Source organism: Streptomyces sp. BPTC-684, from assembly GCF_030028635.1.
In the GTDB taxonomy this organism is placed as follows: Bacteria; Actinomycetota; Actinomycetes; order Streptomycetales; family Streptomycetaceae; genus Streptomyces; species Streptomyces noboritoensis.
This window is the reverse complement of record NZ_CP124863.1, coordinates 1,755,767-1,871,109: the sequence shown is the minus strand read 5'-3', so window position 1 is coordinate 1,871,109 and position 115,343 is coordinate 1,755,767. Positions and strand designations below refer to the sequence as shown.

94 protein-coding genes and 3 rRNA genes (1 of these 97 cut by a window edge) are annotated in these 115,343 nt (G+C 69.7%); 59 read left to right on the top strand and 38 right to left on the bottom strand.

What is annotated here, in order from left to right:
- Positions 1 to 170: 170 nt before the first annotated feature.
- From QIY60_RS08245 to QIY60_RS08170, 16 genes are all read left to right on the top strand, one after another.
- Positions 171 to 1,022, top strand: a complete 852-nt coding sequence (locus QIY60_RS08245; protein ID WP_283141814.1) for a hypothetical protein — start codon at positions 171 to 173, stop codon at positions 1,020 to 1,022.
- A 69-nt stretch (positions 1,023 to 1,091) separates the two neighbouring features.
- The gene (cpaB, locus tag QIY60_RS08240; protein ID WP_283141813.1) at positions 1,092 to 1,796 is read left to right on the top strand and encodes a Flp pilus assembly protein CpaB; all 705 of its coding nucleotides are present in this window, start codon (positions 1,092 to 1,094) and stop codon (positions 1,794 to 1,796) included.
- Between the two features lie 7 nt (positions 1,797 to 1,803).
- Entirely contained in the window at positions 1,804 to 3,039 is a 1,236-nt protein-coding gene (locus QIY60_RS08235) for an AAA family ATPase (protein ID WP_283141812.1), read from the top strand.
- Complete coding sequence (locus QIY60_RS08230; RefSeq protein WP_283141811.1) at positions 3,036 to 3,422, top strand: TadE/TadG family type IV pilus assembly protein; 387 nt, start codon at positions 3,036 to 3,038, stop codon at positions 3,420 to 3,422. Before QIY60_RS08235 ends, QIY60_RS08230 begins: the two co-directional genes overlap by 4 nt.
- Entirely contained in the window at positions 3,419 to 3,835 is a 417-nt protein-coding gene (locus tag QIY60_RS08225; RefSeq protein WP_283141810.1) for a TadE/TadG family type IV pilus assembly protein, read from the top strand. The genes QIY60_RS08230 and QIY60_RS08225 overlap by 4 nt, the downstream gene beginning before the upstream one ends.
- Positions 3,836 to 3,852: 17 nt before the next feature.
- Positions 3,853 to 5,190, top strand: a complete 1,338-nt coding sequence (locus QIY60_RS08220) for a CpaF family protein (RefSeq protein WP_283141809.1) — start codon at positions 3,853 to 3,855, stop codon at positions 5,188 to 5,190.
- Positions 5,191 to 5,198: 8 nt separating this feature from the next.
- Positions 5,199 to 6,137, top strand: coding sequence for a type II secretion system F family protein (locus QIY60_RS08215; protein ID WP_283141808.1), 939 nt, complete (start codon positions 5,199 to 5,201; stop codon positions 6,135 to 6,137).
- 10 nt (positions 6,138 to 6,147) lie between these two features.
- Positions 6,148 to 7,035 (top strand): DUF5936 domain-containing protein, encoded by an 888-nt coding sequence (locus QIY60_RS08210; protein ID WP_283141807.1) that lies wholly within the window; start codon positions 6,148 to 6,150, stop codon positions 7,033 to 7,035.
- Between the two features lie 10 nt (positions 7,036 to 7,045).
- Positions 7,046 to 8,317: a histidine kinase gene (locus QIY60_RS08205; RefSeq protein WP_283141806.1), complete on the top strand. Its 1,272-nt coding sequence runs from the start codon at positions 7,046 to 7,048 to the stop codon at positions 8,315 to 8,317.
- Positions 8,314 to 9,030: a response regulator transcription factor gene (locus QIY60_RS08200; protein WP_283141805.1), complete on the top strand. Its 717-nt coding sequence runs from the start codon at positions 8,314 to 8,316 to the stop codon at positions 9,028 to 9,030. The genes QIY60_RS08205 and QIY60_RS08200 overlap by 4 nt, the downstream gene beginning before the upstream one ends.
- Before the next feature lie 129 nt (positions 9,031 to 9,159).
- Positions 9,160 to 9,390 carry a hypothetical protein gene (locus tag QIY60_RS08195; protein ID WP_257583829.1) on the top strand — a complete coding sequence of 77 codons (231 nt, stop codon included), beginning with the start codon at positions 9,160 to 9,162 and terminating at the stop codon, positions 9,388 to 9,390.
- Positions 9,387 to 10,049 carry a pilus assembly protein TadG-related protein gene (locus tag QIY60_RS08190; RefSeq protein WP_283145855.1) on the top strand — a complete coding sequence of 221 codons (663 nt, stop codon included), beginning with the start codon at positions 9,387 to 9,389 and terminating at the stop codon, positions 10,047 to 10,049. The genes QIY60_RS08195 and QIY60_RS08190 overlap by 4 nt, the downstream gene beginning before the upstream one ends.
- Before the next feature lie 72 nt (positions 10,050 to 10,121).
- Entirely contained in the window at positions 10,122 to 10,664 is a 543-nt protein-coding gene (locus QIY60_RS08185; protein ID WP_283141804.1) for a hypothetical protein, read from the top strand.
- 14 nt (positions 10,665 to 10,678) lie between these two features.
- The gene (locus QIY60_RS08180; RefSeq protein WP_283141803.1) at positions 10,679 to 11,335 is read left to right on the top strand and encodes an OmpA family protein; all 657 of its coding nucleotides are present in this window, start codon (positions 10,679 to 10,681) and stop codon (positions 11,333 to 11,335) included.
- 269 nt (positions 11,336 to 11,604) lie between these two features.
- Positions 11,605 to 11,832 carry a hypothetical protein gene (locus tag QIY60_RS08175; RefSeq protein WP_283141802.1) on the top strand — a complete coding sequence of 76 codons (228 nt, stop codon included), beginning with the start codon at positions 11,605 to 11,607 and terminating at the stop codon, positions 11,830 to 11,832.
- A complete protein-coding gene (locus tag QIY60_RS08170) occupies positions 11,832 to 12,260 on the top strand; it encodes a MarR family transcriptional regulator (protein ID WP_283141801.1) in 429 nt (142 codons plus the stop codon). The genes QIY60_RS08175 and QIY60_RS08170 overlap by 1 nt, the downstream gene beginning before the upstream one ends.
- Positions 12,261 to 12,269: 9 nt before the next feature.
- Here the strand turns inward: QIY60_RS08170 and QIY60_RS08165 are convergent, their stop codons facing one another.
- Positions 12,270 to 12,662: a VOC family protein gene (locus tag QIY60_RS08165; protein WP_283141800.1), complete on the bottom strand. Its 393-nt coding sequence runs from the start codon at positions 12,660 to 12,662 to the stop codon at positions 12,270 to 12,272.
- Between the two features lie 124 nt (positions 12,663 to 12,786).
- Positions 12,787 to 13,149, bottom strand: coding sequence for a DUF192 domain-containing protein (locus QIY60_RS08160; protein ID WP_283141799.1), 363 nt, complete (start codon positions 13,147 to 13,149; stop codon positions 12,787 to 12,789).
- A 606-nt stretch (positions 13,150 to 13,755) separates the two neighbouring features.
- Here QIY60_RS08160 and QIY60_RS08155 point away from each other — a divergent pair.
- Genes QIY60_RS08155 through QIY60_RS08140 form a run of 4 tightly spaced genes read left to right on the top strand, consistent with a single transcriptional unit; the run spans position 13,756 to position 17,233 of the window.
- A complete protein-coding gene (locus QIY60_RS08155) occupies positions 13,756 to 14,454 on the top strand; it encodes a prepilin peptidase (protein WP_283141798.1) in 699 nt (232 codons plus the stop codon).
- Between the two features lie 43 nt (positions 14,455 to 14,497).
- Entirely contained in the window at positions 14,498 to 15,292 is a 795-nt protein-coding gene (locus tag QIY60_RS08150) for a class I SAM-dependent methyltransferase (RefSeq protein ID WP_283141797.1), read from the top strand.
- 29 nt (positions 15,293 to 15,321) lie between these two features.
- Positions 15,322 to 16,833 (top strand): DUF2079 domain-containing protein, encoded by a 1,512-nt coding sequence (locus tag QIY60_RS08145; RefSeq protein WP_283141796.1) that lies wholly within the window; start codon positions 15,322 to 15,324, stop codon positions 16,831 to 16,833.
- Between the two features lie 34 nt (positions 16,834 to 16,867).
- Positions 16,868 to 17,233 (top strand): helix-turn-helix domain-containing protein, encoded by a 366-nt coding sequence (locus tag QIY60_RS08140; protein ID WP_283141795.1) that lies wholly within the window; start codon positions 16,868 to 16,870, stop codon positions 17,231 to 17,233.
- A gap of 276 nt (positions 17,234 to 17,509) precedes the next feature.
- Here QIY60_RS08140 and mgrA read toward each other — a convergent pair whose 3' ends face one another.
- A complete protein-coding gene (gene mgrA, locus QIY60_RS08135; protein ID WP_283141794.1) occupies positions 17,510 to 18,553 on the bottom strand; it encodes an L-glyceraldehyde 3-phosphate reductase in 1,044 nt (347 codons plus the stop codon).
- Between the two features lie 136 nt (positions 18,554 to 18,689).
- Here mgrA and QIY60_RS08130 point away from each other — a divergent pair, with 136 nt between their 5' ends.
- The 4 genes from QIY60_RS08130 (at position 18,690) to QIY60_RS08115 (ending at position 23,685) form a co-directional block, all read left to right on the top strand.
- Positions 18,690 to 19,451: an isoprenyl transferase gene (locus tag QIY60_RS08130; protein WP_283141793.1), complete on the top strand. Its 762-nt coding sequence runs from the start codon at positions 18,690 to 18,692 to the stop codon at positions 19,449 to 19,451.
- 306 nt (positions 19,452 to 19,757) lie between these two features.
- Complete coding sequence (locus QIY60_RS08125; protein ID WP_283141792.1) at positions 19,758 to 21,080, top strand: PhoH family protein; 1,323 nt, start codon at positions 19,758 to 19,760, stop codon at positions 21,078 to 21,080.
- A gap of 367 nt (positions 21,081 to 21,447) precedes the next feature.
- Complete coding sequence (locus tag QIY60_RS08120; protein ID WP_283141791.1) at positions 21,448 to 22,146, top strand: transglycosylase SLT domain-containing protein; 699 nt, start codon at positions 21,448 to 21,450, stop codon at positions 22,144 to 22,146.
- A gap of 150 nt (positions 22,147 to 22,296) precedes the next feature.
- Positions 22,297 to 23,685, top strand: a complete 1,389-nt coding sequence (locus QIY60_RS08115; RefSeq protein ID WP_283141790.1) for an AI-2E family transporter — start codon at positions 22,297 to 22,299, stop codon at positions 23,683 to 23,685.
- A gap of 206 nt (positions 23,686 to 23,891) precedes the next feature.
- Here the strand turns inward: QIY60_RS08115 and QIY60_RS08110 are convergent, their stop codons facing one another.
- Both QIY60_RS08110 and QIY60_RS08105 read right to left on the bottom strand, forming a co-directional pair.
- On the bottom strand, positions 23,892 to 24,425 hold the full coding sequence (locus QIY60_RS08110; RefSeq protein ID WP_283141789.1) for an alkyl hydroperoxide reductase: 534 nt from the start codon (positions 24,423 to 24,425) through the stop codon (positions 23,892 to 23,894).
- Between the two features lie 15 nt (positions 24,426 to 24,440).
- Positions 24,441 to 24,995 (bottom strand): peroxiredoxin, encoded by a 555-nt coding sequence (locus QIY60_RS08105; protein WP_031083404.1) that lies wholly within the window; start codon positions 24,993 to 24,995, stop codon positions 24,441 to 24,443.
- Positions 24,996 to 25,177: 182 nt separating this feature from the next.
- On the opposite strand from QIY60_RS08105, the gene QIY60_RS08100 reads away from it, so the two are divergent.
- Positions 25,178 to 26,134: a hydrogen peroxide-inducible genes activator gene (locus QIY60_RS08100; RefSeq protein ID WP_283145854.1), complete on the top strand. Its 957-nt coding sequence runs from the start codon at positions 25,178 to 25,180 to the stop codon at positions 26,132 to 26,134.
- Positions 26,135 to 26,390: 256 nt separating this feature from the next.
- On the opposite strand, the gene QIY60_RS08095 is transcribed toward QIY60_RS08100, so the two are convergent.
- Genes QIY60_RS08095 through QIY60_RS08075 form a run of 5 tightly spaced genes read right to left on the bottom strand, consistent with a single transcriptional unit; the run spans position 26,391 to position 33,038 of the window.
- Entirely contained in the window at positions 26,391 to 28,721 is a 2,331-nt protein-coding gene (locus tag QIY60_RS08095; RefSeq protein WP_283141788.1) for an FtsX-like permease family protein, read from the bottom strand.
- A 13-nt stretch (positions 28,722 to 28,734) separates the two neighbouring features.
- Entirely contained in the window at positions 28,735 to 29,427 is a 693-nt protein-coding gene (locus tag QIY60_RS08090; protein WP_283141787.1) for an ABC transporter ATP-binding protein, read from the bottom strand.
- On the bottom strand, positions 29,424 to 29,948 hold the full coding sequence (locus QIY60_RS08085; protein WP_190089936.1) for a PadR family transcriptional regulator: 525 nt from the start codon (positions 29,946 to 29,948) through the stop codon (positions 29,424 to 29,426). Before QIY60_RS08085 ends, QIY60_RS08090 begins: the two co-directional genes overlap by 4 nt.
- A 43-nt stretch (positions 29,949 to 29,991) precedes the next feature.
- Positions 29,992 to 32,334: an FtsX-like permease family protein gene (locus tag QIY60_RS08080; protein ID WP_283141786.1), complete on the bottom strand. Its 2,343-nt coding sequence runs from the start codon at positions 32,332 to 32,334 to the stop codon at positions 29,992 to 29,994.
- Positions 32,331 to 33,038 (bottom strand): ABC transporter ATP-binding protein, encoded by a 708-nt coding sequence (locus tag QIY60_RS08075; protein ID WP_283141785.1) that lies wholly within the window; start codon positions 33,036 to 33,038, stop codon positions 32,331 to 32,333. Before QIY60_RS08075 ends, QIY60_RS08080 begins: the two co-directional genes overlap by 4 nt.
- Positions 33,039 to 33,297: 259 nt before the next feature.
- On the opposite strand from QIY60_RS08075, the gene QIY60_RS08070 reads away from it, so the two are divergent.
- The gene (locus tag QIY60_RS08070) at positions 33,298 to 35,691 is read left to right on the top strand and encodes a transglycosylase domain-containing protein (protein ID WP_283141784.1); all 2,394 of its coding nucleotides are present in this window, start codon (positions 33,298 to 33,300) and stop codon (positions 35,689 to 35,691) included.
- A gap of 82 nt (positions 35,692 to 35,773) precedes the next feature.
- On the opposite strand, the gene QIY60_RS08065 is transcribed toward QIY60_RS08070, so the two are convergent.
- The 3 genes from QIY60_RS08065 to QIY60_RS08055 form a co-directional block, all read right to left on the bottom strand.
- Entirely contained in the window at positions 35,774 to 37,849 is a 2,076-nt protein-coding gene (locus tag QIY60_RS08065; protein WP_283141783.1) for a SpoIIE family protein phosphatase, read from the bottom strand.
- A 237-nt stretch (positions 37,850 to 38,086) separates the two neighbouring features.
- A complete protein-coding gene (locus QIY60_RS08060) occupies positions 38,087 to 38,761 on the bottom strand; it encodes a DUF402 domain-containing protein (protein WP_283141782.1) in 675 nt (224 codons plus the stop codon).
- A gap of 105 nt (positions 38,762 to 38,866) precedes the next feature.
- Complete coding sequence (locus QIY60_RS08055; protein ID WP_283141781.1) at positions 38,867 to 40,258, bottom strand: class II fumarate hydratase; 1,392 nt, start codon at positions 40,256 to 40,258, stop codon at positions 38,867 to 38,869.
- Positions 40,259 to 40,401: 143 nt separating this feature from the next.
- On the opposite strand from QIY60_RS08055, the gene QIY60_RS08050 reads away from it, so the two are divergent.
- Positions 40,402 to 41,916, top strand: a complete 1,515-nt coding sequence (locus QIY60_RS08050; RefSeq protein ID WP_283141780.1) for a ricin-type beta-trefoil lectin domain protein — start codon at positions 40,402 to 40,404, stop codon at positions 41,914 to 41,916.
- 85 nt (positions 41,917 to 42,001) lie between these two features.
- Positions 42,002 to 44,608, top strand: coding sequence for a GNAT family N-acetyltransferase (locus tag QIY60_RS08045; RefSeq protein ID WP_283141779.1), 2,607 nt, complete (start codon positions 42,002 to 42,004; stop codon positions 44,606 to 44,608).
- 380 nt (positions 44,609 to 44,988) lie between these two features.
- On the opposite strand, the gene QIY60_RS08040 is transcribed toward QIY60_RS08045, so the two are convergent.
- Positions 44,989 to 46,656: a fumarate hydratase gene (locus QIY60_RS08040; RefSeq protein ID WP_283141778.1), complete on the bottom strand. Its 1,668-nt coding sequence runs from the start codon at positions 46,654 to 46,656 to the stop codon at positions 44,989 to 44,991.
- Positions 46,657 to 46,840: 184 nt separating this feature from the next.
- Between QIY60_RS08040 and QIY60_RS08035 the strand changes: the two genes are divergently transcribed.
- The gene (locus QIY60_RS08035; RefSeq protein ID WP_283141777.1) at positions 46,841 to 47,542 is read left to right on the top strand and encodes a DUF1707 domain-containing protein; all 702 of its coding nucleotides are present in this window, start codon (positions 46,841 to 46,843) and stop codon (positions 47,540 to 47,542) included.
- A gap of 149 nt (positions 47,543 to 47,691) precedes the next feature.
- Positions 47,692 to 48,048 (top strand): WhiB family transcriptional regulator, encoded by a 357-nt coding sequence (locus QIY60_RS08030; protein ID WP_067163559.1) that lies wholly within the window; start codon positions 47,692 to 47,694, stop codon positions 48,046 to 48,048.
- 109 nt (positions 48,049 to 48,157) lie between these two features.
- Here QIY60_RS08030 and glpX read toward each other — a convergent pair whose 3' ends face one another.
- Positions 48,158 to 49,189, bottom strand: coding sequence for a class II fructose-bisphosphatase (glpX, locus tag QIY60_RS08025; protein ID WP_283141776.1), 1,032 nt, complete (start codon positions 49,187 to 49,189; stop codon positions 48,158 to 48,160).
- A gap of 129 nt (positions 49,190 to 49,318) precedes the next feature.
- Between glpX and QIY60_RS08020 the strand changes: the two genes are divergently transcribed.
- Positions 49,319 to 49,852 carry a DUF4245 domain-containing protein gene (locus QIY60_RS08020; protein ID WP_101389870.1) on the top strand — a complete coding sequence of 178 codons (534 nt, stop codon included), beginning with the start codon at positions 49,319 to 49,321 and terminating at the stop codon, positions 49,850 to 49,852.
- Positions 49,853 to 49,948: 96 nt separating this feature from the next.
- Here the strand turns inward: QIY60_RS08020 and QIY60_RS08015 are convergent, their stop codons facing one another.
- The 4 genes from QIY60_RS08015 to QIY60_RS08000 form a co-directional block, all read right to left on the bottom strand.
- The gene (locus tag QIY60_RS08015) at positions 49,949 to 50,539 is read right to left on the bottom strand and encodes a malonic semialdehyde reductase (RefSeq protein WP_283141775.1); all 591 of its coding nucleotides are present in this window, start codon (positions 50,537 to 50,539) and stop codon (positions 49,949 to 49,951) included.
- A gap of 440 nt (positions 50,540 to 50,979) precedes the next feature.
- Positions 50,980 to 51,276, bottom strand: a complete 297-nt coding sequence (locus tag QIY60_RS08010) for an exodeoxyribonuclease VII small subunit (protein WP_283141774.1) — start codon at positions 51,274 to 51,276, stop codon at positions 50,980 to 50,982.
- A gap of 10 nt (positions 51,277 to 51,286) precedes the next feature.
- Positions 51,287 to 52,501 carry an exodeoxyribonuclease VII large subunit gene (gene xseA, locus QIY60_RS08005; RefSeq protein ID WP_283141773.1) on the bottom strand — a complete coding sequence of 405 codons (1,215 nt, stop codon included), beginning with the start codon at positions 52,499 to 52,501 and terminating at the stop codon, positions 51,287 to 51,289.
- Between the two features lie 109 nt (positions 52,502 to 52,610).
- Positions 52,611 to 53,996 (bottom strand): APC family permease, encoded by a 1,386-nt coding sequence (locus QIY60_RS08000; RefSeq protein ID WP_283141772.1) that lies wholly within the window; start codon positions 53,994 to 53,996, stop codon positions 52,611 to 52,613.
- Between the two features lie 81 nt (positions 53,997 to 54,077).
- On the opposite strand from QIY60_RS08000, the gene QIY60_RS07995 reads away from it, so the two are divergent.
- Both QIY60_RS07995 and ppgK read left to right on the top strand, forming a co-directional pair.
- Positions 54,078 to 55,058 carry a 4-hydroxy-3-methylbut-2-enyl diphosphate reductase gene (locus QIY60_RS07995; RefSeq protein ID WP_283141771.1) on the top strand — a complete coding sequence of 327 codons (981 nt, stop codon included), beginning with the start codon at positions 54,078 to 54,080 and terminating at the stop codon, positions 55,056 to 55,058.
- A 95-nt stretch (positions 55,059 to 55,153) separates the two neighbouring features.
- Complete coding sequence (ppgK, locus tag QIY60_RS07990) at positions 55,154 to 55,894, top strand: polyphosphate--glucose phosphotransferase (protein WP_283141770.1); 741 nt, start codon at positions 55,154 to 55,156, stop codon at positions 55,892 to 55,894.
- A gap of 157 nt (positions 55,895 to 56,051) precedes the next feature.
- On the opposite strand, the gene QIY60_RS07985 is transcribed toward ppgK, so the two are convergent.
- Positions 56,052 to 56,645: a DUF6542 domain-containing protein gene (locus QIY60_RS07985; protein WP_283141769.1), complete on the bottom strand. Its 594-nt coding sequence runs from the start codon at positions 56,643 to 56,645 to the stop codon at positions 56,052 to 56,054.
- A 249-nt stretch (positions 56,646 to 56,894) separates the two neighbouring features.
- Here QIY60_RS07985 and ychF point away from each other — a divergent pair, with 249 nt between their 5' ends.
- Positions 56,895 to 57,983 (top strand): redox-regulated ATPase YchF, encoded by a 1,089-nt coding sequence (ychF, locus tag QIY60_RS07980; RefSeq protein WP_283141768.1) that lies wholly within the window; start codon positions 56,895 to 56,897, stop codon positions 57,981 to 57,983.
- 134 nt (positions 57,984 to 58,117) lie between these two features.
- Here ychF and QIY60_RS07975 read toward each other — a convergent pair whose 3' ends face one another.
- Both QIY60_RS07975 and QIY60_RS07970 read right to left on the bottom strand, forming a co-directional pair.
- A complete protein-coding gene (locus QIY60_RS07975; protein ID WP_054221840.1) occupies positions 58,118 to 58,381 on the bottom strand; it encodes a type II toxin-antitoxin system RelE/ParE family toxin in 264 nt (87 codons plus the stop codon).
- Entirely contained in the window at positions 58,374 to 58,643 is a 270-nt protein-coding gene (locus QIY60_RS07970; protein ID WP_019434848.1) for a type II toxin-antitoxin system Phd/YefM family antitoxin, read from the bottom strand. Before QIY60_RS07970 ends, QIY60_RS07975 begins: the two co-directional genes overlap by 8 nt.
- Positions 58,644 to 59,601: 958 nt before the next feature.
- Here QIY60_RS07970 and QIY60_RS07965 point away from each other — a divergent pair.
- The 4 genes from QIY60_RS07965 to QIY60_RS07950 all read left to right on the top strand — a co-directional run bounded on the left by QIY60_RS07965 (position 59,602) and on the right by QIY60_RS07950 (position 66,107).
- Positions 59,602 to 61,129, top strand: a 16S ribosomal RNA gene (locus QIY60_RS07965).
- 281 nt (positions 61,130 to 61,410) lie between these two features.
- A 23S ribosomal RNA gene (locus tag QIY60_RS07960) occupies positions 61,411 to 64,534 on the top strand.
- Between the two features lie 78 nt (positions 64,535 to 64,612).
- Positions 64,613 to 64,729, top strand: a 5S ribosomal RNA gene (gene rrf, locus QIY60_RS07955).
- Together the 16S, 23S and 5S rRNA genes form the textbook arrangement of a ribosomal RNA operon.
- 508 nt (positions 64,730 to 65,237) lie before the next feature.
- On the top strand, positions 65,238 to 66,107 hold the full coding sequence (locus QIY60_RS07950) for a carbon-nitrogen hydrolase family protein (protein WP_283141767.1): 870 nt from the start codon (positions 65,238 to 65,240) through the stop codon (positions 66,105 to 66,107).
- Here the strand turns inward: QIY60_RS07950 and QIY60_RS07945 are convergent.
- Positions 66,104 to 67,210, bottom strand: coding sequence for a pyridoxal-phosphate dependent enzyme (locus tag QIY60_RS07945; RefSeq protein WP_283145853.1), 1,107 nt, complete (start codon positions 67,208 to 67,210; stop codon positions 66,104 to 66,106). The two genes, QIY60_RS07950 and QIY60_RS07945, sit on opposite strands and share 4 nt — an antisense overlap.
- Before the next feature lie 299 nt (positions 67,211 to 67,509).
- Between QIY60_RS07945 and QIY60_RS07940 the strand changes: the two genes are divergently transcribed.
- From QIY60_RS07940 to QIY60_RS07910, 7 genes are all read left to right on the top strand, one after another.
- Positions 67,510 to 69,081 carry a S8 family peptidase gene (locus tag QIY60_RS07940; protein ID WP_283141766.1) on the top strand — a complete coding sequence of 524 codons (1,572 nt, stop codon included), beginning with the start codon at positions 67,510 to 67,512 and terminating at the stop codon, positions 69,079 to 69,081.
- A 119-nt stretch (positions 69,082 to 69,200) separates the two neighbouring features.
- The gene (locus QIY60_RS07935) at positions 69,201 to 70,460 is read left to right on the top strand and encodes a DUF4190 domain-containing protein (protein WP_283141765.1); all 1,260 of its coding nucleotides are present in this window, start codon (positions 69,201 to 69,203) and stop codon (positions 70,458 to 70,460) included.
- Between the two features lie 146 nt (positions 70,461 to 70,606).
- Entirely contained in the window at positions 70,607 to 71,359 is a 753-nt protein-coding gene (locus tag QIY60_RS07930) for a GntR family transcriptional regulator (RefSeq protein ID WP_283141764.1), read from the top strand.
- 245 nt (positions 71,360 to 71,604) lie between these two features.
- Positions 71,605 to 71,784 (top strand): SPOR domain-containing protein, encoded by a 180-nt coding sequence (locus tag QIY60_RS07925; RefSeq protein WP_101389883.1) that lies wholly within the window; start codon positions 71,605 to 71,607, stop codon positions 71,782 to 71,784.
- Between the two features lie 90 nt (positions 71,785 to 71,874).
- Entirely contained in the window at positions 71,875 to 72,288 is a 414-nt protein-coding gene (locus QIY60_RS07920) for a (deoxy)nucleoside triphosphate pyrophosphohydrolase (protein WP_283141763.1), read from the top strand.
- 262 nt (positions 72,289 to 72,550) lie between these two features.
- Positions 72,551 to 72,955, top strand: a complete 405-nt coding sequence (locus QIY60_RS07915) for an ATP-binding protein (RefSeq protein ID WP_283141762.1) — start codon at positions 72,551 to 72,553, stop codon at positions 72,953 to 72,955.
- Between the two features lie 201 nt (positions 72,956 to 73,156).
- The gene (locus tag QIY60_RS07910) at positions 73,157 to 75,688 is read left to right on the top strand and encodes a SpoIIE family protein phosphatase (protein ID WP_283145852.1); all 2,532 of its coding nucleotides are present in this window, start codon (positions 73,157 to 73,159) and stop codon (positions 75,686 to 75,688) included.
- 64 nt (positions 75,689 to 75,752) lie between these two features.
- Here QIY60_RS07910 and QIY60_RS07905 read toward each other — a convergent pair whose 3' ends face one another.
- The gene (locus QIY60_RS07905) at positions 75,753 to 76,463 is read right to left on the bottom strand and encodes a PspA/IM30 family protein (RefSeq protein WP_283141761.1); all 711 of its coding nucleotides are present in this window, start codon (positions 76,461 to 76,463) and stop codon (positions 75,753 to 75,755) included.
- On the bottom strand, positions 76,460 to 78,586 hold the full coding sequence (locus QIY60_RS07900; RefSeq protein WP_283141760.1) for a TPM domain-containing protein: 2,127 nt from the start codon (positions 78,584 to 78,586) through the stop codon (positions 76,460 to 76,462). The genes QIY60_RS07905 and QIY60_RS07900 overlap by 4 nt, the downstream gene beginning before the upstream one ends.
- 243 nt (positions 78,587 to 78,829) lie before the next feature.
- Here QIY60_RS07900 and QIY60_RS07895 point away from each other — a divergent pair, with 243 nt between their 5' ends.
- A complete protein-coding gene (locus tag QIY60_RS07895) occupies positions 78,830 to 79,783 on the top strand; it encodes a glycosyl hydrolase family 18 protein (protein ID WP_283145851.1) in 954 nt (317 codons plus the stop codon).
- Positions 79,784 to 79,846: 63 nt separating this feature from the next.
- On the opposite strand, the gene QIY60_RS07890 is transcribed toward QIY60_RS07895, so the two are convergent.
- The 4 genes from QIY60_RS07890 to QIY60_RS07875 are packed head-to-tail and all read right to left on the bottom strand — an operon-like array spanning position 79,847 to position 83,672.
- The gene (locus tag QIY60_RS07890) at positions 79,847 to 80,620 is read right to left on the bottom strand and encodes a succinate dehydrogenase/fumarate reductase iron-sulfur subunit (protein WP_283141759.1); all 774 of its coding nucleotides are present in this window, start codon (positions 80,618 to 80,620) and stop codon (positions 79,847 to 79,849) included.
- Positions 80,617 to 82,545 carry a fumarate reductase/succinate dehydrogenase flavoprotein subunit gene (locus QIY60_RS07885; RefSeq protein ID WP_283141758.1) on the bottom strand — a complete coding sequence of 643 codons (1,929 nt, stop codon included), beginning with the start codon at positions 82,543 to 82,545 and terminating at the stop codon, positions 80,617 to 80,619. The genes QIY60_RS07890 and QIY60_RS07885 overlap by 4 nt, the downstream gene beginning before the upstream one ends.
- Positions 82,545 to 83,363, bottom strand: coding sequence for a hypothetical protein (locus QIY60_RS07880; RefSeq protein WP_283141757.1), 819 nt, complete (start codon positions 83,361 to 83,363; stop codon positions 82,545 to 82,547). The genes QIY60_RS07885 and QIY60_RS07880 overlap by 1 nt, the downstream gene beginning before the upstream one ends.
- Before the next feature lie 21 nt (positions 83,364 to 83,384).
- The gene (locus tag QIY60_RS07875) at positions 83,385 to 83,672 is read right to left on the bottom strand and encodes a hypothetical protein (protein WP_283141756.1); all 288 of its coding nucleotides are present in this window, start codon (positions 83,670 to 83,672) and stop codon (positions 83,385 to 83,387) included.
- A gap of 311 nt (positions 83,673 to 83,983) precedes the next feature.
- On the opposite strand from QIY60_RS07875, the gene QIY60_RS07870 reads away from it, so the two are divergent.
- From QIY60_RS07870 to QIY60_RS07840, 7 genes are all read left to right on the top strand, one after another.
- On the top strand, positions 83,984 to 86,482 hold the full coding sequence (locus tag QIY60_RS07870; protein ID WP_283141755.1) for an ABC transporter family substrate-binding protein: 2,499 nt from the start codon (positions 83,984 to 83,986) through the stop codon (positions 86,480 to 86,482).
- A gap of 318 nt (positions 86,483 to 86,800) precedes the next feature.
- Entirely contained in the window at positions 86,801 to 88,702 is a 1,902-nt protein-coding gene (gene typA / locus QIY60_RS07865; RefSeq protein WP_283141754.1) for a translational GTPase TypA, read from the top strand.
- A gap of 455 nt (positions 88,703 to 89,157) precedes the next feature.
- Positions 89,158 to 90,792 (top strand): ABC transporter substrate-binding protein, encoded by a 1,635-nt coding sequence (locus QIY60_RS07860; protein WP_283141753.1) that lies wholly within the window; start codon positions 89,158 to 89,160, stop codon positions 90,790 to 90,792.
- 140 nt (positions 90,793 to 90,932) lie between these two features.
- Positions 90,933 to 91,862, top strand: coding sequence for an ABC transporter permease (locus QIY60_RS07855; RefSeq protein ID WP_283141752.1), 930 nt, complete (start codon positions 90,933 to 90,935; stop codon positions 91,860 to 91,862).
- Positions 91,855 to 92,793, top strand: coding sequence for an ABC transporter permease (locus QIY60_RS07850; protein ID WP_283141751.1), 939 nt, complete (start codon positions 91,855 to 91,857; stop codon positions 92,791 to 92,793). Before QIY60_RS07855 ends, QIY60_RS07850 begins: the two co-directional genes overlap by 8 nt.
- Positions 92,794 to 92,807: 14 nt before the next feature.
- A complete protein-coding gene (locus tag QIY60_RS07845) occupies positions 92,808 to 93,866 on the top strand; it encodes an ABC transporter ATP-binding protein (RefSeq protein WP_283141750.1) in 1,059 nt (352 codons plus the stop codon).
- Complete coding sequence (locus tag QIY60_RS07840; RefSeq protein ID WP_283141749.1) at positions 93,859 to 95,013, top strand: dipeptide ABC transporter ATP-binding protein; 1,155 nt, start codon at positions 93,859 to 93,861, stop codon at positions 95,011 to 95,013. The genes QIY60_RS07845 and QIY60_RS07840 overlap by 8 nt, the downstream gene beginning before the upstream one ends.
- Before the next feature lie 80 nt (positions 95,014 to 95,093).
- Here the strand turns inward: QIY60_RS07840 and QIY60_RS07835 are convergent, their stop codons facing one another.
- From QIY60_RS07835 to QIY60_RS07815, 5 genes are all read right to left on the bottom strand, one after another.
- Positions 95,094 to 95,843 carry an N-acetyltransferase gene (locus QIY60_RS07835; protein ID WP_283141748.1) on the bottom strand — a complete coding sequence of 250 codons (750 nt, stop codon included), beginning with the start codon at positions 95,841 to 95,843 and terminating at the stop codon, positions 95,094 to 95,096.
- A 126-nt stretch (positions 95,844 to 95,969) separates the two neighbouring features.
- Complete coding sequence (locus QIY60_RS07830) at positions 95,970 to 97,781, bottom strand: ABC transporter ATP-binding protein (protein ID WP_283141747.1); 1,812 nt, start codon at positions 97,779 to 97,781, stop codon at positions 95,970 to 95,972.
- A 17-nt stretch (positions 97,782 to 97,798) separates the two neighbouring features.
- Positions 97,799 to 98,398 carry a GNAT family protein gene (locus QIY60_RS07825; RefSeq protein ID WP_283141746.1) on the bottom strand — a complete coding sequence of 200 codons (600 nt, stop codon included), beginning with the start codon at positions 98,396 to 98,398 and terminating at the stop codon, positions 97,799 to 97,801.
- Positions 98,399 to 98,436: 38 nt separating this feature from the next.
- Positions 98,437 to 99,753, bottom strand: coding sequence for a lanthionine synthetase C family protein (locus QIY60_RS07820; protein WP_283141745.1), 1,317 nt, complete (start codon positions 99,751 to 99,753; stop codon positions 98,437 to 98,439).
- Entirely contained in the window at positions 99,743 to 102,871 is a 3,129-nt protein-coding gene (locus QIY60_RS07815) for a lantibiotic dehydratase (protein ID WP_283141744.1), read from the bottom strand. Before QIY60_RS07815 ends, QIY60_RS07820 begins: the two co-directional genes overlap by 11 nt.
- 1,051 nt (positions 102,872 to 103,922) lie before the next feature.
- Between QIY60_RS07815 and QIY60_RS07810 the strand changes: the two genes are divergently transcribed.
- The 6 genes from QIY60_RS07810 (at position 103,923) to QIY60_RS07785 (ending at position 110,588) form a co-directional block, all read left to right on the top strand.
- A complete protein-coding gene (locus QIY60_RS07810) occupies positions 103,923 to 104,834 on the top strand; it encodes a GNAT family N-acetyltransferase (RefSeq protein ID WP_283141743.1) in 912 nt (303 codons plus the stop codon).
- A 110-nt stretch (positions 104,835 to 104,944) separates the two neighbouring features.
- Entirely contained in the window at positions 104,945 to 106,573 is a 1,629-nt protein-coding gene (locus QIY60_RS07805; RefSeq protein WP_283141742.1) for an ABC transporter substrate-binding protein, read from the top strand.
- A 70-nt stretch (positions 106,574 to 106,643) separates the two neighbouring features.
- The gene (locus tag QIY60_RS07800) at positions 106,644 to 107,567 is read left to right on the top strand and encodes an ABC transporter permease (RefSeq protein WP_283141741.1); all 924 of its coding nucleotides are present in this window, start codon (positions 106,644 to 106,646) and stop codon (positions 107,565 to 107,567) included.
- On the top strand, positions 107,560 to 108,579 hold the full coding sequence (locus tag QIY60_RS07795; protein ID WP_283141740.1) for an ABC transporter permease: 1,020 nt from the start codon (positions 107,560 to 107,562) through the stop codon (positions 108,577 to 108,579). Before QIY60_RS07800 ends, QIY60_RS07795 begins: the two co-directional genes overlap by 8 nt.
- A 13-nt stretch (positions 108,580 to 108,592) precedes the next feature.
- The gene (locus QIY60_RS07790; protein WP_283141739.1) at positions 108,593 to 109,567 is read left to right on the top strand and encodes an ABC transporter ATP-binding protein; all 975 of its coding nucleotides are present in this window, start codon (positions 108,593 to 108,595) and stop codon (positions 109,565 to 109,567) included.
- Positions 109,560 to 110,588: a dipeptide ABC transporter ATP-binding protein gene (locus QIY60_RS07785; RefSeq protein ID WP_283141738.1), complete on the top strand. Its 1,029-nt coding sequence runs from the start codon at positions 109,560 to 109,562 to the stop codon at positions 110,586 to 110,588. The genes QIY60_RS07790 and QIY60_RS07785 overlap by 8 nt, the downstream gene beginning before the upstream one ends.
- Positions 110,589 to 110,880: 292 nt before the next feature.
- Here the strand turns inward: QIY60_RS07785 and QIY60_RS07780 are convergent, their stop codons facing one another.
- The 4 genes from QIY60_RS07780 to QIY60_RS07765 all read right to left on the bottom strand — a co-directional run.
- On the bottom strand, positions 110,881 to 112,014 hold the full coding sequence (locus QIY60_RS07780) for a dipeptide ABC transporter ATP-binding protein (protein WP_283141737.1): 1,134 nt from the start codon (positions 112,012 to 112,014) through the stop codon (positions 110,881 to 110,883).
- Between the two features lie 26 nt (positions 112,015 to 112,040).
- Positions 112,041 to 113,108 carry an ABC transporter ATP-binding protein gene (locus QIY60_RS07775; protein ID WP_283141736.1) on the bottom strand — a complete coding sequence of 356 codons (1,068 nt, stop codon included), beginning with the start codon at positions 113,106 to 113,108 and terminating at the stop codon, positions 112,041 to 112,043.
- A gap of 62 nt (positions 113,109 to 113,170) precedes the next feature.
- A complete protein-coding gene (locus QIY60_RS07770) occupies positions 113,171 to 114,148 on the bottom strand; it encodes an ABC transporter permease (protein ID WP_283141735.1) in 978 nt (325 codons plus the stop codon).
- Between the two features lie 64 nt (positions 114,149 to 114,212).
- Positions 114,213 to 115,343 carry the 3' portion of an ABC transporter substrate-binding protein gene (locus QIY60_RS07765; RefSeq protein WP_349253985.1) on the bottom strand. Its footprint extends 609 nt past the window's final position, so only the last 1,131 of its 1,740 coding nucleotides appear in the window; its start codon lies off the right edge, out of view — the gene reads right to left on this strand; the stop codon is at positions 114,213 to 114,215.

Here is a 115,343-nt window from a genome sequence, read left to right as displayed (position 1 = left end):
CCAGACCAATCGGCTTGTCAAGACCTCTGGCGCCCCTCGTGGCATCACAGAAACGAGAAGACTGTTCACCCGCAGCTATCTCCTGGATACAGTGCTGCTTCAGGAGGGAAGTGCGGTGATCACTTACGGCTGAGGGGGCCCGCCACGGGCCGAGGGAACGGGGACTTGATGTGCCAACCGCGATAGCCGTCACCAGCCCGGACCTGGTGTTACCTGCGGCCGATCCACACACGCCCCCGGCGGCGGTCTTCTCGTCCCCGGACGTCCAGCCGCTCGACGACGCGCTCGCCCACGCGCACCGCCTGCTCGACCTGCACGGCCATCTCGTCGTCCTGTACCCGGAGTCGCTCCCGGCCGCCCACGAGCAGCGCCTCCACACCGTCCGCTCGATCCTGGAGAGCGACCGGATCGCGCTGCTGAGATCGCCGCTGCCGCCGCTCGGCCTGGCCGTGCTCGCGCGCCAGTTGTGCCAGCTGTCGGTGTGCGACTTCAGCCCCGGCGTGCTCGCCTCGGCCGCCCGCCTGCTCGCGCACTACGTCCACGCGGGCGCCGTGCTGAACTCGGTCACCCGGCTCGACCGCGTCCCGGTCGGACTCAAGACGCACGCCAAGTCCTGGCTGCCCGGCAGCCAGTTCGCGGTGCTCGCCCACCCGGTCCCGCAGCTGGTCAGGATCGGCACGGGCGACCTGGAGGGGCCCGACTACGCCTGCCACCTGCTGGTGGCGAGCGCGGCGGCGCCCTCCGAGTGGGTCACCGCCACGCTCGCCGCCGGCTGGCAGGTCGGGGCCGTACTGGAAGCCCCGCTGCCGGGGTACTCGCCCGGGTGGTGGGGGACGGCCAAGCTCACCGAGTTCGCCGCCCATCTGTCCGACCTGTCCGTGCTCTACCAGCTCGTGGCGTCCGTGCGCCGGGAGTCGTGCCGGTGGTGCGGCATGGAACTCATCGGCGACCGCTGCGGGTTCTGCACCTCCCCCGTCGCCGCCCCCGAGCTCCAGCTGCCCGCGGGAGGCACGTACAGCTAGCCGCCGCGCAGCCCGCCCGGTGGCCCTTGTCCGCTCAGTCCCACGTCATCGAACGAGGTCGTACGGTCAATGAACTCCCGTCAGCGCCGTGGCGTCATCCTTCTCCTGGTCTCGGTCCTGTGCGCCGCCGGCGCCTTCGCCGGGGTCCTCTCGGTGATCCATGACGCCAACTCGAAGGTCGGCCCCGAGGTGACGGCGTACCGGGTGAAGAAGGACATCGCGCCCAACACGGAACTGAATGCGAGTCAGTTCAGCAGGACGAGCATGCCGAAACGGTGGCTCTCCGACAACGCCGTCACCGACCTCGCCACGATCCGCGGGAAGGTCGCCGTCACCACGCTCAGAGAGGGCTCGCTGCTCCAGTCCGACATGGCCGCGCAGCGCCCCGAACTGCGGCCCGGGCAGCAGGAGATCGCCATCATGATCGACGCGTCCACCGGGGTCGCGGGCAAGATCCAGCGCGGCGCCTCGGTCAACATCTTCGCCACCTTCGCCGCCGCCAAGCAGGGCGACACCCCCCAGTCGAAGATCATCGTGGCGGGCGCCAAGGTCCTCGACGTCGGCAAGCTCACCCCCCTCGACCCGGGCCGCGACGACCGCAACAAGAGCACCGAGGCGGTCCCGATCACCTTCGCCCTGGGCACCCTCGACGCCCAGCGCGTCGCGTACGCGGAGTCCTTCGCCCAGCACGTGCGGCTCGCGCTCGTCGCCCCCGGCAGCGACCCCTCGGTCCCGCCCGGCGACCGTACGTACCGCCTCGAAAAGGACCAGTGAGGTTCGGATGACCACCAGGATCCTCCCGGCCGTCGCCGACGCCGACGCCGCCCGGTCCGTCACCACCCTGCTCAGCCAGCTCCCCGACGCCGAACCCGCCGCGCCCGTCGCGGACTCGACCCAGCTCCTGGACACCCTGGCCCGGCTCGCCGGGGACTCCCTGGACGAGCTGCCCGAGGTCGTCCTCGTGCACGAGCGCATCGGTCCCGTCCCCGCCCTCGACCTCGTCCGCGAGGTCGCCCTGCGCTTCCCCGCCGTCGGCGTCGTCCTGATCACCTCCGACGCGGGCCCCGGCCTCTTCGCCGCCGCCATGGACTCCGGCGCGCGCGGCCTGGTCACCCTGCCGCTGCACTACGAGGAGCTGGTCAGCCGGGTGCAGGTGGCCGCCCAGTGGTCGGTCGGGGTCCGCCGCCACCTGGGCGGCGGGGGCGAGGCCTCCAGTGGCCCCGGCGGCACGGTCGTCACCGTCACCGGCGCCAAGGGCGGGGTCGGCGCCACCGTCACCGCCGTCCACCTCGCCCTCGCGGCCCGGGCGTCGGGCCGCACCACGGCCCTGGTCGACATGGACCTCCAGTCCGGGGACGTGGCCTCCTACCTCGACGTCCAGTTCCGCCGCTCCATCGCCGACCTCGCCGCGATCACCGACATCTCGCCCCGGGTCCTCCAGGACGCCCTGTTCACCCACTCCACCGGCGTCGGCCTGCTGCTCGCCCCCGGCGACGGCGAGCGGGCCGAGGAGGTCACCGACCGCACGGCCCGCCAGATCCTCTCCGCCCTGCGCCACCGCTACGAGGTGGTGATCGCGGACTGCGGCACCCAGATGAACGGCGCCAACGCCGCCGCCGTCGAGCTCGCCGACACCGCCCTCCTGGTCACCACCCCGGACGTGGTGTCGGTACGGGCCGCCAAGCGGATCGTACGGATGTGGGACCGCCTCCAGATCCGCAAGGCCGAGGAGACCACGACCGTGGTCAACCGGCACACCCGGGCCACCGAGATCCAGCCCGCGCTCGTGCAGAAGGTCACCGGCACCCGGATCACCCGCACCTCCGTCCCCGCCAACTTCAAGGAGCTGCAAGCCGTCGTCGACGCGGGCCGCCTGCACGACCTGGACGCCAAGTCCACGGTCAAGCAGGCGCTGTGGACGCTCGCGGGCGAGCTCGGCCTGGTCAAGGGGGTGGGCCCGGCGCCGGAGAAGAGCGGCCGTGGCGCCCTCGTGCTGCGGCGCCGGGGGCACGGATGAGGGGCATACGGACGCGGGCCGACCGGGACCGGGGGCAGATCGTCGTCGAGTTCACCGGGATGGTGCCGATCATCCTGGTGACCCTCGCCGCGATCTGGCAACTGGTCCTGACCGGCTACACGTACACCGTCGCGGGGCACGTGGCGGACGAGGGGGCGCGGGCGGGGGCGGCGAAGGGCGGGGGGCCCGGCGCCTGCGAGGCGGCGATGCGCGCGGCCGCCCCGGACGGGTGGGACGTCGGGCCGGGCTGCGGCGGAGGCGGCGACCCCGACGTCTTCACGGCCACCGTCGCGATCAAGGTCCCGGTGCTCTTCCCGGGGGCGCTGTCGTTCCCGTTCACGGTGCACGGGCGTGCGGGGGCGGCGCGGGAGGAGACGCCGTGAGGCGCCCGGGAGCGGGTGTTACGGGAGCGGGCCGCGCGCGGAGCCGCGTACACAAGAGTGACCGCGGCTCCGCCGCCGTCGAATACCTCGGCTTCCTGCCGCTGCTGCTCCTCGTCGCGCTCGCCGGCGTCCAGCTGGGCCTCGCCGCGTACGCCGCCCAGCAGGCGGGCACGGCCGCCCGGGCCGCCGCCCGTACCGGCGCGCAGACGGAACGGGCGGGCGGAGCCGCCCAGGCCGGGAAGGCCGCGGTGAGCGACTGGGTCGGCAAGCGCGCCGACATCGGTGTGGCGGGCTGCCCCGGAGCCACCGTGACCGCCACGGTCACCGTCTCCATCCCGTCCGTCTTCCCCGGCATCGACCACTTCGGCCCGGTCCACAAGAGCGCCACCATGCCCTGCGACGAGAGCAACTGACCGAGGAGGCACGCCACATGAGCCTGCGGGCCCGTATCACCGCCCCCGAGGAGACCCGGGGCGGCGAGGGCGACGCGCATCTCGTCGCCGCCTACCGGGGCAAGCTCCTGGAGGAGATCGACCTCGCCGAGATGTCCTCGCTCGCCGCCGCCGAGCGCCGGGCGCGGCTCGAACGCGTCCTCGGCCACATCCTCAGCCGCGAGGGCCCGGTGCTGTCCACCGGCGAGCGGGCCCAGCTGATCCGCCGGGTCGTCGACGAGGCGCTGGGCCTCGGCGTACTGGAACCGCTCCTGGAGGACGCCTCCGTCACCGAGATCATGGTCAACGGCCCCGACCAGATCTACGTGGAGCGCGGCGGGCGGGTCGAGCGGCTGCCGATGCGGTTCGCCTCGCACGAGCAGCTGATGCAGACCATCGAGCGGATCGTGTCGACCGTCAACCGCCGGGTCGACGAGTCCAACCCGATGGTCGACGCGCGGCTGCCGTCCGGCGAGCGCGTCAACGTGATCATCCCGCCGCTCTCGCTGACCGGCGCGACCCTCACCATCCGCCGCTTCCCGCGCTCCTTCACGCTCCCCGAGCTGATCGCCTTCGGCTCGCTCGACCAGTCCATGCTGATGCTGCTGGCCGGGCTGATCCAGGCGAAGTTCAACGTGATCGTCTCCGGCGCCACCGGCACCGGCAAGACGACCCTGCTCAACGCGCTCTCCGGCCTCATCCCCGAGCACGAGCGCATCATCACCATCGAGGACTCCGCCGAACTCCAGCTCCAGCAGACCCATGTGATCCGCCTGGAGGCCCGCCCGGCCAACGTCGAGGGCAAGGGCCACGTCTCCATCCGCGACCTGGTCCGCAACTCGCTGCGCATGCGCCCCGACCGGATCGTGGTCGGCGAGGTGCGCGGCGGCGAGTCCCTCGACATGCTCCAGGCGATGTCCACCGGCCACGACGGCTCGCTCGCCACGGTCCACGCCAACAGCGCCGAGGACGCCCTGATGCGGCTCCAGACGCTGGCCTCCATGTCCGAGATCAAGATCCCGTTCGAGGCGCTGCACGACCAGATCAACTCGGCCGTCGACGTCCTGGTCCAGCTCACCCGGCACGCCGACGGCTCCCGCCGGGTCACCGAGATCGCCCTGCTCGACTCGCACGGCCGCGACCCCTACCGGCTCGCCACCGTCGCCCGGTTCGACCCCCGCCCGATGGCCGCCGACGGGCGCGTCCACGGCGAGTTCCGCCACTTCCCGCTCCCGCGCCGCGTCGCCGAACGGCTCTACCTCGCGGGCCAGCCCGTCCCGCAGGCGTTCGGCATCGCCTCCTTCGACGAACAGCTCGCCACCCGAGAGGCCAGGTAGCACCGCCCATGTCCGCACTCACCCAGCTGACGATCGGGGTCACGCTGCTCGCCTGCACGGCGGCGGTCGTCGGTGTGCACGCGTACGCCACGGGCCGCGCCCAGCGCCGGGCCCTGGTCGAACGGCTCTCCACCGCCGGGGAGCTGCCGCCCGCCGGACGCCGGCGGCCCTTCGCCGGGGTGGACCGCAGGCTGCGCCGCACCGCCGTCGGCAAGCGCATCGAGCGCAAGCTCGCGGTGACCGGCCTCGACCTCACCCCCGGCGAGTTCTTCGTCTACGTACTCGCCGGAGTCGTCGGGCTGTGGGTGGTGGCCGCCTCCGTGCTCGCCTCCTTCTTCGGCCCGCTCGCCGCGCTGGCCGGTCTCTGGGCCGCCAACACCTTCCTGAACTGGCAGCGCACCCGGCGTACGGAAGCGTTCATCAACCAGCTCCCCGAGATCTCCCGGGTGATCGCCAACGCCACCCAGGCCGGGCTCGCCCTGCGCACCGCGATCGCCATGGCGGCGGACGAGCTGGAGGCCCCGGCGGGCGACGAGCTCAAGACGGTCGCCGACCAGCTCGCCGTCGGCCGCACCCTCGACGACGCCCTCGGCGAGCTCGCCCACCGGTTGCCCTCGCGCGAACTGGTCGTCCTCGTGTCGACGCTGATCCTCTCCAACCGGGCGGGCGGCGCGGTCGTCAACTCGCTGCGCAACCTCACCACCACCCTGGAGGAGCGCAAGGAGACCCGCCGCGAGGTGCGCACCCAGCTGTCCCAGGTGAACACCACGGCGTACGCGGTCCCGGCGATCGGGGTCGGTGCCATGCTGCTCGTCAACCAGATCGCACCGGGCTCGCTCGCCAAGATGACCGGCACGTTCCTGGGCCAGGCCGCGGTCGTCGTCGCGCTCGGGCTGTACGCGCTGGGCTTCGTCGCGATCCGCCGCATCTCGAAGATCGACGTCTGAGGGGGCGGGCATGGAACTGATCCTGGGACTCATCGGCGGGCTCAGCGTCCTGGGCGCCTTCGAGGGCGTACGGATGTACCGCGCCGAGGCCAAGCTCCCCGGCGACCTGGCCCTCGCCCTGGAGGTCGGCGCCACCCGCACCACCCGGACCGGCGGCGCCATCGACCGCCTCGGCATCCGCTACGCCCCGCTCGTCCTGCGGCTGATGGGCCCCAAGCGCGTCGGCGAGAAGCGCCGCAAGATCGACATGGCGGGCAACCCCGGCGGCCTGACCATCGACCGGTACGCGGCGCGGCGCGCGGTGTACGGGGCGCTCGGCGCGGTCGGCGCGGTGGTGATGGTCTCCGGCGGCAACTACCTGCTGGCCCTGCTGATGGTCGCGTTCGCGTACTACTGGGTCGAGGTCGGCATCTGGGCGGCCGTCCGCCGCCGCCGCGACGACATCGAGCGGACCCTGCCGGACTTCCTCGACGTGCTGGCCGTGGTGGTCTCCGCCGGGCTCGGCTTCCGCCAGGCCCTGGAGCGGGTCGCGGAGAAGTACGAGGGGCCCTGGGCCGACGAGGTGCGGATCGCGCTGCGGCAGATGGACATGGGCGTCAGCCGCCGCCAGGCCTTCGACGACCTGCGCCGCCGCAACGACTCCGAGCAGGTCGCCATGTTCGTCACGGCGCTCCAGCAGGGCGAGGAGCTGGGCGCGCCCATCGTGGACACGCTGATAGCGATCGCCACCGACATGCGCCGCACCGACGCCCAGAACGCCCGCCGCAAGGCCGCCAAGGCGGTGCCCAAGGCGACGCTGATGGTCACCACGTTCATGGTGCCCGCCACCATGATCCTGATGGCGTCCGCGATGCTGCTCGGGTCCGAGGCCGACATCGGCTCGCTCACGGGGAAGTGAGGGGTCCACGATGCCGAGGCCACCGCAGCCGTCCGACCCGTCCCCCGAGCCCGAGGTCTCCCTCCAGCTCAACGCCCTCCAGGCGCTCTGCCGCCAGGTCTTCCTGTTCCGGCTCGCGATGATAGGGCTCGGCACCCCCTTCGCCCTGGCCAACTCGGCCCGGGGCATCGCCACTTGGCTGGTCTCCGGAGCCGTACTGATCACCTTCATGGGCTCGTACGCGCTCTACCGCGACTGGGAGCGCTTCGGCCCGCTGCTGCTGCGCCACCCGTGGCTGCTCGGCGTGGACACCGCGTTCGGCGCACTGCTGCTGTTCACCGCGACCCCCGACTCCCCGCTCGGCTACGTCGTCGTCTGCACCCCGCTGCTCGCCGGTCTGGTGTACGGGTGGCGGGGCGCGGGCGTCTTCGCCGGGCTCCAGTGCGTGATCCTGGCGCTCGCGTACATGGCCCAGCGTCAGCACCACCCCCAGCCGCTCGCCCCGGCCCTGCTGCTGCCCGGCTTCTGCGTCCTCGCGGGCGCGGCCGGGGTCGCGCTGCGGGGCCTGCTGCTGCGGTTCGGGGTGGCCTCGCGGGCGCTCACCGAGGCGCGGGCGAGGCTGGCGGTGGAGGAGGAACGGGCAAGGCTGGCGAGGGAGTTGCACGACTCGGTCGCCAAGACCCTGTACGGCGTGGCGCTCGCCGCCGAGGGCCTGGCGGCCTCGGCCGACCGCACGGACCCGGTGACGGTACGCCGGGGCGCGACCCTGGTGGCCCGCTCGGCCCGCCGCGCCGCCGCCGAGTCCCGCGAACTCCTCGCCGACCTGCGCCGCGAGCCGGGCCCGGACGGGGGAGTGGACGTACTGGCGGAACTGGCGGCGCGGGTGAGGGACTTCGCGCAGCGAAGCGAGAAGTCGGGCGTGACCTACCGCCCCCTATCCCTGGAAGCGATGAGGGTCCCGCATCCGGTCGCCCGCCAGCTCCTCACCATCGCCTCGGAGGCCCTGGAGAACGCCCACCGCCACGCGGGCCCGGCCCGGGTGGACGTGTCGGCGGGCGTGGTCGGGGACGTACTGCGCATCAGCGTGTACGACGACGGGCGCGGCCTGCCCCCCGGCACCACGCTCGACGGGCTGCGCCGGGCGGGCCACTTCGGCCTGGTCGGCATGGTCGAGCGGGCGGCGGACCTGGGCGCGCGCATCCGCATCGGCCGGGGCGGGGCGGCGAGGGGCACGGAGGTCCGCCTCGACCTGCCGCTGGCGGCGCTGGGGCCGTCGCGGACCGTGGAGAGGAGCGGGGTGTGACCCGGGTGCTGGTGGCGGACGACAACCCGGTCGTACGGGCCGGGCTCACCGCGCTGCTCGACGGCCGCGGCGGTACGGAGGTGGTGGCCGAGGCGGCGGACGGCCGCGAGGCGTGCGAGGCGGCGCTACTGCACCGGCCGGACGTGGTCCTGCTCGATGTGCGGATGCCCGGCGTGGACGGCCTCGCGGCGCTGCCCCGCCTGGTGCGGGTGGCGCCGGTGATGATGCTGACGTACAGCGGCGAGGCCGAGACCGTACGCGAGGCGCTGCGGCTCGGCGCGCGCGGCTATCTCGTCCACGGCGAGTTCACGGTGGAGCAACTGGTCGGCGCGGTACGGGACGTGGGGGCGGGCGGGGTGGGCCCCGTCGGCTGCGCCGCCCTCCCTCCGGGTGTCATGCCCCGGTCGATTTCATTAAATCCGAACGAAGAGGCTTCGCGGATGCAACCGGATGTGGGACAGTCGTCACCGGGGCGCCGGAGGGAAACTCCGGTCCTCCGCAAGGGACTTGGGGTACACCGGCTCAGTAGGAGGGAGGTGGAGGTGATGGAGCTGATCGCGGCGGGCATGAGCAATCAGCAGATCGCCGCCGCCTGCTTCATCAGCGAGAAGACGGTGAAGAACCACATCAACCGAATCTTCGCGAAGCTACACAGCAACAGCCGCACCCAGGCGGTCGTGACGTGGCTGGGTGCGCGGGGGGCGGCGGGATGAGGATCCTCCGACGTCAACTCGCCTTCCGGGCCCGGAATTGGGCCCAGGGGCCCTGTGCCGGAACCGGAGGGCCCGGGTACGGTGCGGCTGTCGAGCGCGGCACCGCCGTAGACCCCGGAGGGGACCACCATGAACGACAAGCTCCTCAAGCCCGCGACCGCCGCCAGGATCCGGGTCCACGGCTGGCTGAACACGACGGCGACGGCGCTGCGGCGGCGGGGGGACCGGGGGCAGGGCGCGGTCGAGTACATGGGGATCATCATCGTGGTGGTGGCGATCATTCTGGTACTTACGCAGACGAATTTCGGCACGGCCATCGCCCAGAAGATCACCGCCGCGATCAACAAGATCAACCCCTGACGTCCCGTCGCCTCCGAGGCGACCGGGGGCAGGCCTTCCCCGTCTACATCACGGTGGTGGCGGGCCTGCTCTTCCTCGCGTTCGCGTACTTCGCGGTGGGCCAGGCGGCGGTCAAGCGCAACGAGGCCGGGACGGCGGCGGACGCGGCGGCGCTCGCGGCCGCGCAGGACTACCGCGACCGGCTCCGCGACAAGCTCCTCGACGGCTTCGACCCCGTCGTGTGGAAGGACGTGCTGCACGGCCTGCGGGGCGGCGCCGCCGCCGCGTCGTGCGCGGCCGCCGACACCCTGGCCGCCAGCAACGACGCCTCGGTGGAGAGCTGCGTGCCGGGCGACTGGCCCGGCTACACCGTGTCCGTACGGACCAACGCGACGGCGGGCAAGTCCGTCATCGCCGCCACGGAGAACAGCAAGGGCACGGCGAAGGCCACCGCTGTGATCGAACCCCGGTGCCGCATCGAGGGGAGCGACGCCCCGCAGACCTCCGCGCCCCCTAGCACCGGCAGCCCGAGCCCCGACCCCAGCTCCACCCCTGGCGGCGAGGACAAGAAGGCCTACCGGCTCGTCTGCGACAAGCGGGACTTCGACGTCGACCCGGGCAGGCTCGACCTGCTCCCCGACGCGGCCGACCTGTTCGCCGTGCACCTGGCCAAGAAGTAAGCGCAGGAAGAAGCGAGGGACTGAGTGATGGACAGGGCCGAGAACAGAGCCTGGGCGAGAGGAGCGGCCGCCGTGACGGCAGCCGTCGCCCTGGCTCTCACCTTGACCGCCTGCGGCGGGGACGGCGGCAAGAAGTCGGACGACAAGCCCTCCACCCCCGCCGCGGCATCCGGCGGACAGTCCCGGCCGCAGACCAACGCGCCCACGGCGCAGAGCACCGAAGTGCTGGCGACCGTCCGGGGCGGCGACGGCATCGAGATCGTGGTCAACAGCGCCAAGCGCGACACCGGGGGGTTCGTCACCGTCGAGGGAGTGGTCGCGAACAACTCCTCGCAGGGCTTCACGGCACCGGGCTGGCAGGGGAGCGAGCAGGAGCTGCGGGACAACGGGGCCTCCATGGCGGGTGCCTCGCTGGTCGACAAGACGGGCAAGAAGCGCTATCTGATCCTGCGTGACACCGACGGCCGGTGCCTGTGCACCCGCTTCCCGACGGGCCTGACCGCCGGTCAGAAGATCCCCTTCTACGCCCAGTTCCCCGCACCCCCCGCCCCCGTCACAGAAGTCGACTTCCAGCTCCCCACCATGCCCACCGCCACCATCAAGATCTCCGGCTGAGGCGGAGGCACCCCATGCAGGCCACCCAGGCAACACCCGCGACCCCGGCCCCCGGCAGCCGACGCCGTCACGCCCGCCCCGCGGTCCTCGCCGCCGCGGTGCTGCTGTTCGTCGCGGCGGGGCCCGGCGCGGCCGTCGCCGACGATCCGAACCCCACCGCCGTGCCCGCCGCCGCCCCGCCCGTGAAGGTCGACGCCAACGCGCCCGGGCTCAAGCTCTCCGACGGGGCGACGCTCGCCGCGCCGAGGGTCATCGACATCAAGTCGGTCGTCGAGGACATGGGCGGCGAGGAGCGCCGCTCCGACACCAACGCCGACATCTCCTTCGCCCTGCAGGCCGAAGTCCTCTTCGGCAAGGACAGCGCCGCGCTCTCCGCCGAGGCGACCGGCCGCATCCAGGCGATCGCCGACGAGATCAAGAAGCAGAAGGCCACGAACGTCCGCGTGTTCGGCTTCACCGACAACCTCGGTACGCACGAGCACGGCGTCGTCCTGTCGAAGCAGCGCGCGGACGCCGTCCAGGGCGCGCTCTCGCAGGCGGTGGGCGGCGCGGTCACGTTCGACATCCGGGGGTACGCGGAGGACTACCCGATCGCGGACAACTCCTCGGAGGACGGCCGCCGCAAGAACCGCCGGGTGGAGGTTTCGTTCCCGCGCGGGGCGACCGGCTGAAGCCGGGCCGGGCGCGAGGGCGGGCCCGGCCGGCCGGGTGGAGGTGCGGTCGGCCGGGCCCCGTATGCGCGCGGGCCCCCGTCAACGTCCGTTGGAAGTGACGCTCCCGCGCACCACAGAGACTGCCAGCGGGGGCGTACCCGGGACTTGGATAAAAGCGCACGTCGACGCGAGACGGCTGGGAATCGCCCATACGGCCAAGGGCTAAGGGTGGACAGATAGTCTGCGCCGCGGACGGGCAGGACCCGATCGCGCTGCGGATCACCGAAGTGGCTGAGAACGAGCTGTTCGTGGACGAGGCCCGCTTCGACGGCCTGGTCCTGCGCACCGCGCACCGGCTCGACCGGCCGGTCCCGGACCGTACCCGGGTGGTGTACCGGATGGAGATCACGGGAGCCGCGGCCGACGAGCTGGGCCCGGAGATCGGCCCGGCCGTCACCGCCGACTGGCCGGAGACCATGGCCGCGCTCGTCCGGCTCGCGGAGGCGGGTCGCTGATGGCGCTCACCCCCGGCGAGAGCCCCGGGTTCCTGCTCTGGCACGCCACGCTGCGCTGGCAGCGCGGGGTGACCGCGGCCCTGACGCCGCTGGGCCTCACGCATGTGCAGTTCGTGCTGCTCGCGTGCACCTGGTGGCTCAACGGGCAGGGGGAGCACCCCAACCAGCTGGCGGTCGCCCGCCAGGCCGGTACCGACGTCAAGATGACGTCCCAGGTCGTCCGTACGCTGGAGGGCAAGGGCCTACTCGTCCGCGAGACCGACCCGGCGGACACCCGGGCCAAGCGGCTGCGGGTGACGGAGGCCGGGGCGGAGCTCGCGCCGCGGGCGATCGCGGCGGTCGAAGCGGTGGACGCGGAGTTCTTCCGGCCGGTGCCGGTGGGCGAGGCGGTGGCACTGCTCGCGGCGCTGGCCCGGCCGGAAGAGTAGGTCCAGGCCCTAGAAGCTGCTGCCGCTGCCGTACGGCCTGGTGATCATCTCCATGGCGTGGCCGGACGGGTCGAGGAAGTAGACGCCCCGGCCGCCGTCGTTGTGGTTGATCTCGTCGGGGCGCTTCATGTGCGGATCGGCGAAGTGCCGTACGCCCCACTGCTTGATCTTCTCGTAGCCCGCGTCGAACTCCTCCTCGGAGACGAGGAAGGCGTAGTGCTGCGGCACGATCTTGTCCGGGTCGCCGGTGGCGAAGTCCAGGGTGACACCGTTTCCGGTCTCCACGGGGATGAACGGTCCCCACTCGTCGCCGACCCGCAGCCCCAGGATGTCCGCCAGGAACTCGGCGGCAGCCCGCTTGTCGCGGGAGTGGATGATGGTGTGATTCAACTCGACTGACACGGTGGAATGCCTCCAAAAGGCATCTCACGGGCACCTCCACGCTCACCCGGCCGGTGACCAACGCGCGATGCCGTCGTCGTGATCGTAGGCAGGGGCGCGCGGGGCGGGCAAGGCGACTTCCGGCTTACGTGTGGCCGCCATGTAGTTCTACGCGCACCCGTACGCCGGGGCGGATGCCCCACTCCGCCATTGCGCCCGCCTCCGCCTCCAGGATGTGGCGGGCGCGGAGGCGGGGGGCGGTGAGGCGATTCGGGGGGACGGTGTGGAGGGTGATGACGCGGAGGTGGCGGTCGAGGTAGGCGACGTCCAGGGGGAAGCGCATACGGAAGGTGTGCACGGAGGTGGCCGGGCTGAGCAGGACGGCCCCCTCGACCCCGTCCCGCCCGAGGAGCCCCCGGGTGCGGGCCCTGTAGGACGCGGCGACTTCAAGGGGGACTAGGCGCCCACCCTCGACCACCAACTGCCCTAGCCCGTCCCGCCATCGCATGCCCCCACGCTACAGAGCCCCCTCCCCGCCCCTTCCCTAAACCCTCCGGGGGTGGGTGGGGGGTGGAGGTGGTTCTCCCGGGGGCTGCGCCCCCGGACCCCGTTGCGGGGCCTGCGGCCCCTGCACCCCGCCTCGGGGCTCCGCCCCGGACCCCGGCGTGGGGTCGGGGTGGGAGGGTAGGCCCGTTCGTCTGCGGACCGTGCTGGGTTGCTCGCGCAGTTCCCCGCGCCCCTAGGGGGTACGAGCGAAGCCAAGCGCTTTAAGCGGCGCGGGGCTGTGACATGTGCGGCTCCGCCGCGCGGGCGCGACCGGCAGGGGACGCCCCGGAGGGGCGTCTTCAGGGGCGCGGGGAACTGCGCGAGCAACCACCGCCGACCCGCAGACAAACACCGGGCCAAAGAGGGGCGCGGGGAACTGCGCGACAAGCCCCCACCGGCCCGCAGACAAACCGGGGGCCGCAGCGGGGTCTGGGGGCGCAGCCCCCAGCAGCCCACCCCGGCCCACCACCCGGCCGCCCGCCCAGGCCACGCGGCGGAGCCGCACAATGTCACAGCCGGGAAGGGGCGGGGTGGGGAAAAACCCGCGCCGCACCCTAGGGTGCACCCCGTGTACCTCCCCCTGCTCGCCGCCGCCTGGGGCGCCACCCTCGGGTGGCTGGTGCCGCGCGTGGCGTACCGGCTCGCCGTCGAGGCGGGCGAGCCGTGGCGGGGCGCCTGCCCAGAGGGGCACGCCCTCACCCGCTGGCTCGGCCCCCCCGTCTGCCGACAGCGCGGCGCGCGCCGCTGGGCCGCCGCCACCGCCACCGCGGCCGCCACCCTCGCCACCACCACCGGCCCCCGCCCCGAACTCGCCGTCTGGCTGCTCCTCCTGCCGCCCGCCGGGCTCCTCGCCGCCGTCGACGCCCGGGTGCACCGGCTGCCGGACGTCCTCACGATCCCCCTCGCCGCCACCGCCGCCGCCCTCCTCGGCGCCGCCGCCCTCGCCCCGCACCACCAGGGGTCCTGGCGGCACGCCCTGCTCGGCGGACTCGCCCTGGGCGGCGCGTACTTCGTGCTCTTCCTGATCAACCCCGCCGGCCTCGGCTTCGGCGACGTCAAACTCGCCGTCGGCCTCGGCGTGGTGCTCGGCTGGTACGGCTGGGGCACCCTCTTCACCGGCGCCTTCGCGGGGTTCGCGGCAGGCGGCACGTACGGCCTCGGGTTGATCCTCGCGCGTCGCGCCGACCGCCGCGCGGCCATCCCGTTCGGCCCCTTCATGCTCGGCGGCGCGTACCTCGGCCTGCTCCTCGGCGGCCTCGCCGCGTGAATGTGCGGGCCCTCCGCCGTACAAGACGCGTAGGGTCCGCAACATGGCGCAAACCATCCGCAACCACAACACCCGCACCTTCGAGGACCTGATCGCCGAGGCGGCGGCCGCCCCCGTGGACGGCTGGGACTTCTCCTGGCTGGACGGACGGGCCACCGAGGAGCGGCCGTCCTGGGGGTACGCCCGTGCCATGGCCGCGCGCTGGGCCCGGGCCACGGCCGCCCTCGACGTGCAGACCGGCGGCGGCGAGGTCCTGGCGGCCGTCCCGCAGCTGCCGCCGCTCGCGGTCGCCACGGAGGGGTGGCCGCCGAACGTCGCCCGGGCCACCGCCCTGCTGCACCCGCGCGGCGTCGCGGTCGTGGCCGACGCCGACGAGCCGCCGCTGCCGTTCGGGGGCGGCGCCTTCGACCTGGTGACCAGCCGCCACCCCGTCCAGACCTGGTGGCCGGAGATCGCCCGGGTCCTCACCCCGGGCGGCACCTACTTCTCCCAACAGGTCGGACCCGCCAGTGTGTTCGAGCTCGTGGAGTACTTCCTGGGCCCGCAGTCCGCCGACGTCCGGGGCCGCCGCGACCCGGGCAAGGCCCGCGCCGAGGCCGAGGCCGCCGGGCTCCAGGTGGCCGACCTGCGCCAGGAGAAGCTGCGCACCGAGTTCCACGACATCGGCGCCGTCGTCTACTTCCTGCGCAAGGTGATCTGGATGGTGCCGGGCTTCACGGTCGAGGAGTACGAGGAGAAGCTGGCGGCGTTGGACGAGCAGATCCGCACCGACGGCCCCTTCGTCGCGCACACGACACGTTTCCTCATCGAGGCGCGGAAGCCCCTGCGCTCCACGTGAGACGCCTAGCATCCGCGCATATGGAACGGATGTGGACAATCACTGCCGAACTGTCCTCGCTGCGACTGCGAGGCGTCGCCGCGATTCCCAGTCGCCGGGGCACCCGTACGGCGCCGCCCGCCCTCCTCTGGTGGGGGTGGGCCGCCGTGCTCTTCCTGCTCTACGCCGCCGTCGGCGCCCGCCGCCAGGCGCTGGTCCGCACCACCGGCTACGACCTCGGCATCTTCGAGCAGGCCGTGAAGGCGTACGCCCAACTGCGGCCCCCCGTGGCCCCGTTGCGCGGCGAAGGGTTCAACCTCCTCGGCGACCACTTCCACCCCGTGCTCGTCGTCCTCGCGCCGCTGTACCGGATCGCGCCGTCGCCGTACACCCTGCTCTTCGCCCAGGCCGCACTGCTCGCCCTCGCCGTCGTGCCGCTCGCCCGTCGCGCCCGGCAGGCGCTGGGCCGCCGCGCCGCCCATGTCGTCGCCTTCGCGTACGGGCTGAGCTGGGGCATCGCCTCGGCCGTGGCGTTCGACTTCCACGAGGTGTGCTTCGCCGTCCCGCTCGTCTCGTACGCCCTGGAGGCGCTGGCCCTGCGGCGCTGGCGGGCCGCCGTGGCCTGGGCCGCGCCCCTTCTGCTGGTCAAGGAGGACCTGGGGCTCACGCTCGCCGCGATCGGCGGGTACATCGCCTGGAAGGGGCGGCGCCGCCTCGGCCTGGCGACCGCCGCCGCCGGGCTGCTCGGCAGCGCCCTGGAGTTCAAGGTGCTGATGCCGTTCTTCAGCCCGGCCGGCACCTATGCCCACGCCGCCAACCTCGAACCCGCCCACGGCTCCCTGCTCGCCACCCTCGCCTTCGCCCCGCTCGACGCCGTACGCCCCGAGGTGAAGGCCACCACGCTGGTCCTGGTCTTCGCCCCCGCCGCGCTGATCGCCCTGCGCTCGCCGCTCGCCTGGCTCGCCGTGCCGACGCTCGGCTGGCGGATGCTCTCCCAGAACGTCTTCCACTGGGGCACCTCGTTCCACTACACGGCCGTGCTGATGCCCGTCGTCCTGGCCGCCATGACCGACGCCCTCGCCCCCTACCGGCGCTCCGGCGACGCCCTCGCCCGCCGCCACGTACGCGCCTCGCTCGCCACCACCGCGGCCGTCACCCTGGTCCTGATCCCGTCCTTCCCGCTCGCCCAGCTCGTCCACCGCTCCACCTGGCGCTCCACCGCGCACGTCGCCGCCGCCCGCGACCTGCTGCGCCGCATCCCCGACGGCGCCACCGTCGCCGCCTCCAACCGCCTGGTGCCCCAGCTCACTTCGCGTACGGACGTGGTGCTGTTCCCGACCTACCCGGTCCACTGGCGGCTGTACGACACCGGCGCGCCGGTGCCCCCGCCGACCGCCCAGTGGATCGTCTACGACCGGGTGCCCGCCGAGTCCTGGCCCTACCCGCCGGGCTACTGGCCCTACCCGAAGGACCGTCAGGAAGCCGAGCTGGTCAAGGCGGAACAGGCCTACGGATACCGGATCGTCGCCCAGCGGGACGGAATCACCCTGCTCAGACGTTGAGGACGGCGACGGACGTACGAGACGAGGGAGAGCCATGGGCAGGCACACCAAGGGCGACATCAGCTACAGCTGCGGGCTTGACGCGGCGGTCGACGTGGTCGGCGGGAAGTGGAAGCCGCTGATCCTGTGGGCGCTGCACGACGGCACGTACCGCTTCGGCGAGCTCAGGCGCCTGGTCGACGGCGTCACCGAGAAGGTCCTCGTCCAGCAGCTGCGCGAGCTGGAGGCGGACGGGATCGTCCACCGCGAGGTCTACGGGGAGGTGCCGCCCCGGGTGGAGTACTCGCTGACCCCGCGCGGCCAGGCGCTCAACACGGCACTCACCCCCTTGGGTGAGTGGGGTGCGGCACACATGGAGTGGATCCTGGATGTGAAGTCGGGGTCACGGAAGGTGGCCTGAGCCGGTTCGCACCGCTCTGACCTGCACGGTCAAAGAAGCGTTCCACCGCCGGGTCCCCCTTGGGGGTGCCCGGCGGCAGTGCCTCCGCCGTGCCCGGGCGGTTTCGGAGCGTAGTTTCGGCACGCCGTGGCACCCAGGACCACTTACGAAGGGTTATGGTGGAAACCCCCCCTCGGGCCGGTCCGTATCCCCCCCACGGACCGGCCCGTTTTTTCTCGCCACCACTCCGGCGCCGGTTCCTGTGGATCCGCTGTCAGTTGGCGACCACCGGGGTGATCAGCCGCGCCCGGCCCAGATGTTGGTGCCCGCGGTGTCCACGGCGAAGGCGTCGATCTCCTTCAACTCCTCGGCCGTCAGCGGCGGTCCGGCGAGCGCCGCCACGTTCTCCTCCAGCTGGTTCACACTGGACGCGCCGATCAGCGCCGACGTCATGCGCGGGTCGCGCAGCACCCAGGCGATCGCCAGCTGGGCCAGCGACTGGCCGCGCCGGGCGGCGATGTCGTTCAGCCCGTTGAGCCGCCGCGTCACCTCGTCGCTGAGCAGCCCCGGGTCGAGCGACTTGCCCTGGGTGGCCCGCGAGCCCTCCGGGATGCCCTTGAGGTACTTGTCGGTGAGCAGCCCCTGCGCCAGCGGCACGAAGGAGATGCAGCCCATCCCCGCCTCTTCGAGCGTGTCGAGCAGGCCGTCGTCCTCGGTCCAGCGGTTGATCATCGAGTACGACGGCTGGTGGATGAGCGCCGGGACGCCCATCTCCTTGAGGATCCGCGCCGCCTCGGCGGTCTGCTCGCTGCTGTACGAGGACACGCCCACGTACAGCGCCTTGCCCTGCTGGACGGCGGACGCCAGCGCGCCCATCGTCTCCTCCAGCGGGGTCTCCGGGTCGAAGCGGTGCGAGTAGAAGATGTCGACGTAGTCGAGGCCCATCCGGGCGAGCGAGGCGTCCAGCGAGGACAGCAGGTACTTGCGGGAGCCCCACTCGCCGTAGGGCCCCGGGTGCATCAGATACCCGGCCTTGGTGGAAATGATCAGCTCGTCCCGGTACGCCCGGAAGTCCTGGCCGAAGATCTTCCCGAAGTTGAGCTCGGCCGAGCCGGGCGGCGGCCCGTAGTTGTTGGCCAGGTCGAAGTGGGTGACGCCCAGGTCGAAGGCGCGGCGCAGGATCGCGCGCTGCGACTCCAGGGAGCGGTCGTCGCCGAAGTTGTGCCACAGGCCCAGGGAGAGCGCGGGCAGCTTGAGGCCGCTGTGGCCGGTCCGCCGGTACTCCATGGAGTCGTAGCGGTCGTCGGCGGCGAGGTAGTGGAGGGGGAGTGATTCAGTCACGTTTCCCTGCTTATCACGGACTTGTGACAGGCCGAGTTGGGCCGCTGTGACCCGTCCGCAGTACTGTGCCTTCCCTGGGGCCGGGCCGTATGCGGCGCTGCGGCGGCCCCCGGAAGCAATCGAGAGGGTGGAATCGGTGAACTTGCGCGACCTGGTGTACGGGCTCTACGCACGCCGGGTGGAAGGCCGCCTCGACCACGACCAGGTGCCCAAGCACATCGGCGTCATCCTGGACGGGAACCGGCGCTGGGCGAAGGCCTCCGGCGGCAGCCCCGAACAGGGGCACCAGGCCGGCGCGAGCAAGATCCACGAGCTGCTCGGCTGGTGTGCCGAGACGGACGTCGAGGTCGTGACGCTCTGGATGCTGTCCACGGACAACCTGGACCGGCCCGACAACGAGCTGGTCCCGCTCCTGGGCATCATCGAGGGCGTGGTGCGCGACCTGGCGGCGGACGGGCGCTGGCGCGTCCACCACGTCGGCAACATGGACCTGCTGCCCGGGCGGACCCAGTCCGTACTCAAGGAGGCCGAGCAGGCCACCCACGACGTCGGCGGCATACTCGTCAACGTCGCCGTGGGTTACGGCGGCCGCCAGGAGATCGCGGACGCGGTCCGCTCGCTGATCCTCGACGCCGCGTCCAAGGGGACGAGCTTCGAGGAACTGGCCGAAATAGTCGATGTCGACCACATCTCGGAGCACCTCTACACGCGCGGCCAGCCCGACCCGGACCTGGTGATCCGCACCAGCGGCGAGCAGCGGCTGTCCGGATTCATGCTGTGGCAGTCCGCCCACTCCGAGTACTACTTCTGCGAAGTGTTCTGGCCCGCCTTCCGCAAGGTGGACTTCCTGCGCGCGCTGCGCGACTACGCGGCGCGCCACCGGCGCTACGGGACCTGATCCGTCCCGTCATGTCCCACCACGTCACGATCCGTTCCGACGGGTCCTGACCGGGAGTCAATCCCTTTGGTCCCCACCAAGCGCATATGCCTGTGCATGGCTGCGCTTGTTCGAGGGAATACCCCCTCCAGTTGAACGGCCAGAAGTGGCCGCTCACCCGGGAGGCCCTTTGCACCAGGACGCACGTGCACAGTGCACGGACGGAGCGGAGGGCCGGCGCTCGGCCCGCGCATCGTGGCCACAGCCCGGCCCCCACCCCCGCGACGCCGTCGCACCCCGACCTCTTCCGAGGGGGTACGTCCTTCCGTGGTGACCAGCTCGAAGCGCCGCATGCCCGACCGGCGCACCTACGTCCTCGACACCAGCGTCCTGCTGGCCGACCCCAACGCCATGGCCCGGTTCGACGAGCACGAAGTGGTGCTCCCGATCGTCGTGGTCACGGAACTGGAGGCGAAGAGGCACCATCCGGAACTCGGTTATTTCGCCCGTCAGGCCCTGCGCCTGCTCGACGACTTCCGGGTCCGGTACGGACGCCTCGACGCACCCATCCCGCTGGGCGACCTCGGCGGCACGCTCCGCGTCGAGCTCAACCATTCCGATCCCGGCGTGCTGCCCGCCGGCTACAGGTTGGGGGACAACGACTCACGGATCCTCGCCGTCGCCCGCAATCTCCAGGCCGAGGGGTACGACGTCACCGTCGTCTCCAAGGACCTGCCGCTGCGGATCAAGGCGTCGTCGGTAGGCCTGCTCGCCGAGGAGTACCGGGCGGAACTGGCCATCACCGACTCGGGCTTCACCGGAATGTCCGAACTGTCGCTCTCGGGCGAGCAGGTGGACCTTCTCTACGAGGAGGAGACGCTGTACGTGCCGGAGGCCGCGAGCCTGCCGGTGCACAACGGCCTGGTGCTCCAGTCCGAGCGGGGCAAGGCCCTGGGCCGCGTCACGGCCGACGGCAACGTCAAGCTCGTACGGGGCGACCGGGAGGCGTTCGGCCTGCGCGGCCGCAGCGCCGAGCAGCGCATCGCGCTCGACCTGCTGCTCGACCCGGACGTCGGCATCGTGTCGATGGGCGGCCGGGCCGGCACCGGCAAGTCCGCGCTGGCCCTCTGCGCGGGCCTGGAGGCGGTCCTGGAGCGCCGCCAGCACAAGAAGGTGATGGTCTTCCGCCCGCTGTACGCGGTGGGCGGGCAGGAGCTCGGCTATCTGCCCGGCTCCGAGGCCGAGAAGATGGGCCCCTGGGCGCAGGCGGTCTTCGACACGCTGTCGGCGGTCACCACGCGCGAGGTGATCGAGGAGGTGACGTCGCGCGGCATGCTGGAGGTCCTGCCGCTCACCCACATCCGCGGCCGCTCCCTGCACGACGCGTTCGTGATCGTGGACGAGGCCCAGTCGCTCGAACGGAACGTCCTGCTGACCGTGTTGTCCCGGATCGGGGCGAATTCACGGGTGGTGCTCACCCATGACGTGGCCCAGCGGGACAACCTGAGGGTCGGCCGGTACGACGGAGTGGTCGCCGTCGTCGAGAAGCTGAAGGGCCATCCGCTCTTCGCGCACGTCACCCTCACCCGCTCCGAGCGGTCGCAGATCGCCGCACTGGTGACCGAAATGCTGGAGGACGGCCAGATCTGATCCCGTACGTCCCAATCGGCGCCGCCCGCGAAGCCGTTGAGCTTAGCCGGGCGGCGCCTCTTTGTGTGCCCGATCCGGCAAAACCCCTGGGGCGGAGGGGATGTGAGGTTTCACACGCAACGGGGAATTGCCTTGCGGCGTCGCTCTCCGGCAGAGTCTTGCATCCGTCAGGCCCCGCATACGGCACACCTGTACCTCGTAACTCAATAGCGTCGCCGTATGCCGCCCGAGCACCACGCGGCGCTCCCGCAAGGGAGTTGCCCACCGGGTCAGTTCCTCCCGTGACCTGAGCAGTTGGGAGGAGAGAGCCAGGGGCACGATTGCGTCCGTCAGGTCACCAGCGCGGGCGCTGCTGGAAGGAAACCGTGTGAGCCGGATCTCGGTCCGGGGATTCGCGGTGGCGTCAGCCACTGCGGTCACCACCGTCGGTGCCGTCGTCGGCGTTGCCTCGGGCGCGCCGCAGACCACCTCGAACGACAACGTCGAGGCGACCGCTGCCGACACGACGCTTCTCGCGGACATACCCGCGGGCCAGCAGGCCCAGGTGCAGACCGCGTCCCTGACGCAGCAGGCGGACGCCCAGTCGGCCCAGGCAAGCGCCGCGGCGAAGAAGTCCGCCGAGGAGGCCGCCCGCCTCCAGGCCGCCAAGGACGCCAAGTCCAAGAAGGAGTCGGCGGACGAGAAGGCGAAGGAGGCGAAGGAGCGCGAGCAGGAGCAGATCGCCAGCCGCTCCGAGACCCGCGACCCCTCCTCGTTCCCGCAGCAGAGCTCCTACACGGTGGAGCAGGTCAAGGCCATCGCCCGGCAGATCGTGCCGGCGGACCAGTTCCAGTGCTTCAGCAACATCGTGAACCACGAGTCGACCTGGAACTACCTCGCGGTCAACTCCAGTTCCGGCGCGTACGGCCTGGTCCAGGCGCTGCCCGGCTCCAAGATGTCCTCGGTGGGCGCGGACTGGCGGACCAACCCGGCCACCCAGATCAAGTGGGGCCTGAACTACATGAACTCCAGCTACCACAGCCCCTGTGGCGCCTGGTCGTTCTGGCAGGCCAACAGCTGGTACTAGGGGCAGAATCTTTGCCCTGGGCAACTCAACCTTTCTGAGCCCCTCGCCGTCCTTCGGTGAGGGGCTTTGCCCGTGTACGGTCGGAGGCGACGACTCCGGGTGGGGGGAGTGGTGGGGACGCGCAGCGGGGGAAAGGGAAACGGCAGCATCATGTCGAAAGTGCCGGGGCTGCTCGGGGCGCTGGGTGCCGGTCTGACCCGTATGGGAGAGCGGCTGGACGAACGCCGCGTCGAGACCGAGGCACGCGCGGACGCGGACGCGGGTCTGGACGGGCCCGGCAACCCGGCGAGCAGTGACGATTCGGCAGCGGCGGCAGCGGTTCCTTCGCAGGCGCCCGCCGCGCCCGCCGCTCCTGACGCCTCCGATGCCGAGGGCACCGCCCCCGCCCGCCAGGTCGCCCCCGACCACGTGCCCGCACCCCCCGCCTACGCTCCTGCCGTCGCCGCGCGGCCCGACCCCGTGGCCGCCGTGCCGTGGGGGATGCGGGTCGCCGCCGAGATCGGGTGGCGCCTGCTCGTGCTCGCGGGCACGCTCTGGGTGCTGATGCGGGTCATCAGCGCCGTACGGCTCGTGGTCCTCGCGTTCGTCGCCGCGCTGTTCATCACCGCGCTGCTCCAGCCGACCGTCTCCCGGCTCACGCGGAAGGGCCTGCCCCGGGGCCTGGCGACCGCCGTGACCGCGATCCTGGGCTTCATCGTGATGGGCCTGATCGGCTGGTTCGTGGTCTGGCAGGTCATGGACAACCTGGACACGCTCTCCGACAAGGTCAGGGCGGGTATCGAGGAGCTCAAACGCTGGCTCCTCAACAGCCCGTTCCACGTCACCGAGGACCAGATCAACCAGGTCGCCAAGAACCTCAGCGACACCATCGGCCACAACACCAACGAGATCACCTCGGCGGGCCTCCAGGGCGTGACCGTCCTCGTCGAGGTGCTCACCGGCATCCTGCTGGCGATGTTCTCGACGCTGTTCCTCCTGTACGACGGGAAGAACATCTGGCGGTGGGTGCTGCGGCTGGTCCCGGAGCAGGCCCGGCCGGCGATCGAGGGAGCCGGGCCGCGCGCCTGGCGCACACTCACCGCGTATGTGCGCGGCACGGTGATAGTGGCCCTGATCGACGCGATCTGCATCGGCGTCGGCATCTACTTCCTGGGCGTGCCCATGGCGGTGCCGCTCGCCGTCTTCATCTTCCTGTTCGCCTTCATCCCGCTGGTGGGCGCGGTGATCTCGGGCGCGCTCGCGGTGGTGGTCGCGCTGGTCACCGAGGGTGTGTTCACGGCGGTGATGGTGCTGGCCGTGGTGCTCCTGGTGCAGCAGATCGAGGGGCACGTGCTCCAGCCGTTCATCCTGGGCCGCGCGGTCCGCGTCCACCCGCTCGCCGTGGTCCTCTCGGTCGCCGCGGGCGGCCTGATCGGCGGCATCGGCGGCTCGGTGGTGGCCGTACCGCTGGTGGCGGTGACGAACACGGTGGTGGGGTATTTGCGGGCGACGGCGAAGGAGAACGCGCTTCGCAGCGCGGCGGAGCCGGAGGAGAAGTAGCGCCGTGGTTCGTCTGCGGACCGTGCTGGGTTGCTCGCGCAGTTCCCCGCGCCCCTAAAGGCATTACGGCCGCGCCCGTACGTAGAAGGGCCCCCGACGGCATCGTCGGGGGCCCTTCTACGTACGTACAGCGCTACGTGGTGCCGCTTTTAGGGGCGCGGGGAACTGCGCGACCAGCCACAGCGGACCCGCAGCGACCCACGGACCTATTCGGCCAGCACCGCTTCCGCGTCCAGGGTGACGCCTACCGCCTGGATCACCGAGGCGATCTTGAAGGCCTCCTGGATCGTCTCGCGGTCGACACCGGCCTTGCGCAGGACCTGCTCGTGCGAGTCCAGGCACTGGCCGCAGCCGTTGACCGCGGAGACGGCCAGCGACCACAGCTCGAAGTCGACCTTCTCCACGCCCGGGTTGCCGATGACGTTCATCCGCAGACCGGCCCGCAGCGTGCCGTACTCCGGGTCGGAGAGCAGGTGGCGGGTGCGGTAGAAGACGTTGTTCATCGCCATGATCGCGGCAGCGGACTTGGCGGCGGTGTACGCCTCGGGGGAGAGGTTGGCCTTGGCCTCGGGCTCCAGCTCGCGCAGGACCTTCGGCGAGCGCGCGGCGATGGCGCAGGCGAGGACCGTGCCCCACAGCTGCTGGGCCGGGAGCTCGCTGTTGCCGATGACCGAGCCGAGGTTCAGCTTCAGGTCCTTGGCGTAGTCCGGCAGGGCGGACTTCAGTTCGTCGAGAGCCATGTCAGGTCAGTCCGTTCACTCGCCGGAGAGAAGCGCGACCGGGTCCAGGGTGTTCTCGCCCTTGGTCCAGTTGCAGGGGCACAGCTCGTCGGTCTGCAGGGCGTCGAGGACCCGCAGGACCTCCTTGGGGTTACGGCCCACGGAACCGGCGGTCACCATCGTGAACTGGATCTCGTTGTTCTGGTCGACGATGAAGACGGCGCGCTGCGCGAAGCCGTCCTCGCCCTCGATGCCGAGGTCGCGCATGAGCTCGTGCTTCGAGTCGGCCATCATCGGGAACGGCAGGTCGGTCAGGTCCGGGTGGTCCTTGCGCCAGGCGTGGTGCACGAACTCGGAGTCGCCGGAGAAGCCGAGGATCTGGGCGTCACGGTCGGCGAACTCGTCGTTCAGCTTGCCGAACGCGGCGATCTCGGTCGGGCACACGAAGGTGAAGTCCTTGGGCCATGCGAAGACGATCTTCCACTTGCCCTCGTAGGTCTTGTGGTTGATCTGCTCGAACTCCTTGCCGCTCTCCAGCGACACGCAGGCGGTCAGGTCGAACTCGGGGAACTTGTCACCGACAGTGAGCACGCGCTCTCCTTGCGATCGGGAAGGGTCCTTTTTGGGGGCTTCCCTGGGGGTTGGACGGATTACGGATGGTGTCACAGGAGGCATTGATCAGTGAAATAGCTAGACTCGGTCATCGTGATCGGAGGTGCTTATCAGTGGCTATAGGTAATGGTGCGGGTGGCGCGGGCGGGCAGCGGGGCCGGATGGCGGTGAAGCCCGTCAAACAGCCGAGCCTGGCGCAGCTGCGGGCGTTCGCGGCGGTGGCCGAGCACCTGCACTTCCGGGACGCGGCGGCGGCGATCGGGATGAGCCAGCCCGCGCTTTCCGGGGCGGTCTCCGCGCTGGAGGAGGCGCTGGGGGTGCAGCTCCTGGAGCGCACCACGCGCCGGGTGCTCCTGTCGCCCGCCGGGTCGCGCCTCGCGGTGCGGGCGAAGGCGGTCCTGGACGCGGTGGGGTCGCTCCTGGAGGAGGCCGAGGCGGTACGGGCGCCGTTCACCGGGGTGCTGCGGCTCGGGGTGATCCCGACGGTGGCGCCGTATCTGCTGCCGACGGTGCTGCGGCTGGTCCACGACCGGTATCCCGAGCTGGACCTCCAGGTCCACGAGGAGCAGACGTCGTCGCTGCTCGACGGGCTGGCGGCGGGGCGGCTGGACGTCCTGCTGCTCGCGGTCCCGCTGGGCGTGCCCGGGGTGACCGAACTCCCGCTCTTCGACGAGGACTTCGTGCTGGTGATGCCGCAGGACCACTGGCTGGGCGGGCGTACGGACGTGCCGCGCGAGGCCCTGCGCGAGCTGGACCTGCTGCTGCTCGACGAGGGCCACTGCCTGCGGGACCAGGCGCTCGACGTCTGCCGGGAGGCGGGGCGGGAGGAGGGGGCTGCCGTGACGACGACGGCGGCGGGGCTGTCCACGCTGGTGCAGTTGGTGGCGGGTGGGCTGGGGGTGACGTTGCTGCCGCGTACGGCTCTGCGGGTGGAGACGTCTCGCAACGACCGCTTGGCCACCGGGTACTTCGCGGACCCGGCCCCCTCGCGGCGGGTGGCCCTGGCGATTCGGTCGGGTGCGGCGCGGCAGGGGGAGTTCGAGGAGTTCGCGGGGGTGTTGCGGGGTGCGCTCGGCGTCTTGCCGGTGCGGTTGTGCCCCTCCCCGCCCCTTCCCTGAACCCTCCGGGGGTGGGTGGGGGTGGAGGCGGCTCTCCCGGGGGCTACGCCCCCGGACCCCTGGGCGGGGCCTGCGGCCCCTGCACCCCGCCGTTGGGGCTCCGCCCCAGGTCCCGTTCGTCTGCGGGCCGTGCTGGGTTGCTCGCGCAGTTCCCCGCGCCCCTTAAATGCCGCTGCGCGGCATCCTTCTAGGGGCGCGGGGAACTGCGCGCTCAGCCCTCACCGGCCCGCAGACGAAACCGCGCCCCACACCGCCGTCACTCCGTTCGCAGTCCGTCCGGCCGCATCAGCCTCCACAGCGGTGGTAGGGACAGGGCCGTCACCAGCAGGACCACGCCCCCGCCGATCCCCACCATCCCCGCCACCGACGGCCAGTCGATGTGGATCGGGTGGCCGACCATGCGGAGCAGGACCGCTCCCAGGCCGAGGCCCACGGCCGCCGCCAGGGTGAGGCCCAGGGCCACCGGGACCGCCGTCTGCCACAGGACCGACCAGCTCAGAGTGGCGCGGCGGGTGCCGAAGGCGACCAGGGACGAGAGCAGGCGCTTGCGTTCGCGCAGTTGCTCCAGCATGGACACCAGCAGGCTCGTCCCGATCAGCATCAGGACCGCCGCGGCCCCGATGTACAGCCCGCGCCGCACCCCGGAGAACTTCGTGGCCGTCTTGACGTCGTTGAGCGCCCGCGCCCGCGTGAACGGGTCCGCCCGCCACGCCGCGTTCAGCACCCGGTCGGCCACCAGCGCGTCGCCCGGACGGGTCGTCACGTACGTCGTGTAGTAGACCGAGACGTTGGTGAACTTGCGCATCGCGGCCGGCGTGGCCAGCAGGCCGCCCCGCTTCGTGCCCAGCGGGTCCACCCTCGCCGGGACCGTGCGCGCCTCGCGCGGCACCGTGTACGGGATCTCCGGACCCTTGCGGTCCCCGACCCACGTCGACTCGAAGAACAGCTTCGCGCCCGGCACCGCGCCCTCCCCGCCGAACTCGCCGCCCGTCGTCACGAACACGTCGCCGTCCTTGCACGAGGGCAGCTCGCCCACCTCGCGCAGGGCGCGGCAGTCGCCGACCGCCATCTCGACGTACTTCTGGTCGTCCGGGTTCGGCGTGTGCAGGCCGACGTTCCCGAGCGTCGTCGTGCCCGTCACCCCCGGCACCGCCTTCACGTTCTCCTCGCGGCGCTGCTGTTCGGCCTTGGACAGGTTCGAGGACATCGGGACGACCATCTGGGCCCGGGCCGTGTCCTCGCCGCTGGAGGTCACGTAGTCGCCCTCGATGCCGCTGAAGAGCATCTGCAGCGCGATCGCCCCGGCCACCGCCACCGCGATGCCGTTCACCAGACGGGCCGCGGAGCCCGAGTTCAACTGGAGGCGGCGGACCGCGAGTTGCCAGCCGACCCCGCCCCCGCCGAGCCGCCGCACCACCGTCTCGATCAGCCACGGCAGCAGCGCCGTGACCCCGATGAGCAGCAGGACCGTACCGCCGATGACCTGCGTCTGGTTGTAGAAGCCGGTGTCGCGGCCCTTGTCGAACATCGGCACGAGGAGGCCGAGTCCGACCACCGGCAGCAGCAGCCGCCACCACAGCCGCCGCGGGCGCGGCACCGACGTCCGTACGACGCCCAGCGGTTCGATCACCACTCCGCGCAGCGCGAACAGCGTCACCCCGACCGCCGCCGCCGGCACCGCCACGCCCACCAGGAGCGCCAGCGCCGCGCTGGGGTTGAGGTCGGAGGGGAAGACGTTGAGCCGGGCGATCGTGACCTCACCCACGTACTGGCGGGCGATCAGGAAGAACACCGTGCCGAGGCCGAGCCCCAGGAGCGAGCCCGCCAGCGCCTCGCCCGCCGCGATCCAGCGGGTCATCCTGCTGTCCGCGCCCACCAGCCGCAGCGCCGCGAGGCGCTTGTCGCGCCGGTCGCCGCCGAAGCGGACGGCCGCCGCGATGAAGACCGCGACCGGCAGCAGCAGCACCACGAAGATGATCACGATGAGCAGCGCCAGGATCGGGTCGATCGGCTCGCCCGCCTTCTTGTCCGGGAAGGTCTTGATCCGCTCGACGTCGATCCGGTCCGAGGTCAGCGCCTTGTGGCCCTTGAGGCCGTCGCTGCCCGCGTAGTAGGCGAGTTCGTGCGGGCCGAGCAGACCCGCGTCGCCGATCGTGCCGGTGATCTCGTACGGGACGCGCTCGCGCAGCAGCTTGCCGCCGGGCGACTCCAGCAGGTCGCGCAGGTCGGGCGAGACCACCATCGTGCCGGGCGCGGGCAGCGCGGAAAGCCCCGGCGGCACCGGCGCCCGGTCGCCCTCGGGCTGCACCAGGCGGCCGCGGATGTCGTCGCCGCCGAAGACCGTGTCGGTACGGGCGATCAGCATGGTGTCGGCGGCCGCGGGCGTCTCCTGCCCGGCGCCGTAGTCGTTGCGCGCGTTGTCGCGCGCGTCCCGCGCCGAGAGCGCGCCCGGCAGGGCGGTGGTGGCGAGCAGCAGCGCCACGCCGAGCCCGACGCCGATCGCCGTCATCAGCGTGCGCGTCCACCCCTCGCGGCCGCCGGTGAGCGCGAACTTGGCGCCCAGGGTGAGGTCACGGAGCCTGTTCATATCGCGCGGCCGTTCATACGGAGTGCTCCAGCATCATGTCGCGGGACTTGCCGTCGCGTACGACGATCTCCCGGTCGGAGTAGGCGGCGACCCGGGCCTCGTGGGTGACCAGGACGACCGCCGCGTTGGCGGACCGGGCCGCCTCGGTGAGCAGCTGCATCACGCGCTCGCCGTTGAGCGAGTCGAGGGCGCCGGTCGGCTCGTCCGCGAAGATCACCCGCGGTGAGGTGACCAGCGAGCGGGCCACCGCGACGCGCTGGCCCTGGCCGCCGGAGACCTCGCCGGGCCGCTTGTTCCCGAGGTCCTCGACCTCCAGGCGCTCCATCCACGACAGCGCCGTGCGCTCGGCCTCCTTGCGGCGCACGCCGGTCAGGCGCAGCGGCAGGGCCACGTTCTCCGTGCAGGTCAGCTCGGGGACGAGCTGGCCGAACTGGAAGACGAAGCCGAACTCGCTGCGGCGCAGCGCGCTGCGCTCGGCGTCCTTCATCGACGACAGCTCGCGGCCGTTGTAGAGGATCGACCCCGAGTCGGGCGTGACGATCCCGGCGAGGCAGTGCAGCAGCGTCGACTTGCCCGAGCCGGACGGGCCCATGACGGCGACGACCTCGCCGGGGTGGATGGAGAACTCCGCGCCGTCGAGCGCGGGCGTGGACCCGTACGACTTGCGCAGGTCCTTGGCGAGGAGCAGGGAGCCGGCGGGCGTCATGCGCGTACCTCCGTGGCGAGCTGGTCGAGGCGGGCGGCGGTCAGTTCGAGCCAGCGCAGGTCCGCCTCCAGGTGGAACAGGGCGTGGTCGCAGATCAGCTGGTCGGAGAGGTCGCCGCGGCGCTTGCGGTCGGTGAGGATGCGCATCAGCCGCAGGTGCTCGGCGCGCTGGGTGTCCAGCAGGTCGCCCGCGCTGCGGCCGGTGAGCAGGGCGAGGACGACCTTGGTGTAGAGGGTCGACTGGAGGTACGGCTCGGGCTTCTCCGGCTGCTTGAGCCAGGCCTCGACATCGGTGATGCCGGCCTCGGTGATCGCGTACCGCTTGCGCTCGGGGCCGCCGCCGGCCTCCACGCCGTCGACCTCCACGAGGCCGTTCTTCAGCAGGCGCGACATGGTCGAGTAGACCTGCCCGTAGTGCAGCGGGCGGTCGTGCCCGAACTTCTCGTCGAAGGCGCGCTTGAGGTCGTACCCATGGCGCGGGCCCGACTCAAGGAGTCCGAGGAGGGTGTGGCCGATGGACATGCTCAGATGCCTTTCTGCTGGACGTCTGCGGACGGTGGTCGGGTCACTCGGTACGGAGGCCGTCGGGGCGCATCAGGCGCCACAGCGGGGGCAGGCTGAGCAGCGTCACCACCAGGACGGCGACGGTACCGGTGCCCGCCAGCGGCAGGAAAAGCCACCAGTCGGTGACCTCCTTGCCGACCATGTCGAGCAGGGCCACGCCCAGCGCGGTGCCGCCCGCGATGGCGAGCACCACCCCGAGGACGACCGGCACGGCGGTCTGCCACAGCACCGACAGGGCCAGCGAGGAGCGCCGGGTGCCGAACGCCACCAGGACCGAGAGGAGCCTGCGGCGCTCGCGCAGCTGCTCGATCTGCGAGACGAGCAGGCTCAGCGCGATCAGCAGCATGGTGGCGACGGCCCCGGTGCGCAGCCCGCTCTGGACACTGGCGTACTGCTTGTCGCGCTCGACGTCGTCGATGGTGCGCACGTTCATGGCCGGGTCGATGGCGGCGGCCGTGTTGCGTACGTACTCGGCGGCGTCCGGCACCTTGCGGTCGACCCTGATCATGGCCTTGGTCTCGGCCGAGGGGAGCTTGGTGACGTCCACGGCGCCGGGGGTGGCGAAGATGCCGTGCCGGTTCTCGCCCATCGGGTCGGGCCGGGAGAGGACCTGGCGGGCCGACTTCGGCAGCGTCCACAGGACGGGCTTGACCGAGGAGTCGTAGTCGGCGGTGGTGTCGAGGTTGACCGCTTCGCCGGGCCGCGCCGTCTTGTCCACCCAGGAGCTGAGCCGCTTGTCGTCCGCCGGGTGGACCACGAAGGTGTCGCCGTCCCGGCAGGAGGGGATGCGGGCGAGCTCCTTGAGGGTGGCGCAGTCGCCCACCGTCAGGCTGGTGGTGGGCCGGACCTGGTCCCCGGTGTAGGCGCCCGGCCGGGTCGCATAGGTCTCGACGGTGCCGATGACCGCCTCGACGCCCTTGGTGGCGCGGAAGTCGTGGATCATCCGCTGGGCGCGCTCGCCGCTCGGGAAGTCCGCCGTGACGTCGATCTGGGCGCGGCTGGGGTCCTGGTCGGTGGTGCGCACGAAGTCGGCGTGGATGCCGGTGGTCATCATCTGGAGCGAGATCGCGCCCGCCACCGCCACGGTGATGCCCGCGACGGCCCGGCTCGCGGTGCCGCCGCCGAGCTGGAGCCTGCGTACGGCCAGCTGCCAGGCGACCGGCCCGCCGCGCAGCCGCGCGACCACCGCCTCCACCAGCCACGGCAGCAGGGTCGCGATGCCGGTCAGGGTGAGGATCGCGCCGAGGGCGACGAGGTTCGGGTCGGTCACGCCCTCGTCCACGCCCGCCTTGGGGGACAGGGCGAGGACGGCGACCCCGGCCGCGGGCAGCAGCAGCCGCCACCACAGCCGGCGCCCGCGGGGTCTGGCGGCCCGTACGACGCCCAGCGGCTCGACGGCCACCGAGCGCATCGTGAAGAGCGTGACCGCGACGGCCGCGAGCGGCACGGCGAGCAGCACGAGCGCGGCGAGCGCCGGGGCCGGGGTGAAGTCGGCGGGGAAGGCCGCGAAGCTCCAGAACCGGACGCCGCCGATGAGTTCGCGGCCGAGCAGGAAGAGGACCGTTCCGAGGAGCAGGCCGAGCGCCGAGCCCGCGAGCGCCTCCCCGGCCGCGATCCACCGGGTCATCCCGGTGTCCGCGCCGACCAGGCGCAGGGCCGCGAGGCGCTTGTCGCGGCGCTCGCCGCCGAACCGTACGGCGGTCGCGATGAAGATCATCACCGGCAGCAGCAGCACCACGCAGGCCACCACGGTGAGCGCCACCAGGACCGGGTTGAGGGGCAGCTTCACGACCTCGCCGCCGAACGCGTTCGTGCGCGTGGCCCCGCTCGCCCGGCTCAGGGTGGAGCTGCCCGCGTAGAAGAAGAGCTCGGTGGGGTCGAGCAGCCCGGCGTCGCCGATGCTCGCGGTGACCTTGTACGGGAGCCGCTCGCGCAGCAGTTCGCCGTCGGGCGAGTCGAGCAGATCGCGCAGGGCGGGCGAGGCGGCCATCTCGCCGGGGCCGGGCACCGCGCTCAGACCGGGCGGCACGGCGGGGTGCTCGCCCTCGGGGCGCAGCAGGAGTCCGCCGATGGACTCGCCGCGGTAATCCGTGCCCACCATGTTGAAGAGCACCGAGCTGTCGGTGCGTTCGAACGGCTTCTTGCTGCCGGAGGCGGCGGGCACCCGGGCGTCCCCGCGCGCGCTGCTCGCCTGGTTGACGTGCGGGATCGACGCCGCCGCGAAGAGCAGCGCGACCCCGAGCCCGACGCCGAGCGCGGTCAGCAGCGTACGGATCCAGCCCTCGCGGCCGCCGGTGAAGGCGAACTTGGCGCCGAGCACCAGCTCGTGGACGCGGCGGCTCACCGGGCACCGGCCGGGGCGAGGGTGAAGTCGCGGGAGCGGCCGTCGCGGACGGTGATCTCGCGGTCCGAGTAGGCGGCGACCCGGGTCTCGTGGGTGACCAGGACCACGGCCGCGCCGGTGTCCCGGGCGGCCTCGGTGAACAGCCGCATCACCAGCTCGCCGCTGAGCGAGTCCAGGGCGCCGGTCGGCTCGTCGGCGAAGACCACGCGGGGCGCGGTGACCAGGGCGCGGGCGACGGCGACGCGCTGGCCCTGGCCGCCGGATATCTGGTCGGGCCGCCGCCGGGCCACCGAGTCGACCTCCAGGCGCTCCAGCCAGTGCATGGCCGCGCGGTCGGCGTCCTTGCGGCGCACCCCGTCGAGCCGCAGCGGCAGCGCCACGTTCTCGGCGCAGGTGAGCTCGGGCACCAGCTGGCCGAACTGGAAGACGAACCCGAAGTCACGGCGGCGCAGGGCCGAGCGCCGGGCGTCGTTCATCGCGGTCACCTCGCGCCCGTCGTACGTGATGGTCCCCGCGTCGGGCCGGACGATCCCGGCGAGACAGTGCAGCAGCGTGGACTTCCCGGACCCCGACGGGCCCATGACGGCGACGACCTCGCCGGGGGAGAGGGCGAAGTCCGCGCCGTCCAGGGCGGGCGTGGAGCCGAAGGCCTTGCGCAGCCCGCTCGCGCTGAGCAGGGGTCCGGATGACGAGCCGAGTGACATGAGGAGGACTATACGCACCAGGTATACGCGGTGTGTATACGTCTGGTGCATAGAGATCCGGGGAACATGACATTCCTATGCAAAAACGGGCAGGATCCTGGGTTCCGGCAACCCTCAGGGCCTTTTGTCAGTCGGTTCCCATGGGCCGGGTGCTGATTCTCACGTACGGAAAAGACGTGATCGGCTCCTCTTTGTCCACACGTGCGGTGTTAGTTTTCTGAGCTGATCTGGCGAGTCAAGAAGGCGAGCGACTGAGGTTATGGGCCGAGCGGAAGAGCGGCGGGCCCGGCAGCGCGGTGCGCGCCGGACCACGCAGAAGAAGGGCGGGCGGATACGCAGGCTCTTCACCTGGAAGAAGATGCTCGGCACGTTCTTCGGGCTCGTCCTGCTCACGATGGGCGGCTTCTACATCATCTACGCGATGACGCCGATCCCTGAGGCGAACGCCGCGGCGCAGCTGCAGAGCAACGTCTACAAGCTCTCCAACGGCAAGATCATCGCCCGCACGGGACAGCTCAACCGCGAGGTCGTCGGGCTCGACAAGATCCCCGAGAAGGTCCAGCTGGACTTCGTCGCCGCCGAGAACATGTCCTTCTACAAGGACTCCGGCGTCGACTTCAAGGGCACCACCCGAGGCCTGCTGAACACCCTCTCCGGCAAGGGCAAGCAGGGTGGCTCGACCATCACCCAGCAGTACGTCAAGAACTTCTACCTGAGCCAGGACCAGACGGTCACCCGCAAGCTCAAGGAGCTGGTGATCTCCCTCAAGGTCGACCGGAAGTACTCCAAGAAGGAGATCCTGGCCGGGTACATCAACACCAGCTTCTACGGCCGCAACGCTTACGGCATCCAGGCCGCGGCGCAGGCGTACTACGGGGTGGACTCCTCCAAGCTCACCGTCGAGCAGGGCGCCTATCTGGCGGCGCTGCTCCAGGCGCCCAGCCAGTACGACTGGGCGGTGGCCTCGGAGACCGGCAAGAAGCTGGTGACCAACCGCTGGAACTACGTCCTCGACAACATGGTCAAGATGAAGGAGCTGGACGCGGCCCAGCGGGCGGCGATGAAGTTCCCGGTGCCGATCGAGCCCAAGCCGGACCCCGGCATGGAGGGCCAGACCGGCTACATGGTCCGGGCCGCCAAGGAGGAGCTGGTGCACAACGGCATCAGCGAGGCGGACCTGGCCAAGGGCGGCTGGACCATCACGCTCAACATCGACCCGAAGAAGCAGGACCTTCTTGAGAAGGCGGTCAAGCAGGAGCTGACCAGCAAGCTGGACAAGAAGAAGAAGGTCGATCAGGACGTCCAGGCGGGCGCCGTCTCGGTGGACCCGAAGACCGGTTCGGTCGTCGCGCTGTACGGCGGCCAGGACTACATGAAGCACCAGATCAGCAACGCGAAGACGTGGACCTACCAGCCCGCCTCGACCTTCAAGCCGCTGATCCTCGCCGCCGCGCTCAACGAGAAGTCCGAGACGCAGGACGGCAAGGAGATCCGCGCCAACACCGTCTACAACGGCGACAACAAGCGCCCGGTGAAGGGCGAGGGCGGCAAGGGCTACGCGCCGCCCAACGAGGACGACGTGAGCTACGGGCCCATCACCGTCCAGACGGCGATGAACAAGTCCGTCAACAGCGTCTTCGCGCAGATGGGCGTCGACGTGGGGCTTCCCAAGCTGCGGGACACGGCCGTCGCGCTCGGCCTCAACCACATGAAGGGCGTCGGCGCCGAGCCCGCCATGACCCTGGGCTCCTACGGCGCCAGCCCGATGGAGATGGCCGCCGCGTACGCCACGCTCGACAACCACGGCAAGAAGGTCACGCCGTCCATCGTCAAGTCGGCCCAGCACAAGGTGGCCAAGTACAACAGGCCGGACCCGATCGGCGACCAGGTGATCAGCCGTGACGCGGCCGACGCCGTCACCTCGGTGCTCACCGGCGTGGTCGACGACGGTACGGCCAAGCGGTCGGTGCGGGACGCGTCCAACCGCGACGGGCAGCCGGTCGCGGGCAAGACCGGTACCTCCGACGACAACAAGTCGGCCTGGTTCACCGGCTACACGCCGTCGCTTGTGACCTCCGTCGGCCTGTGGGGCGAGGCCGCAGGACCCCGTACGGTGAAGATCGACGGCAAGGAGACCACGGTCGGCAAGGGCAGCCAGGTCTCCCTCACCAACGTCGCCGACATCGACGGCCGGGTCGCCGGTGGCTCCATCCCGGCGAGGATCTGGGCCGCGTACACCTTCGACGCGGTCGGCAGCGACGACTCCAAGTTCGACCTGGACACCGACCAGGGCGCGGCCAAGCAGCCGGACGAGACCCCGGTGAACACGCCGTCGGGGACCCCGTCCAACACGCCCTCGCGCACCCCGTCGCACACCCCGAGCCGGACGCCCTCGCACACGCCGAGCCACACCCCGTCGCGTCCGCCGACGACCGGCGGCACCACCGGCGGCAAGCCCCCCACCACCGGGGGGCAGACCAACGGCGGCCAGACCAACGGCGGCACGACCACCGGTCAGACCAACGGCGGTACCACCACGGGTCAGACCGACGGCGGCACCACCACCGGCACGACCGACGGCGGCACGACCACCGGCACGGCCGACGGAGGAACCACCCAGGGCACCGTCCAGGGCGGCGGCACCACGCCGTAGCCCCCGCCCGTGACACACGCGTCGGCCCCCCACCCGTCAGGGTGGGGGGCCGACGCGTTGACAGGGGCCCGGCGGCCCGCCCTCAGGGGCGGGTCGCCAGCTCGAACCAGACCACCTTGCCGCCCGAGAGCCGGGTCGCGCCCCACCGCCTGGCCAGCCGGTTCACCAGGAACAGACCGCGCCCGCCCTCGTCGGTGTCCCGCGCCCGCCGCTGCCTCGGCAGCTGCGGCGAGTCGTCGCCGACCTCGCAGCGCAGGACGTCCGTCTTGAGCAGCCGCAGGGTCACCGGGCGCTCCGCATACCGCACGGCGTTGGTGACGACCTCGCTGACCAGCAGCTCCACCGAGTCCGTGAGCTCCTCCAGACCCCAGCGGTCCAGGGCGCGCCGGGCGAGCCGGCGGGCCCGGCCGGGCGCCGAGTCCTCCGGGTCCAGGAACCAGTACGCCACGTCGCTCGGCGCGATCCCGTCGAAGCGGGCCGCGAGCAGCGCGATGTCGTCGTCCCGGTCGCCGGGGCCGAGCATGTCCAGGACGTCGTCGCAGAGCGCCTCAAGGGGCGGCGGGTGGTCCGGGCCTGTCAGCTGGGCGGTGGCGGCGAGGCGCTCGCGCAGCTGCTCGATGCCGGTCCACACGTCCCGCAGCCGGGACTCCACCAGGCCGTCGGTGTACAGGAGCAGGGTGGCGCCCGCCGGGGCGTCCAGCTCGACCGCCTCGAAGTCGACCCCGCCCACGCCGATCGGCGCGCCCGGCGGCACCCGCAGCACCTCGGCGCGCCCGCCCAGGTGCAGCAGCACTGGCGGCGGATGCCCGGCGTTGGCGATGGTGATCCGGTGGGCGACCGGGTCGTACACCGCGTACAGACAGGTCGCCATCCGGTCGGTGCCCAGCCGCTGGGCCTGCTCGTCGAGGTGGTGCAGCACCTCCTGCGGCGGCAGGTCGAGCCCGGCCAGGGTCTGCGCGGTGGTGCGCAGCTGGCCCATGATCGCGGCCGAGGTCATCGAGTGGCCCATGACGTCGCCGACGACCAGGGCGACCCGGCTGCCGGGCAGCGGGATCGCGTCGTACCAGTCGCCGCCCACCCGGGCGGTCTCGGCGGCCGGCAGATAGCGCGAGGCGAGCCGCACACCGGTCGGCTGCGGCAGCGAGTCCGGCAGCATGGTCCGCTGGAGCTCGTCCGCGATGTACGCCTCGCGCCCGTACAGCACGGCCTTGTCGATGCCGAGCGCGGTGTGGGTGGCCAGCTGGGCCGCCACCAGCAGGTCGTTCGCCTCGAAGGCGGGCCGCTCCAGGCCGCGTACGAAGACGGCGGCGCCGATCACGCGGCGCCGGCCCCGGAGCGGGGCGAGTATGGTCCGGTGGCCGCCGGGGACCGGGCGGTCGGGGCCGAGCAGCTCGGCCAGGGCGAGCCGGGCGGGCACGGAGTCGCCGAAGACCGGCCGCACCCCGCGCAGCACCTCGGCGAGGGCGCCGCCGGTGCGCACCTCGCAGAGCTCGGCGGCCGGGGTCAGGTCGGTCTGGGCGTTCAGCAGGGACAGGGCGTCGATCGCCTCCGGCTCCTGCAGGGACTCGTCCACTAAACGCAACCGGTCGGTTCGGCGCAGCCGCAGCACGAAGGGGCTGGCGGGCCGCTCGTCCCCGACCGGAAGCGGGTCGCGCAGATGCACGAGTATCGCGTCCGAGAAGGTCGGGACGGTGGCCCGGCACAGCCCGAGCACGATCTCGTCGAGGTCTATGCCGCGCGCGATCCTGCGGGTCGCGGCGCCCACGAACCGCAGCCGGTCGCCCTCGCGGCGGGCCACGGCCGCGCCGTCCCCGCCACCGGGGACCTCGCCGCCGCTGCCCGCCCCGGGAGTACCGGAGGCCGGACCGCCGGGCAGGCCGTCGCCCGGGGACTCCGAGGGGCCCCGGCCGGGCGGCACCCCCATCGCGCTCGCGGTCGCCGCCGCGCCCATGTCGCGGGCGAGGTCGCGCGAGCCGGGATCGGGCTGGCCGGGCACGGACGCGGTGGCCGCGCGGGCCTGGCCGCGCCGGGCGGGCACGGCGGAGTGCGCGGCGGAGCCCGCACCCGGCTCGTCCGGGCGCGGCCGGGCCGCCTCAGGAGGCCGGGCCAGCTGCTCCTGGTGCCGGCTCTCGTGCGAAGTGGGCTGGTGCTCCGTCACGCGTCGGGTTCCGTCCGTCCGGAGTGAGACATCCACCGTGCTGGAGGCAGGGCAGGGATGCGCGAGGCAGTCGCTTCGTGCGGTATACCCGCTCCATGGGCGGCCGCGACACCCCTCACGTCCCGACCCCCCTTGAGGTGACATACGGTCAATTTGCGCCCTGGGTTCCCTCGTTGTCGATGCGCAGCCTTGCGGAGGACGATCCTACGTTTGAACCCCGGGGGCGCATCAAGGGTCTCACGACGGCATATGCGCCGGGGTGCGATCCCAGTCCGCCGGGAGCGCCGGAACCGGCCACCGCGGATCGGGCCGCCACTCCTCCCACCCGTCCGAGAACGGCCTGCCCCACGCCCGGATCACCTCGACCGCCGCCGCCCCGGCCGCCCTCACCCGCCGGGCCTGGGCCGCGTCCATCAGTCCCACCCGCTGGGCCTGCGCGAACTCGTCCTCGTCCCGCCACTGCCAAGTGCGGTCCGGGTAGACGGAGATGTCGAGAAAGTGGTCCTCGGAGTCGATCCCGCCCGACCACCGCGTGCGCGGCTCCTCCAGGTTCACGTACCAGCTCCGGAAGCGCCAGCCCCGCTCCCAGAACAGCCAGACCGACCAGGGGTCGCCGGGGCGCGCCAGCTTGAGCACCCCGGTGCCGAACCAGCGCGCGCGCTCCGTGGTGCGCGGGGCGGTGTAGCGGGTCGCCAGCGGCTCCTCGTGGACGGGGGTGCCGTCCACGAGCACGGGCTTGACGCACTCGGTGCCCGGCGCCATCCACACCGCGAGCAGTTCGTCGGTGTCCTGGACGACGGTCACCGGGCGGCAGATGTGGACGCGGCTCTTCAGGTCGGGGGCATTGCCGCGGTAGCGCCAGAGGATCTGGTCCCCCGGCGCCCAGTGGTGCATGCCTCCGGTACCTGTCATGCGCAGATCTTAGGAGCACGGTCAAGACCGCGCTGCGACAGGCGTCACGGCCGCGGTCACCGCCCGGTCATCGCGCCCGGCCCCGGCGACGCACGCCCCCGCGCCTCACGGCCGGGTCATCCGCAGCACGTCCAGCGCCTCGTCCAGCTGCGCCTCGGTGAGGTCGCCGCGCTCCACGTAACCGCCCTCCAGGACCACCTCGCGGATGGTCTTCCGCTCGGCCAGCGACTTCTTGGCGACCTTCGCCGCCTCCTCGTACCCGATGTACTTGTTGAGCGGGGTGACGACGGAGGGCGAGGACTCCGCGTACTCCCGCGCCCGCTCGCGGTTCGCGGTGATCCCGTCGACGGTACGGTCCGCGAGCAGCCGGGACGCGTTGGCGAGCAGCCGCACCGACTCCAGCAGGTTCTTGGCGATGACCGGGAGCATCACGTTCAGCTCGAAGTTGCCGGCCGCGCCCGCCGCCGCCACCGTCGCGTCGTTGCCGGTCACCTGCGCCGCGACCATCAGCACGGCCTCCGGGATCACCGGGTTGACCTTGCCGGGCATGATCGAGGAGCCCGGCTGGAGGTCGGGCAGGCTGATCTCGGCCAGTCCGGTGCGCGGCCCGGACGCCATCCAGCGCAGATCGTTGGAGATCTTGGTGAGCGAGACGCCGACCGTGCGGAGCTGGCCGGAGGTCTCCACCAGGCCGTCCCGCGCGCCCTGCGCCTCGAAGTGGTCGCGGGCCTCGGTGAGCGGCAGGCCGGTCGCCCGCGCCACCTCCGCGATCACGGCCGCGGAGAACCCGGGCGGGGTGTTGATGCCGGTGCCGACGGCGGTGCCGCCGAGCGGCAGCTCGGCGAGCCGGGGCAGCGAGGCCCGCAGCCGCTCCACCCCGTACCGCATCGCCGCCGCGTAGCCGCCGAACTCCTGGCCGAGGGTGACGGGGGTGGCGTCCATCAGATGCGTACGCCCGGACTTCACCACGTCCGCGAACTCGGCCGCCTTGCGCTCCAGGGCCTCGGCGAGGTGCTCCAGGGCCGGGATCAGATCGCCGGTGACGGCGGCCGTGGCGGCGATGTGGATGGAGGAGGGGAAGACGTCGTTGGACGACTGCGAGGCGTTGACGTGGTCGTTGGGGTGGACGTCCCGGCCGAGGCGCTCGCTCGCCAGGGTCGCCACGACCTCGTTCATGTTCATGTTGGACGAGGTGCCCGAGCCGGTCTGGAAGACGTCGACCGGGAAGTGCGCGTCCCAGAGCCCCTCGGCGACCTCCGCGGCCGCCTCCTGGACGGCCCCCGCGATGTCCTTGTCGAGCACGCCCAGTTCGGCGTTGACCTTGGCAGCGGCCGCCTTGATCCTGGCCAGCGCCTCGATGTGGGCGCGCTCCAGACGCTGTCCGGAGACGGGGAAGTTCTCCACCGCCCGCTGTGTCTGGGCCCGCCACTTGGCGTGCGCGGGGACCCGCACCTCGCCCATGGAATCGCGCTCGACGCGGTACTCAGTTTCGTTCATATCCATGAACCTCCTTGCTGCAGCCATCTGGGGAGCGACCCCCAGACCCCCGAAAAAAATGAGCACTTGTCTGGTTCTAGCTATTCCCCATCGCCCCTACTGGCCGGTAAATACCGGTGGTAACTCATCACCGGGGAGGCGCAATGAGGCGCACCAGGCGCAGACTTCGCTGTACGTTCGCGGCCGCCGTGGCCGCGGCGGCCGCGTTCGGGGGCATGGCGGCGACGGCCACGGCCGCATCGGCGGCGACGGTACAGTCCACCCCCCTTCCGCCCGACCTTGAGAAGATCCGCGCCGCCGAGGCGCTCAAGCTGTACGGGGATTCCGCCGAGCGGCCCATGGACCAGCGCAAGACGGGGCTCATCTCGCTCGGCGACAGCGAGATCTCCGGCGAGGGCGTCGGCACCTACGAGGCCGGCACCAACGGCCCCGACAACTGGTGCCACCGGGCACCCGACTCCGCGATCCACCGCACCGGGATCCCCGCCGACGAGACGTACAACGTGGCTTGTTCGGGCGCGTACACCGGCAACATCCGGATAGGCGGCTCCAAGCAGTACGCGGACGAGCTGGTGCAGAGCGACAGCCTGGCCATCAAGGCCCGCAACACCCGCATCAAGATGGTGCTGCTGGTCGCCGGGGCCAACGACGACCTCCAGTTCGGCCCGGTGATGACCGACTGCGTGGAGCGGTACCTGCTGCTCCAGGGCCCGTGCGAGTCCAAGTACGCGCCGGGCTGGCAGGCGCGGGTGGACGGCCTGGTGCCCAAGGTCGAGCAGACCGTCACCGACCTGAAGACCGTGATGCGCGACGCCGGGTACGCCGACGGCGACTACAAGCTGGTCGTGATGGGCTACCCGAGCCCGATCGGCCCCGACTTCCACGACAACCCGAACTTCCCGGGCAAGCTCGTCTGCGGCGGCCTCGGCTACGACTCCGACACCGTCTGGGGCCGCAACACCGCCGTCCCGGCCTTCGAGCGGGGGATGCGCAAGGCGGCGGCCGACACCGGCGCCGTCTACCTCGACAACTCGCGGCTCTTCCACGGCCACGAGGTGTGCATGGAGGACACCTGGGCGCGCGGCCTCTACATCGACCTGTCCAAGCCGGGCCTGCCGGACTCCAACTCGGTCCGCCAGTCCTTCCACCCCAACTACCGGGGCCACGGCGCCTTCGCGTCCTGCCTCACCCAGATCTACAACTCCGGTGTGCGCGAGGCCAGTTGCGCCGACCCGGCGTCCACCGGTGCGCCGGTGCTGTACCCGCTCGCCTGGGACGACGCGTACCAGCCGCTGAAGGGCGCGGCGACCGGCAGCTGTCTGGACGTGAGCGGCGCGTCCAGCGCCAACGACACGGCCGTCATCGGCTGGGACTGCCACGGCGGCCGCAACCAGGGCTGGTGGTACGACGGCGCCCGCAAGTCGCTCCACACCCAGCTCACCCAGGACCGCTGCCTGGACGTGCCGGGCGCGAACTACTCGGCCGGGGCCAAGCTGATCGTCTGGAACTGCCACGGCGGCGCCAACCAGGAGTTCGTCCGGGACGGCTCCACCCTGCGCCCGGCGGCGGCCACCGGCCTGTGCGCCACGCTGGCGGCGGCCAAGGACCCGCTGACGCTGCGGCCGTGCGACGGCTCCCCGTCACAGCGCTTCGCGTAACGGCGGCCACCGCGTAACCGGCCCCTCCCTTCAGGTCAGGACCTTTTAGGTTAGGCTGCCCTAACTTACAGGGAGGGGATCGGGCGTGAGCGCCGAGGTCTATCGCGACACCTGGGGCGTCCCGCACCTGCGGGCGACCGACGCCCGTGAGCTGGCGTACGCCCAGGGACGGGCCACCGCCGTGGACCGGGCCTGGCAGCTGGAGGTCGAACGGCACCGGGTGCAGGGCACCACGGCCGCCTTCCTCGGCCCCGACGCGGTCGGCTGGGACGTCTTCGCCCGCCGCGCCCGCCTGGCCGACACGGCCCGCCGGTGCTTCGAGGCGCTGGACGCGGAGACGGCGGACTGGGTCACGGCGTACGTGGCGGGGGTCAACGACGGGCTGGTGGAAGGCTCCGCCGAGCAGCCCGGCTTCGCGGAGACGGGCCTCGCGCCCGGCCGCTGGGAGCCCTGGACCCCGCTGGGCGTCTGGCTCTCCACCCACATCCTCTTCGCGGGCTTCCCCACCAAGCTCTGGCGCGAGCGCGCGGTCGCCGTCCTCGGCCCGGAAGCGGTGGAGCTGTTCGCCACCGACGGCCCCGGCACCTCCGGCTCCAACGGCTGGCTGGTCACCGGCGAGCACACCGCCACCGGCGCCGCGATCATCGCGGGCGACCCGCACCGCTTCATCGAGGACCCCGGCGTCTACCAGCAGATCCGCCTCTCCTGCCCGGAGTTCGACGTCGTGGGCCTCGCCGTCCCCGGCGTCCCCGGCATCGCCCACTTCGGCCACACCGGCTCGGTCGCCTGGGCCATCACCAACGCCATGGCCGACTACCAGGACCTCTACCGCGAACGCCTGCGCCGCGACGGTACGGACGTGACCGCGCTCGGCCCCGACGGCTGGGGTCCGGCGTCCGTCCACGTCGAGACGGTCGAGGTGGCGGGCGCGGCCCCGGTGACGGTCGAGGTGATCGAGACGGACCGGGGCCCGGTGATCATCGGCGGCCCCGACGCGGCCGACGCCATCAGCCTGCGCCACCCGCCCCGCGTCACCGCCGCCCTCGGCTTCGCCGCGCTCCCGGCGCTGCTGCGCGCCCGGACCGCCGACGACGTCGACCGCGCCTTCGACGAGTGGGTCGAGCCGGTCAACGTGGTCCAGGCCGCCGACACCCGGGGCGGCCGTCTGCACCGCGTGGCGGGCCGCGTACCGCTGCGCCACGACACCAACCGCGTACGGGTCGTACCGGCGTGGGAGGCGGCCCACGCGTGGACGGGCTGGGCTCCGATGCCGCGCGAGGAGGTGTCCGGGACAGCCGTGATGGCCAACCAGCGGGGCCTGGCGGGGCCGCTGGGCGTGGAATTCGCGCCCCCGTACCGCGCGGACCGCATAGCGGCCCTGCTGGCCGCCTCGCGGGCCTGGACGGCTCCGCGGATGTCGGCGATCCACACGGACACGGACCTGGCGTCGGCACGCCCGCTGCTGAGGCTGCTGGCGACGCTCAATGGCCTGACCCCCGGGGCAGAGGCCCTCCGCGACCGACTGACGACGGACTGGGACCGCCGGATGGAGGCGGACTCGACGGACGCGATGGCGTACGCGACGGTGCGGGAGCGGGTGGTACGGGGCCTGGCGGCACACCCGTCCTTCGCGGACCTGGCCGAACTCCCGCCCCTGCCCGACCTGTTCCTGCCCTGGCTGGCGCTGACGCCGAGGATCGCGTTCGCGCTGGAGACGATCCTGACGACGTCGATGCTGCCCGAGCTCGACCGGGTGGAGCTGGTGCGGGCGGCGCTGGAGGAAGTGGCGGCGGAGGGGGCGGAGTTCGGCCCGTGGGGCGAGGCGCACCGGCTGGCGCCGTGGCAGGCGCTGCCGGTGCCGGAGGAGTGGCCGGGCCTGGCGGGCGACCACGACTGCGTCCTGTCCGCGAGCAGCGTCCCCGGCCTCACGCACCGCAGCGCCCGTGGCCCGGCCGCGCGGTACGTCTGGGACCTGGCCCGCCGCGAGGACAGCCTCTGGGTGGTCCCGTTCGGCGCGTCCGGGTCACCGGACAGCCCGCACCACAGGGACCAGCTGCGGCTGTGGGCGGAAGGGGAGCTGGCGGAGGTCGTGACCGACTGGAGCAAGCTGAGGAGAGAGACGGTGTACGAGCGGAGCACCTACGCGTACGAGGAGAAGGTCGCTGACTTCGGCACGGTCCGGCTGCGCCGGCTGGACCCCTCGGGGGACGCGGACCTGGTCCACTCGTGGGTCACCCAGGAGCGGGCGCGGTTCTGGGGGATGCTGGACGCGGACCGCGCGTACGTGGAGGAGACCTACGCGTACGTGGACTCCCTCCCCACGCACCACGCGTTCCTGCTGCTGCTGGACGACGAGCCGGTGGGGCTGTTCCAGACGTACGAGCCTGCGGCGGATCCGCTGGGGGAGTGCTACGAGGTGCGCCCGGGCGACGTCGGCGTCCACATCCTGGTGGCCCCCGCGCCGGGCGCGGCGCGCCCCGGGTTCACGGGCGCGCTGATGAAGTCCCTGATCAACTACGTCCTCTCCGACCCCTCCCACCAGCGGATCGTGGTGGAACCGGACGTACGGAACGAGAAGTCGATCGAGCGGATGGTGCGGTCGGGGTTCGTGCTGGGGGAGGAGGTGGAGAAGCCGGAGAAGCGGGCGCGCCTGGCTTTCCTGGAGAGGCCCCCCACCCCGCCCGTTCCCTGAAGCCCTGGGCGGGCGGCCGGGTGGTGGGCCGGGGTGGGCTGCTGGGGGCTACGCCCCCAGACCCCCTGTTCGTCTGCGGGCCGGCGGGGGCTGGTCGCGCAGTTCCCCGCGCCCCTAGGGGGTACGGGCGACGGCGATGGCGAAGCCGAGCCCTTTAGGGGCGCGGGGAACTGCGCGAGCAACCGAGCACGGTCCGCAGACGAACGGGCTTACCCTCCCACCCCGACCCCACGCCGGGGTCCGGGGCGGAGCCCCGAGGCGGGGTGCAGGGGCCGCAGGCCCCGCAACAGGGTCCGGGGGCGTAGCCCCCGGGAAAACCACCTTCACCCCCACCCACCCCCGGAGGGTTTAGGGAAGGGGCGGGGTGGGGCCAAAACCCCTTACTGCTGCGCCGCACCCCGTACCGGAATGTTCAAGAACGTAGGCGGCTCAGCCGGCGCCTGGAAGAAGTCGTTGCCCTTGTCGTCGACCACGATGAACGCCGGGAAGTCCTCGACCTCGATCTTCCACACCGCCTCCATCCCCAGCTCCTCGTACTCGACGACCTCGACCTTCTTGATGCAGTCCTGGGCGAGACGCGCGGCAGGGCCGCCGATGGAGCCCAGGTAGAACCCGCCGTGCGCGTCGCACGCCCGCGTAACCTGCCCCGACCGGTTCCCCTTCGCCAGCATCACCTTGGAGCCACCGGCCGCCTGGAACTGCTCCACGTAGGAGTCCATGCGCCCGGCCGTCGTCGGCCCGAACGACCCCGACGCGTACCCCTCGGGCGTCTTGGCGGGCCCGGCGTAGTACACCGGGTGGTCCTTGAGGTACTGCGGCATCTCCTCCCCCGCGTCCAGCCGCTCCTTGATCTTGGCGTGCGCGATGTCGCGCGCCACGACCAGCGGACCGGTCAGCGAGAGACGGGTCTTGACCGGGTACTTCGTCAGCTCCGCCAGGATGTCGTCCATCGGCTGGTTGAGGTCGATCTTGACGACATCAGAAGACTCGTCCAGGTGCTCGTCCGTCGTCTCCGGCAGGAACCGCGCCGGGTCCTTCTCCAGCTCCTCAAGGAACACGCCCTCGGCCGTGATCTTCGCGACCGCCTGGCGGTCCGCCGAGCAGGACACGGCGATCGCGACCGGCAGCGACGCGCCGTGGCGCGGCAGCCGCACCACGCGCACGTCGTGGCAGAAGTACTTGCCGCCGAACTGCGCCCCGATCCCGATCTTCTGCGTCAGCTCGAAGACCTTCTGCTCCAGCTCCTCGTCGCGGAAGCCGTGCCCGGTCGGCGAGCCCTCGGTCGGCAGCTCGTCGAGGTAGTGCGCGGAGGCGTACTTCGCGGTCTTCAGCGCGAACTCGGCGCTCGTGCCGCCGACCACGATCGCCAGGTGGTAGGGCGGGCACGCCGCCGTCCCCAGCGAACGGATCTTCTCCTCCAGGAACTTCATCATGGAGGCCTCGTTCAGGACGGCCTTCGTCTCCTGGTACAGGAACGACTTGTTGGCCGAGCCGCCGCCCTTCGCCATGAAGAGGAACTTGTAGGCGCCGCCGTCCGTCGCGTACAGCTCGATCTGCGCGGGCAGGTTCGAGCCGGTGTTCTTCTCCTCCCACATGGTGAGCGGAGCCATCTGCGAGTAGCGCAGGTTGAGCTGCGTGTACGCGTCGTAGATGCCGCGCGAGAGGGCCTCCTCGTCGCCGCCCGACGTCAGCACGTTCTGGCCGCGCTTGCCCATCACGATCGCCGTGCCGGTGTCCTGGCACATCGGCAGCACGCCCGCCGCCGAGATGTTCGCGTTCTTCAGCAGGTCGAGCGCCACGAACTTGTCGTTGCTCGACGCCTCGGGGTCGTCGATGATCTTCCGCAGCTGGGCGAGGTGCGCCGGGCGGAGGTAGTGCTGGATGTCGTGGATCGCCTCGGCGGCCAGCTTGCGCAGCGCCTCCGGCTCGACCTTGAGGAACGTACGGCCGTCGGCCTCGAAGGTGGAGACACCCTCGGCGGTCACCAGTCGGTAGGGCGTGTGGTCCTCTCCCAGGGGGAGAAGGTCGGAGTACGCGAACTCTGGCATGTGTACGGCCATTCCTCACTCGGCAGACAGCGGCTGACCTCCATTGGCACAGCACCCTCAAGCGTATGCCGCCGCCACGGCACCGATCCTGTGAGGTAAGGCTCAGTTGCGACCACGGCCAGGTGGCGCGCCCACGCTCACGTACCCCTAGTCGCGATCTATCGCGTTTCGGTACGCTGGCTCCGTGGACCTCGAGAAGCACGACGCCAAGCCGCCGCAGCCCGTGGAGCCCGCCCCCCTGCGCGCCTCCGACGCCGACCGCGACCGGGTCGCCGACATCCTGCGCGAGGCCCTCGCGGAGGGCCGTCTCGACGCGGAGGAGCACGCCGAGCGCATCGACGGCGTCTACCGCGCCAAGACGCTGGGCGAACTGGAACCGCTGGTACGGGACCTGCCCGCGGCGGCCGACGGCGCGCACCGGTTCGGCGCGCCCTCCTCCGCGTCGTCCACGCCCGCGTATGCGACCGCACACGCTCCGGACGAGGCCGCGGGGCCGGTCGCCGCCGAGAACCTGGTCGCCGTCTTCTCCAGCTCGACCCGCAAGGGCCGCTGGCGCATCGGCCGCCGCACGAACGCGTTCGCGCTCTTCGGCAGCGTCGAGATCGATCTCACCGAGGCCTATTTCGAACAGCGGCTTTCCGTCATCAACGCCACCTCGATCTTCGGCAACATCGAGGTCCGGGTCCCCGAGAACCTCACCCTGCGCGGCAGCGGGACCGGCGTCTTCGGCAACTTCGAAGTGGACACGCTGGAGGCCGAACACCCCGAGGCGCCCGTGGTCGTCGTCAATGGATACTCGGTATTCGGCAACATCGAGGCCAAGCCCGAGCGCGGCAAGCGGATCGCCGACCTCCACGGCCGCCTGCGCAAACGCCTGGACTCCTGACGCGTCGCGTCCGCACACTTCCGGACATCGGCGCACGGTCGGAATTCCGGACACCGGAACTCAGTGCATAGGCGCGCGCACAGCGGGTAGGGACTGTCGCATCGTCGCTCGCTCGCGAAGCCGTCGTCAGCCGTCGTCAGGAGTTGGCCGTGCTGCATCCGCCGCATCAGTCCCTGCAGGTCGCCGTCGCAGTCCCGCCGCAGCGCGGCCCAGCTCGGGAGGACCAGGCGGGCCCGTGGCACACGGAGGCGGTCTGCCGCCGGGACGAGGCGGGGCTGTTCTTCGCCCCCTCCAAGGAGCCGACGGCCGCACGCCTGTCGCGCGAGGAGGCCGCCAAGCGCGTCTGCGCCCGTTGTCCCGTCATGGTCGAGTGCCGCGAGCACGCCCTGCTGATGCCCGAGCCGTACGGGGTGTGGGGCGGTCTGACGGCGGCTGAGCGGCGCGTGGTGCTGGCCCGCCGGCGCCGGCGCGAGGTCGAGCTGAAGAAGGCCGCGTCCGCCGCCTGACGCGCGCGTACGTACGCGAAGGGGCGCCCCCGTCCGCACAACGGGAGCGCCCCTTCACGTACGTCAGCGACCTCGGCCGCTGCTTCCGCTTCGCGTTCTACTTCACGTTCTACTTCGCGCGGTCGAAGTCGATCTGGCTGTACGCGCGGAGCTTGGAGAGGCGGTGCGTGGAGTCGATCTGGCGGATCGTGCCCGACTTCGAGCGCATGACCAGGGACTGCGTGGTGGCGGTCTCGGCGCGGTAGCGGACGCCGCGCAGGAGCTCGCCGTCGGTGATGCCGGTGGCGACGAAGAAGACGTTCTCGCCGGAGACCAGGTCGTTGGTCGAGAGCACCCGGTCGAGGTCGTGGCCCGCGTCCAGGGCGCGCTGGCGCTCGGCGGCGTCCTTGGGCCAGAGCTTGCCCTGGATGGTGCCGCCGAGGCACTTGATGGCGCAGGCGGAGATGATGCCCTCGGGCGTGCCGCCGATGCCCATCAGCAGGTCGACGCCGGTGCCCTCGCGCACGGCCATGATGGATCCGGCCACGTCGCCGTCGGAGATGAACTTGATGCGGGCGCCGGTCTCCCGGATCTCCTTGACGATGCCTTCGTGGCGCGGCCGGTCGAGGATGACGACCGTGACGTCCTCGGGCGAGGAGTTCTTGGCCTTGGCGACGCGCCGGATGTTCACCGACACGGGCGCGTTGATGTCGACGAAGTCGGCGGCCTCGGGCCCGGTGACGAGCTTGTCCATGTAGAACACGGCGGACGGGTCGAACATCGTCCCGCGGTCGGCCGCGGCGAGGACCGCGATGGCGTTGGGCATGCCCTTGGCGTTGAGCGTGGTGCCGTCGATGGGGTCGACGGCGATGTCGACCTCGGGGCCGGTGCCGTCCCCGATGCGCTCCCCGTTGTAGAGCATGGGAGCCTCGTCCTTCTCGCCCTCCCCGATGACGACGACGCCGTTCATCGAGACGGTGGAGACGAGGGTGCGCATGGCGTTGACCGCGGCGCCGTCGGCGCCGATCTTGTCGCCGCGCCCGACCCAGCGGCCCGCCGCCATGGCGGCCGCCTCGGTGACCCGGACCAGTTCCAGGGCGAGGTTGCGATCGGGGGCCTCGGGCGAGACCTCGAGTTGGGGCGGCAAGTTGTGCTCGGTCATCGGAGCGCACCTTTCTGTACGGCGACGGCCGGTCGAAATTCAGAGGGTCCCTGGACTCTATCGTCACATCGACAAAATGAGCAGAGGGGGCCACGTATGAGCAGCGACATGACCTGAGACCATGGGGCTGTGGCAGGAACACGTGGCAAGCAGAGTGTGCGGAACATGCTGCAGTCGTTGGCGGTGATCGGTATCGCCGTGGCTGTGATCTACATGTTCGTCCCGCACGACGGCAAGAAGGACCCCGTCAAGGCGGTCGACTACCGCGTCGAGCTCCTGACGGTCCGGCGCGCCGCGCCGTATCCGGTGGCGGCGCCGGTCGGGCTCCCGGACCAGGACAAGTGGAAGGCGACCTCGGTCACGTACGACGGCCAGGCCGACAACGCCTGGCACCTGGGCTTCCTGGACCCGGAGAAGGAGTACGTGGCGATCGAGCAGTCCTCGGCGCCCGACCGGGACAAGTTCGTCCGTTCGGTTGCCAAGAAGGCGGCGAAGACGGATCACACCCAGCAGATCGCGGGCGCGACCTGGCGCCGCTGGGAGGGCCCCAAGTACGACGCTCTGGTCCGCGAGGACAAGGGCTCCACGACCGTGGTGACCGGCACGGCGGGCTTCGCGCAGCTGGAGCGGATGGCGGCGGCGCTGGAGCTGAAGAAGGCGTGACGCCTGCCTGACGTCTGCCTGACGGTCGCTTTGACGTACGGCGAAGGCCGCCGCACCCGCTGGGGGTGCGGCGGCCTTCCGCGTCCGGGCCGGGGCTCAGACGGTGGTGACGACCTCGTCGTACGACAGGCGCGGGCTGCGCGGGTACGACGCGTCCTCGCCCGGCTTGCCGATGTTGACGACCATCAGCGGGGTGTGGTCGCCGTCCAGGAACTCCTTCTGGAGCCCGGCGGCGTCGAAGCCGGTCATCGGGCCGGCGGCGAGCCCGGCGGCGCGGACGCCGACGATGAAGTAGGCGGCCTGGAGCGCGGCGTTCAGACCCGCGGCGTTCTCACGGGCCGGGCGCTCGCTGAAGAACACGTCCTTGGCCTGCGGGAACGCCGGGAACAGCGCCGGCAGCTCCTCGTGGAACTCGTTGTCGGCGGCGAGGATGGCGACCAGCGGGGCGGTGGCGGTCTTGGCCCGGTTGCCCTCGGCCATGTGCCCCACCAGCCGCTCGCGCGCCTCGGCCGAACGCACCAGCACGATCCGCAGCGGCGTCTGGTTGAACGCGGTCGGCCCGAACTTGACCAGGTCGTAGATCGCCTGCACCTGCTCCTCGCTCACCGGCTCGTCGGTGAACGTGTTGGCAGTACGGGCCTCACGGAAGAGGAGGTCCTGAGCGGCGGAGTCAAGGGCGAGAGACATTACGTACCTTCCGGACTTACGGGGATTCCGCTTGCGGGGGGTTCAAGCGGCGACGCCACCGTACGACGGAGTTAGGTTAACTTTCAACTAATGGGGTGCTCGGGTGACTGGCCTCACAGGGCGGGTGATTTCCGGCCACGGGGTGAGCGTGCGGATGGGCCCCCAGACCCCCTGTTCGCCTGCGGGCCGGTGGGGGCTGGTCGCGCAGTTCCCCGCGCCCCTGAAAATGCCGCTGCGCGGCAATCCCCTGGAAGCGCCCCGGAGGGGCGCTTCCAGGGGCGCGGGGAACTGCGCGAGCAACCCAGCACGGTCCGCAGACGAAAGGGGGGTCTGGGGGCGAAGCCCCCAGGGAAACCTCCGCCTCAACCCACCCCCGCCCCCGGAGGCCACGCGGCGAAGCCGCAAATGTCACAGCGGGAAGGGGCGGGGAGGGGCAAATCTCACCCCCCGGCCTCCAGCGCCGCATCCAACCGAGCCCGAGCCCCCTCCAACCACCGCCGGCACACCTTCGCCAGCGCCTCCCCCCGCTCCCACAACGCCAGCGACTCCTCCAGAGTCGTCCCCCCGGCCTCCAGCCGCCGCACGACGTCGATCAACTCGTCCCGAGCCTGCTCGTACCCGAGCGACTCGGACGACGCCGACGCCCCGGAGCCCGACGCGGACGCGCCCGAGCCGGACGTGCTCACCCCCGCCGCCGCACCCTCGTCGCCCCCACCCGAACCAACCTTCGCTGCCATACCCGTCACCCTACGCATCCGTCCCGACGACAACCGTGAACTCCCCCTCGGCCACCCTGGCCCGCAACTCCTCGCCCCCGGCGACCTCCCCCGGCGCCCGCACCACCGCCCCGTCCGCACGCTGGAGCACCGCGTACCCCCGCTCCAGCGTCGCCGCCGGCGAGAGCGCGACCACGCGCGCGCGGGTGTGCGCCAGCTCGGAGTCGGCCCGGTCGAGCAGGTGGCCGAGGACCCGGCGCGAGCGGTCCACCAGCGCGTCCACCTCGTCCGCCCGGTCGTCCACCATCCGGTGCGGCCGCTCCATCCAGGGGCGGCCGAGCACCCCGGCCAGCCCCCGCTCCTCCCGGTCGACGAGGCCGACGACATGCCGCCGCGCCCGGTCCCGCAGCATCCTCACCCGGTCCAGCTCCTCCCCGACGTCGGGGACGACCTTCTTCGCCGCGTCCGTCGGCGTCGACGCCCGCAGATCCGCGACCAGGTCGAGCAGTGGCGAGTCCGGCTCGTGCCCGATCGCCGAGACGACCGGCGTACGGCACTCGGCCACCGCCCGCACCAGCTGCTCGTCGGAGAACGGCAGCAGATCCTCCACGCTGCCCCCGCCCCGCGCCACGATGATCACGTCGACCTCCGCGAGCCCGTCCAGCTCCTTCACCGCCTGGACGACCTGCGGCACCGCGTGCACCCCCTGCACCGCCACGTTGCGCACCTCGAAGCGCACCGCGGGCCAGCGCCGCCGCGCGTTCTCCAGCACGTCCCGCTCGGCCGCCGAGGCGCGGCCGACCACCAGACCGACGAGCTGCGGCAGGAACGGCAGCGGCCGCTTGCGGTCGAGCGCGAACAGCCCCTCCGCCGCGAGCGACTTCTTCAACTGTTCGAGCCGGGCGAGCAGTTCACCGATGCCCACGGGCCGTATCTCCGCGGCCCGCAGCGACAGCTGCCCCCGCGGCGCGTACCACTCCGGCTTCGCGTGCACCACGACCCGGGCGCCCTCGGCGACGACGTCCGCCACCGCGTCGAACACCTGCCGGTAGCAGGTGACCGACACCGAGACGTCGTGCGACGGGTCACGCAGCGTCAGGAACACCACCCCCGCGCCCGGCCGCCGCGAGAGCTGGGTGATCTGCCCCTCGACCCAGATCGCCCCCAGCCGGTCGATCCAGCCCCCGATGAGCCGCGACACCTCACCGACCGGCAGCGGCGCCTGCGCACTCGTATTCAGACCCATGTACGCAGGCTAACGGCCCCCACTGACACCGGCCCCGAACGCGCCGCCGCGGGCCTCGCGCCCCGGGACCAGGACCGGGCGCCCGCGACCGGCCCGCGAGCGCACCCCGCTACCCCACCCGCCCGAACCTCTCCGCCCCCTGCACCATCAGCACCCCCACTCCCAACACCAGCCACACGAGCCCCACCACCTGCGCCGTACGCGTGGCCTCCCACATCACCGCCACGATCACCGCCGCGCCGAGCAGCGGAAGCACCACATGCGGCAGCCAGTCGGGCGCGCCCTCGCGGCGCCGTACCGCGTACCAGCCGATCACCGACGCGTGCAGCAGCAGGAACGCCGTCAGCGCGCCCATGTCGACCACCGACACCAGATGGTCCATGCCGTCGTCGCGCCGGGCCGCCCAGACCGCCGCCACCAGCGTCACCACGGCCGCCACGAGCAGCGCCGCGCGCGGTACGCCCGAGTCCGTGCGCGCCAGGACCTTCGGCAGCCGCCGCTCGCGCGCCATCGCGAAGACAAGACGGCCCGCCGCGGCCTGCCCGGCCAGCGCCGCGAACGCCGCCCCGATCGCCTTGCTCACCGCCACCAGATCGTGCAGCCAGGTGCCCACGGACGCCTCGACGGTGTCGTAGAAGGCCGAGCCCTGCTTGACCGGCTCGGCCGCGAGCTCGGCCGACGAAGTCGGCGTGAGCAGCGCCGCCAGATACGTCTGCGCCACGAACAGCACGCCCGCCAGCGCCAGACAGAGCAGCACCGCGCGCGCGACCTTCTCCGAGCCCCCGGTCACCTCCTCCGCGAAGGAGGCGATCGCGTCGAAGCCCAGATACGAGAGCACCGCCACCGACACCGCGCCGAGCACCGCCGCCGCCGAGAACCCGGCGTCCCCGGCGAGCGGCGACAGCCAGTCGCGCCGCGCCCCGTCCCGTACGAGCACGACCACCGCCGCGACCACGAACACCAGCAGGACGGCGATCTCCATCGCGAGCACCGCGAACCCGACCCGCGCCGCCGCCCGTACGCCCCAGAGGTTGAGCGCCGTGGTGATCACCACGGCCAGCGCGGTCCACACCCACCGGGACACCTCCGGGACCAGCGAGTGCATGGCGATCCCGGAGAAGAGGTACGCGACGGCCGGGATCAGCAGATAGTCGAGCATCGCCATCCAGCCCGCGATGAACCCGGCCCCCTCGCCGAGCCCCGCGCGCGCGTAGGCGAAGACCGAGCCCGCCTGCGGGGCGACGCGCACCATCTGGGCGTAGCTGAACGCGGTGAACGCCATGGCGACGGTTGACACGACGTAGACCAGGGCCACCGCACCGTGCGACTTCGCGTCGAGCGTGCCGAAGATGCCCACGGGAGCCATCGGGGCGATGAACAGCAGCCCGTACACGACGAGGTCACGGAACCCCAGGCTGCGCCGCAGCCCGCCGTCCCGACGCACCCGCCGCCCGCTCTCCTCGCTCGCCCCGCTCTCTTCGTTCCGCGCACTCATGCGGCCAGTCTCGTCGGCCGGACGATCTTTGGCCCGCCGGGCAGCGCAGGGGTGTCGGACCCCGGCCGTACCATGGAGCGCATGACTGCAACGCCTGCCCGCCGTGTCCTGCTCGCAGCACCCCGTGGCTACTGCGCGGGTGTGGACCGCGCCGTGATCGCCGTCGAGAAGGCCCTGGAGCAGTACGGGTCGCCGATCTACGTCCGGCACGAGATCGTCCACAACAAGTACGTCGTGCAGACCCTGGAGAAGAAGGGCGCGATCTTCGTCGACGAGACGGCGGAGGTCCCCGAAGGCTCGATCGTCATGTTCTCGGCGCACGGCGTGGCGCCGACCGTGCACGCGGAGGCGGCCGAGCGGAAGCTCGCCACCATCGACGCGACCTGCCCCCTGGTCACCAAGGTGCACAAGGAGGCCGTCCGGTTCGCCAACGAGGACTACGACATCCTCCTGATCGGCCACGAGGGCCACGAGGAGGTCATCGGCACCTCCGGCGAGGCTCCCGACCACATCACCCTGGTCGACGGCCCCGAGGACGTGGCGAACGTCGAGGTCCGCGACGAGTCGAAGGTCGTCTGGCTCTCCCAGACGACGCTCTCGGTCGACGAGACCATGGAGACGGTGGACGCGCTCAAGCAGAAGTTCCCGCTGCTCGTCTCCCCGCCGAGCGACGACATCTGCTACGCGACGCAGAACCGCCAGATCGCGGTGAAGCGGATGGGCGCGGACGCGGACCTGGTCATCGTCGTCGGCTCGAAGAACTCCTCGAACTCGGTCCGCCTGGTCGAGGTCGCCCTCGGCGCGGGCGCGCGCGACGCCCACCTGGTGGACTTCGCCGACGAGATCGACGAGGCGTGGCTGGGGGGCGTGACCACGGTCGGCCTGACGTCCGGCGCGTCCGTCCCCGAGGTCCTGGTCGAGGGCGTACTGGAGTGGCTCGCCCAGCGCGGCTTCGAGGACGTCGAGCTCGTCAAGGCGGCGGAGGAGTCGATCACGTTCTCGCTGCCGAAGGAGCTCCGCCGCGATCTGCGCGCGGAGGCGGCGGAGCTGTCCGGGAAGTAGTGGAGCAGGCCTCGCGCCGCCTTGAAGCGGCGCACAAGGCCTGGTCACGGGCGTTCCATGGGTGACTGTCAGTGCCCGCCCGTAACGTGGTGTCCATGAACGTGTTCGGAGTGGACATCGGCGGGTCCGGGATCAAGGGTGCTCCCGTGGACCTGGAGCGCGGCGACCTGACCCAGGAGCGGTACAAGGTCCTCACCCCGCACCCCGCGACCCCCGAGGCCGTGGCGGACGGGGTCGCGGAGGTGGTCGGCCAGTTCGGCTGGTCGGGCCCGGTCGGCATCACCTTCCCGGGCGTCGTCACGGGCAACACGATCCGCACGGCGGCCAACGTCGACAAGGCCTGGATAGGCGTGGACGGGGCGCGGCTGCTCACCGACCGCCTGGGCGGCCTGCCGGTGACGGTGCTGAACGACGCGGACGCGGCGGGCGTGGCCGAGATGAGCTTCGGCGCGGGCCGGGGCCGCAAGGGCACGGTGATCCTGCTGACGTTCGGTACGGGCATCGGCAGCGCGCTCTTCCTCGACGGCCGCCTGGTGCCCAACACGGAGCTCGGCCATCTGGAGCTGCACGGCCACGACGCGGAGAAGCGCGCGTCGACCAAGGCCAAGGAGGACGAGGACCTGACCTGGTCCCACTGGGCCCACCGAGTCCAGAAGTACCTGGCCCACGTCGAGATGCTCTTCTCGCCGGAGCTCTTCATCATCGGCGGCGGCGTGAGCCGCAAGGCGGACAAGTTCCTGCCGCTGATCGAGGGGATCCGCGCGGAGATGGTCCCGGCGGAGCTGCAGAACAACGCGGGGATCGTGGGGGCGGCGATGACGGCCGGCCGCCGGTAGAGACGGCCCGGCTGGGGCTGGGGGCGGGCGGGGCGCGGCGGGTGCGCCCCGGTGGCTGCCGGCCGGGCGCGTGTGGGTGGCGCGTCGCGGCACCAGAGCAGATAGCTGTACGGGCGACTACCGGCCGGGCGCGTGTGGGGCGCGCCTCTGTGACTGGCTACCGCCGGGGTCCGGGCCCGGCGGGCCGGGCCCTGCGCCGCCCCATCAGCCGCAGCTTCCGTACGCTCGCGATCAGGCCCGCCACCAGCGTGCCGCCGTACAGCCAGCCGGCGTGCAGGGCGAGGGCGGTGACCACGGCCATGGCCTGACCGCCGAGGCCGCCGGAGCCGCCCGCGATGGGCACGATGCCGAACGCGAAGGCGATCGGGACGCTGATGGGCGCGCTCACCAGGTCGGCGGGGCGCACCCAGAGCGCGGTGACGGCGCTCACCGGCAGGAACAGCACGCCGTACACGGCGGGCGAGCCGTTGAAGATCAGCCAGTCCAGGCAGCCGAGCAGGAACATGACGGCCGCCGCGAAGAGCCCGCCGCCGAGCCCCGTGAGCCGGGGCTCGGGAAGCCGGCGCAGGGCCAGTACGAACGGAGGGGCGGGCCGGGCCGCCGCCCGGTACACGGCGGCCGCCTCCCCGGCGGCGGCCTGCGGCCCGAGCGGCGCCCGCCCGGAGGTACGGCCGGGCGCGCGTCCGGCCGGGCCGCCGGCCGTGCGTGCTCGCTGTCCGGGCTGCGGGGTGCGCGTCCTGTATTGCTCCACCGCACCAACGTAGGTCGCGACAGGGGAAGAACCACCCGTGGGACACGCCCTTTGGGTGAGCTTGGCGTTGCGTTCGACGCGAAACCGCCCCTGGAGGCGGTAATGAGGGGCCGGGGCCCGACCCGGTGACGGCCGTCGCCGACGACCCGACGCGCCCGTAAACTGGTGAGTCGGCCCCCATCCGCGGGGGCGTCGGCCCCCGGCCCGGGGGCGGACGGACCATCACCCTCGTACCGGGAAGTCGCCAACGTGTCGCTCACGATCGGAATCGTCGGTCTGCCGAATGTCGGCAAGTCGACCCTGTTCAACGCCCTGACCAAGAACGACGTGCTGGCGGCCAACTACCCGTTCGCCACCATCGAGCCGAACGTCGGCGTCGTGGGCGTCCCCGACGCCCGCCTCGGCAAGCTGGCCGAGGTCTTCGGCTCGCAGCGCGAGCTCCCCGCCACGGTCGACTTCGTCGACATCGCCGGCATCGTGCGCGGCGCCAGCGAGGGCGAGGGCCTGGGCAACAAGTTCCTCGCGAACATCCGCGAGTCGGACGCGATCTGCCAGGTCATCCGCGCCTTCAAGGACGAGAACGTCGTCCACGTCGACGGCAAGGTGTCCCCGAAGGACGACATCGAGACGATCAACACCGAGCTGATCCTCGCCGACCTCCAGACGATCGAGAAGGTCCTGCCGCGCCTCCAGAAGGAGTCCCGGATCAAGAAGGACGTCGCCCCCAAGGTGGCGGCGGTCGAGGCGGCCAAGGAGATCCTGGAGAAGGGCGACACGCTGTTCTCGCAGGGCATCGTCCAGGGCACGGAGAAGTCGGAGCTCCTGCACGACCTGCACCTGCTGACGACGAAGCCGTTCCTGTACGTCTTCAACGTCGACGAGGACGAGCTCACCGACGACGCCTTCAAGGCCGAGCAGCGCGCGCTGGTCGCCCCCGCCGAGGCGATCTTCCTCAACGCCAAGCTGGAGCAGGACCTCGCCGAGCTCGACGAGGCGGACGCCCTGGAGCTCCTCCAGTCCGTCGGCGCCGAGGAGCCGGGCCTGGCCACGCTGGCCCGCGTCGGCTTCGACACCCTCGGCCTCCAGACGTACCTGACGGCAGGCCCCAAGGAAGCCCGCGCCTGGACCATCAAGAAGGGCGCCACGGCTCCTGAGGCGGCCGGTGTCATCCACACCGACTTCCAGAAGGGCTTCATCAAGGCGGAGGTCATCTCCTTCCACGACCTGATCGAAACGGGCTCGGTCGCCGAGGCCCGCGCGAAGGGGAAGGCGCGGATGGAGGGCAAGGAGTACGTGATGCAGGACGGGGATGTGGTGGAGTTCCGGTTCAACGTGTGAGCGGATGAAATAACACCACGTCGCTGACTTGGCAAACATGCAGGTCAGAAGGGGTCGGACTCTGTCGAGTCCGACCCCTTCGTCGTCGCCGTGCTGGATGGGTGCTGGATATTCTGACGTGGGCTCAGCCGCAATCAGGTCTCGTAAACAGTGGACCGGTGTCCCACGTGAACGACCCAGACCACCAGCTCCCCGTTGTCGATCGTGTAGACGACGCGGTAGTCGCCGACGCGCAGACGGCGTCGTTCGGGCTGGGACACGAGTGCGGTGGTGTTGAAGCCGAGAGGATCGGTCTCCAGCTCGGTCAGCTTGGCCAGGATGCGCAGCGCCATGTCGCGGGGGATCTTGCGAAGCTCGGCCTGCGCCTCGGGGCGGAAGACGGTTCGGTACTCACTCACCGCGTGCCAGCGTCTCCCTCATGATGTCCTCGATCGGGATGCCGGGCGCGGGGTTGGCCATGCGCTCGTCGATGATCCGATTGATCTCGCGTTCTTCCCACTCCTGGTACTTGCGCAGTACCTCGATGGAGACGACGGCGGCGACTTCCTTGCCTCGGCGGGTGATTACCGTGGGAACGTCGTCGCGGTCTGCGCGCTCCACGACTTCCGCCAAGTGCGCGCGCACGTCGCGGATGGACTCTATGGGCAGCGGCTGTGTCATGCGCTCAAGCGTACCGAGTGTCCCATGTGTACACAATGGGCCATGGTGCTGGGCGGACCCACCGCGGCGCGGTCGTGTGATGGATGTGCTGGATGAACGCGCACCGTGCTGGATCGGTGCTGGATGGGCACTTCGAAAACCGCGTTTTCGCAGGTCGGAGCCCTGTGCTGAACGTTCCGCTTCAACGTCTGACGATACGTCGACACATGTGCCCGATCCGCGTGCTGGCGGGTCGGGCACATGCGTCTGTCCGCGGGAAGCCCTCGACCCCGTGATGCGGGCCGGTGGGCCGAGGGCCGGCCGGGGGTGTCATCCCCAGTGGGGATGGCGTCGGACTCGTTCGCCGAGCGTGAGGCGTCCGTCGAGAACGTGCCCGGGGGGGTACGCCCCAGGACCAGAGTTGACACGGGGTTCCCCGATCCGTACAGTCCTTCGAGCTGTTCGACGTGAGCACCGACTCCGGTCGGCCCCGGGCAGTCATTCCGCGAGATCCACAGAAGCTGACGGTGCTTTGTCGTGCCGTTCCGCCTTCCGTGCGCTTTCGCGAAATGAGGAATCCGCGTCCGAAGGTTGAGCGCGAGCCGCCCGATTAGCTCGGGGGGAGGTATTCCGCTAAAGTCTCACTCGTCGGAACGGCCCAACAGCCGGAAGACAACCCCCTCTGACTGGGAATCAGACGCCGAAAGGATCTGATAGAGTCGGAAACGAAGGAAGCGCCCGGAGGGCCCGGAAACGGGAACAAAGGAAGCGTCCGTACCTTGAGAACTCAACAGCGTGCCAAAAGTCAACGCCAGATTGACAACCCCGGCCCATCCCTTGTGGTGGGTTGGAGGTTCCTTTGAAAAGTCCATCCGCTTGCGGGTGGCAATTACACAGCGAGGACGCTGAGGATAACCGGCCTTATTCCGGCCTGGTTGTTCCGCTCTTTCGTGTGTGCGCACCGGATGACCGGTACACATTCATGGAGAGTTTGATCCTGGCTCAGGACGAACGCTGGCGGCGTGCTTAACACATGCAAGTCGAACGATGAAGCCTTTCGGGGTGGATTAGTGGCGAACGGGTGAGTAACACGTGGGCAATCTGCCCTTCACTCTGGGACAAGCCCTGGAAACGGGGTCTAATACCGGATACGACCCGCCGAGGCATCTCGGTGGGTGGAAAGCTCCGGCGGTGAAGGATGAGCCCGCGGCCTATCAGCTTGTTGGTGGGGTGATGGCCTACCAAGGCGACGACGGGTAGCCGGCCTGAGAGGGCGACCGGCCACACTGGGACTGAGACACGGCCCAGACTCCTACGGGAGGCAGCAGTGGGGAATATTGCACAATGGGCGAAAGCCTGATGCAGCGACGCCGCGTGAGGGATGACGGCCTTCGGGTTGTAAACCTCTTTCAGCAGGGAAGAAGCGCAAGTGACGGTACCTGCAGAAGAAGCGCCGGCTAACTACGTGCCAGCAGCCGCGGTAATACGTAGGGCGCAAGCGTTGTCCGGAATTATTGGGCGTAAAGAGCTCGTAGGCGGCTTGTCACGTCGGATGTGAAAGCCCGGGGCTTAACCCCGGGTCTGCATTCGATACGGGCTAGCTAGAGTGTGGTAGGGGAGATCGGAATTCCTGGTGTAGCGGTGAAATGCGCAGATATCAGGAGGAACACCGGTGGCGAAGGCGGATCTCTGGGCCATTACTGACGCTGAGGAGCGAAAGCGTGGGGAGCGAACAGGATTAGATACCCTGGTAGTCCACGCCGTAAACGTTGGGAACTAGGTGTTGGCGACATTCCACGTCGTCGGTGCCGCAGCTAACGCATTAAGTTCCCCGCCTGGGGAGTACGGCCGCAAGGCTAAAACTCAAAGGAATTGACGGGGGCCCGCACAAGCAGCGGAGCATGTGGCTTAATTCGACGCAACGCGAAGAACCTTACCAAGGCTTGACATATACCGGAAACGGCCAGAGATGGTCGCCCCCTTGTGGTCGGTATACAGGTGGTGCATGGCTGTCGTCAGCTCGTGTCGTGAGATGTTGGGTTAAGTCCCGCAACGAGCGCAACCCTTGTTCTGTGTTGCCAGCATGCCCTTCGGGGTGATGGGGACTCACAGGAGACTGCCGGGGTCAACTCGGAGGAAGGTGGGGACGACGTCAAGTCATCATGCCCCTTATGTCTTGGGCTGCACACGTGCTACAATGGCCGGTACAATGAGCTGCGATGCCGTGAGGCGGAGCGAATCTCAAAAAGCCGGTCTCAGTTCGGATTGGGGTCTGCAACTCGACCCCATGAAGTCGGAGTTGCTAGTAATCGCAGATCAGCATTGCTGCGGTGAATACGTTCCCGGGCCTTGTACACACCGCCCGTCACGTCACGAAAGTCGGTAACACCCGAAGCCGGTGGCCCAACCCCCTTGCGGGGAGGGAGCTGTCGAAGGTGGGACTGGCGATTGGGACGAAGTCGTAACAAGGTAGCCGTACCGGAAGGTGCGGCTGGATCACCTCCTTTCTAAGGAGCACAGTACCGATTGCAGGCAAATGTTCTGCACGGTCAGCTCATGGGTGGAACGTTGACTATTCGGCACGGTTTTCAAGGGTTCACTAGTACTGCTTCGGCGTGGAACGTGGGTCTGAGGGAGCCGGGCCGGGCACGCTGTTGGGTGTCTGAAGGCACGGGCATAGCCCCGCTGGTCTTCGGTATGCCGGCCCCAGTGCACTCGAACCGGTTGGTTCGGGGTGATGGGTGGCTGGTCGTTGTTTGAGAACTGCACAGTGGACGCGAGCATCTGTGGCCAAGTTTTTAAGGGCGCACGGTGGATGCCTTGGCACCAGGAACCGATGAAGGACGTGGGAGGCCACGATAGTCCCCGGGGAGCCGTCAACCAGGCTTTGATCCGGGGGTTTCCGAATGGGGAAACCCGGCAGTCGTCATGGGCTGTCACCCATGCCTGAACACATAGGGCATGTGGAGGGAACGAGGGGAAGTGAAACATCTCAGTACCCTCAGGAAGAGAAAACAACCGTGATTCCGGGAGTAGTGGCGAGCGAAACCGGATGAGGCCAAACCTACGACGTGTGATACCCGGCAGGGGTTGCGTCGTGGGGGTTGTGGGATCTCTTTGCTGTCGTCTGCCGGCGACAGGACGAGTCAGAAACCGTTGATGTAGGCGAAGGACATGCGAAAGGTCCGGCGTAGAGGGTAAGACCCCCGTAGCTGAAACGTCAACGGCTCGTTTAAGAGACACCCAAGTAGCACGGGGCCCGAGAAATCCCGTGTGAATCTGGCGGGACCACCCGTTAAGCCTAAATATTCCCTGGTGACCGATAGCGGATAGTACCGTGAGGGAATGGTGAAAAGTACCGCGGGAGCGGAGTGAAATAGTACCTGAAACCGTGTGCCTACAAGCCGTGGGAGCGTCGCGTTGAGTACTTGTACTCAACGTCGTGACTGCGTGCCTTTTGAAGAATGAGCCTGCGAGTTAGCGGTGTGTAGCGAGGTTAACCCGTGTGGGGAAGCCGTAGCGAAAGCGAGTCCGAACAGGGCGTTTGAGTTGCACGCTCTAGACCCGAAGCGGAGTGATCTAGCCATGGGCAGGTTGAAGCGGAGGTAAGACTTCGTGGAGGACCGAACCCACCAGGGTTGAAAACCTGGGGGATGACCTGTGGTTAGGGGTGAAAGGCCAATCAAACTCCGTGATAGCTGGTTCTCCCCGAAATGCATTTAGGTGCAGCGTCGTGTGTTTCTTGCCGGAGGTAGAGCACTGGATAGGCGATGGGCCCTACCGGGTTACTGACCTTAGCCAAACTCCGAATGCCGGTAAGTGAGAGCGCGGCAGTGAGACTGTGGGGGATAAGCTCCATGGTCGAGAGGGAAACAGCCCAGAGCATCGACTAAGGCCCCTAAGCGTACGCTAAGTGGGAAAGGATGTGGAGTCGCAGAGACAACCAGGAGGTTGGCTTAGAAGCAGCCACCCTTGAAAGAGTGCGTAATAGCTCACTGGTCAAGTGATTCCGCGCCGACAATGTAGCGGGGCTCAAGCGTACCGCCGAAGTCGTGTCATTGCAGCATGAGGGCCAACGCCCGCTGTGATGGGTAGGGGAGCGTCGTGTGCCGGGTGAAGCCGCAGCGGAAGCTAGTGGTGGACGGTTCACGAGTGAGAATGCAGGCATGAGTAGCGATACACACGTGAGAAACGTGTGCGCCGATTGACTAAGGGTTCCTGGGTCAAGCTGATCTGCCCAGGGTAAGTCGGGACCTAAGGCGAGGCCGACAGGCGTAGTCGATGGACAACCGGTTGATATTCCGGTACCCGCTTTGAAACGCCCAATATCGAATCCATTAATGCTAAGGCCGTGAAGCCGTTCCGGACCCTTCGGGGAAAGGAAAGTGGTGGAGCCGTCGACCCGAGGTGGTAGTAGGTAAGCGATGGGGTGACGCAGGAAGGTAGTCCAGCCCGGGCGGTGGTTGTCCCGGGGTAAGGGTGTAGGCCGTGTGGTAGGCAAATCCGTCACACGTTAAGGCTGAGACCTGATGCCGAGCCGATTGTGGTGAAGTGGATGATCCTATGCTGTCGAGAAAAGCCTCTAGCGAGTTTCATGGCGGCCCGTACCCTAAACCGACTCAGGTGGTCAGGTAGAGAATACCGAGGCGTTCGGGTGAACTATGGTTAAGGAACTCGGCAAAATGCCCCCGTAACTTCGGGAGAAGGGGGGCCATCACCGGTGATCGGATTTACTCCGTGAGCTGGGGGTGGCCGCAGAGACCAGCGAGAAGCGACTGTTTACTAAAAACACAGGTCCGTGCGAAGCCGTAAGGCGATGTATACGGACTGACGCCTGCCCGGTGCTGGAACGTTAAGGGGACCGGTTAGCTCCATTTCGGTGGGGCGAAGCTGAGAACTTAAGCGCCAGTAAACGGCGGTGGTAACTATAACCATCCTAAGGTAGCGAAATTCCTTGTCGGGTAAGTTCCGACCTGCACGAATGGCGTAACGACTTCTCGACTGTCTCAACCATAGGCCCGGTGAAATTGCACTACGAGTAAAGATGCTCGTTTCGCGCAGCAGGACGGAAAGACCCCGGGACCTTTACTACAGTTTGATATTGGTGTTCGGTTCGGCTTGTGTAGGATAGGTGGGAGACTGTGAACTCTGGACGCCAGTTCAGGGGGAGTCGTCGTTGAAATACCACTCTGGTCGTGCTGGATGTCTAACCTGGGTCCGTGATCCGGATCAGGGACAGTGTCTGATGGGTAGTTTAACTGGGGCGGTTGCCTCCTAAAGAGTAACGGAGGCGCCCAAAGGTTCCCTCAGCCTGGTTGGCAATCAGGTGTTGAGTGTAAGTGCACAAGGGAGCTTGACTGTGAGACCGACGGGTCGAGCAGGGACGAAAGTCGGGACTAGTGATCCGGCGGTGGCTTGTGGAAGCGCCGTCGCTCAACGGATAAAAGGTACCCCGGGGATAACAGGCTGATCTTCCCCAAGAGTCCATATCGACGGGATGGTTTGGCACCTCGATGTCGGCTCGTCGCATCCTGGGGCTGGAGTCGGTCCCAAGGGTTGGGCTGTTCGCCCATTAAAGCGGTACGCGAGCTGGGTTTAGAACGTCGTGAGACAGTTCGGTCCCTATCCGCTGTGCGCGTAGGAGTCTTGAGAAGGGCTGTCCCTAGTACGAGAGGACCGGGACGGACGAACCTCTGGTGTGCCAGTTGTCCTGCCAAGGGCATGGCTGGTTGGCTACGTTCGGAAAGGATAACCGCTGAAAGCATCTAAGCGGGAAGCCTGCTTCGAGATGAGGGCTCCCACCACCTTCGAGTGGGTAAGGCTCCCAGTAGACGACTGGGTTGATAGGCCAGATGTGGAAGCCTCGTAAGGGGTGGAGCTGACTGGTACTAATAGGCCGAGGGCTTGTCCTCAGTTGCTCGCGTCCACTGTGTTAGTTCTGAAATAACGAACGGCCGTGTTGTTGCCCGGTTTCGTTAATTTCATAGTGTTTCGGTGGTCATAGCGTTAGGGAAACGCCCGGTTACATTCCGAACCCGGAAGCTAAGCCTTTCAGCGCCGATGGTACTGCAGGGGGGACCCTGTGGGAGAGTAGGACACCGCCGAACAAATTTTGGGAAAAGCCCCGTACCGGTAACCGGTACGGGGCTTTTCTGCGTTCAGGCTGGCCGTCATGGATCCTGGGGCGTCATTCTCGTCCTGGACGAGATGCCGACGGCGACGGCAGCCATCGACTCGTGATGGAAGCAGCCGCCACTGACAATCGGCCTGCCCCTCCCGGACGAGGATCAGCCCGCGCTCGACGAGCCCCTGAACCACAGCTCCGAGTCGCGGTACCAGCTCCCGCTGCTCGTCCTCGGAGTAGCTGCGCGGAGGCGGGGCGTCTTCGGCGCCGGCCCAACGCAGGGCGATGCCGTGCGCCTGGATCGCCCCGACCAACGGCCCCTGGGACAGGGCCCGGCGCACCAGTGTCTGTTCGGTGAGGGGCAGGGAGTCCCAGGAATGCACTGTCCCCGTCCATATCCGTTGTTGTGAGCTCGAACCCCTCATTCGCGCCGGTGCACCTTCAAGCGCCGCGTGACGGAGTCAGGTGTCGGCTGTGATCGAATTCCATACGTGACTGCCTTCGCCATACCCTCCCGCCCCCTCCGCATCGCCACCGCCCAGGCGCCCGTCGCCCCCGGTGACGTCGTCGCCAACGCCGCCACCGCCGCCCGGCTCGTCCGGGGTGCCGGGGATGGTGGGGCGCGGGTCGTCGTGCTTGCCGAGAAGTTCCTCAGCGGGTACGAGCCCGAGCTCATCCGAGCCGATCCCGAGCGGTGTGCCGTGAACGGGCTCGGGGACCCCCGCCTCGCCCCCGTCGTGGCCGCCTGCCGGGAGAGCGGGGTGGTCGCGGTCGTCGGGGCCGCGGTGTACGACGGCGGCGAGCTGTTCGTATCCGCCCTGGTCGTCGACGGGGACGGGGTCCGCGCGCGGTACGACAAGCAGACGCTGTTCAAGGCCGAACGTGCTGTGTACCGGCACGGCTCCGCCGGTCTCACCCTCGATGTGGACGACTGGCGGCTCGGGCTCGGGGTCTGTTACGACTCCGGCTTCCCCGAGCACGCGCGGGCGGCGGCGCTGGACGGCTGCCACGCGTACGTGGTGGGCGCGCTGTTCGGTGTCGGCAACGGGTACCACGAGTCGCGGATCTGGTTCCCCGCGCGGGCCTTGGACAACACGGTGTACGCGGTCCTCGCCAACCACGTCGGACGGACGGGGGAGTGGGAGACCTGCGGGAGCAGTGCCGTGTGGGGGCCGGACGGACGCGTCGTGGCGGAAGCCGGGCCCGACGGTGAAGAGATCGTCTTCGCCGACCTGGACCCCGCCGCCCTGCACGCCGCCCGCGAGGCCGAGCCGATGCTGCGCGATCTGCGGGATACGTCAGTGATGCCCAGGCGTGTCGTACGGGTGGAGGCGGCGACACCACCCGTACCGCACGCTTAACCCGCCGCCAACCCCGTCTTCAGCCCCGCCCCGCACAGCGGAACCACCGCGTCACGCCCTACTAGGGCCGACGGTGACGCGGTGACCGCCGCCCAGCACGCCACCCCCGTCGACTCGACGAACAGCCCGCGTCCGGCGAGGTCGCGCTGCGCCGCGCGGATCTGGTCCTCCGTCACCGTCAGGAACGTGCCGCCGGATTCGCGTACCGCCCGGAGGATCTGGCGGCCCCGGGGCGGGCGGGGGATCGCGATGCCCTCGGCCAGGGTGTCGGCGGCCTCCGCGTCCGCGGGATCGTCCGCGCCCGCCCGGAACGCCGTCGCCAGCGGCGACACCGCCTCCGCCTGGACCGCGATCAGGGCGGGGCGCTCGGGGATCAGGCCGTGCGCGTACAGCTCCGCCGTGGCGAGCGCGGCGCCGAGCAGCAGGGTGCCGTTGCCGACCGGGACGACGATCGCGCCGGGCAGCCGGCCGCCCAGGTCCTCCCACAGCTCGTAGACGTACGTCTTGGTGCCGTGCAGGAAGTACGGGTTGAAGACGTGCGAGGCGTAGAACGTGCCGGGGGTGTCGGCGGCCGCCCTGGCCGCGCGGGCCGTGGCCTCCCGGTCGCCGGGGACGCGCTCGACCCGGGCCCCGTGCGCCCCGATCTGCTCGACCTTCTTCGGCGAGGTGGCCTCGGGCACGTACACCGTGCACGGCAGCCCGGCGCGGGCCAGATACGCGGCGAACGACGTGCCCGCGTTGCCGCTGCTGTCGGCGACCACGCGCTCGGGCGCCAGGCGCCGGGCCAGCTCGGCGAGCACGACCGCGCCCCGGTCCTTGAAGGACAGCGTCGGCATCAGGAAGTCCAGCTTCGCCGAGACCGTGTCGGTGAGCGGCACCAGCGGTGTGCGCCCCTCGCCCAGGGTGACCGGTGGCGGGCCGTCGAGCGGCAGGGCCTCCGCGTACCGCCACAGCGAACCGACGCGCCCGGCAAGCGACTTCAGGTCCACGGCCCCGGCGGCGAAGTCCAGGTCCCACGGGCCCCCGCAGGCCGGGCAGCGCCAGGGGGCGGCGGCCTCGACGGGGACCCGGGTGCCGTCTTGGGGGCAGCGGTACGCCCCCAGGACGGCACCCGGACGTCCGGAGGGCTCGGGCCGCTCGGGATACCGCGTGTTCGTATGTGTCATACAGCGACCCTAGAACGTCGTTTATGACGGCACGTCATGTCAGTGGCATGGCGCTCGTGTTACACCGTCGCCGCACCTCTTGTGGGTTTCCTGTGCGTCCGCCAATCTCCACCGCAGAGGTGCAGGGCGGGCCGCAATCGCTGCCTTGTCATGTTCCTGTCGCACAACGCGTACCACCCGCACCACACGGCACACCCCCCCCACCGGCGCACCACCTGATGAGGAGGACCCCTCACATGTCCGTGATGCGTACGTCCCGAAGAATCGCCGCAGCCGGCGCGGTCGGCGTGACCGCCGCCGCCCTCGCGCTCGGCGCGTCCCTCGCCGTCCCGGCCGCAGCCACCCCCGCCCCGCAGGCCCGCATCGAGAACGCGGGCGCCGCCGACGCCGTTCCCGGCAGCTACCTCGTGACCCTCAAGGACTCGGCGGCGCGCGCCGATTCCGCGTCGGGGCGGGCGATAGCCGAGCGGTACGGCGCGAGCGTCAAGCGCACGTACCACCGGGCCGTCAACGGCTACGCGGTCGCGCTCGACGAGGCGCGGGCCAGGAAGCTCGCCGCCGACCCGGCCGTGCGGTCGGTCGTCCAGAACCGCGTCCTCCACGTCGACACCACCCAGCCCAACCCGCCCTCCTGGGGCCTGGACCGCATCGACCAGAAGGCCCTCCCGCTGGACAAGAGCTACACGTACCCCGACTCGGCCGGGTCCGGGGTGACCGCGTACGTCATCGACACCGGAGTCCGCATCACCCACACGGACTTCGGCGGCCGCGCGTCGTACGGCTATGACGCGATCGACAACGACAACACCGCCCAGGACGGCCACGGCCACGGCACGCACGTCGCCGCGAACGTCGCGGGCACCTCGTACGGCGTCGCCAAGAAGGCGAAGATCGTCGCCGTGCGCGTGCTGAACAACTCCGGTTCCGGCACCACCGACCAGGTCGTCGCGGGCATCGACTGGGTGACCCAGCACGCCGTGAAGCCCGCCGTCGCCAACATGTCGCTCGGCGGCGGCGTCGACTCCGTACTCGACCAGGCCGTCAAGAACTCCATCGCCTCCGGCGTCACCTACGCCGTCGCCGCCGGCAACGACAACCAGAACGCCTCCAACCACTCCCCGGCGCGCGTCCCCGAGGCCATCACGGTCGGCGCCACCACCAGCACGGACGCCCGCTCCAGCTTCTCCAACTACGGCAGCCTGCTCGACCTCTTCGCGCCCGGCTCCTCCATCACCTCGGCGTGGAACAGCAGCGACACCGCCACGAACACCATCTCCGGCACCTCGATGGCGACCCCGCACGTCACCGGTGCGGCCGCCCTCTACCTGGCCGACCACCCCTCGTCCACCCCGGCCCAGGTCGCCTCGGGCCTGGTGGCGGCGGCCACCACCGGCGTGGTCGGCAACCCGGGCTCCGGCTCGCCGAACCGGTTGCTGAACGTCGGCACCTCCACCCAGCCGCCCGGGAAGCGGTTCGAGAACACCGCCGACTACGCGATCAACGACAACTCCACCGTCGAGTCCCCGGTCACCGTCAGCGGCGTCACGGGCAACGCGCCCTCGGCCCTCGCCGTCGAGGTCCACATCAAGCACACCTACATCGGCGACCTCCAGGTCCAGCTGATCGCCCCCGACGGCTCCGCCTACACCCTCAAGGGGTACGGGACCGGCGGCAGCAGCGACGACATCAACACCACCTACACCGTCGACGCCTCCTCCGAGGTGGCCAACGGCACCTGGAAGCTGAGGGTCAGCGACAACGCCGACCTGGACACCGGGAAGATCGACTCCTGGGCGCTCCAGTTCTGACCCGCCGTCCCACCCCGAACGGCTGAGGAAGGGGGCGGTCCGCTTCGGCGGCCGCCCCTGTCGGGTCCCGCGTACGATTCGCGCAGCAGTTCGCTGACCTCGACGAGGAGCCCTCACCCGTGGACATACCGCCGCCGCCCGCGCCCGAGCCGCCTTCGCAGCCGGGCCAGGGCCACGGCCCCGGCTGGCCGCCGCCCCCTCCGGGGCCGCAGCAGCCCTGGTACCCGTATCCGCAGCCGTATCCGCAGCCGTTCCAGGAGCCGGCCAAGACCAGTGGTCTGGCCATCGCCTCGCTGGTCACCGGCATCGTCTGCTGTGTGCCGCCGCTCGGTCTCGTCCTGGGCGCCGTCGCCCTGGGGCGGATCAGGAAGCACGGGCAGCGCGGCAAGGGCATGGCGATCACCGGTGTGGTGCTCTCCGCGATCAGTACGGTCCTGGCCGTCGTCCTCGTCGTGAGCGGCGCGGCGAGCGCGTTCTGGGACGGGTTCCGCGACGGCATCGACGAGGTCAAGAGCACGCGCAGCACCATGGACCTGCGCAAGGGCGACTGCTTCGACGTCCCCGGCGGCGAGCTGGAGCGCGAGGTCGTGAACGTGACCATCGTGTCGTGCGCCAAGCCGCACGACGGCGAGGTCTCCGGCTCCTTCAAGCTGGACGGCTCCTCCTTCCCCGGCGACAAGGCGATCACCGCGCTCGCCGACCGCAAGTGCTGGGCCGTCGAGCAGGAGTACGCGATGGACAGCTGGGCGCTGCCGGTCGAGGCCGAGTCGTACTACTACACGCCGAGCAGCCGCAGCTGGCGGCTCGGCGACCACTCGGTCACCTGCTCCTTCGCCACCACGAGCGGCAAGCTCAAGGGCTCGGTGCGCAACGACGCCCGCCGCCTCGACGCCGACCAGATGACGTATCTACGCTCCTCCAACGCCTATGACCGGGTGCTGGCCGCCGGTCCCGACCGGGACCGGGTCGAGGACGACCTCCCCGCCTTCAAGAAGTGGGCCGGGCAGGTCTCCCAGGTGCTGGGCCAGGAGAGCGCCCGGCTGCGCGAGCACAGCTGGCCCGCCGCTGCCGAGGCGCGGGTGCGCGACCGCGCCAAGGAGGCCGAGCTGGCGGGCAAGGAGTGGGCGAAGGCGGCCGGCGCCGCCGACGCCGAGGCCTTCTACCTCCACTCGGGCGCGGCGGACCGCGCCCTGCGGCAGGCCACCGAGGTCGCCGCGCGGGGCGCCCTGCACCTGGCCACCACGCCGCCCGCCACCGACTCCGGGGGCAGCAGCGGCGGTTCGGGCGGCGCCGACGGCGGCACGGACAGCGGTGGCACGGAGGAGCCGGGCTCCGGAACGGGCAGCGGAACCGGAAGCGAAGGTTCCAAAGCGGTCTGAGAGCGGTCCGGGACGGGTAGTCGTACCCGCGGTATTCCCTGGGCACGGGCAAGTCATCACTTCGAGTGAAACTCTGGCCTTGGCTTGCGGCGCACAACCCACGGTTGCCACGCTGTTGCAGTCTGTCAACCTGATGGGAGTGGCCAGTGACTTTCGGTGAGCAGCCGGCTTATCTGCGCGTAGCCAGCGATCTCCGGCAGAAGATCGTCAGTGGTTCACTGCCACCGCACACCCGCCTCCCCTCACAGGCCCGCATCCGCGAGGAGTACGGGGTCTCCGACACGGTCGCCCTGGAGGCCCGCAAGGTCCTGATGGCCGAGGGCCTGGTCGAGGGGCGCTCCGGGTCCGGTACGTACGTGAGGGAGCGCCCCGTCCCGCGCCGCGTGGCCCGCTCCGGGTTCCGCCCGGCCAAGGGGGCCAGCCCGTTCCGCCAGGAGCAGGCCGAGGACGGTACCCGGGGCACCTGGGAGTCGAGCAGCGAGCAGGAGGCGGCGTCCGCCGAGATCGCCGGGCGGCTCGGCATCGCCCCGGGGGACCGGGTGATGCGCACCCGGTACGTGTACCGGGACGCGGGCGAGCAGATGATGCTCTCCACCTCCTGGGAGCCGCTCGCGGTGACCGGGCGCACGCCCGTGATGCTGCCCGAGGAGGGGCCGCTCGGGGGGTGCGGCGTCGTCGAGCGGATGGCCGCGATCGACGTGATCGTGGACAACGTCGTGGAGGAGGTCGGTGCGCGCCCGGGGCTGGCGGAGGAGCTCATGGCGCTCGGCGGCGTCCCGGGCCATGTGGTGCTCGCCATCGAGCGGACGTACTACGCGTCGGGGCGCGCGGTGGAGACGGCCGACGTGGTCGTCCCCGCCGACCGGTACCGGATCGCGTACCACCTGCCGGTGAAGTAGGTGGGGTGGGTGAACCGGGTCGCCGTAGCGGTGTCGGCGGCGGGCTGACCCAGGGTCAACTCCCTTGACGGGGGCGCACTCGACGGAGTGCGCCCCCGTTGTCTTGCCCTCGCGTGGCCGGATCCGTATCTCTTTGTGTAAACGCGGATCCGCTGAGTGAAGGTCAGGCGTAGGCTCGGGCATATGCGGAATGCGGTTTCCTGGGGATCTTCACCGACCTGCACGCCGACAGCGGGAGGGGCGCGATGAACGACGGTGGCGTGGTGCTTTCCTGGCAGGTCATACGGCAGGACGACAACGGCAACCGCTACCGCGTCGGCAGGTACGCCACCCGGGCCGAGGCCCAGAAGATCGTCGACAGCCTCGATGACCTGGGACATCACCGGCTCTACTGGGTCGAGAGGATCGCCCAGCCGGCGCAGTAGCAGGGCGCCCGGCGGGTGTGGACGGGGAGGCGGGGCCGGACGGCGGCCCGCCGGACCGGACGCCTCCGGGCGCGGGTTACGCTCCGGCGCATGGACGTTCGTGTGGTGGTGGCCGGAGCCGTGTTCGACAGGGGCAGGCTGCTCGCCGCGCGCCGCAGCGCCCCGCCCGAGCTGGCCGGGCGCTGGGAGCTGCCCGGCGGCAAGGTGGAGCCGGGTGAGCGCCCCGAGGACGCCTTGGTGCGCGAGCTGCGCGAGGAACTGGGCGTGGAGGCCGAGCCGCTGGAGCGGATCCCGGGGGAGTGGCCGCTGAAGCCCGGGCTTGTGCTGCGGGTGTGGACCGCCCGCCTGCTCTCCGGCGAGCCCCGTCCCCTGGAGGACCACGACGCCCTGCGCTGGCTCGCCCCCGACGAGACCGACGAGGTCGACTGGCTGCCGCAGGATCGGCCTGCGGTGGGGGAGGCTGCGCGGATGCTGGCGGCGAGGGAGAGCCGGGCGGGGTACTGACCCCGGGACGAGGGGGGCTCGGGGCGGGGAAGGTGCTTACCGGCGCACACAGGGTGCCGCTGTGCCCACCCTCCACCAAGCTCTCGGCTTCGCTCGAGCAGGGGGGACCCCCATCGCCCCAGCGGCACGTATGCCCACAGCGGTGGCCGTGTACGCCCCTACTCCGTTCGTGGCACCACGCGTCCCATCAGGGGATAGCTGACCCCAAATATCGGGTATGTGGCTATTAATCCTTCTAAACCCCCCGAAGAGTCGGATGCGGGTGAGCGGTGTGATCGACACCTCCGGTGGCTGCGCCGAGTGGACTTTCCCGGCGGAGGCCAACGCCGTGCGCACCGCGCGTCACGCCGTCCGGGACACCCTGCGCAGCTGGGCGCTGGACCCTGCGGTCAGCGATGTGGCGGTGCTGCTGGTCAGTGAGCTCGTGACCAATTCCCTGCGGTACGCATCGGGCCCCATCGGCGTCCGGTTGGCCCGCCACGACCCCGGCGCCCTGCTGGTGGAGGTCTCCGACCCGCTGCCGGAAGAGCCCGTCGAGCGGGACGCCGGACCGGACGACGAAGGGGGCCGGGGCCTTCAGTTGGTGGCTTGTTCTGCACGGCGCTGGGGGACCAGACGCGGCAGGACGGGCAAGACCGTGTGGTTCGAGCTGGCCCTGCCGGGTTAGAAGGAGGGAGGGACGAACGATCACGACCCGTTCGGACGGCCAGGTCGGAAGACGGCCGGAAAAGAACGAGACCGGGATGTGATCGTGAACGCCGTGTCGGTGGGGGCCGTAGTACTGAATACTGCGGTCAAGGCCGGTCCGGTGCGGTGAGCTGGAGGGGACGGTCGCGTGAGCGAGATACCTGAGACGGCTGGCGGCGTCGTGTGGCAGAGCAGCCCGCCTGGCTCGATCTATGACTACATCAGGGTCGCCTCGTTCTCGATCGGGCCCGACGGGCTGATCGAGCAGTGGAGCCTGCGGGCCGAGGAGCAGTTCGGGCTGTCCGCCCGCGAGGTCGTGGGAATCGACCCGGTCGACGCCTTCATGCCCCCTGAGCTGCGCTCCCAAGGTCACCGCCGGGTCGCCGAGATCCTCGACGGGCGCGAGTGGACCGGCCTGGTCCCGTTTCGCACGCCGGAGCGGGAGGGGCGGCACGGGCTCGCCGAGCTCTATGTGATGCCGAGTGAGACCGCGGCCGGGGAACGCGGCGCGCTCTGTATCGTCGTCGACGTCCGGGCGCTGCGCGGCATAGAGACGGATCTTGCCGCCTCGCAGGCCATTTTCGGCCAATCTCCCTTCGGCTTCCTGCTGTTCGGTACGGACCTTACCGTCCTGCGCGCCAACAGGCGCTTCGCCACCGTCTTCGGCGGCGAACCCGACGAGCACCGCGGCCGCACCGTCCACGACTATCTGGGCCGCGGCGAGGCCGACCGGATGGCCGCCGCCCTCCGGCGCGTCCTCGACACCGGCGAGGCCGTCACCGACCTCCAGCTCGTCGGCACCGCGCCCGGCGACCCGGCCCGCCGCCACTGGTCGATCAACCTCTACCGGGTGCACAGCGGCACCGGCCGGCCCATCGGCGTCGCCAGCCTCGGCATCGACGTGACCCGCCGTCACAACGCCGCCCGGGAGGCCGCCGACGCCCGCCGCAACCTCGCCCTGCTCAACGAGGCGGGCAACCGCATAGGCAACTCCCTCGACCTGGAGACCACCGCCCGCGAGCTCCTCGACGTCGCCGTCCCCGGCTTCTGCGACCTGGCCTCCGTCGACCTCTACCAGGCGCTGCTCGCCGGGGACGAGGCCATCCAGAGCCGCGCCGACGGCAGCGCCGAGCTGCGCCGGGTCGCCTTCGCCAGCGCCGTCTCGGACGCGCCGCCCACCCTCACCGGCGGCACCGCCCCGACCGCGTCCGTCTCCGTGGGGGACGTCCACCGCTACTCCTTCCACTCGCCCTGCGCCGACGCCCTGCGCACCGGCCGTCTGCACGCCGTACCGGGCGCCGAGGGCAGCCTGGTGCACACCACGCTCGCCGTCCCGATGGTCGCCCACGACACCGTCGTCGGCCTCGTCCAGTTCTCCCGCGCCAAGGGCAGCGAGCCCTTCGGCGAGCGCGACCGCGCCCTCGCCACCGAACTCGCCTCCCGCGCCGCCGTCTGCATCGACAACGCCCGCCTCTACCGGAGGGAGCACGAGCGCGCGCTGATACTGCAGCGCTCCCTGCTCCCGCCCGGCGACCCCGAGGCCGCCGGGCTGGACATCGCCTGCCGCTATCTGCCGGGCAACGCCGCCACCGAGGTCGGCGGCGACTGGTTCGACGTCATCGAACTCCCCGGCCACCGCACCGCCCTGGTCGTCGGCGACGTGATGGGCCGCGGTCTGCGGGCCGCCGTCGCCATGGGCGAACTGCGCACCGCCGTACGGACCCTGGCCATGCTCGACCTGGAGCCCGCCGAAGTGCTCTCGCACCTGGACGAGATCGCCCGGGGCCTGGGCGACCCCGGCGGCCCCGACCGCGAGGCGGGCGGGAACCGGCGCGGCCGCCCGGGCTCGCGCACCGCCCACAAGTCCCGCGAGGCCGACCTCTCCGAGGTCTACCTGGCGACCTGTGTGTACGCCGTGTACGACCCGGTGACGCGGCGCTGCTCCATCGCCAACGCGGGCCATCTGCCGCCGGTCCTGGTCGAGCCCGGCGAGCCCGCGCTGTTCCTGGACATGCCGCCCGGGCTGCCGCTCGGCGTGGGCGGGGAGCCGTTCGAGGAGATCGAGGTCGACCTCCCCGAGGGCGCCCTGCTCGCGCTCTACACCGACGGCCTCGTGGAGTCCCGCGACCACCCCCTGGACGAGGGCCTGCGGGCCTTCCGCAAGGCCATCAGCGACCCGGTCGCGGGCCTGGAGGACGTCTGCGACCAGGTCCTCAACACCCTCGACACCCGCCACGGCGAGGACGACATCGCCCTGCTCATGGCCCGCATCCAGGGCCTGCCCACGGACGCCGTCGGCGACTGGCGGCTGCCGCGCTCACCGCGCTCGGTCGGCCGCGCCCGTGAGCTCGCCCGCACCCAGCTGCTCGCCTGGGACCTGGACGACCTCGTCGACACCACCGAGCTGCTGGTCAGCGAACTCGTCACCAACGCCCTGCGGTACGGCGAGGGCGAGGTGCGGCTCCGGCTGCTGCGCGACCGTACGCTCGTCTGCGAGGTGTGGGACGCGGGTCTGGTCCAGCCGAGACGCCGGCGGGCCCGGGACACGGACGAGGGCGGCCGGGGGCTCCAGCTCGTCGGCCTGCTGAGCGCGGCGTGGGGCTCGCGCCGCACCCCGCGCGGCAAGACGGTCTGGTTCGAACTCGCCCTTCCGGACGGGGAGTCCGCACCCGTCGCCGAACTGACGGAGGAGCAACTGCTCAGCATGTTCTGACCCGGGCGCCCATACCCCGGGGCACTCACCCCCAGGGCGTGCCCTCGGCCGCCGGTGTGCCGCCCTACGTTGTCGCCTTCAACGCCGCCAACCGCGCCTCCACCTCCGCCGTGTCGCCCGGGGCGTCCAGTTGCTCGAACTGGGCGTCCAGGGACGAGGCGGCGAGCTCCCGACCGCCCCGCGCCCGCGCCTCCTCGCGCCGCAGCTTGTCCTCGAAGCGGGGTATCTCACCGGTAGGGTCGAGCAGATCGACGCCCTCAAGGCCGTCCGGCAGCCGGCTCCCCGCCGAGTCGGCCCGGGCCGCCAACTCGCCCTGCTCCGCCCTCAGTACGTCCAGCTGGGACTTCATCCGTGCCAGGCCGGACTTGAGCCTGTCCACCACCTCCACCTGTGCGGCGATCGTCGGCTCCGCCGTCCGCGCCTCGTTCTCCGACTGCACCTGTCTGCCCAGCGCCACCTTGGCGAGGCGGTCGAACCGGTCGGCCTCGTCCGCGAAGCCGCCCGCGCGCAGCCCGTCGGCCTTCCTGCTGGCCGCGACCGCCTGGTCGCCCCACTCCTTGGCGGCGGCCAGGTCCTCCACCCGGTCCAGCTCCATCAGCCGCACGTTGCCGACGGCCGCGGCCACGGCCTGCTCCGCCTCCGCGATATTGCTCGTGTACTCCCGTATCAGCTGGTCCAGCATCTTCTGCGGGTCCTCGGCCTGGTCGAGGAGCGCGTTGACGTTGGCCTTCGCCAGCCGGCCGACCCGGCCCAGTACCGACTGCCTGTCGTTCATGGCTCTTCTCCTTGCGCCGGTCCGCTTCCTGCCCCTGCCCCTGTTCCTGGAACACCGCCCGTTCCTGCTTCTGATACACCGCCCGGCCCGTTCGCGTTCCCGGTCTTCCCGAACTTCCCGAAGGTTTCCGGGCCGCCCTCGTCGGCCTGTACATCGGCCTGTTCATCACCCTGCTCGTAGGCCTGTACGTCCGCTTCCGCGAGGCCGCGCGCCTGCTGAGCCAGGGTGTCCGCCCGCCGCACCTCGGCGAGGGCGTCCGGCGCGTCCGGCCCGGCCGTCTCCTCCGCCTCCGCCTGTGCGAGGTGCCGCCGGGCCTCCGCGAGCCGGGTGCGGGCCGCGCTGCCGACCGCGTCCCGGTGGGTGGTGACGCAGTCGTCCGCCGCCGCGACGGCCGAGCGGGCGGTGAGCGCCGCCCGGTCCAGGAGCGCGCGCGAGCGGTCCGCGCCGCCCTCTCGCTCCCGTACGCCCGCCAGGGCCTCGTCCAACGCCTCCTCCAGGTCCGCCTCCGCCTCCCCGACCCGGCGCAGCGCGTCGAGCGGGTCGTACGGGCCGGCCGCCCGCGCCCGCCCGACGCCGACGAGCACCGTCTCGGCCCCGGCGACCGGCTCGCGCAGGTCGGCAGGGGGCTCCACACCGAGCTCCAGCCCCCGCGCCTCCGTCAGCGCCGACTCCGCCCCGGCGAGCGCGGCGGGCAACAGCTCCTCCGCGTCCGCGAGTTCCCGGCCCCGCCGGTCGACCGCGTCCACCAGCGCGGCCGCGTGGGCGACGGCGCCCTCGGCCGCGCGCACCTGCGCCGCGGCCTCGCCCCGGTCGTCCGTGTCGAGGGCCTGGCGGGCCGCGTTGAGGGCGGCCGTGGCGGCGACCAGGCGTTCCTTGGCCTCCTCGACATGGCCCGCGACCGGCGCGGTCGCGGACTCCGCGTACCGCTGGCGCAGTGCGGTCAGCGTCGAGTCCGCCGCGGCCGTACGCCCGGTGAGCGTGCGGAAGGCCGTCTCGACGGCTTCCAGCGCCCGCTGGGGGTCGTGCTCCAGGGCGCGCAGCGCGTCGAAGGCCTCCGACTCGGCGTCGAGCCGACGACCGGCCGCCGCGCACCGCGAGACGATCTCCCGCAGCATCCGCCGCCGTGCCGCCCCGCCCTCCTCCGGCAGCTCCGGCTCGTCGGGCGGGGCAGGGCCCTCCGGCAGGGCGAGCCCCTCCGGCGGCGGGTCGTCGTCGAGCTGCTGGCGCAGCCGGAACGCGGTGGCCAGTTCGGACCTGGCGTACGCGAGGGCCCGCGCGAACGGCCGGGCCGCCTCTTCCCCGAACTGGGCGAGGGCGAAACCCAGTTCCTCGTCACTCGTACGAATGGCTTCATCGGTGGCGACCAGGGTCCGGTCCGCCTCTGCCTCCAGGGCCGCGAGGTCGTCCGGCGCGCTGTCCTGCGGTGGGCCCGCGGCCCGCTCCCCGCCCTGCGCCCCCGCGCCCTGGGCGCTCGCGGGCGTGGTCCGGGTGGCCGTCCGCCGCTTCCTGCGCGCGTACGCGTACGCGGCCACGGCGCCCGCGACGACCAGGACGGCGACCGGCAGGACGAAGTCGCTCGCCGAGGTGGAGCCGTCGCGCCGGGCGGGCTCGGCCAGGGCGGTGTCCAGGCCCTCGGCCGCGCCGATCGCGGCCCCCGGCCAGTCGCCGCGCCGCAGGGCGGGCTCGACCGACTCGCGGGCCACCTCGCCCAGCGTCTGGTCGCTGAGCCGGAAGCCCTGGTCGACCGAGTACGCGTACTGCCGCGACCCGGTGGCGACGGCCAGCAGGACGTCGTCGCGGCCGAGCCCGTTCTTCTGCGCGGTGGTGTCGGCCCAGTCCTGGGCGGTGCGGCCGGAGAAGTCGTCCACGTAGACCGCGAAGAGCTGGACCAGGCGGTCCTCGTGGAGGCGGTCGAGCGCGGCGGCCACCTCCGGCGCGCGGTCGCCCAGCGCGTGCGCGCGGTCGGTGATCAGCCCGCTCCCGGCGAGGTCCACCGGGTCCTCGGCGTGCGCGGGTCCCGCGCCGGGCAGTGCCGCCCAGCACGTGGCCAGCAGCACGGCCACGAGGGCCCGGACGGCCCGGACGGCGATGCGGGGCCCGGTGCGACTGACACGCGGCGTCACATTTGTGAGCGTATGGCGGTATCTGCCGGTCCGCGACCGGGCGGGAGCCGCCGGACCGGGGAATCCGTGCCCCGCTCGTTAGGCAGCAGGCCACCGGGAGGTCATACTTCCACGGCACACTGACAGTCAGGGGTACTCGTGCGGACAGCAATATCGGCCGGAGTGGACGGCGTGCGCCGGTGGTTCAGGCGCCCGGCGCGGACGTGGGTGCGGCGTGCCGTGCTGGCGGCCGTGCTCCTGGTGATGGCGCCCATGGTGGTCGGCGCGGTGGCGCTGCGCAGCAGCTACGCGGGCGACCCCGGCGACGGCACCAGGACGCGCGGCCGGGACGCCATCTGGCTCGGCCACGCCTGGGTCGACGGCCGCAAGGGCGAGAGCGACCTGGACGCCTTCGCCGCGCGCGTACGGGAGACGGGGATACACGACCTGTACGTCCACGCCGGACCCCTGGAGCACGACGGGACGCTGCCCGCGGCCCGCTACCCCAAGGCGCGCTGGCTGGTCGACGGCGTGCACCGCAGGCTGCCCGGCGTGCGCGTGCAGGCCTGGCTCGGCGACAAGCTCGCCACCGAGGGCCCCAAGGGGCTGCGCCTCGAGCGCCCGGCCACCCGGGCCGCGATGGTGGACTCGTCCCGCCAGGTGCTGGCGGGCGGCGGGTTCGACGGCGTCCACTTCGACCTGGAGCCGATGCCCTCGGGCAACCGTCACTTCCTCGAACTGCTCGACGCGGTGCGGCCGATGACGCGCGCGCACAACGCGACGCTGTCGGTCGCCGCGCACCAGATCGACCCGGTGCCCAAGCTGCACTCGGCCGCCGGCAAGATCGCCGGGCACCCCAAGTGGTGGTCGCAGGCGTACTTCGGGCAGGTGGCCAAGCGCGTCGACCAGATCGCCGTCATGTCGTACGACACCTCGATGCCGCTGGAAAGCCTGTACGGCGGTTATGTCGCCCAGCAGGCCTCGCTGGCGCTCGAAGTGACGCCCAAGGACACCGATCTGCTGATGGGGCTGCCGTTCTTCCAGACGGAGACCATGGGCCACCACGCCTCGGCCGAGACGGTCAAGGCGGCCGTGCGCGGCGTGCGCCTCGGCCTGGGCCGCACCGACCGCCACCGCGAGCACTTCGGCGTGGCGCTCTACGTCGACTTCACCGCGCGCGACCGGGACTGGGCCGCGTACGACAAGGACTGGAACTGAGGCACGGCCATACGGCGGCGGGGCCCGGCATCCACTGATGCCGGGCCCCGTCCCGTATGGTCCCTAACTCCCGGACCGGCGGCCGATCTTGTTGCCGAGCCAGACCAGCGGGTCGTACTTGCGGTCCACCGCCCGCTCCTTGAGCGGGATCAGCGCATTGTCGGTGATCTTGATGTGTTCGGGGCAGACCTCCGTGCAGCACTTGGTGATGTTGCAGTAGCCGAGGCCGTGCTCGTCCTGGGCGGTGCGCTTGCGGTCCAGGCCGGTCTCGTCCGCCGCGTCCAGCGGGTGCATGTCCAGCTCCGCGATGCGCATCAGGAAGCGCGGGCCCGCGAAGGCGCCCTTGTTCTCCTCGTGGTCGCGCACCACATGGCAGGTGTCCTGGCACAGGAAGCACTCGATGCACTTGCGGAACTCCTGCGAGCGCTCCACGTCGACCTGCTGCATCCGGTACTCGCCCGCCGCGACCCCCTTCGGGGGAACGAAGGCGGGAACTTCCCGCGCCTTCTGGTAGTTGAAGGTGACGTCGGTCACCAGGTCGCGGACGACCGGGAACGCCCGCAGCGGGGTGACCGTGATCGTCTCCTCGCGCGTGAAGACCGACATCCGGGTCATGCACAGGAGCCGGGGCCGCCCGTTGATCTCCGCCGAGCACGAACCGCACTTGCCCGCCTTGCAGTTCCAGCGCACGGCCAGGTCCGGGACCTGGGTCGCCTGGAGCCGGTGGATGATGTCGAGGACCACCTCGCCCTCGTTCACCTCCACCGTGAAGTCCTCCAGGGCGCCGCCGCCGGTGTCGCCCCGCCAGACCCGGAAGCTCGCGTCATACGTGGTCACTCGTAGAGCTCCTCTTCGGCGAGGTACTTGACCAGCTCCTCCTTCTCGAAGAGGGCGAGCAGGTCGGCACGGATGGGTTCGGTCTCTTCGCGTACGAGCCGGATCTGGCCCCGGACCGGGTCGGTGGCCGCGAGCCCCTCGGTGGGGTCGGCGAGGCGGCACAGCAGGTTCGCCCGCCGCCAGCTCCGGTCCATCGCGGGCCAGTCCTCGCGGGTGTGGCCGCCCCGGCTCTCGGTGCGCTCCAGGGCCGCGCGCGCCACGCACTCGCTGACCAGGAGCATGTTCCGCAGGTCGAGGGCGAGGTGCCAGCCCGGGTTGAACTGGCGGTGCCCCTCCACCCCGGCCCGCCGGGCCCGTACGCGCAGCTCGGCCAGTTTCTCCAGGGCCTGCCGCATCTCCGCGTCCCGGCGGATGATGCCGACGAGGTCGTTCATGGCCTGCTGGAGCTCCTGGTGGAGCGTGTACGGGTTCTCCGGCGCCGCGCCTTCCTGGGGCTCGGCGCTGAACGGCCGCAGCGCCTCCGCCGCCGCCAGGTCCACCTGCGCCTCGTCGACGGCCGGGCGGGCGCCCGCCAGGGCCGAGGCGTACTCGGCGGCGTGCAGCCCCGCGCGGCGGCCGAAGACCAGCAGGTCGGAGAGGGAGTTGCCGCCGAGGCGGTTGGAGCCGTGCATCCCGCCGGCCACCTCGCCCGCGGCGAACAGACCGGGCACCCCGCGCGCGGCCGCGGTGTCCGACTCCACGGCGATGCCGCCCATCACGTAGTGGCAGGTCGGGCCGACCTCCATCGGCTCGGCCGTGATGTCGACGTCCGCCAGCTCCTTGAACTGGTGGTGCATGGAGGGCAGCCGGCGCCGGATGACCTCGGCGGGCATCCGGGTCGACACATCGAGGAAGACGCCGCCGTGCGGGGAGCCGCGGCCCGCCTTCACCTCGGAGTTGATGGCGCGGGCGACCTCGTCGCGGGGGAGGAGCTCGGGCGGGCGGCGGTTGTGGTCCGGGTCCTCGTACCAGCGGTCGCCCTCCTCCTCGGACTCCGCGTACTTCTCCTTGAAGACGTCCGGCACGTAGTCGAACATGAAGCGCTTGCCGTCGGAGTTGCGCAGCACGCCGCCGTCGCCGCGGACCGACTCGGTGACGAGGATGCCCTTGACCGAGGGCGGCCAGACCATGCCGGTCGGGTGGAACTGCACGAACTCCATGTTCAGCAGCGGGGCCCCGGCGAGCAGCGCGAGCGCGTGGCCGTCGCCGGTGTACTCCCACGAGTTCGACGTCACCTTGAAGGACTTGCCGATGCCGCCGGTCGCCAGGACCACGGCCGGGGCCTCCAGGACGAAGAACCGGCCGGACTCGCGCTCGTAGCAGAACGCGCCCGACACCCGGTCGTCTTCTTTGAGCACGCGGGTGACCGTGCACTCCTGGAAGACCTTCAGCCGGGCCTCGTAGTCGCCGAATTCGCGCTTGTCGTCCTGCTGGAGCGAGACGATCTTCTGCTGGAGGGTGCGGATGAGCTCCAGGCCGGTGCGGTCGCCGACGTGGGCGAGGCGCGGGTACTCGTGGCCGCCGAAGTTGCGCTGGGAGATCCGGCCGTCGGCCGTACGGTCGAAGAGGGCGCCCCAGGTCTCCAGCTCCCACACCCGGTCGGGCGCCTCGCGCGCGTGGAGCTCGGCCATCCGCCACTGGTTGAGGAACTTGCCGCCGCGCATGGTGTCGCGGAAGTGGACCTGCCAGTTGTCGCCGGAGTTCACATTGCCCATGGAGGCGGCGATGCCGCCCTCGGCCATCACCGTGTGCGCCTTGCCGAAGAGGGACTTGCAGATCACCGCGGTACGGGCGCCCTGCTCCCGGGCCTCGATGGCGGCCCGCAGGCCCGCACCGCCCGCGCCCACCACGACCACGTCCCACTGCTGCCGTTCGAGCTGCGTCATCAGAAGAACCTCGGATCGTCGAACGCCCCGGTGGCGAGGAAGTACACGTACAGGTCGGCCAGCGAGACACTGATCAACGAGGCCCAGGCGAGCAGCATGTGATGGCGGTTCAGCTGTCCGGCCCAGCCCCACAGCCGGTAGCGCACCGGGTGCTTGGAGAAGTGCCGCAGCTTGCCGCCGACGATGTGCCGGCAGGAGTGGCAGGAGAGGGTGTACGCCCAGATCAGCACGATGTTGACGGTGAAGATCAGAGTGCCGAGGCCCATGTGGCCCCACCGGTAGTGCTCGTCGCGGTAGGCGAGCACCGCGTCGTACGTGAGGAACGCGGCGACCGGCAGCGCGAAGTAGAACGTGTACCGGTGGATGTTCTGGATGACGAGCGGGAAGCGGGTCTCCCCCGAGTACTTCTTGTGCGGCTCGGCCACCGCGCAGGCGGGCGGCGAGGCCCAGAAGCCCCGGTAGTAGGCCTTGCGGTAGTAGTAGCAGGTGCCGCGGAAGGCGAGCGGGAAGATCAGGATCAGCAGGGCGGGGGAGAGGCCCCACCAGCTGCCGATGAGATCGGCGTTCGGGCCGCCGCGCATCGGGACGCAGTTGTCGGCGACGCACGGCGAGTAGAACGGCGAGACGTACGGAGCGGCGTAGTAGTCGTCGTTCACGAAGGCCCGCCAGGTCGAGTAGACGACGAAGGCGAGCAGTCCGGCGGCGGTCACGGCGGGCGCCAGCCACCAGCGGTCGGTGCGCAGATGGCGGGGCGCGATGGCGGCGCGCGAGGCGTCGTGAACGCCGGTGAGCGGTTGGGGTTCGGTGCCTGTGGCCAACAGTGGCTCCAGTCGCGTGAGTCAGGGGGCGCGCCGGTCGCGGGCGCCCAGACCTTCGTCGTCCGAGTCCGTCCACAGCGAGGCGTCGTACGGCGTGTCCGGGATGGTGACCAGGTCGGGGCGGGCCTCGGCGGTACGGGGAGCGGTCTCGCGCAGCAGCGCGACGCTCTCGCGCAGATGGTCGGTGTCGGTCCGTACCCGCCGGATGTCCAGGCCGCCGTCGCCGACCTGTTTCTCCAGCCGCCCCACCGACCTCACCAGGTCGTCGAGACAGCGCTGAACCGACGTCAACTCGTCGTGCAGGGACATGACGTGCCCTACCTTCCGCAGTGGCGGGCGGTGACCGGTCGTGCCGGAGGGCGACCTCCGGATCCCCCCGAAAGGTCATGCGCCTGAGAGTGTCGCGCGTCACTTGCGTGGTTGTGAAGGTGTGTGCACCGGGTTCCGGGGGCGCGTACCTACGCGTACGCGCCGTCATTGCGCCGCACGGGTGGAATCCGGCCGCCGCCGCGCCGTGTCGCCGCACGGGCGGGGGAGGTGTCCTCTTCAGTAGGTGGGCAATACGTGTGATCATCGCGAAATGCCACCAAGTGAACAAAAACTGACGAAGAGGTACGAACATGCCCCACGTCGGCGTCCAGCGCGGGAGGGCATCCCGGGCGATCCGTATCGTCGCCGCGATCCGCACCGTCGCGTCGCTCCGGTCCGTCGCGCTGCTCACCTCCGGTGTGCTGGCGCTCCCCGCGCTGACCGGCTGCTCCTCGGACGACGACGCGGCCGGCGCGGTCGCGGTCCCCCAGGACATCGGCGCGGCGGCCCGGCCCGAGGTGGCCGACGGGGGCACCCTGCGCTGGGCCGTCGACGCGATGCCCCAGACCCTCAACGTCTTCCAGGCCGACGCCGACGCCGCGACGGCGAGGATCACCGGCGCGGTGCTGCCGTCCCTCTTCACCCTGGACGAGCGCGGCCGGCCGGAGCGCAATCCGGACTATCTGGAGCGCGCGGAGATCGTGCAGCGCGAGCCCAAGCAGGTGGTGCTCTACAAGCTCAACCAGAAGGCGGTGTGGAGCGACGGCAGAGAGGTCGGCGCGCCCGACTTCGTCGCGCAGTGGCGCGCGCTCAGCGGCCGCGACACGGCGTACTGGACCGCGCGCAACGCCGGGTACGAGCGCATCGAGAAGATCGAGAAGGGCGCGAACGACCTGGAGGTCAAGGTCACCTTCGCCAAGCCGTACGCGGACTGGCGCGCCCTGTTCAGCCCGCTCTACCCGAAGGACGTCACCGGGACGCCGGACGCCTTCAACGACGGCGCACGCACCAGGCTGAAAGCCACCGCAGGACCGTTTCTTCTGAAGGCGTCGGACCGCGACAAGGGAACCTTCACGCTGGCCCGCAACCCGCGCTGGTGGGGCCGGCCCAGCAAGCTCGACGAACTGGTCTTCCGGACCGTCCCGCGCGACAAGCGGGTCGCCGCCCTCGCCGACGGCAGCCTGGACGTGGCCGAGATCGACCGGTCCGGCGCCGACCGCATCACCCTGGCCGAGCGCGACAAGGGCGCGGGCCGCGGCAACGACGGCCCGGAGCTCACCCACGGCCCCGGCGCCGCCATCACCCCGGCCGCCGCGCTGCGCTCCTGGGCGATCGCGCACGGCTCCGACGAGGAGCGCGCCGAGACCGAGCAGCGGGCGCGCAAGCAGACCCGCGAGGCCGTCGAGCGGTACGCGGAGGAGCAGGCGGGCCTGGCCGGGCTCGCCATCCGCAAGTCCCTGGAGCCCGCCTACACCCAGCTGGCCCTCAACGGCGGCTCCGGCCCGCTCGCCGACGAGCGGGTGCGCCGGGCGGTGGCCCGGGCCCTCGACCGCCAGGAGCTCGCGGAGATCGTGCTCAAGCCGCTGGGGCTGCCCGCCCGGCCGCCCGGCAGCCATCTGGCGCTGGCGGGCCAGCCGGCGTACGCCGACAACAGCGACGCGCTCGGCGGCCACGACACCCACGAGGCCCAGGCCCTGCTCGCGGACGCGGGCTGGACCCCCGGCGGCGCCCGCCAGAAGCCCGGCACGAGCAAGGCGGGCAGCAAGGCGTCCGGCGCCAACGCGGACGACGACGCCAAGCGGGAGAGCGCGGGCGACGCGGGCGGCTCGAACGACGACGGTACGTACATCGTCGGCGACGACAAGGGCAGGAGGTTCGGGTCCGGCCCGTATTCCTTGGACGGCGCGAAGGTCGGCGAGGGCCCCTATTACGTGGACGGGGAGAAGCCCCGGTCGGGCTCGGGCGCGCGGGACGACCAGGAGGGCGGGGCCGCGAGCGACGACCGGCCCGGCGGCTCCGGTCCGGGCGCCGATACGCATGTGCTCGCCCCGGCCCGGGCCGCGGCCCTCCAGGAGATCGCCCTGATGCGCCAGGCCGACGCGCTGGAGGACGCCGACCACGGCCACAAGGACGAGGCCGGGAAGAGGGGGGACGGGGAGGACGCCCGCAGGACCGAGGCGCAGCGCCAGGGCGGCGCCCCCGGCGCGTACGCCCCCAAGGGCACCGCGGCCCCCGCGGCGGGCGGCCCGCTCGGCAAGGACGGCAAGCCGCTCACGCTGCGCTTCGTGCTCCCCTCGGGCGCGGGCTCCGAGCAGCTGCGGGCGGTGGGCGACCGGATCGCCCAGATGCTGAAGGACGTCGGGATCAGCACCGAGATCACCAAGGTGGCGGACGACAGCTACTTCAAGGACCACATCGCCTCGGGCGACTTCGATCTGGCGCTGTACTCCTGGCCCGGCACCGCCTACCCGGCCACCGACGACCGGCCGGTCTTCGCCAAGCCGGAGCCCGCCTCGGACGGCTCGCTGGTCGTCGAGCAGAACTACACCCGGGTCGGCACCGACCACATCGACCAGCTCTTCGACCAGGCGGCCGGGGAGCTCGACGAGGACGAGGCCCGCGATCTGGTGCGCAAGGCCGACGCCAGGATCTGGGCGGCGGCCGGATCCATCCCCCTCTACCAGCGCCCCCAGCTGGTCGCGGTGAAGCCGAACGTCGCCAATGCCGGAGCATTCGGGTTCGCCGCCCCGCACTTCCAGGACATCGGCTTCAAGAAGGCGGAAAGCGGACCGAAGGGGTCGAAGAAGTAGCGGGAAAGATTGGTGAACGTTCACCGATCGTACGGAGAATTCGCAGGTCAGAACCTCAGAACTGGCTCAAGTCCCTTGCCCGCCGGTCCGCCGGCGGGCAAGGTCGTAGCTGCCCTTGACCCGGCCCCGAGGCTGCCTCCACCAGGGCTTCCTCACCGCTCCTCGCACCCCGCGAAACGATCATAGGTTCGGCCCGGGAGGCCTCCGGCGCGCCAGCCCCGTACCATAGGACTAGCCGTGGCGTGTCCGCGCCCGGCGGGCGGACGAGGCTTCGACCGTCAGACGCCTGATTCCCGATCGAGAGAAGCGCCAGCCAGCATGCCCACGCGCCACGACATCCGCAATGTCGCCATCGTCGCCCACGTCGACCACGGTAAGACGACCATCGTCGACGCCATGCTCAAGCAGGCGGGTGCGTTTGCCGCGCACCAGCACCTCGACGACCGCATGATGGACTCGAACGACCTGGAGCGTGAGAAGGGCATCACGATCCTGGCGAAGAACACCGCCGTGAAGTACCACCCCAAGGACGGCGGGGCCCCGATCACGATCAACATCATCGACACCCCCGGCCACGCCGACTTCGGCGGTGAGGTCGAGCGCGGCCTGTCGATGGTCGACGCCGTCGTCCTGCTCGTCGACGCCTCCGAGGGCCCGCTCCCGCAGACGCGCTTCGTGCTGCGCAAGGCCCTTCAGCAGCGCCTGCCCGTCATCCTCTGCATCAACAAGACGGACCGCCCGGACTCCCGGATCGACGAGGTCGTCAACGAGACGTACGACCTGTTCCTGGACCTGGACGCGGACGAGGACCAGATCGAGTTCCCGATCGTCTACGCCTGCGGCCGCGACGGCATCGCCTCGCTGACCAAGCCGGAGGACGGCACGGTCCCGGCGGATTCCACCAACCTGGAGCCGTTCTTCTCCACCATCCTGGAGCACGTCCCGGCCCCGACGTACGACGACGCGGCGCCGCTCCAGGCCCACGTCACCAACCTCGACGCCGACAACTTCCTCGGCCGCATCGCGCTGCTCCGCGTCGAGCAGGGCGAGCTGCGCAAGGGCCAGACCGTGGCCTGGATCAAGCGCGACGGCACGATCGCGAACGTCCGCATCTCCGAGCTGATGATGACCGAGGCGCTCACCCGCAAGCCGGCCGAGGTGGCGGGCCCCGGTGACATCTGCGCCGTCGCCGGTATCCCCGACATCATGATCGGCGAGACCCTCGCCGACCCGGAGAACCCGATCGCGCTGCCGCTGATCACGGTCGACCAGCCGGCCATCTCCATGACCATCGGCACCAACACCTCGCCGCTCGTCGGCCGCGGTGGCACGGGCAAGGGCGCGGACGCCAAGTCCGCCGTCAAGGACCGCAAGGTCACCGCCCGCCAGGTCAAGGACCGCCTCGACCGCGAGCTCATCGGTAACGTCTCGCTGCGCGTCCTGGACACCGACCGTCCGGACGCCTGGGAGGTCCAGGGCCGTGGTGAGCTCGCGCTCGCCATCCTGGTCGAGCAGATGCGCCGCGAGGGCTTCGAGCTGACCATCGGCAAGCCGCAGGTCGTCACCAAGCAGGTCGACGGCAAGACGCACGAGCCGGTCGAGCGCCTCACCGTCGACGTGCCCGAGGAGCACATGGGCGCCGTCACGCAGCTCATGGGCGTCCGCAAGGGCCGCATGGACAACATGTCGAACCACGGCTCCGGCTGGGTCCGCATGGAGTTCGTCGTCCCGTCCCGCGGCCTCATCGGCTTCCGTACGGAGTTCCTGACCAACACCCGCGGTACGGGCATCGCCCACTCGATCCACGAGGGCCACGAGCCGTGGTTCGGCAACCTGGTGACCCGTAACAACGGCTCCCTGGTCGCCGACCGCGCCGGTGCGGTCACGCCGTTCGCGATGATCAACCTCCAGGAGCGCGGTGTGCTGTTCACCGAGCCCGGCACCGAGGTGTACGAGGGCATGATCGTCGGTGAGAACTCGCGCTCCGACGACATGGACGTGAACATCACCAAGGAGAAGAAGCTCACCAACATGCGTGCGGCTTCGGCGGACAACACCGAGAACGTGGTGCCGCCGCGCAAGCTCTCCCTGGAGCAGTCCCTGGAGTTCTGCCGCGACGACGAGTGCGTCGAGGTGACCCCGGAGGCCGTCCGCATCCGCAAGGTCGTCCTGGACCAGAAGGAGCGCGGCCGCACGGCCTCGCGCGCCAAGCACGGCTGAGCTCAGTCCGGTTGAGCTCCACGGCCCGGCTCCCCGCGATCTTCGCGGGGAGCCGGGCCGTTGTCGTACGGTGGGGTCCGCGCGGGTCCCGCGCACTGCCTTCCGCCGGTCGCGCGGTCAAGTCGTTTTCTCCTACATCCTGTTCGGATATCGAGCGTTGCTCTCCGGAAGATGTGTTAACGGTCCGTTTCGGGCGTGTCTGTCTGTGATCCGTTTGTCCGGATTTCGGACTGTTGGCCTGACCTGATGTTGTCAAAACGAGACCCTTTAAGTGTGGTTTACAGCCCGGCCGTACTTAATAGTTGGCTCCATTGAGCTCGGGTCAATGGGTCACGCACTGTGGGGAGTGCCGACTCACGAGCACACTCGGGGCGCTTGATCGATCGCCGTCAGGGGTGTCGGCGATCTTTTTGTGCCCCTCTTGTTGTGACAAGTGGACTCATGAGGAGGAACCCATGCGTGGTGCCAAGAGCGCCAAGTGGGTCGCGGGTGCGGCGGTCGTCGCCCTGGCTGCGACTGCCTGTGGTGGCGGCGACGGTGACAGCACGGACAACTCGGGCGCTGCGGCCAACCCGGCCGGTGTTTTCAGCTACCAGAGCAGCGAACCCCAGCACCCGATTCAGCCGGCCAACGTGATGGAGACCGGCGGTGGCCGTATCACCGACGTGCTCTTCTCGAAGTTGGTCGACTTCGACCCGAAGACGGGCGCGATCGTCAACGACGTCGCGGACTCGATCAAGCAGGACGACGCCAGCCACTACACCATCAAGGTGAAGCAGGGCCGGACCTTCCACAATGGTGAGAAGGTCACGGCGAAGTCCTTCGTCGACGCCTGGAACTGGGGCGCCAACGCCAAGAACGCGCAGCAGAACGCCTCGTGGTTCTCGGACATCAAGGGCTACGACGAGGTCCACCCGGCGAAGGGTGACCCGAAGGCCGACAAGATGTCCGGTCTGTCCATCGCGGACGACTACACCATCAAGGTCGAGCTCGGCAACCCGGCTCCGTACTGGACCTACAAGCTCGGCTACAGCGCCTACGCGCCGCTGCCGCAGGTCTTCTTCACCAACCCGAAGAAGTACGGCCAGGAGCCCATCGGCAACGGCCCGTACCAGTTCGTGAAGTGGAACCACAACCAGAACTTCCTCACCAAGGCGTACGACAAGTACGCGGGTGCGGACAAGCCGAAGAACGGTGGTGTGGACTTCAAGTTCTACACGACCTCTGAGGCCGCGTATAAGGACACCGTCTCCAACAACCTGGACGTGCTCGACCTGGTCCCCCCGAGCGGCATGGCCACGTACCACCAGGACCTCGGCAAGCGCGCCGTGGACGTCCCGCAGAACTCGATCCAGACCATCGCGGTCGCGGCCTACTCGCCGACGATCAAGGCTGTCAAGGACCGTGCGAAGTTCATGCAGGGCCTGTCGATGGCGATCGACCGGGACACCATCACCAAGACGGTGCTCCAGGGCTCGCGCACCCCGGCCACCGGCTTCGTGCCGCCGGCCGTCAAGGGCTACCTCGCCGACGCCTGTGGCGAGACCTGCAAGTACAACCCGGCCAAGGCCAAGCAGCTCGTGACCGAGGCCGGTGGCGCCAACGCCGCCATCTCCGTCCTCTACAACGCCGACGGCGGCCACAAGGAATGGGTCACGGCGGTCTGCGCCAACATCACCCAGGCCACCGGCGTCAAGTGCGAGAGCGACGCCAAGGCGGACTTCAAGACCGTCCTGGACATCCGCACCGGTGAGAAGGTCCAGAGCTTCTTCCGCTCCGGCTGGGTGCAGGACTACCCGATCAACGCCAACTTCCTCAAGGACCTGTACGGCACCACCGCCGCGGGCAACGAGGGCAAGTACTCCAACAAGACGTTCGACGACCTGTCCGCCAAGGCGGACAAGGCCGCGACGCTGGACGAGTCCGTCAAGCTGTACCAGGACGCCGAGAAGGCCCTGTACGCCGACCTGCCGGCCATCCCGCTCTGGTACTACAAGACGAACTCCGGCTACTCGGCCAACGTCAAGAACGTCACGTACGACACCTTCGGCAAGCCGGTGTTCACCGCTGTCGAGGTCGTGAAGAAGTAGCTACAGGCCGCTAACGGTCGATTCACCCAGGCGTTCCGGCATCGCGTCGGCGCCACACCGTTCGCGCAGGGCAGCCAGCCCGCCCCTCCCGCGAGGAGCGGGGCGGGCCGGCTGTTGCAGCGGCTGACTATGGAGGCTCGATGGGGCGCTACGTCGCGAGGCGACTGCTCCAGATGATCCCGGTGTTCATCGGGACCACTCTGCTCATCTTTCTGATGGTGTACTCACTCCCCGGCGACCCCGTCCGGGCACTGTGGGGCGACAGACCTGCCGACCCGCAGGCGATGGCGCGGCTGCGCCACGAGTACTGGTTCGACAGGCCACTGCTCGCGCAGTACTGGCACTACATCAGCAATGTCATCACCGGGGACTTCGGCACCAGCTTCGTCACCGGCCGTAAGGTGATCGACGTCATGTCGGAGACCTTCCCGGTCACGATCCGGCTGGCGCTGATCGCCTTCACCATCGAGATCGTCGTGGGCATCGTGCTGGGCCTCCTGGCCGGTCTCAACCGCGGCAAGATCGCGGACAAGCTCGTCCTCGTGGTCACCCTGCTGCTGATCTCGATCCCGATCTTCGTTCTGGGCTTCATCTTCCAGACGGTCTTCGCGGACCAACTCGGCTGGGTCACCCCGACCGTTCAGAACTCCGACGACATCACGCAGCTGCTGCTGCCCGGTGTGGTCCTCGGCTCGCTCTCCTTCGCGTACATCGCGCGGCTCAGCCGGACCTCGATCGCAGAGAATCTGCGCGCGGACTACATCCGCACCGCCGTCGCGAAGGGCCTGCCGCGCCGGCGCGTGGTCGGCATCCACCTGATGCGCAACTCGCTGATCCCGGTGGTCACGTTCCTCGGTACGGACCTGGGCGCGCTCATGGGCGGCGCCATCGTCACCGAGGGCATCTTCAACGTGCACGGCATCGGCAACACGCTGTACCGGTCGATCAACCAGTCGGACAACACCACGGTGGTCGGCATCGTGACGATCCTCGTGATCGTCTACCTGCTCTCCAGCCTTGCCGTCGACCTGCTGTACGCCGCTCTGGACCCGAGGATCCGCTATGCCTGAGACCCTCAAGAAGGTTGAGGCCGGGACCGAGACCCCGGTCGTCGCCGCTGCCACCACGGTGTCGGAGAAGCCGCGCAGCCTCTGGTCGGACGCCTGGCGGGATCTGCGCCGCAACCCGTTCTTCATCGTCTCCGCGCTGCTGATCGTCTTCCTGGCGCTGGTCGCGGCCGCTCCGGGGCTCTTCACCTCGGTCGACCCGGACCACGCGGACCTCGCCAAGCACTACCTGGGCGACCCGAACTACGGCCATGTCTTCCGTGAGGACTGGTTCGGTTACGACGTCCAGGGCCGCAGCATCTACTCGCGCGTCCTGTACGGCGCCCGTGCTTCGATCATCGTCGGCGTCTGCGTGACGGTCTTCGTGACGCTCCTGGGCGGCTTCGTCGGGATGCTGGCCGGCTACTTCGGCGGCTGGCTCGACTCGCTGCTGTCCCGTCTGACCGATGTGTTCTTCGGCATCCCGCTGCTGCTCGGCGCGATCGTCATCCTGAACGCCTTCACCAACCGCACCGTCTGGTCCGTGGTGGTGGGCCTGGGCCTCCTTGGCTGGACCCAGCTCGCCCGTGTCATGCGCGGTTCGGTGATCACGGTCAAGCAGGCCGACTACGTCCAGGCCGCCAAGGCCCTGGGCGCCAGCACGAGCCGGATCATGATCCGGCACATCCTGCCGAACGCCGTCGCACCGGTGATCGTCGTCGCGACCATCGCCCTGGGCGGATACATCGCCACCGAGGCGACGCTGTCCTTCCTCGGTATCGGCCTGCCGCCGTCCACCGTCTCGTGGGGCAACGACATTTCCTCGGGCCAGACCGTCATCCGTACGGCTCCGCACGTGCTGTTCTTCCCCAGCGCCATGCTGAGCCTCACGGTGCTCGCCTTCATCATGCTCGGCGACGCGGTGCGCGACGCCCTCGACCCCAAGCTGCGCTGAGGAGGGCGTACGACGTGAGCATCATCGACAAGACCGCAAGCGTTCCGGCGCCCCGCGCCGACGGGGACCACAACGGACCCCTGCTCGAAGTCCGTGACCTGCACGTGGAGTTCCACACCCGCGACGGTGTGGCCAAGGCGGTCAACGGCGTCAACTACAGCGTCAGCGCGGGCGAGACCCTCGCCGTCCTCGGCGAGTCCGGCTCGGGCAAGTCCGTGACCGCGCAGGCGATCATGGGCATCCTCGACATGCCGCCCGGAAGGATCCCGCAGGGCGAGATCCTTTTCCGCGGCGAGGACATGCTGAAGATGACCGCCGAGGAGCGCCGCGCCATCCGCGGCCGGAAGATCGCCATGATCTTCCAGGACGCGCTCTCCGCGCTGAACCCGGTGCTGAGCGTCGGCTACCAGCTCGGCGAGATGTTCCGGGTGCACCAGGGCGCGTCCCGCAAGGAGGCCAAGGCCAAGGCCATCGAGCTGATGGACAAGGTCAAGATCCCTGCGGCCGCCGCGCGGGTCAACGACTACCCTCACCAGTTCTCCGGCGGTATGCGCCAGCGCATCATGATCGCGATGGCGCTCGCCCTGGAGCCCGACCTGATCATCGCGGACGAGCCGACCACCGCGCTCGACGTGACGGTCCAGGCGCAGGTCATGGACCTGCTCGCGGAGCTCCAGCGCGAGTACCACATGGGCCTGATCCTGATCACCCACGACCTCGGCGTGGTCGCCGACGTCGCGGACAAGATCGCCGTGATGTACGCGGGCCGGATCGTGGAGACCGCACCGGTGCACGAGCTCTACAAGCGCCCGGCGCACCCGTACACCCGGGGTCTGCTCGACTCGATCCCGCGCCTGGACCAGAAGGGCCAGGAGCTGTACGCGATCAAGGGTCTGCCGCCCAACCTGCTGAAGATCCCCGGCGGTTGCGCGTTCAACCCGCGCTGCCCGAAGGCGCAGGACATCTGCCGTACCGAGGTGCCGAAGCTCGCTCCGGTCACCGAGCAGGACGGCAGCGACCTGAGCGGCCGCGGCAGCGCCTGCCACTTCTGGAAGGAGACGATCCATGGCTGAGCTGGAGAAGAAGGACGAGGCCGTGGACGCCCCCACCGCGAGCGTCGTCGACGTCGTGAAGAAGGACGCCTCCACGACCACTGAGGTCGAGGCCCTCCTCGACGTCCAGGTCGACCGCGGCGAGCCGATCCTCCAGGTGCGCAACCTGGTCAAGCACTTCCCGCTGACCCAGGGCATCCTCTTCAAGAAGCAGATCGGCGCGGTCAAGGCCGTGGACGGGGTCTCCTTCGACCTCTACCAGGGCGAGACCCTCGGCATCGTCGGCGAGTCCGGCTGCGGCAAGTCCACCGTCGCCAAGCTGCTGATGACGCTGGAGACGGCGACCGCCGGCGAGGTCTTCTACAAGGGCCAGGACATCACCAAGCTGTCCGGGCGCGCGCTGAAGGCCGTCCGCCGCAACATCCAGATGGTGTTCCAGGACCCCTACACGTCCCTGAACCCGCGGATGACGGTCGGCGACATCATCGGCGAGCCCTTCGAGATCCACCCCGAGGTGGCTCCCAAGGGCGACCGGCGCCGCAAGGTCCAGGAGCTCCTGGACGTGGTGGGCCTCAACCCGGAGTACATCAACCGGTACCCGCACCAGTTCTCGGGCGGTCAGCGCCAGCGCATCGGCATCGCCCGCGGCCTCGCGCTCAACCCCGAGATCATCATCTGCGACGAGCCGGTCTCCGCGCTCGACGTGTCGGTCCAGGCGCAGGTCATCAACCTGATGGCGAAGCTCCAGGACGAGTTCAACCTCTCCTACATCTTCATCGCGCACGACCTCTCCATCGTCCGGCACATCTCGGACCGCGTCGGTGTGATGTACCTCGGCAAGATGGCCGAGATCGGCACGGACGAGGAGATCTACGAGCACCCGACGCACCCGTACACCCAGGCGCTGCTCTCGGCCGTGCCGGTGCCGGACCCGGAGGCGCGCGAGCACCGGGAGCGGATCATCCTCACCGGTGACGTCCCCTCGCCCGCCAACCCGCCGTCGGGCTGCCGCTTCCGCACCCGCTGCTGGAAGGCGGAGGAGCGCTGCTCCACCGAGGTCCCACTGTTGGCGGTCCCGGAGCGCTTCCAGGGCCTGGACACCCTGGCGGCTCACGACTCGGCGTGCCACTTCGCCGAGGAGAAGGACGTCGTGGGCGCGGCGCAGTAGCCGCAGTCGACGAGGGTGGGCCCCGACCGGATGTGTCCGGCCGGGGCCCACCCCCTTTCCCTCAGACGGGCCGATCCGCATCAGGTCAGGTTGTGGCGCACCCAGACGTTCGGTTCCACGTAGACGGCGCGGTCGTGGGTGACGCTGCAGTTCACCGGGACGAGTGCGCCCGGCACAACGACGTCACCGTCCTTGTCGAACGGCAGGCCGGTCCAAGTGCGCCATTGAGCCAGCGAGCCGGCGACCACCATGGAGGCCGGAGCGACCTTCTCGATCGTCGCGCCCGCGCGGACGTGGACCCGGAGCCAGGCGTCCTGCGGGAGCGCGTCGGGCCGGGTGAGCTTGATGTACTCGTGCATCGGGGATAGCGGAGCCAGGTGCTTTTCGTTGGGGCGGACCGGTGCCACCAGCGTCTCCATGCCTTGTTTCACCACGGCTTCCCGCATAGCCGTGAGCATTCGGTAGGACAGGCCGCTGCCGAGCCGATCCGGCGCGATCATGATCTCCAAGGCGCTCGCCGTGTTGACCTGCAAGCCCGCCTTCTTGTCGTTGTAGGCCCAGGTCAGAACGCGGTCCCAGCCCCCGTCCGGAAGCTCCTCGCGTTGTGGGACACCAAAACGGAACGGGATGCTCAGTCCGCGCGCGACTGGGGTGCCGTCCTGATCGGTGGCCATCACGCAGAACTCGGGGAAGTCCGCCGCCACTCGGTGGAGCAGAGCGTTGGCCACGGTGTCGCCATCGATGAATGCGGGCCAGGTGTTCTCGATGTCGTAGACGCGCTCGATGAGTTCCGGCCGATCGGCCAGCGTAGTGATGGTCAGGTCTGTCATGACCTTGATCGTTCCACACCAGGGAAGGCCGTAGGGCTGAGCTGTCGCCTGTCAGGCGGGCGGCAGGGGCCGAATCTCCCCGTTCCTCATTCGCGAGCGACGCGCCTCCGTGGGACTCATGACGCTTTACGAAGCGGTCGACGCGGAGGAAGTCGCGCCTATCTGAGTGGCGACCAGTTCCTGATAGGGCCGACAGCGCTCGATGAGCGCGAAATGATCGGCGGCATCGACCACTCGTCCTTGATCCATCAAGACCACATGGTGTGCATGCTGCACTGTCGACAGACGGTGTGCCACCACGATCACTGACCGCGTGATGGCGAGGTCGTCAATGACGGTGCGGAACCGGTGCTCGTTGATGCCGTCGAGCTGACTGGTCGGCTCGTCCAGGACTACTATCTCCGCGTCGGAGAGCAGGACACGAGCCAACGCCAGACGCTGTCGCTGGCCGCCGGAGAGATCGCTCTCGCGCCCGAGTAGGGTGTCAAGACCCTGAGGCAGTGCACGTATACCGTCCGCGAGACCGACCGCGTTAAGTGCTGCGTTGAGTTCGGCGTCCGGTGCCGCTGTGGTCCGGCCCAGCTGAAGGTTCTCCCGCACCGTGGCTTCCACGAGAGTGAAGGCTTGGTCGACATAGGCGATGCGGGCTCGAAGCGCCTGAAGGGGCCAGATGCTGGTGTCGTGGCCCAGGATCGTGACTTTTCCCGAATTCGGTTGGACGAAACGCTCGATGAGCGAGAGGGCCGTGGTCTTTCCCGCACCAGAAGCGCCGACGATGGCGGTGAGCCCCTCCCGCGGGGCGGAGAACGTGACATCGTGCAGCGTTGCCTCGTTGGCTCCGGGATGTGTGTACGACACGTTGTCGAAGACGACCGAAGGCGCACCCGGGGTGGGCAGCGGAGCAGGTAGCTCCGCTGCCTGGTCTGCCTCCGGTGGAAGCGCGAGCAACTGGTCGCAGCGCTCGCGGGCTGCTCGCCCCTCCTGCAGTTTGGTGAACGCGCCAGTCAATGCGGTTGCGGGCGAGAAGGCCTGAAAGAGGTACATCAGAAATGCCCCGAAGGCCGCGATCTCGAGGTTTCCCGAAGCCATGCGGGCTCCGCCGACGAGGATGACGACCACCATGGCGACTTGGTTGCCGAGTGCGATGACCGTGGGAATAAGCGCTTCAAGGCGAGCACCTTTAAGCGAAAGAGCACGCAGTTCCGCGGCGTCCGTATCGAGCGTGTAGGAGACCAGCGTCTCTGCTTGAAATGCTTTGATTGTGGAGAGGGACTCCAGGTTGGACATGACTCTGTGGTTGAGCCCTCCCACAGCAGCTTGCTGGCCGGAGAAGTTGAGCTTCACGCGGTTGAGTACGGCAGTGATCACTCCGAACGCCGCAGCCATGGATGCCAGGGTGACCAGGGTGAGTAGCCAGTCGATCCAGATCATCATCGCCAGGATGGACAGCAGGGTGAGAGTGGCCAGAGGTATCTGTGCGGCGACATCGGTTATGTGGCGCAGCTGAGAGACATCGTAGGTGATGCGGGAGGAGACAGTGCCCGCACCCTCCCGGGTGACGGTCGACAGTGGCAGGCGCAAGGAATGCGCTATCATCCGGCTGCGCAATTTGAAGACGATGAGCTCGCCGGTCCGCGTAAGCATGAAACCGGATGCAGCTTGAGATACCGAGCCGACGACTACCGCGAGGCACATCCACAGGACAGGTGTGGGGGTGGGTCTATCTTCGGTGAATCCAGTGATGATCACTTTTACGCAGAACGGCACAGCCAAAGTCGCGGCGGTCGAGACAAGTGCGAGTAGCAACCCGACAATAAACTGGCCCCAATGCGTGGAAAGTTCAGAGCGGATTCGGATTCTTTTGTCTGCAGGTCGGGTGGCACGGGGCGACTGGAAGAAATGTACCACGCTGATATGTTTCCTCTGGGCTGGCTTCATCAGGCGGCGGATTGGATTCAGCTCTTCGCGACATCGTTCGATGCCGCATACGGGATGGTCGGTGTCAGGCCGAGATCGTGCGGCAACAGAGAGACCAGCCAAGCGTCACGCCGAATTCCGTCCTGGAGCGTGCGCCCGCGCAACGTTCCCTCCATCTGGAATCCAGTCTTCAGAACCAAAGCGAGCGAGGCCTCATTTCCGACTTCACCGACGCCCTCCAAGCGATCCAGCTTCAAATCGGTGAAGGCCCATCGTGCTATCTCACGGAGGGCCTCTGTGGCGTAGCCCTTGCCCCTATGCTCCTTGGCGACCCAACAGCCCAGATACGCGAAGTCCTCACTGCGGCCCACGGTGTCGATGCCGAAGACGCCGAAGCAGCCGACCAATGAGCCGGAATCTTTTGCGTACGCACCGAATATGTAGTGTCTGTCCGCGCTCCAGCCACCCGCACAGGTGGACTCGACGAACTCGCGGGCCTGAGCCAGGTTCCCGGGTTCGGGTACAACAGTCCATCTCCTGATGGCCGGGTCTGACCATGCCGTGACGATGGCGTCGAGATCGCTCATCCGCACGGGGTGAATGTCGAGGTTGCGAGTGGTGAGTGTGACGGCATCCACGGTGGTGACTCCTGCATTAGTTGCGATGTATTAGGGCGTCAGGAGACGAGAAGCGCCGCGCCCCAGGTGTTTGCGCTATCCGTACCATGTGAGTAGGAATCGAGGGCGAGGGCTATGCCTGCTGCCCCCTCGAGCAAGCCTGGGTAGTCCGCGCCTTCAGGGTGGTTGACCACCGGGGCGCGAAATCCGAAGGGGAAGTCACCCTTGAACTCATCCAGGATGGTGCCGCATACCTCGGCCCTCAACTCATCTATACCTGGCACGGTGTGATCCTCTTGGAACAGGCCCAACAGGTGGAGAGCGCCGGCCCAGCCATGGCAGAGGCTTGCATCGGTTATCTGCCAGGAAGCGCGCGGCGTTTGGACGCATGAGGCTATGGCGCCTTGGGCAAGTTGTCGCCAGTCGTTGCGATCGAAGTGACGGGCGGCAAGCTGCAATGCCCTGGCGACTCCGGGGAGGCCATAACACCAAGATGCCCGGCTCCGATTCGCCGTGACAATGCCGGTATCCCATTGTCTGCGGGAAAGATATCCGGGCCAGAACACACCGTATTCGTCGTGGAGGGCCCGCTCGCTGTAGACACTCACGATTCTCTCGGCCGCTTCGTGTTGCCCTGGAACATCGAGGCCCTCTTTGTAGGCAAGGGAGAGTAGGGACAGCGGCCCCGCGATTCCGTGAGCAAGCCCGAGATTCAGATGCCCGTGATTTAGGAGGTCTGGATCTGTCGAGTAATATTCCGGCGTTGAAGGCGACCAAAACCCCGGGTTGATCGAGGCCATTCCATCTGCCATAACAACCAGGCAGTCAAGGACTCTCCGTAGGTCTTCCTCAAAGCGTTCCGGCCTGAGCAGCATATATCTGCCTGCACCGGCCAGGCCACTGATTGCGTCGTAGCGGCTGACTTCTCCGGTAGGCTCAGCGGCGATCCATTCGCACATGGCCTTTGTTCGGGCCACGATCTCGCGGTTGAGTGTTTCCAAGGCTTTCTCATAACCACCGTGTGTTACTTGTCGACCTGTCTCCAATGAGAACGCGAGCCCGCAGAGATCGTCGAGCAAACCCAAGTCCGCTGCCTCTTTGTTCATCAGTGCCTCGACAGATCGCTGCAAATACTGGTGCCCGATGGCCGCATTGGCAGGATCTTCGCCCACGCGATTCAGGAAGAGCAGTGCGATCCCTGGGTAGCCGCGGGCGAGAGAGGAAGCTGTCCACACGAGGCTGACCGATGACGGATCGCCAGCTAGTTTGGTTAGGCTGAGCACATCATCTGGGGAGGCCAACCGCTCGGCTATCTGGGTGGCCAGCTTGCCAGCAGATTCCTTTCGATGAGCCAGTCCCGACGGTTCAAACACCATTTCGGGCCCGATCCAGATGGAGCCTGGCCACATGCCCCAGAAGCGTGAGGCTCCTCCGCTCGCTCTCACGGTCCGCGCCTATGAGCCGGTTGTGTTGCATGTGAAGCAGACTGTTGAGTGCCACGTCTCGTCGTCCTGTCCGGGCCGCTGTCATGGGCCCCTCGCAAAGAAGTGCCCCTAGTTCCCTAACCTCTGCTTGCTGGGTCCAGAGCCCGTGTATTCCGACGATTCCTGTTGCCTCTTCCAGGAGTGCTGCGGCGCGTCCGGGAACGGCAATTTCTGCTGCTGCCCGGATGACGTCCCTTGTTACGGACCGCCCAGTCGCCTTCGGGAACGTGGCCCCTGCCCAGGAGGCCCACTCCCAGGGACCGAGGGAGTCCAGTAGGGCCGCGTAGTTGGCGACCATGAGGACGGGCTGGCCTAGCCTGCCGTTGAGCTCAGCGGCACGAGCCAGTTCGGCGAGGACGATCTGGCTGTCCACGCAGAACACCGACTCGGTCAGCCGCAGCGCTTCCGTACCCCCATATCTGCCCACTTCTGGTTCGTATTCACAGTGCGAAAAGCCGCGCGACAATCCCCTGTCGCGGAGTGTGGCCAGGAAGTCGGTCAGACACTCCCACACAGTCGCCCGTAGTTCCCTCGACTTGGTTCGGAGGCGAAGCCGTATGTGCGGCTCAGGGGAAAAGTAACGCATGAAGAACCATCCGGTGACATTCTGGTCCACGGCCTGGATGAACCGATTAAGTTCACGGATTAGGTCATCATGCGCTTCCGGTACTGCGGAAATCTGCAGGTAGATCCACTCGCTATCGAGAGAGTGGACAATCTGCTCCGACATGACGGTGTCGACAATTTTCGTAATTGGCGTATGCTTTTCTCTGAAATTCCCGAAGAGCGGAAAGATGATCTCGTTGCTCCGGCCGTCTGACCACCCGTAGGATCCGCCGAAATTCCTCGGATCCTCACTGATGGTTACCGCAGTCTTCGCCATGTCACGACGTAGGATCTCGCGATGGAATCGGTCACGCAGGTCGAGTTCGTAGACCTTGTCCTGGACCGATATCCTCACCTGATCGGATACATTCAGATCACGCCGCCAATTCGCTATGCAGTGCTCCCAGTCAAATGAATTATTGGCGGAAGCGATCAAGGCTTGACTGGGGCGCCAGGAGAGAGGTGAGGCTATTACCTTTCCGACCCGCACGCGGGGCAGAACGGGATGGAATCGGTACCTTCCCCAATTCCACGGCTGCCAGATTCTCCGCTCCGCCGTGTATCGGATTTCATGGAGGAATCGAGCGAGATTGGGTGCCTCTGTCTCGAGTGTGAGGAGATGAGGAGCCACGGGATGGATTTCCTCTCCCGTCTTGCTCCAGACAACGCGCAAGCCTCGATCGTCTGCCAGGACCAGCAGGTCGCGCCAATCTATGCTTTTCCGGGCGTCGTGTGGAAAGTGACCGATCGGTATCTCGAACGGCAGGACGCCCGGCACCTGGGCGACGTTCAGCATGCGTGGAGTCCGGGGCTGGAAGGTCACCGCCGCCGGGATTCCGAAGCCTTCACTCCGGTCGACCGAGCGGGCCACTTCATCGGTGATCCCGAGCATGTGCGCGAACCGCCCCATGGCTGCGCCGGCTGTCGGAGACCCGACCAGGGGCGAGGCCAGAAGTTGAAAATCACCCGCGTCAATTCGCTCAGTGCTACTTGCCAGCAGTTGGAAACAGAGTTCAAGTGAATGGGGGGGGACAGTCTGAGGATCTTCTTCGGCAAGCATGTCGATAAGGCTCTTATCGACAATGAGTTCACGTTCAGAACTCACAGTGGCTTGATGGAAAACCTCTCCCATCAGCAGCAGCCGTCTGTCCTCATCTCTGCCGCTGGTGCTCCGCTCGTGCAAAGCCAGGCGGGCGCTGTGACTCACCCTCGGATTCAGATAACCGCGCGGGAAGCCGAGCCCGGAGTGTGCATCAATGAGTTCGGGAAGTCGCACGGTACGACCGGTACCATATTTCTCGACAAACGCTTCGTAGTACTCATGTAGTGAGGAGTATGCTTGCTCCAATGGTGAAATTCTCCACAGTGCAGTCGCATACGATTCAACCTCTCGCACGACCGCCTGCGGAAGTGTGATTTCGGCGTGGGCTCTCAGGTCGACCTGGGCTGTGGTATGAAATCGCTGAGGGACTACCGAACGGCCGGACGTTTCCAGATCCTCCCATGCGGGAGTCCCTCCTCCGACTTCCTGTTCAGCATATTCGTCCAGTGCGCGCTGGACCTCTCGGAGGCTTGTGCCGAGTGGGGAGGAGTCGGCAAGTGACTTGATCGCCACCCGGATGAAGTCTGAATCGATCGATGCATGGGGCAATGAGGTCAGAAGTATCTCGCTATGGATGAGATCAGAAAGCAGCGCATCGATCTTCTCTTCGTCCGCGTGTGGGAATGTTTCCAGGATGCCCCTGAGAAGGTTCGCGTATCGGACAGGGTTTCGGGCCTCTTTTCGCACGAAGGCGATCACTGCAGTATTTCGGACCGATAGTTCGTTTCCAGTTTTCCTGGCTTTTCCGATGCGTTCCTCTTCCGCGGCCTCGGTGACGTAGGGAAGAACGAGTCTCGTTCCGCGAGTGAAACAGAGATCGTTCATGACAACCTCGGTCTCGTGGCGAACTTCCGTATGGCGCAGCAGCGTTTTTCTCAGCTCATTGCACCATCCCGAGTCGGGCCGGACCAGCTTCGTACCCACGCCCGGGAAGGAGGCTTGGGCGGTCTGCCCTATGGACGCTCGTGCTACGCCGGCGTTTAGTCCAAAGGGGGTGGGCCTGCCTGTTATCCGCAGCGCGTAGCGTGTGAGCGAGACCGCCGCGCTGAGGAGCCTGCGCGGGCTGATCTCCCCGCCGCTGCTGATCTTCTTGATGGTTGAGGACAAGTGGCGGCTGGAGACCGCGAGGGCCTCCCGAATGACCGGATCTTGCGACAGGACATTGATATAGTCAATTATTTCGCTCGACGGAATGTCATCAGAGTCGTAGCGAAGGGCCGCGTCGGCAAGCGCAGCCCTGGGCCGTGAGGCGACTCTCACGAGGATCGGCTCAGTGCCGCGGAAGCTTCTGGTCGGCTCCAATGGGATCTCCTCACATGCGTCTGTCAACGGAACGGCTAGAGGTAGTCGTCCTACGGGAAGATGTAGGACGACTACCTGGTCACCTGCTAGTGCTGATTAGGCGCAGCACACCGGTCGGGCCTCGTCGGGCATGAACCCCCGGCTACCCGAAGTGGCAATACAAGGAGTGCAGTTCACGTTCGTGAACCCACCTTCGGGGTCCTGGAACCCAGGCGTACCGGTGGGGCTGATGGTGATGTCCAAGTCAAAATCTGAGAGGTCGACATCGACGGAAAGGGTGGCAGTCGCCATGATGGAATATCCTTCTCTGTGGAATTCGCAGCGGCAGAGAGTCGCTGCCCTGTCTTTGGGCAGTCACGCCCACCTGGCTGGGTGAGCCGACAGGTCTGAGCCGGGTTCTCGCATACCTGCGCAGTAGCGCTTCGGACACAGTCGCTCCTGCTTCCGCTGTTGAAAGCGGCCAGGGAGGGATCCCGAAAGGGGTTATTTCAGTGTGAGGCTGGCTGGGAGAGCGCGTTATCCGGGTCTGAGACTCGGATTTTAGAATCCAAATCAACGGCATCGTAGAGAGGTAGGCGTGACCGTGATGAGGGGCGGCTGGGCTGTTTGCTAGTGTAGTCCAGATGAAATCCCGAGGATCGGGGTTTCATGTTGCAAGTCGATTGACTTCCGAATTCCTTTGCGCGTTTCCTCGCTGCCGTGAAGCTTGCAGTCAATCCGGAATGAGGGGCTCGTGTACTGGAAACTTGTAAGTGTTCTGGCCGTTGATGAGGACGGTAGTCGAGTGGCGACGGCATGGCATCATTTCGTTCGAAGATTGAGCTAGATTTGAGGTTGGCTGCCTAGGTGATTTGGCTGGTTGTTGACTTGACTCGAGTGAATATCCATCTTCGTGGAATTGTGGATTTTCTTATTCCGCGCCAGTGATTGCGCTAGCGGGACCAGAACCCGCTCCTGTACGCCTAGACGGGCTGTCGTTTGTCGCTGCAGGCGCCGCGGTACGCATGTAATTCCTTTGCGGCGCGGGCGACTTGGGCCCGACAGTGGCCGGATGGACAACGGGACCGGGGTAAGGGCCGCCACGACCGACGACGCGGAGGCGGTCTGCGCGCTGCTGAACGCCGTCGACGAGTACGAGATCGGGGCGGCCGAGACCGCGCTGAACGAGGTCGAGGAGGACCTGGCGAAGGCGCGGGACGCGTGGGTGGCCGTCGAGGACGGGCGCACCGTGGCGTACGCGGCGATCCTCGACGCGGGCGCGGACGGCGGCGTCGACATCGACCACTACGTACTGCCCGACCGCCAGGACGCGGGGATCCGCCTGCTCGACCTGGCCGAGGCGCGCTCGCGCGAGCTCGCCGCCGAGACGGGCGCGGACCACGCGGTGGTCCACCTCCACCTCAACGCGACCCCCACCATCGACACCGCGCTGCTCACCGGACGCGGCTGGCGCACGGTGCGCCGCTACAACGTCCTGACCCGCCCGATCTCCCCCGAGGCCGACCCGGTCCCCGAGCCGCCCGCCGGGGTGCGGCTGCGCCCCTGCGCGGACGAGGCCGACCGCCGGGCCGCGCACCGCCTCCACCAGGAGACGTTCGCCCACCACTTCGACTTCCGCCCGCAGGGCTACGAGGAGTGGCTGCGGCAGGTCGCCCCCGACTGGCCGCTGGTGTGGATCGCGTCCGTCGACGGCGCCGGCGACGCGGCGGTCCTGATCACCCGCGACGATCGCGAGGGCATGGGCTGGATCCGCACGCTGGGCGTCCGCGAGCAGTCCCGGGGCCGCGGCCTGGCCAGCCACCTGCTGCGCCACGCCTTCGCCGTATACGCACTCCGCGGCCGCGACACGATCGGCCTGGGCGTCGACACGGAGAACGTCACGGGGGCGCTGCGGCTGTACGAGTCGCACGGCATGGGCGTGCACTACGCGGTGGACACGTGGGAGGTGCGGCTGGCGGTATGAGGCCGCACGGCTCATTCCGTGCGCCCATACGGGTGCGGTGAAGGTGCGCTCTGTCCCCTCCTGAGGTGATATTTGGGCCTAAGTGAGACTTAGGACTCTAGGAGGACTCCATGCGCGGAGCCACGCATGCCAAGTGGGCCGCATGTGCGGTGGGCGTCGCCCTCGCGGCGACGGCCTGCGGGGGCGGAGACAGCGGCGGTGGCAGCGGTGCCTCCGGCATCGTGAGCTCGTCCTGGGGCGATCCGCAGAACCCGCTGGAGCCCGCCAACACCAACGAGGTGCAGGGCGGCAAGGTCCTCGACATGCTCTTCCGGGGGCTCAAGCGGTACGACCCGAAGACCGGCGCCGCCAAGGACATGCTCGCCGAGAAGATCGAGACCACCGACTCCACCAGCTTCAACGTCACCGTCAAGGACGGCTGGACCTTCTCCGACGGCGAGAAGGTCACCGCGAAGTCCTTCGTGGACGCCTGGAACTACGGCGCCAACCTCAAGAACAACCAGAAGAACGCGTACTTCTTCGGGTACATCGAGGGGTACGACAAGACCCACCCCGACAAGGGCGACCCGACCGCGGAGACGCTCTCCGGGCTGAAGGTCACCGGCGAGCGCACCTTCTCCGTCAAGCTCAACCAGAAGTTCTCCACCTGGCCCGACACCCTCGGCTACGCCGCCTTCGCCCCGCTGCCCCGGGCGTTCTTCGACAGCCACTCCGCCTGGCTGTCCAAGCCGATCGGCAACGGCCCGTACACGGTGAACTCGTACACCAAGGGCTCCAAGCTGGAGATGCGCAAGTGGGACGGGTACACGGGCCCGGACAAGGCGCAGAACGGCGGGGTGGACCTGAAGGTCTACACCGACAACAACACCGCCTACACCGATCTGACCGCCGGCAACCTCGACCTCGTCGACGACGTGCCCGCCTCCCAGCTCAAGAACGTCAAGGCCGACCTCGGCGACCGGTACATCAACACCCCGGCCGGCATCATCCAGACGCTCGCGTTCCCGTACTACGACGAGGCCTGGAACACCCCGGGCGCGGTGAAGGTCCGCAAGGGCCTGTCGATGGCGATCAACCGCGCGCAGATCACCGACACGATCTTCCAGAAGACCCGCACCCCGGCCACCGACTGGACCTCGCCGGTGCTCGGCGCGGACGGCGGCTACAAGGACGGGCTCTGCGGCGACGCCTGCAAGTACGACCCGGCCGGGGCGAAGAAGCTGATCCAGGAGGGCGGCGGGATCCCCGGCGGCCAGGTGAAGATCTCGTACAACGCGGACACCGGCTCGCACAAGGAGTGGGTCGACGCCGTCTGCAACAGCGTCAACAACGCGCTGGGCAACGACAGGGCGTGCGTGGGCAACCCGGTCGGCACCTTCGCCGACTTCCGCAACCAGATCACCCAGAACAAGATGTCCGGCCCGTTCCGGGCGGGGTGGCAGATGGACTACCCGCTGATCCAGAACTTCCTGCAGCCGCTGTACTACACCAACGCCTCGTCCAACGACGGCAAGTGGACCAACCCCGAGTTCGACAAGCTGGTCAACGAGGCCAACGCCGAGACGGACAAGGCCAAGGCGGTCGACCTCTTCCAGAAGGCCGAAGGGGTGCTGCGGGACCAGATGGGCGCCATCCCGCTCTGGTACCAGAACGGCAGCGCCGGCTACTCGACCCGGGTCTCCAACGTCGCGCTGAACCCGTTCAGCGTCCCCGTCTACAACGAGATCAAGGTCAGCTGACGCCGGCGGAGGTGCGGCCCGGCGCGCCCCGCGCCGGGCCGGACCCCTTCCCAGACTCTCGGAGCGGTTCATGGGACGTTATGTGATCCGGCGCCTGCTGCAGATGATCCCGGTCTTCTTCGGTGCCACGCTGCTGATCTTCCTGATGGTCAACGTGATGGGCGACCCCATCGCGGGCCTCTGCGGCGACAAGGCGTGCGACCCGGGGACCGCCGCGCGCCTCAAGCAGGAGTTCGGCCTCGACAAGCCGGTCTGGCAGCAGTACGCGACGTACATGGGGAACGTGTTCACCGGTGACTTCGGGACCGCGTTCAACGGCCAGAAGGTCACCGAGCTGATGTCGACCGCCTTCCCCGTCACCATCCGGCTCACGATCATCGCGATCCTCTTCGAGATCGTCATCGGCATCACCCTCGGCGTGGTCACCGGTCTGCGGCGCGGCCGCCCGATCGACACCGCGGTGCTGATCCTCACCCTCGTCGTCATCGCGATCCCGACCTTCGTCACCGGTCTGGTGCTCCAGCTGGTGCTCGGCGTCGAGTGGCAGTGGATCAAGCCCTCGGTGCCCCCGGACGCGCCCTTCGACAAGCTCCTGATCCCCGGCCTGGTCCTCGCCTCGGTCTCGCTGGCGTACGTCACCCGGCTCACCCGGACCTCGATCGCGGAGAACTCCCGTGCCGACTACGTCCGCACCGCCGTCGCCAAGGGCCTCCCCAGACGCCGGGTGATCACCCGCCATCTGCTGCGCAACTCGCTGATCCCGGTGGTCACCTTCATCGGTACGGACGTGGGCGCCCTGATGGGCGGGGCGATCGTGACCGAGCGGATCTTCAACATCCACGGCGTCGGCTTCCAGCTCTACCAGGGCATCCTGCGCCAGAGCACCCAGACCGTCGTCGGCTTCGTGACCGTTCTGGTGCTGGTGTTCCTGGTGGCGAATCTCGTCGTCGACCTCCTGTACGCCGTACTCGACCCGAGGATCCGCTATGCCTGAGCCCGACTTCGACGAAGGTGCCGCGATCTCCGCGACCGGCGCGGGCGGCGTCGGCCAGGGAGCCATCGCCCCCACCGGCACCGGTGCCGCGATGGACCTCGCCATAAGCGAGGGCGCGACCCTGGGGAAGACTCCGGGCGGCCCGGAAGGCACCGGCCCGGCGGGCAAGCCCCGCAGCCTGTGGGGCGACGCCTGGCGGGACCTGCGGCGCAACCCCGTCTTCATCATCTCCGGCCTGATCATCCTCTTCCTGGTCGTCATCTCGCTGTGGCCGTCCCTGATCGCCTCCGGCAACCCGCTCAAGTGCGACCTCTCCAAGGCCCAGCTCGGCTCCCGGCCCGGCCACCCCTTCGGGTACGACGGCCAGGGCTGCGACGTCTACACCCGGACCGTCTACGGGGCGAGGACCTCGGTCACCGTCGGCGTCTGCACCACCCTCGGGGTCGCGCTCTTCGGCTCGGTCCTCGGCGGGCTCGCCGGGTTCTTCGGCGGCGGCTGGGACGCGCTGCTCTCCCGGATCACCGACATCTTCTTCGGCATCCCGGTGGTGCTCGGCGGTCTGGTGTTCCTGTCCGTGGTCACCTCGACCACGGTCTGGCCGGTGATCGGCTTCATGGTCCTGCTGGGCTGGCCGCAGATCGCCCGGATCGCGCGCGGCTCGGTGATCACCGCCAAACAGAACGACTATGTCCAGGCGGCCCGCGCGCTCGGCGCCACCAACTCCCGGATGCTGCTGCGCCACATCGCGCCCAACGCGGTGGCCCCGGTGATCGTCGTGGCGACCATCGCGCTCGGTACGTACATCTCCCTCGAAGCCACGCTCTCCTACCTCGGCGTCGGGCTGAAGCCGCCGTCCGTCTCCTGGGGCATCGACATCTCGGCCGCCTCCCAGTACATCCGCAACGCGCCGCACATGCTGCTGTGGCCGGCCGGGGCGCTGGCGGTCACGGTGCTCGCGTTCATCATGCTCGGCGACGCGGTGCGCGACGCCCTCGACCCCAAGCTGCGCTGAGGAGTTGGACACCATGCTGCTCGAAGTGCGCGACCTCCAGGTCGAGTTCAAGACCAGGGACGGGATCGCCAAGGCCGTCAACGGGGTCACCTACTCGGTGGCGGCCGGGGAGACGCTGGCGGTGCTCGGCGAGTCCGGCTCCGGCAAGTCGGTGACCGCGCAGGCCGTGATGGGCATCCTCGACATGCCGCCCGGCCGGATCACCGGCGGCGAGATCGTCTTCCAGGGCCAGGACCTGCTGAAGCTCAAGGAGGACGAGCGGCGCAAGATCCGCGGGTCCGGAATGGCGATGATCTTCCAGGACGCGCTGTCCTCCCTCAACCCGGTGCTGAGCGTGGGCGCGCAGCTCGGTGAGATGTTCTCCGTGCACCGGGGGATGTCCCGGGCGGACGCCAAGGCCAAGGCCGTCGAGCTGATGGACCGGGTGCGGATCCCGGCCGCCAAGGAGCGGGTCGGGCAGTATCCGCACCAGTTCTCCGGCGGTATGCGCCAGCGCATCATGATCGCCATGGCGATGGCCCTGGAGCCCGCGCTGATCATCGCGGACGAGCCGACCACCGCGCTCGACGTGACCGTCCAGGCCCAGGTGATGGACCTGCTCGCGGAGCTCCAGCGCGAGATGAACATGGGGCTGATCCTGATCACCCACGACCTGGGGGTGGTCGCGGACGTCGCGGACCGGATCGCGGTGATGTACGCGGGCCGGATCGTCGAGGAGGCCCCGGTCCACGAGATCTACAAGGCCCCCGCGCACCCGTACACGCGCGGCCTGCTCGACTCGATCCCGCGGCTGGACCAGAAGGGCCAGGAGCTGTACGCGATCAAGGGCCTGCCGCCCAATCTGATGCACATCCCGTCGGGCTGCGCCTTCCACCCGCGCTGCCCGATGGCGCAGGACGTGTGCCGGACCGACGTCCCGCCGCTGGGACACGTCTCCGAGGGCCGCAGGAGCGCGTGCCACTTCTGGAAGGAGTGCCTGAATGGCTGAGGCGATTCTGGAAGTGCGCGACCTGGTCAAGCACTACCCGCTGACCCAGGGCATCCTCTTCAAGAAGCAGGTCGGCGCGGTGAAGGCGGTCGACGGGGTCTCCTTCGACCTGGTGGCCGGCGAGACCCTGGGCATCGTCGGGGAGTCCGGCTGCGGCAAGTCGACGGTCGCCAAGATGCTGGTGAATCTGGAGCGCCCGACGGCGGGTCAGATCAAATACAAAGGCACGGACATCACCAAGATGTCCGGCAAGGCGCTTCGATCCGTCCGCCGCAACATCCAGATGGTGTTCCAGGACCCGTACACGTCCTTGAACCCGCGGATGACGGTCGGGGACATCATCGGCGAGCCGTACGAGATCCACCCCGAGGTGGCTCCCAAGGGCGACCGGCGCCGCAAGGTGCAGGACCTGCTGGACGTGGTGGGGCTCAACCCGGAGTACATCAACCGCTATCCGCACCAGTTCTCCGGCGGCCAGCGCCAGCGCATCGGCATCGCGCGCGGCCTCGCGCTCCAGCCCGAGATCATCGTGGCGGACGAGCCGGTCTCCGCGCTCGACGTCTCGGTCCAGGCGCAGGTGGTGAACCTGCTGGAACGCCTGCAGAACGAGTTCTCCCTGTCGTACGTCTTCATCGCGCACGACCTGTCGATCGTGCGGCACATCTCGGACCGGGTGGGGGTGATGTACCTGGGCCGGATCGTGGAGATCGGGCGGGACGCGGAGATCTACGACCATCCGACGCACCCGTACACGCAGGCGCTGCTCTCGGCGGTGCCGGTGCCGGATCCGTCGGCACGGGAGCACCGGGAGCGGATCATTCTCTCCGGGGATGTCCCGTCCCCGGCGAACATCCCCTCGGGGTGCCGGTTCCGCACGCGGTGCTGGAAGGCGCAGGAGCGCTGCACGCTGGAGGTGCCGGAGCTGGCGGTCCCGGCGGTCTTCCAACTCCTGGAGGGCCCGGCCCACCACCCGTCGGCTTGCCACTTCGCGGAGGAGAAGCGGGTGGTGCCGTCGGAGTGACCCGGTGTTCGTCTGCGGGCCGGTGGTGGGTTGCTCGCGCAGTTCCCCGCGCCCCTTCATGGCCCGGTCTTTGTCTGCGGGCCGTCTGTGGCTGGTCGCGCAGTTCCCCGCGCCCCTAGGGGGTACGGCCGAAGGCGATGGCGAAGCCGAGCATTTAAGGGGCGCGGGGAACTGCGCGACCAGCCCCCACCCACCCGCAGATAAAGGTCGGCACGCCGAAGCCCGCGTCCGTGGTGTAACGGGGTGTACGGACGCGGGCCCCGGCTCCGAGCGGAGGCAGCACGAACTCGGGTCAATGGGCTGTGTCCGTCGCCTCCTCGATCGCGGCGAGCGCGGGATCGAGCACGACATCCTCGTCCCGCGCCGCGACCGTCGGTTCCTCGGGGAAGTGGCACGCGGTCAGATGCCCCTCCCGGTTTCCCTCAAGACGTACCAACGGCGGTGTCTCCGAGGCGCAGCGCTCGGCCGCCTTCCAGCACCGCGTACGGAACCGGCACCCCGACGGCGGGTCGATCGGGGACGGCACGTCACCGGCGAGCCGGATCCGCTCGCGCCCCTCGCCCTCGTCGTCCACCACCGCCTCCGGCACCGCCGACAGCAGCGCGTGCGTGTACGGGTGGCGGGGCCGGTCGTAGATGGAGGCCCGGTCGCCGATCTCGACGATGCGGCCCAGGTACATCACCGCGACCCGCTGCGAGAAGTGCCGCACGATCGCCAGGTCGTGGGCGACGAACAGGAACGCGATCCCCATCTCCCGCTGGAGGTTCTGGAGCAGGTTGACCACCTGCGCCTGGATCGACACGTCGAGCGCGGAGACCGGCTCGTCCGCCACGATCAGCCGCGGCTTGAGCCCCAACGCCCGCGCCACACCGATGCGTTGGCGCTGCCCGCCGGAGAACTCGTGCGGGAAGCGGTTGTAGTGCTCGGGGTTGAGGCCGACGATCTCAAGCAGCTCCCGCACCCGCTTCTCGCGCCCGCCCGGCGGATTGACGCCGTTGACGACCATCGGGTTGGAGATGATGTCGCCGACCGTCTGGCGCGGGTTGAGCGAGGCGAACGGGTCCTGGAAGATCATCTGGATCTCGGACCGGATCGGCGCCAGCTCCTTGCGCGAGGCGTGGCTGATGTCCCGGCCGTCGTACGTGATGGTGCCCCGGGTCGGTTCGAGCAGCCGGGTGATCAGCCGACCGGTGGTCGACTTGCCGCACCCCGACTCGCCCACCAGGCCCAGGCTCTCGCCCTGCCCGATGGTGAAGTCGACGCCGTCCACCGCGCGTACGTCGCCGACGTGGCGCTTGAGGACGAGGCCGCTGCTGATCGGGAAGTACTTGACGAGCCCGGCCACTTCGAGCAGCGGGGCGGACGGCTCCGGGCCGTCGTCGTCGCGCGGCCCCGGAACCTTCGTGAGGCTCAGCTGTTCGCTCATGATGTGTTCTCGACTCCTGGTCGGCGTCAGCGCAGCCGCGGCCGGATCTGCTCGGCGAAGATGGTGGACTTCTGATCGGACGTCAGATGGCAGGCGGCCCCGTGCGGCTCGTCCTCCGGGATCACCGGGCGGTCGGTGCGGCACGCGCCGCCCGCGACCTGGTCCGGGAAGGCGCACCGCGGATGGAAGGGGCACCCCGGCGGCGGTGCGAGCAGGCTCGGCGGCGTCCCCGGGATCGGCACCAGCGGCAGGTCGACGGGCGAGTCGAGCCGGGGGATCGAGCCGAGCAGCCCCCAGCTGTAGGGGTGGCGGGGGGTGCGCATGATCTCCCGCACCGTGCCGCGCTCCACACAGCGGCCCGCGTACATCACCATCACGTCGTCCGCGGTCTTCGCCACCACGCCGAGGTCGTGGGTGATGATGATGATCGCGGAGCCGGTCTCCCGCTGGAGGTCCTTGAGCAGGTCGAGGATCTGCGCCTGGACGGTCACGTCGAGCGCGGTCGTCGGCTCGTCCGCGATGATCAGCTCCGGGTCGCAGACCAGCGCCATCGCGATCATCGCGCGCTGGCGCATGCCGCCGGAGAACTGGTGCGGATAGTCGTCGACCCGCAGTGTGGGCTGGGGGATGCCGACCTTGCCGAGCATCTGGATCGCCCGCTCGCGGGCCTCCTTGCGGGAGGCGCCCATGTGCTTCATGTACGGCTCGGCGATCTGGCGGCCCACCGTGTAGTACGGCGAGAGCGCGGCCAGCGAGTCCTGGAAGATCATCGCCATCTTCTTGCCGCGGAGCTGGGAGAGCCGGCGCTCCGAGGCGCCGGTCAGCTCCTGCCCGTCGAGCAGGATCTCGCCCCGGATCGTGGTGTTGCGCGGGTTGTGCAGGCCCAGGACCGCGAGGTTGGTGACGGACTTGCCGGAGCCCGACTCGCCGACGATGCCGAGCGTCGAGCCGCGCGCCAGGTCGAAGGAGAGCCCGTCGACCGCCTTGACGATGCCGTCCTCGGTGGCGAAGTGGACGTACAGGTCACGGACCGAGAGGAAGCCTCGGGACGCCGCGGTGTCCGGCGCGGCCTCGGTCTGGCTGAGGGTGCTCACGGAGGGTTCTCCTCAGAGTTCCGGGATCCCGGGGGTGCGGGATCGGAAGGGACGACGAGCTCTCAGGCGAGCCGGATCCGCGGATCGATGAAGGCGTACGCCATGTCGACGACGATGTTGCAGAGGACGATGATCGTGGCGCCGATGAGCATCACGGCCATCTCCAGGGGCAGGTCGCTGCGGAGCACGGCCTGCACCGAGAGCGAGCCGAGGCCGTGCAGGCCGAAGGTGACCTCGGTGATGATCGCGCCGCCGAGCACCGCGCTGAGGTCGACGCCGAAGATGGTGATGACGGTGGCCATCGCGCCGCGCAGCGCGTACCGCAGGAAGACGTAGCGCGAGCTCATGCCCTTGGCGCGGGCCGCGCGGATATGGTCCTCCGACATCTGCTCGACCATCAACGACCGGGTCTGGCGGCTGTAGTTGGACCAGAAGATCACCGACAGGATCAGACAGGGCAGCAGCAGGCCGGCCGCCGAGCCGGCCGGGTCGCCGGTCCAGTCGGGGTCGTGGCCGCGGTTGAAGACGTGCGTCTTGGTGGAGAGCAGCAGGATGGCGATCGGGCCGATGAAGTAGATCTGCACGGACTGGCCGAGCAGCGAGGCCGCGCTCGCGATCCGGTCGAAGAGCTTGCCCTGCTGCCAGGCGGAGACCATGCCGAGGCCGACGCCGACGGTCAGGAAGATCGCGGCGCCGCCGACGCCCAGCGAGAGCGTCGTGGGATAGCGGTCGGAGATGGTGTTCCACACCAGCTGCTGGTCGGCGAAGGAGTAGCCGAAGCAGGGCGCCGGGCAGTGCCCGACGGGCATGTCGCGCCCGGCGAAGATGCCCACCATGAAGTGCCAGTACTGGACCCAGATCGGATGGTCGAGCCCCAGGTTCTTGCGGATCAGCGCGACGTTCTGCGGGTCGCAGTTCTTGCCGCAGGAGAGCAGCGCGGGGTCGGAGGGCAGGAAGAAGAAGAGGAAGTACGTGATGGCGCTGATCAGCAGCAGGATGACCGCGGCGCCGAGCAGTCGTCGCACAAGGAAGCGGAGCATCGGACTCTTCCGTCTGTATGCGGTCCCCGGCCCGTGAGGCGGGCCGGGGACCGGGCCGCCACGGCTACTGCTTCACGAAGATGGTGCTCGGGTTGATGGTGCCGAACACCTGGTTGTAGGTGACGCCGCCGAGGCCGTCGCCGTGCAGGTTGAAGTACTTGTCGTAGATGAACGGGATCTGCGACGTGTCGGTCTGGAGCACGTACTCGGAGAGCTTGCGCCACTCGTCGTTCTGCTTGGTGATGTCGGTGAGCGCCATGATCCGGTCGATCTCGGAGTTCACCTTGGGGTCGTTGAGGAACGAGTAGTTGTTGGTGCCGTCCTGGAGGTTGCGGCCGTCCAGGGTCGGCGGCACCACGGTCGAGGCGCTGGGCCAGTCGGCGCCCCAGCCGGTGCGGTAGATGTCGTACGGCGTGTTCACCTTGCCGACCACCGTGTAGTACGAGGTCGGGTCGATGGCCTTGCGCTCCACCTGGAAGCCGGCCTTCTCCAGCGCCTTCTGGATGGTCAGCGAGACGTTCTGCCAGCGCGGGGTGTTGGCGTACGCGTAGGAGAGCTTGACCGGTCCGGTGACCCCGGCCTCCTTCAGGAGCGCCTTGGCCTTCTCGGGGTCGCCCATGGGCTTGGCGAGCTTGCCGAACGGGTCGAACTTCTGCCAGCCGGCCACCGTCGGGCTGATCAGCGTGGTGCCGAGCTCACCCTGCGCGCCACCGCCGAACGCCTGCTGGACCTGCTGCATCGGGAAGGCGTACATGAGCGCCTGGCGGACCTTGGGGTTGGTGATCCGCTTGGTGTTGATGTTGATGACCTCGACGTACGGCTGGTACTCGTTGACGATCCGGGGCTTGTACTGCGAGTCCGTCGTCAGCGTCTGCATCTTCGACGGGTCCGCGGAGCCGGACATGTTCACGGCGTACTTGTCGGGCCCGGACTGGGCGGCCATCCGGTTGGTGAGGCCCGGCTCGGCGATGCCGAGCTGGAACTCCCACTTGTCGGGGTAGGCGTTGCGGATCGGGTCGCTCTTGGGGTCCCAGTTGGTGTTGCGCACGAACGACAGCGACTTGCCCGGCTTGTAGTCCGCGATCTTGTACGGGCCGGAGGCGACCGGGTGGTTGTTGTACTTCTGCTTGTCGTCCTTGGCCTTGGGCACCGGCGAGACGTTCGGCATCGACATCGCGTACGGGGCGTCCGCGTG

What these genes read in the sequence shown, in the direction of transcription:
- cpaB (WP_283141813.1), top strand. Translation starts at nt 1,092, where the DNA reads ATGAACTCCCGTCAGCGCCGTGGCGTCATCCTTCTCCTGGTCTCGGTC.
- QIY60_RS08235 (WP_283141812.1), top strand. Translation starts at nt 1,804, where the DNA reads ATGACCACCAGGATCCTCCCGGCCGTCGCCGACGCCGACGCCGCCCGG.
- QIY60_RS08230 (WP_283141811.1), top strand. Translation starts at nt 3,036, where the DNA reads ATGAGGGGCATACGGACGCGGGCCGACCGGGACCGGGGGCAGATCGTC.
- QIY60_RS08220 (WP_283141809.1), top strand. Translation starts at nt 3,853, where the DNA reads ATGAGCCTGCGGGCCCGTATCACCGCCCCCGAGGAGACCCGGGGCGGC.
- QIY60_RS08215 (WP_283141808.1), top strand. Translation starts at nt 5,199, where the DNA reads ATGTCCGCACTCACCCAGCTGACGATCGGGGTCACGCTGCTCGCCTGC.
- QIY60_RS08210 (WP_283141807.1), top strand. Translation starts at nt 6,148, where the DNA reads ATGGAACTGATCCTGGGACTCATCGGCGGGCTCAGCGTCCTGGGCGCC.
- QIY60_RS08205 (WP_283141806.1), top strand. Translation starts at nt 7,046, where the DNA reads ATGCCGAGGCCACCGCAGCCGTCCGACCCGTCCCCCGAGCCCGAGGTC.
- QIY60_RS08195 (WP_257583829.1), top strand. Translation starts at nt 9,160, where the DNA reads ATGAACGACAAGCTCCTCAAGCCCGCGACCGCCGCCAGGATCCGGGTC.
- QIY60_RS08180 (WP_283141803.1), top strand. Translation starts at nt 10,679, where the DNA reads ATGCAGGCCACCCAGGCAACACCCGCGACCCCGGCCCCCGGCAGCCGA.
- QIY60_RS08170 (WP_283141801.1), top strand. Translation starts at nt 11,832, where the DNA reads ATGGCGCTCACCCCCGGCGAGAGCCCCGGGTTCCTGCTCTGGCACGCC.
- QIY60_RS08160 (WP_283141799.1), bottom strand. Translation starts at nt 13,149, where the DNA reads ATGCGATGGCGGGACGGGCTAGGGCAGTTGGTGGTCGAGGGTGGGCGC.
- QIY60_RS08150 (WP_283141797.1), top strand. Translation starts at nt 14,498, where the DNA reads ATGGCGCAAACCATCCGCAACCACAACACCCGCACCTTCGAGGACCTG.
- QIY60_RS08145 (WP_283141796.1), top strand. Translation starts at nt 15,322, where the DNA reads ATGTGGACAATCACTGCCGAACTGTCCTCGCTGCGACTGCGAGGCGTC.
- QIY60_RS08140 (WP_283141795.1), top strand. Translation starts at nt 16,868, where the DNA reads ATGGGCAGGCACACCAAGGGCGACATCAGCTACAGCTGCGGGCTTGAC.
- QIY60_RS08115 (WP_283141790.1), top strand. Translation starts at nt 22,297, where the DNA reads ATGTCGAAAGTGCCGGGGCTGCTCGGGGCGCTGGGTGCCGGTCTGACC.
- QIY60_RS08110 (WP_283141789.1), bottom strand. Translation starts at nt 24,425, where the DNA reads ATGGCTCTCGACGAACTGAAGTCCGCCCTGCCGGACTACGCCAAGGAC.
- QIY60_RS08100 (WP_283145854.1), top strand. Translation starts at nt 25,178, where the DNA reads ATGGCGGTGAAGCCCGTCAAACAGCCGAGCCTGGCGCAGCTGCGGGCG.
- QIY60_RS08095 (WP_283141788.1), bottom strand. Translation starts at nt 28,721, where the DNA reads ATGAACAGGCTCCGTGACCTCACCCTGGGCGCCAAGTTCGCGCTCACC.
- QIY60_RS08090 (WP_283141787.1), bottom strand. Translation starts at nt 29,427, where the DNA reads ATGACGCCCGCCGGCTCCCTGCTCCTCGCCAAGGACCTGCGCAAGTCG.
- QIY60_RS08085 (WP_190089936.1), bottom strand. Translation starts at nt 29,948, where the DNA reads ATGTCCATCGGCCACACCCTCCTCGGACTCCTTGAGTCGGGCCCGCGC.
- QIY60_RS08075 (WP_283141785.1), bottom strand. Translation starts at nt 33,038, where the DNA reads ATGTCACTCGGCTCGTCATCCGGACCCCTGCTCAGCGCGAGCGGGCTG.
- QIY60_RS08070 (WP_283141784.1), top strand. Translation starts at nt 33,298, where the DNA reads ATGGGCCGAGCGGAAGAGCGGCGGGCCCGGCAGCGCGGTGCGCGCCGG.
- QIY60_RS08060 (WP_283141782.1), bottom strand. Translation starts at nt 38,761, where the DNA reads ATGACAGGTACCGGAGGCATGCACCACTGGGCGCCGGGGGACCAGATC.
- QIY60_RS08055 (WP_283141781.1), bottom strand. Translation starts at nt 40,258, where the DNA reads ATGAACGAAACTGAGTACCGCGTCGAGCGCGATTCCATGGGCGAGGTG.
- QIY60_RS08050 (WP_283141780.1), top strand. Translation starts at nt 40,402, where the DNA reads ATGAGGCGCACCAGGCGCAGACTTCGCTGTACGTTCGCGGCCGCCGTG.
- QIY60_RS08040 (WP_283141778.1), bottom strand. Translation starts at nt 46,656, where the DNA reads ATGCCAGAGTTCGCGTACTCCGACCTTCTCCCCCTGGGAGAGGACCAC.
- glpX (WP_283141776.1), bottom strand. Translation starts at nt 49,189, where the DNA reads ATGACCGAGCACAACTTGCCGCCCCAACTCGAGGTCTCGCCCGAGGCC.
- QIY60_RS08015 (WP_283141775.1), bottom strand. Translation starts at nt 50,539, where the DNA reads ATGTCTCTCGCCCTTGACTCCGCCGCTCAGGACCTCCTCTTCCGTGAG.
- QIY60_RS08010 (WP_283141774.1), bottom strand. Translation starts at nt 51,276, where the DNA reads ATGGCAGCGAAGGTTGGTTCGGGTGGGGGCGACGAGGGTGCGGCGGCG.
- xseA (WP_283141773.1), bottom strand. Translation starts at nt 52,501, where the DNA reads ATGGGTCTGAATACGAGTGCGCAGGCGCCGCTGCCGGTCGGTGAGGTG.
- QIY60_RS08000 (WP_283141772.1), bottom strand. Translation starts at nt 53,996, where the DNA reads ATGAGTGCGCGGAACGAAGAGAGCGGGGCGAGCGAGGAGAGCGGGCGG.
- QIY60_RS07995 (WP_283141771.1), top strand. Translation starts at nt 54,078, where the DNA reads ATGACTGCAACGCCTGCCCGCCGTGTCCTGCTCGCAGCACCCCGTGGC.
- ppgK (WP_283141770.1), top strand. Translation starts at nt 55,154, where the DNA reads ATGAACGTGTTCGGAGTGGACATCGGCGGGTCCGGGATCAAGGGTGCT.
- QIY60_RS07970 (WP_019434848.1), bottom strand. Translation starts at nt 58,643, where the DNA reads ATGACACAGCCGCTGCCCATAGAGTCCATCCGCGACGTGCGCGCGCAC.
- QIY60_RS07940 (WP_283141766.1), top strand. Translation starts at nt 67,510, where the DNA reads ATGTCCGTGATGCGTACGTCCCGAAGAATCGCCGCAGCCGGCGCGGTC.
- QIY60_RS07925 (WP_101389883.1), top strand. Translation starts at nt 71,605, where the DNA reads ATGAACGACGGTGGCGTGGTGCTTTCCTGGCAGGTCATACGGCAGGAC.
- QIY60_RS07920 (WP_283141763.1), top strand. Translation starts at nt 71,875, where the DNA reads ATGGACGTTCGTGTGGTGGTGGCCGGAGCCGTGTTCGACAGGGGCAGG.
- QIY60_RS07905 (WP_283141761.1), bottom strand. Translation starts at nt 76,463, where the DNA reads ATGAACGACAGGCAGTCGGTACTGGGCCGGGTCGGCCGGCTGGCGAAG.
- QIY60_RS07895 (WP_283145851.1), top strand. Translation starts at nt 78,830, where the DNA reads ATGGCGCCCATGGTGGTCGGCGCGGTGGCGCTGCGCAGCAGCTACGCG.
- QIY60_RS07885 (WP_283141758.1), bottom strand. Translation starts at nt 82,545, where the DNA reads ATGACGCAGCTCGAACGGCAGCAGTGGGACGTGGTCGTGGTGGGCGCG.
- QIY60_RS07875 (WP_283141756.1), bottom strand. Translation starts at nt 83,672, where the DNA reads ATGTCCCTGCACGACGAGTTGACGTCGGTTCAGCGCTGTCTCGACGAC.
- QIY60_RS07870 (WP_283141755.1), top strand. Translation starts at nt 83,984, where the DNA reads ATGCCCCACGTCGGCGTCCAGCGCGGGAGGGCATCCCGGGCGATCCGT.
- typA (WP_283141754.1), top strand. Translation starts at nt 86,801, where the DNA reads ATGCCCACGCGCCACGACATCCGCAATGTCGCCATCGTCGCCCACGTC.
- QIY60_RS07860 (WP_283141753.1), top strand. Translation starts at nt 89,158, where the DNA reads ATGCGTGGTGCCAAGAGCGCCAAGTGGGTCGCGGGTGCGGCGGTCGTC.
- QIY60_RS07855 (WP_283141752.1), top strand. Translation starts at nt 90,933, where the DNA reads ATGGGGCGCTACGTCGCGAGGCGACTGCTCCAGATGATCCCGGTGTTC.
- QIY60_RS07850 (WP_283141751.1), top strand. Translation starts at nt 91,855, where the DNA reads ATGCCTGAGACCCTCAAGAAGGTTGAGGCCGGGACCGAGACCCCGGTC.
- QIY60_RS07840 (WP_283141749.1), top strand. Translation starts at nt 93,859, where the DNA reads ATGGCTGAGCTGGAGAAGAAGGACGAGGCCGTGGACGCCCCCACCGCG.
- QIY60_RS07835 (WP_283141748.1), bottom strand. Translation starts at nt 95,843, where the DNA reads ATGACAGACCTGACCATCACTACGCTGGCCGATCGGCCGGAACTCATC.
- QIY60_RS07830 (WP_283141747.1), bottom strand. Translation starts at nt 97,781, where the DNA reads ATGAAGCCAGCCCAGAGGAAACATATCAGCGTGGTACATTTCTTCCAG.
- QIY60_RS07820 (WP_283141745.1), bottom strand. Translation starts at nt 99,753, where the DNA reads ATGGTGTTTGAACCGTCGGGACTGGCTCATCGAAAGGAATCTGCTGGC.
- QIY60_RS07810 (WP_283141743.1), top strand. Translation starts at nt 103,923, where the DNA reads ATGGACAACGGGACCGGGGTAAGGGCCGCCACGACCGACGACGCGGAG.
- QIY60_RS07805 (WP_283141742.1), top strand. Translation starts at nt 104,945, where the DNA reads ATGCGCGGAGCCACGCATGCCAAGTGGGCCGCATGTGCGGTGGGCGTC.
- QIY60_RS07800 (WP_283141741.1), top strand. Translation starts at nt 106,644, where the DNA reads ATGGGACGTTATGTGATCCGGCGCCTGCTGCAGATGATCCCGGTCTTC.
- QIY60_RS07795 (WP_283141740.1), top strand. Translation starts at nt 107,560, where the DNA reads ATGCCTGAGCCCGACTTCGACGAAGGTGCCGCGATCTCCGCGACCGGC.
- QIY60_RS07790 (WP_283141739.1), top strand. Translation starts at nt 108,593, where the DNA reads ATGCTGCTCGAAGTGCGCGACCTCCAGGTCGAGTTCAAGACCAGGGAC.
- QIY60_RS07785 (WP_283141738.1), top strand. Translation starts at nt 109,560, where the DNA reads ATGGCTGAGGCGATTCTGGAAGTGCGCGACCTGGTCAAGCACTACCCG.
- QIY60_RS07780 (WP_283141737.1), bottom strand. Translation starts at nt 112,014, where the DNA reads ATGAGCGAACAGCTGAGCCTCACGAAGGTTCCGGGGCCGCGCGACGAC.
- QIY60_RS07770 (WP_283141735.1), bottom strand. Translation starts at nt 114,148, where the DNA reads ATGCTCCGCTTCCTTGTGCGACGACTGCTCGGCGCCGCGGTCATCCTG.